This window comes from Streptomyces sp. NPDC050546, from assembly GCF_044457425.1.
Taxonomy (GTDB): domain Bacteria; phylum Actinomycetota; class Actinomycetes; order Streptomycetales; family Streptomycetaceae; genus Streptomyces.
The window spans coordinates 55068-166810 of sequence record NZ_JBITGX010000014.1; the positions used below are offsets into that span (position 1 = coordinate 55068).

Below are 111743 nucleotides of genomic sequence, written 5' to 3' on the forward strand. Positions count from 1 at the left end.
CTCGCCGTCACCGCGCCGCGCCCGCTGGTGCGTGCCGCTGTGGTGGCGGGGGTACGGACTCGCCGTCACCGACGCGGTGTTCGCGGCGCACTCCGGGCTGCTGGCGCGGAGTCTGGCGCTGGTGCCGCACGCCAAGGTGCAGAGCGTACGGATGACGCAGGGGCCCTGGGAGCGGGCCCGGGGCGTGGCCGACGTGTGTGTGGACACGGGCGCGAACAAGGTGGTGAGGGCGCGGCTGCGGGACGCGGACGAGGCACGCGAGTTGCTGGCCCGGCAGGCGGAGCGGTCCCGGACCGGGCGCAGGGACGCGCGGCCGGACCGCTGGATGGCGTGAGCGGCCGCCCGGTCCGGCCCCGTCAGGAAACCGCGCTGCGCAGCCCCTGTACGTCGATCTGCTCCGTCTCGTCGTGCGCGGTCAGGTCGATGACCTGGCCGATCCCGCGCGACTCCTCGTCCGCGGGCTTGTATCGGGCCTCCGCCTCGGCCTTGTGCAGGGCGAGGGCCTCCTGGCCGACGACATCCGCCAGGTCCTCGTTCTGCACGGCTTCCAGGGCGGCGCGGGACGTCTCCTGCTTCGTACCGAAGAAGTCGAACCCGCCCTCGGTCCGCGGGCGCCGTGCCGGCGTCTGCGGGGCGACGGCCACGGCGGTCGGCACCGTGTAGTGACCTGAGGCGGGCTGTGGGAGCCGCTCGGCCTCGTCCCTGGTGGAGGTGTCGTCCTGGGCGGACGTGCCGACGGCCGGGCGCTCGTGGGCGTCGACCGCCTCCGAGCGGCCCTGCGCCTCGTCCTCGTGCGACGGCTCCCGCCGGTCCGGCTGTTCGTCCTTCTGTTCCTGCGCGGGCTCGTCCTCGTCGTCCTCCGGGACGCCGTCGCCGTCGCCGTCCGGGCCGCCGTCGGGGTCCGGGGCCGTGTCGCCGTCGAACCGGGCGAGCGCGGCCGCCGCGCGCAGGAACAGCCGGGAGCCCTCCGGCGAGAAGACGGCGGGAACCGCCGGCTCCTCCTCGACGGTGAGGGCCGCGGCCTGAGCGGCAGGTGCCTCGTCCGCCTCCGCCGTGCCCTCCGCCGAGCCCTCCGCCGCAGCGTCCGCCGTCTTCGCCGACCCCGCGGTCAGCGCCCGCACCGGAACCGTCGCCTCGATCTCGAGCACCCGGCGGTCCTCCAGGACGCTCGCGCGCTCGGTCTCGGACGTGGCGTACCGGCGCAGCAGCGCGGCGTGTTCGTTGCGCAGCCCGGCCAGTTCCGTGCGCTTGGCGCGCAGCCGCTGTTCGAGCTTCACGCGCAGCTCACGGGACTCCTCGAGGTCGCCCTCCAGTTCGGCGACGCGCTCCTCGAAGCGCCACTCGTCGCTCGCGCGCCCGCGCGTGAGGTCGGCGACGCGCTTGCCCGCCTGGGCGTCCCAGCGGCGCAGCACGACCGCGCCGACGACCGCCGTGACCGCGGCGGCCGCGGCCAGACCGCGGAGCGCCATCGGCTCCGTGAACACCCAGGGCCCCAGGGCGCAGACGAGGGAGACGCCTGCGATCGCCGACGGGGGGAGCAGCCTGTGCAGGGGCGGGGAATGGCGGTGACGTCCACGTGGCATGGCCAGAAACTTACCGCGCGTAGGCGAATCATGGTGAGCCACCCCGCAAAACAAAGCCATACCGAAGTGTTCACACCGCATCAGAACTCGGCAGGAAGCGGAATCTGCTCTTCAATCAATTCTCAAGATCATTCCTGACGGCCCCCGAACGGCCTTCCAGCCGCCCGCTGATCCACTCCAGCGTCGCCGGAATCTCGCGCCGCCAGGTGTTGAAGTTGTGCCCGCCGCTTTCGAGGACGATCGACGAGATCCGCGTCCGCCCGGTGTTCTTCACCCGCTCGATGAACCGCAGCGTGTCCTTGTAGTTGGACTCGCCCGTCTTGCTGCTGGTGACCAGCAGCGACGTATCCGGAGCGGGCCGGTGCTTCAGGTACCACCACAGGTCCGCGCGATTCCGCAGCCCCTTGTCACCCTGGAAGAGATCACCCGTCGTGGCGTCGATCGGCGCCTTGTAGTACGCCGAGAGACCGGCCCCCGCGGCGTACACATCGGGATGGTGCATGGCGATCTTCAACGCGCAGTAGCCGCCCGTGGAGTTGCCGATGATGCCCAGCCGGCCCGGCTTTCCGGCCACCCGGAACTGCGAACGCAACGCGTCGGGCAGATCCCTGGCGAAGAACGACTCGGTCTGCGGCCCGCCCGGGATGTCCACGCACTCCGTGTCCCGGGGCGGCGCCACCGTCGGCCGCAGCATCACCAGGATCGTCGGCCGCATCCGGCCCGCCCGGGCCAGTTCCAGGGCCGTACGCGGATAGTGGAGCTTCTCCACCAGCGCCGACGCCGTACCCGGGTAGCCGGTCAGCACCACGGCCGCGGGAAACGAACGGGTGCGGTACCGCGGCTGGAAGTACTCCGGCGGCAGATAGACATACGCGGGGGTGGCGATACGGGTCGTCCGGCCCACGATCCCGACCTCCTGGATCCGGCCGCCGACCTGGGGCCGCGCACCGCCCGCCCCCGGCACCCGCCGCGTGGCGACCACCTCCAGCGGGCCCTCGCCCCGCGCGTGGTCGACCACCACGCCCTGGTCCTTCTCCTGCCCGAACAGGTCCGCCCAGCTCGCGTAGAACCCGAAGGCCTGGTTGGCGGCGAGCCCCACCGCGGCGAACAGCGCCAGCTGCGTGGCCAGCAGCAGGCCGACGCGCCCGCCCACCGCCCGCCAGCCGCGCCGGGCCAGCCGTGGCCACAGCCAGACCGTGCCGGCGAACAGCAGCACGGCCGACAGCACCGCCAGCAGCAGCACCTTGTTGCTCGTGAGACCCATGGGTTGGTTACCTGTCCGCGCTCTCCGTCCGGCCCGCCCGCGATCACACTTTCGCGAGGGCTTGTCCCGGACTTTCCTTGGCCTTTGAAACAGCTTTGACGTGGAGAGTGAACCTCTCCTTCCGAGACACCGTCCTAGAGGGCGCAATGTCGCCGGATGCCCGAATCGGTACCGGATCCAAGGTCTCTCGCAGAACTACGGGATGCGATGTCTGTCAGGACAGATGAGGAAATGTCGGTCGAGGTTCCGAGTCGCGGAAGCGACGCGGCGCCCACGGCACCGGTGAACCGGGTGCGCCAACTGCTGCGCGGACCGCGCCCCGAGGCCGTCCCCGTCCTGGTCGGCAGAGCATGCGCCCTCGTGGGCGTCCTGGACATCGCCGCGGGCGTCTTCCCCCGCTTCCGCCACAGCCGTATGCACGCCATCGCCGAGGTACTGCCCGGCGCCCTCGGCCCGTTCGCGGCCGCCCTGTCGCTCAGCACCGGCGTGCTGTTGCTGCTGCTCGCCCACGGCCTCAAGCGCGGCAAGCGCCGGGCCTGGCGGGCCGCCGTCGCCCTGCTGCCCGCCGGTGCCGTCGCGCAGTTCACGTACCGGCACTCATTGATCGGCGTACTGATCTCCCTGGCACTACTGGCACCGCTGCTGCTCCACCGCGACCAGTTCGACGCCCTGCCCGACCCGCGCAGCCGCTGGCGTGCCCTCGCCAACTTCGTGCTCATGAGCGCCGGTTCCCTGATGCTCGGCCTGCTCATCGTCAGCGTCCACTCCGAGCGCATCGTCGGCGACCCGAGCCTGGCCGACCGCATCACCCACGTCATCTACGGCCTGTTCGGCTTCGAGGGCCCCGTCGACTACCAGGGCACCACCTCCTGGACGGTGGCCTTCTCGCTCGGCGCCCTCGGCCTGCTCACCGCCGTCACCACCATCTACCTGGCCTTCCGCCCCGAACACCCCGCCGCACGGCTCACCGAGGATGACGAGACCCGGCTGCGCGCCCTGCTGGAGCGGCACGGCGACCGCGACTCCCTCGGCCACTTCGCGCTCCGCCGCGACAAGGCCGTCGTCTTCTCCCCCAGCGGCAAGGCGGCCGTGACCTACCGCGTGGTCTCCGGCGTGATGCTCGCCAGCGGCGACCCCATCGGCGACGTCGAGGCCTGGCCCGGCGCCATCGAACAGTTCATGGACGAGGCCAAGGCCCACTCCTGGACCCCCGCCGTCATGGGCTGCTCCGAGACCGGCGGCCAGGTGTGGACCCGCGAGACCGGGCTCGACGCCCTCGAACTGGGTGACGAGGCGGTGGTGGACGTCGCGGATTTCTCCCTCGCCGGCCGCGCGATGCGCAACGTGCGCCAGATGGTCAAGCGCATCGAGCGCGCCGGTTACGAAACCCGGGTACGACGTGTCCGTGACCTCGGCGAGGCCGAGCTGGACCGCGTCCGCCGCGCCGCCGACGACTGGCGCGGCACCGACACCGAACGCGGCTTCTCCATGGCCCTGGGCCGCATCGGCGACCCCGCCGACGGCGACTGCCTCATCGCCACCGCCCACAAACAGGACGACCACCCGGGCGAATACGGCGACCTGAAGGCGATCCTGCACTTCGTCCCGTGGGGCACCGACGGCGCCTCCCTGGACCTGATGCGCCGCGACCGCTCCGCCGACCCCGGCATGAACGAACTGCTCATCGTCGCCGCCCTCCAGGCCGCCCCCAAGCTCGGCATCACACGCGTCTCCCTCAACTTCGCCATGTTCCGCGCCGCACTGGCACGCGGCGAGAAGATCGGCGCCGGCCCGGTGCTGCGCGCCTGGCGCGGACTGCTCGTCTTCCTCTCCCGCTGGTTCCAGATCGAGTCCCTGTACAAGTTCAACGCCAAGTTCCGGCCGCGCTGGGAACCCCGCTTCGTCGTCTACCGCGCCTCCGCGGACCTGCCCCGCATCGGATTCGCCGCCATGCAGGCCGAGGGCTTCGTCAACCTCGCCCTCCCCCTGCCGCGCTTCCTGCGCCGCCGCGGCCCGGCCGGCCGCCGCCCCTGCCCCCACGGCACGACGGCGGAACGCAACGTCCGGGCCGCATGACCGAGCCCCGCACGGGGCCGTCACTTGGGCCGCAGCGCCTGACGGCCCCCGCCGGGGCCTACGCTGAACATATGAGCAACCAGAGCGGACGCGGGCGCGTGGCGGGCCTACCGGAATGGGACCGCTGCGCGGTCATGGGAGTCGTGAACGTCACCCCCGACTCCTTCTCCGACGGCGGCCGCTTCTTCGACACCACGACCGCCGTCAAACACGGCCTCGACCTGGTCACCGAGGGTGCGGACCTGGTCGACGTCGGCGGCGAGTCGACCCGCCCGGGCGCCGCCCGGGTGGACGAGGCCGAGGAACTGCGCCGCGTCATCCCCGTCGTCCGCGGCCTGGCCTCCGAGGGCGTCACCGTCTCCGTCGACACCATGCGCGCCTCCGTGGCCGAACGGGCCCTCGCGGCGGGCGCCGTCCTCGTCAACGACGTCAGCGGCGGCCTCGCCGACCCCCGCATGATCCCGGCCGTCGCCGACGCCGGCGCCCCCTTCGTCGTCATGCACTGGCGCGGCTTCCTCCAGGGCGGCAACGTCAAGGGCGAGTACGCCGACGTCGTCAGCGAGGTCGTGGACGAGCTGCGCACCCGCGTGGACGCCGTCCTGGCCGGCGGCATCGCCCCCGACCGCGTCGTCGTCGACCCCGGGCTCGGCTTCTCCAAGGACGCCGAGCACGACCTCGCACTCCTCGCGAGCCTCGACCGGGTCCTGCGCCTCGGCCACCCGCTGCTCGTCGCCGCCTCCCGCAAGCGCTTCCTCGGCCGGGTCCTGGCCGGCCCCGACGGCCCGCCCCCGCCCGCACGCGAGCGCGACGCCGCCACCGCCGCCGTCTCCGCCCTCGCCGCACACGCCGGCGCCTGGGCCGTACGCGTGCACGAGGTACGCGCCACGGCCGACGCGGTACGGGTCGCCCACGCCATCGAAGGGGCGCGTACGACGGGCCCCGGCGCAGAAGGAGCCCGGTGAGCGCCCCGCACACCGACGTCGAACAGGTCGAAGCCGCCAACACCGCCTTCTACGAGGCGCTGGAGCAGGGCGACTTCGAGGAACTGGCGTCGCTCTGGCTGACCCCCTCCGACCTGGGCGTCGACGAGTCCTACCACGACCCGGCCGACACCGGCGTGGTCTCCTGCGTCCACCCCGGCTGGCCCGTGCTCACCGGCCGCGGCGAGGTCCTCCGGTCGTACGCGCTGATCATGGCGAACACCGACTACATCCAGTTCTTCCTCACCGATGTGCACGTCTCGGTCACCGGCGACACCGCCCTGGTCAACTGCACGGAGAACATCCTCAGCGGCGGCCCAGCCCCCGAGGGCGACGAGGAACTCGGCCCGCTCGTCGGCCAGCTCGTGGTCGCCACCAACGTGTTCCGGCGCACGCCCCAGGGGTGGAAGCTCTGGTCGCACCACGCTTCCCCCGTTCTGGCCGAAACCGACGAGGACGAGGGCGAGGAGACCCCCTCCTGAGTGGGTAGGCGCCTCACAAGGGCCGGACGCGGGACGACGACGTGGTTGGAATCACGGACCCCCGGGTATGGGCGGCTACCAACCCATGAGCCACCGGGTTCGCCAGGGGAAACGCTGGATGAATCCTGCCCGGCCCGGCCCGGGCGCCCACCCCCGTGGCCCGGCCCCGTCCGGGCTCGCAGGTAGATTCGACTGAGGCCGGTGTGCCGCCCGCACACGGCACGGACCGGCCGTGACCGACGATTGCAGGAGTGATTCGCGTGGATCGTGTCGCGCTGCGCGGCCTGAAGGCCCGTGGGCACCACGGTGTGTTCCCCGAGGAACGCAGGGAGGGCCAGACGTTCGTCGTGGACCTCGTCCTCGGCCTGGACACCCGGCCGGCCGCGGCCGACGACGACCTGGCGAAGACCGTGCACTACGGCATCGTGGCCGAGGAGGTCGTGGCCGTCGTCGAGGGCGAGCCCGTCAACCTCATCGAGACGCTCGCCGAGCGGATAGCCCAGGTATGTCTGAAGCACGAGGGGGTCAAGGAGATCGAAGTGTGCGTCCACAAGCCGGACGCCCCGATCACCGTCCCCTTCGACGACGTGACCGTCACCATCACCCGGAGCCGAGTATGACTGCACCCTTCATCAAGGGTCCCAGCGACCCGACCGTACAGCCGGTACCCGCCTCCGTCGTCGACAAGGTCGACGCCGCCGACACCACGCTCAGCAACCCCAAATGGGCCGTGATCGCCCTCGGCTCCAACCTCGGCAACCGCCTGGAGACCCTCCAGGGAGCCGTCGACGCCCTCGAGGACACCCCCGGCCTCCGCATCAAGGGCGTCTCCCCGGTCTACGAGACCGAACCCTGGGGCGTTGAGCCCGGCAGCCAGCCCGCCTACTTCAACGCGGTCGTCGTTCTGAAGACCACCCTCCCGCCCTCCTCGCTCCTGGAGCGCGCGCACGCGGTCGAGGAGGCCTTCCACCGCGTCCGGGACGAGCACTGGGGCCCCCGCACCCTGGACGTCGACATCGTGTCGTACGCCGATGTGGTCTCCGACGACCCGCAGCTCACTCTCCCCCACCCCCGCGCCCACGAGCGCGCCTTCGTCCTGGCCCCCTGGCACGACCTCGACCCGGAGGCGCAGCTGCCGGGCCGCGGACCGGTCGCGGGCCTGCTGGACGCCGTCACCCGCACGGGCGTCGAACCCCGCAAGGACCTGGAACTCCGGCTGCCCGAGTAGCCGTTAAGGTCAAGACGGCCGCGGAACGGGGCCACCGCCGGGGAAGCGAAGGGACACCGTGAGAGAGCTGCGCATCAGGTTGCTGGCCGCCGTCTTCGTCGTGGCCGGGGTCCTGTCCTGGGCAGGCGCCCGCCTGTGGAACTCGATCGGCACGCTCCCCAGCGTCCCCCTGGCCGCCCCCATCGTCCTGGCCCTGATCGCCGTGGTCCTCCTGGCCACGGCGCTCTCGCTCCGCGCCCGCCTGAAGGCCCAGCGCGAGCGGCAGCCCGACGCCAAGGGCGTCGACCCCATGATGGCGGCCCGAGCAGTCGTTTTCGGCCATGCCAGCGCCCTGGTCGCCGCCCTCGTCTCCGGCATGTACGGCGGCACCGGCGTCTTCCTGCTGGAGTCCCTCGACATCCCCGCCCGCCGCGACCAGGCCATCTACGCCGGCCTCTCCGTCGTCGCGGGCATCGGCGTCATAGCGGCGGCCATCTTCCTGGAACGCGTCTGCAAACTCCCGGAAGACGACGAACACGACGGCACGGGCGCGGCCCCCACGACGTGACGTCGGGCGTCAGCGCGCCATGATGAGGCTCATCGCCTCGTTCCGCGTCGCCGCGTCCCTGAGCTGCCCCCGCACGGCCGACGTCAGCGTCTTCGCGCCGGGCTTGCGAATGCCGCGCATCGACATGCACATGTGCTCGCACTCCACGACCACGATGACGCCGCGCGGCTCCAGAATCTCCATCAGCGAGTCCGCGATCTGCGTGGTGAGTCGTTCCTGCACCTGCGGGCGCCGGGCATAGACGTCCACGAGCCGGGCCAGCTTGGACAGCCCGGTGATCTTTCCGCTGGTGGCCGGGATGTACCCGACGTGCGCGACGCCACGGAACGGCACCAAATGATGTTCACAGGTGCTGTACACCTCGATGTCCTTCACGAGCACCATTTCGTCGTGCCCGATGTCGAACGTCGTCGTCAGCACATCCTCGGGCTTCTGCCACAGCCCGCTGAATATCTCCTTGTACGCCCGTGCGACCCGCGCCGGGGTCTCCCGAAGTCCCTCACGGTCGGGGTCCTCGCCGACCGCGATCAGGAGTTCCCGAACGGCGTTCTCGGCCCTCTTCTCGTCGAATTCGCCGAGCCGGCCGTCGCCGGCCAGCGTCACGGGGTCGGTCATCTGGGTGCCTCGTTCCTGTGTCCTTCACGGGGCGGCCTGCGGAAATGGCGAAAAGCCGCGCCCCCCAGGCTAAAACCTGGGGGGCGCGGCATCCATTCCGGGCCCGGGGACCGCCGGGAGAGCGGTGATCAGCTCTCGGGGCGGTCCTCCGGGGTCCGCTCGGGCGCCGGGGCGGGCTCCGCCGGGGTGCTCTTCGCGGTGGTGATCGCCGGCGTCGCGCCGTTCGCCCCGTTCGTCAGGGCCAGCTCCTTGGGGGAGAGGACCGGCGGACGGGTGGACGGCGTACGACGGGAGGAACCGGTCCAGGCGGGCCGCGGCGGGCGCTTGACGATCTGTGAGAAGACCTCGGCGATCTCCTCCTTGCCCAGCGTCTCCTTCTCGAGGAGGGCCAGGACCAGGTTGTCCAGCACGTCGCGGTTCTCGACCAGGATCTCCCACGCCTCGTTGTGCGCGGTCTCGATGAGCTTCTTGACCTCTTCGTCGACCAGCGCCGCGACCTCTTCCGAGTAGTCGCGCTGGTGAGACATCTCACGGCCGAGGAACGGCTCGCTGTTGTCGCCACCGAACTTGATCGCGCCGAGACGCTCGGTCATGCCGTACTGCGTGACCATGGCGCGGGCCAGGCCGGTGGCCTTCTCGATGTCGTTGGCGGCACCCGTCGTCGGGTCGTGGAAGACGAGCTCCTCGGCCGCGCGGCCGCCCAGCATGTAGGCGAGCTGGTCGAGCATCTCGTTGCGCGTGGTCGAGTACTTGTCCTCGTCCGGCAGCACCATCGTGTAGCCGAGGGCCCGGCCTCTGGAGAGGATCGTGATCTTGTGGACGGGATCGGAGTTGGGTGAGGCCGCCGCGACCAAGGCGTGACCGCCCTCGTGGTACGCGGTGATCTTCTTCTCCTTGTCCGACATGATCCGGGTCCGCTTCTGCGGGCCCGCGACCACACGGTCGATCGCCTCGTCCAGCATGTGGTTGTCGATCAGCTTCTGGTCGCTGCGGGCCGTCAGCAGGGCGGCCTCGTTCAGCACGTTGGCGAGATCGGCACCCGTCATACCGGGCGTACGGCGGGAGACCGCCGACAGGTCGACGTCGGGCGCGACCGGCTTGCCCTTCTGGTGGACCTTGAGGATCTCCAGACGGCCCTGCATGTCCGGGCGGTCGACCGCGATCTGGCGGTCGAAGCGGCCGGGGCGCAGGAGGGCCGGGTCGAGGATGTCCGGGCGGTTCGTGGCGGCGATCAGGATGACGCCGCCCTTGACGTCGAAGCCGTCCATCTCGACGAGCAGCTGGTTCAGGGTCTGCTCGCGCTCGTCGTGACCGCCGCCGAGGCCGGCGCCGCGGTGGCGGCCGACCGCGTCGATCTCGTCGACGAAGACGATCGCCGGGGCGTTCGCCTTGGCCTGTTCGAACAGGTCACGGACTCGGGAGGCACCGACACCGACGAACATCTCGACGAAGTCGGATCCGGAGATCGAGTAGAACGGCACGCCCGCCTCGCCCGCGACGGCACGCGCGAGCAGGGTCTTGCCGGTTCCGGGCGGGCCGTACAGCAGCACGCCCTTGGGGATCTTGGCGCCGACGGCCTGGAACTTGGCCGGCTCCTGGAGGAACTCCTTGATCTCGTGGAGCTCCTCGACGGCCTCGTCCGAGCCGGCGACGTCCGAGAACGTCGTCTTCGGGGTGTCCTTGGTGATGAGCTTGGCCTTGGACTTCCCGAAGTTCATGACCCGGGAGCCGCCGCCCTGCATCTGGTTCATCAGGAACAGGAAGACGACGACGATGAGGACGAAGGGGAGCAGCGAGAGCAGGATCCCGACGAACGGGTTCTGCTTGGACGGCGAGACCGTGTAGCCGTCCGGGATCTGCTTGTCCTGGAACTTGGCCTGGAGCGTGTTGGCAATCGTCACGCCCTGGTCGCCGATGTAGCTCGCCTGGATCTTCGAGCTGCCCTCGATCTTTACGCCGTCTTTGAGCTCGGCCTTGATGGTCTGCTCGTCGCCGGTGGTCAGCTTGGCCGAATCGACCTTGTTGTCATTGATCGCCTGGACGACCTGGCCGGTGTCCACCGTCTTGTAGCCGCCGGACGAGCCGACGACCTGCATCAACACGACCACGGCGAGGACGGCCAGCACGATCCACATGACCGGCCCACGGAAGTATCGCTTCACGTCCATCCATACGGAGCGGTGCCGCCCCGTCCCTCCTGCCATAGTGAGTTTGATAAAGACTGTTCTTCGGACGGTACCCCAGCATTGTCACCTGAAGCTGCGCGGGACGACTGGCGATCCGTCTACGCATGCTCCAACGGCGGGAAGTCCGCTGGGGTTCCCGATCACCGTCACGGCACCCCGGCCGGGATTCAGCCGCCGTACACGTGGGGCGCGAGCGTACCGACGAACGGGAGGTTGCGGTACTTCTCGGCGTAGTCCAGTCCGTAGCCGACGACGAATTCGTTGGGGATGTCGAATCCGACCCATTCCACGTCGATGGCGACCTTCGCGGCCTCGGGCTTGCGCAGCAGGGTGCACACCTTGAGGGAGGCGGGCTCGCGCGAGCCGAGGTTGGAGAGCAGCCAGGACAGGGTCAGTCCGGAGTCGATGATGTCTTCGACGATGAGGACGTGCTTGCCCTTGATGTCGGTGTCGAGGTCCTTGAGGATCCGCACCACACCGGAGGACTGGGTGCCCGCCCCGTACGAGGATACGGCCATCCAGTCCATGGTGAGGGGGGTGGACAGCGCCCGGGCGAGATCGGCCATGACCATCACCGCGCCCTTGAGGACTCCGACGATCAGCAGGTCCTTGCCCGCGTACTCCGCGTCGATCTTCGCGGCCAGCTCGGCGAGCTTGGCGTCGATCTCTTCTTTGGTGATGAGTACCTGCTGGAGGTCGGCACCCATGTCTTTCGCGTCCACCCGCATCACTTTCGGTCGTCCCACCGGCTGAGCGGCCCCTCCACCGATTGCCCGGAGGGGTCGTTGGTTCAGCCTTGCCGAATCACCAGTCTGCCACCCTGCCGCTGGGCCACGACCTTGCCGGGGAGGTTGATGGCTCCCTGACCGCGCCAGCCGGTGATGAGCCGGTCGACTTCCTCGATGTGGCGGGCGAACAGCGAGCCGGCCGGCGCACCGGCCGCGATGGCTGCCCGGCGCAGGACGCGGCGGCGTACGGCGGGGGGCAGGGCGTAGAGCTTCGCGCACTCCAGCAGCCCGGTGGCGTCGCGGACGGTGGCCTCGGCCCGGCCGGCCCAGGCGTCGAGGGCGTCGGCGTCGTCGCGGGAGAGCTGTGCCGTACGGGCGAGGGCTTCGACGACGCCCTTGCCGAGGGCCTTCTCCAGGGCGGGCAGGCCTTCGTGGCGCAGCCGGGAGCGGGTGTAGGCCGGGTCGGCGTTGTGGGGGTCGTCCCAGACGGGCAGGGACTGGACCATGCAGGCCTTGCGGGCGGTCTGCCGGTCGAGTCCCAGGAAGGGGCGCCGGTAGCGGCCGCCGGCCCCCGAGACCGCGGCCATTCCGGACAGGGAGCGGATGCCGGAGCCGCGGGCGAGGCCCAGCAGGACGGTTTCGGCCTGGTCGTCGCGGGTGTGGCCGAGGAGGACCGCGGTGGCGCCGTGGCGTTCGGCCGCGGTGTCGAGTGCGGCGTAGCGGGCGTCCCGGGCGGCGGCTTCCGGGCCGCCGGTGCGGCCGACGGTCACGGCGACGGAGTCGACCGGGTCGAGGCCGAGTTCGCGCAGGCGCTGGACGACCTCCGCTGCGCGGGCGTCGGAGCCGGGCTGGAGGCCGTGGTCGACGGTCACCCCGCCGGCTCTGATGCCGAGTTTGGAGGACTCGAAGGCGAGTGCGGAGGCGAGGGCCATGGAGTCGGCGCCGCCGGAGCATGCCACGAGCACGAGCGGCGGGGGCGGCGGCTCGTGCGAGGGGGCGTGCGGGAGTGCGGCGGTGGTGCTGTGGTGTTCGGTGAGGAGGTCGTGGAGGACGCGGCGGACCGCCAGGCGTATCGCCGCGACCGCAGGATGGGGACCCATGTCCGGTTCCCTTCATGAAGTTGTCGGGGGGTGAGCCCGAGGTCGGTCACGCAGAGTGTGTAGATGGTGACAGAACCGGGCCGTTCCCCGAGCATTGCACGCCTACCCCTGGCTCACGGTCCCTCGGACGGGTGATTGGAGGGGCGTTCGCCTGCCGTCGGCCGGTTTACTTTCACGACCTTGCCGCGATGTTCACTACTCGGCCCTGCGATGCACCCGCGCGATCCAGTCCGCCGGTTTGGCGATCTCCGTCTTGGTGGGGAGCGTGTTGGGCGAGGTCCACACGCGGTTGAAGCCGTCCATGCCGACCTCGTCGACGACGGCCCGTACGAAGCGTTCGCCGTCGCGGTACTGGCGGAGCTTGGCGTCCAGGCCGAGGAGCTTGCGCAGGGCCATGTCCAGGCGGGAGGCGCCCTTGGCGCGGCGCTGCTGGAACTTCTCGCGGATCTCTCCGACGGTCGGTACGACGTCCGGTCCGACGCCGTCCATCACGAAGTCGGCGTGGCCCTCCAGCAGGGACATGACGGCGGTGAGGCGGCCGAGGATCTCCCGCTGGGCGGGGGTCTGGACGATCTCGACGAGGGAGCGGCCGCCGTCCTCCTCCTCGGCCTCGGGGCGGCCGCCGGCGAGGGTCTGGGCGGCTTCGCGTACGCGTTCGAGGACGGTCATGGGGTCGACGTCGGTCTCGCCCAGGAAGGACTGGATCTCGCCCTCGAGGTGGTCCCGCAGCCAGGGCACGGCGGTGAACTGGGTGCGGTGGGTCTCCTCGTGGAGGCAGACCCAGAGGCGGAAGTCGTGGGGGTCGACGTCGAGTTCGCGCTCCACGTGCACGATGTTCGGGGCGACGAGCAGGAGCCGGCCGCCGCCGTTCTCCGCGGCCGGGAGCCCGGCGGTGGCGGGGGCGAAGGTCTCGTACTGGCCGAGGACGCGGGAGGCCAGGAAGGACAGCAGCATGCCCAGCTCGACGCCGGTGACCTTGCCGCCGACCGCGCTCATCACCGCGCCGCCTGGGGTGTTGCCGCGCCGGTCCTGCATCTTGTCGAGCAGGGGCTTGAGGAGTTCCCGGAAGCCGGCGACGTTCGCGCGGATCCAGCCGGGGCGGTCGACGACGAGGACGGGGGTGTCGTGGCCCTCCTCGGTGCCCAGGCGGGTGAAGCCGCGGACGTGTTCCTCCGAGGCCTTGGCGTGCCGGCGCAGTTCCGCGACGACGGCGCGGGCCTCGTCCCGGCTGACGTCGGGGCCCGGCCGTACGAGCCGGGTCGCGGTCGCGACCGCGAGATTCCAGTCGACCATGCCGGTTGAAGCACCACCGATGCTCGTCATGCGTCAACCGTACGTGAGCGCTGGCCGCTGGGGCAGGGCGGCGCTGGGTGGGTGACGCCGGGGGTGGTTTGCGGGAGCTCGGCGTTCGGGGGGGGTCGGCAGGGGCCGGGGTCTCTTGGCCTGTACTCGGCGTTGTCGGCTGTGCCCACCCGTTCCGCCCCAGCGGAACGACTGCCCACAGCTGGGCCGGGGGGCGGTGCACAGCCAGGCGGGGTGGTTATCGGCAGCCGCATTCCGCCAGGGTCGTCGCTGCTCTGTCCAGGGCCTTCTGGGCCGCCCCGGGGTTGGTCGTGTCGTTGGCCATGAACGCGAACGCGAGGAGGCGGCCGTCCTGGTCGACCAGGGTGCCCGCGAGGGTGTTGACGCCGGTCAGGGTGCCGGTCTTGGCGCGTACGACGCCGGCTGCTCCGTCCGTGTAGCGGCTGGTCAGGGTGCCGGTGAAGCCGGCGACGGGGAGGCCGGTGAGGGCCGGGCGGAGTTCGGGGCGGTCGGGGTCGGCCGCCTTGGCCAGCAGGGCGGTGAGGAGGTCCGCCGTCAGCCGGTCGGCGCGGTTCAGGCCGCTGCCGTCCTTGAAGGCGGCGCCCTTCAGGGGGAGGCCGAGCTTGCGCAGCTGGGCGCTGACCGCCCGGTCGGCTCCGGCGAAGTCGGCACGGTCGCCGGTGGCGAGGGCCGTCTGGCGGGCGAGGGCCTCGGCGATGTCGTTGTCGCTGTTGGTCAGCATGCGTTCGACGAGGGCGGAGAGCGGGGGCGAGGAGACCGTGGCGAGGGTCTTGGCCCGGGTGGTGGCCTTGGACGGGCCGGGGGCGGTGGTCTTGATGCCGTGGGACTTCAGGAGGTCCCCGAACCGGCGGGCCGCGTCCTCGGCCGGTTCGGGGACACGGGCGACCGGGCCTCTCGTCGAGTCGTCGGTGCGGCCTTCGTCGACCATCAGGGGGCTGACGAGCGCGAGGTTGGGGTTGACCCCGATCGGGTGTTTCTCGTCGCCCGCGTAGAGGGTCGTGTCGTAGGAGAGCGTCACCTCGCGGACGCCCCGTTCGGCGAGTGCTCCGGCCGTGTCGGCGGCCAGGTCGCGCAGGCCGGCCGCCCCGTCGGCGTCCTCGTGGGCCGTGAGTGTGGGGTCGCCGCCGCCGACGAGGACGACTTCCTCCGTGTCGGGTTCCAGCGCGGCGCGGGTGGTGATGCGGTGGTCCGCGCCCATGGCGGACAGCGCGGCGACGGCCGTGGCGATCTTCGTCGTGGAGGCCGGGGTGAGCGCGGCGTCCGAGCCCGTGCCGTACAGGCGCCTGCCGCTCGTGACGTCCACGACGGCCGCGGCGGGCCGGGGGCCGAGTGCCGGGTCCTTCAGCAGGGGCGTGAGGGCGTTCGCGAGGGCCTTGCCGTCGGGGGCGGACTTCACCTTGCTGACGCCACCGAGGCCGGTCAGCACCGGGGCGGCGCTGGGGGCGGGCCGGGGCCGGCCGGGAGCGCCGGAGGTGCCGCCGTGATCTGTGCCACCCGGGCGGTTCAGGGCGGCGGCCCGGTCCCGCTCGGCCGTACGCTGACCCGAGGAGTCCCAGGGACCGGCGGCGGTCACCACACCGGCGGCCAGTGCGAGACCGGCGGTGGCGGCACCCGCGGTGTACTGCCAGGTCTTCGGCCGTGTGAGCCGCGCGACCTGCGGTTTCCCGGCCCGTGCAAGCCGCGCGACCCGTGGTTTCGCGGCCGCGGCGGCCCGGGTCAGGCGCGGTCGTACGGCACCCGCGATCCGCACCATGTGCGGTCTCGCGGACCGCCACGGCCTCAGCTCTGGCACGAACACCAGCCCCTTTCGCGATCACACACCTGCGTGAGGGACACTTAACCACCAGAACTATGTGTTGATCATGGAGGAGCCACCGGTGGAGTTCGACGTCACGATCGAGATTCCGAAGGGTTCGCGCAACAAGTACGAGGTGGACCACGAGACCGGTCGTATCCGCCTGGACCGGCGACTCTTCACCTCGACCGCCTACCCGACCGACTACGGCTTCGTCGAGAACACCCTCGGCGAGGACGGCGACCCGCTGGACGCGCTGGTCATCCTGGACGAGCCGACCTTCCCGGGCTGTCTCATCAAGTGCCGTGCGATCGGCATGTTCCGTATGACGGACGAGGCGGGTGGCGACGACAAGCTGCTGTGCGTTCCGGCGACGGACCCGCGTGTGGAGCACCTGCGGGACATCCACCACGTGTCGGAGTTCGACCGCCTGGAGATCCAGCACTTCTTCGAGGTCTACAAGGACCTGGAGCCCGGCAAGTCGGTCGAGGGCGCCGACTGGGTGGGCCGTACGGACGCCGAGGTCGAGATCGAGCGGTCCTACAAGCGTTTCAAGGAGTCGGGCGGGCACTGACCCCTCCCCGACACCCCCGGGCCGCACGCCTGCGCGTGCGGCCCGTTCGTCCGTTTGTGCGCATACTGAAGCTGTGGGGGGTACGAGGCTGACGTGTCGTACAGGGAGCGCCAGGCAGTGACGGACGCGGAGGACCGCAAGCCGAAGTCGGACGAGGCCAGGAACGCGTTTCTGCCTTCGTCCGGATACACCGTCGACGGGGAGATGTCGACGACGTCGGAGTTCGCGATCCCGGAGGGGCTCGCCCTCCAGCGGGCGACCGGCGCGGAGGCCGAGACGACGTCCGAGTTCGCCGTGCCGGAGGGGCTGGACGTCCCGCAGGGGCCGTCGGTGGACGAGGAGGGGTCGGCGTTCACGCCGCCCAGCACCTACAGCGCGAAGCACGCCCTGTCCGCGTTCACCCCGCCGAGCGGCATCCCCGTGGTCAGCCTGACCAAGGACGTGCCCTGGCAGGACCGGATGCGCACCATGCTGCGCATGCCGGTGGCGGAGCGGCCGGCGCCGGAGACGGTCCAGCGCCACGCCGACGAGACAGGGCCCGCGGTGCCGCGTGTGCTCGACCTGACGCTGCGTATCGGCGAGTTGCTGCTGGCGGGCGGTGAGGGCGCCGAGGACGTGGAGGCGGCCATGTTCGCCGTCTGCCGGTCGTACGGTCTCGACCGCTGCGAACCGAACGTCACCTTCACGCTGCTGGCGATCTCCTACCAGCCGTCGCTCGTCGACGACCCGGTCACGGCGTCGCGGACCGTGCGCCGCAGAGGCACCGACTACACGCGGCTGGCGGCCGTCTACCAGCTGGTGGACGACCTCAGCGACGACGAGACGGCGGTCTCCCTGGAGGAGGCCTACCGGCGGCTGGCGGAGATCCGCCGTAACCGGCACCCCTACCCCGGCTGGGCGCTGACCGGTGCGAGCGGGCTGCTGGCCGGTGCGGCCTCCGTGCTCGTCGGCGGCGACCTGCTCGTCTTCGTCGCGGCCGCGCTCGGCGCGATGCTCGGTGACCGGCTGGCGTGGCTGTGCGCGGGGCGCGGGCTGCCGGAGTTCTACCAGTTCACGGTGGCCGCGATGCCGCCGGCCGCGATCGGGGTCGCGCTCACCCTCGTCCATGCGAACGTCAACGCCTCCGCGGTCATCACCGGTGGGCTGTTCGCGCTGCTGCCCGGGCGGGCTCTGGTGGCGGGTGTGCAGGACGGGCTGACCGGCTTCTACATCACCGCGTCCGCGCGTCTGCTGGAGGTTCTGTACTTCTTCGTCGGCATCGTCGCGGGTGTGCTGCTGGTGCTGTACTTCGGCGTGCAGCTGGGGGCGCGGCTGAATCCCGACGCGGCGCTCGGGGTCTCCGACGAGCCGGTGCTGCTGATCGGGGCGTCGATGCTGTTGTCGCTGGCGTTCGCCGTGCTGCTTCAGCAGGAACGATCCACCGTGGTGTGGGTGACGCTGAACGGCGGTGTCGCGTGGACCGTGTACGGCGCGATGCACCTTGCCGGGGAGATCTCACCGGTGGCGTCGACGGCTGCCGCTGCCGGGCTGGTGGGGTTGTTCGGGCAGCTGCTGTCGCGGTATCAGTTCGCTTCGGCTCTGCCGTACACGACTGCGGCGATCGGGCCGTTGCTGCCGGGTTCCGCGACGTACTTCGGACTGCTGGCGATCGCGCAGAACGAGATCGACGAGGGGCTGGTGTCGCTGTCCAAGGCGGTGGCGCTGGCCATGGCGATCGCGATCGGGGTGAATCTGGGGTCCGAGATATCGCGGATGTTCCTGCGGATCGGGTCCGCGGAGAAGCGGCGGGCCGCCAAGCGGACGCGAGGGTTCTAGCGCCGAGTGCCTATGGGGTCGGGGCTTCGTGTCCGTTGGCGGCTGCAGGTGATTCGTGGCTTGTCGCGCAGTTCCCCGCGCCCCTGAAACCTCAGTAGCCGTTGTTGTAAGGCTGCTGGCCCCCGCCCTGCTGGGAGCCGTACTGCTGCTGGCCGTAGCCCGGGGCCTGGGGGTACTGGTTGTAGTACTGCTGGTCGTTGTAGCCGTTCTGGTTGCCGTAGGGCTGCTGCTGGTGCGGGGGCTGGTCGTCCGGGGTGATGCGGCGGAGCTGGGTCGTGGCGTCGTCCATGGCGGGGAGCTGGGACTGGGGGGCCGGGGCCGCGGCCGCCGCCTTCTTCTTCTTCGAGCGGTCGCGCAGGTACTCGATGATGATCGGGACGACGGAGAGCAGGACGATCAGGATGAGGATCGACTCGACGTTCTTCTTGATGAAGCCGATCTGGCCGAGCCAGTAGCCCGCGAGGGTGACGCCGGTGCCCCAGGCGATGCCGCCGATGATGTTGTACGTGAGGAACGTGCGGTACTTCATACGGCCGGCGCCGGCCACGATGGGGGCGAAGGTGCGCACGATCGGGACGAAGCGGGCCAGGACGATCGCCTTGGGGCCGTACTTCTCCATGAACTCGTGGGCCTTGTCCAGGTTCTCCTGCTTGAAGAGCTTGGAGTTGGGACGGCTGAAGAGCTTCGGGCCCAGGAACTTGCCGATCATGTAGCCCACTTGGTCACCGACGACGGCGGCGATCACGATCAGCGTGCAGACCAGCCACAGCGGCTGGGTGATGTAGGTGCCCTCGGCCACGAAGAGGCCGGCCGTGAACAGCAGGGAGTCGCCGGGCAGGAACGCGAAGAGCCCGGACTCCGCGAAGACGATGAGCAGGATGCCGGGCAGGCTGAACGTGGAGATCAGGTAGTCCGGGCTGAGCCACTCGGGGCCGAGCGCAAGCGTGGTCACGGGGATGTGGCTCCTGCTGCTGGGGGGATACGGGCTGGGGCTGACTGCCTCAAAGTATCAACGCGGCCGTCATGGCCCAGGTTCCATGGGCGTACTCAGGATGCACTGTGGGCCGTCCCGGTCAAAGCTGTGAACCATGGGCATCGACGAATACGGCGGCGGACAGGGCCCCCAGCCCGACGTCCTCGTCGTCACCACGAACGACGTACCCGGCTACCGCGTGCAGGAGGTGCTCGGCGAGGTCTTCGGCCTGACCGTGCGCTCCCGGCACCTGGGGAGCCAGATCGGCGCCGGGCTGAAGTCGATGGTCGGCGGCGAGCTCAAGGGGCTCACCAAGACCCTGGTGGAGACCCGCAACCAGGCGATGGCGAGGCTCATCGAGCAGGCACGCGCGCGTGGTGCCAACGCCGTGCTCGCGTTCCGCTTCGATGTGACGGAGGCGGCCGACGTGGGCACCGAGGTGTGCGCGTACGGGACCGCGGTGGTCCTGACCCGGGAGTGACCCGTACGGGGTCCCGTGCCAGGGATCAGGAGGTGTGGCGGGCGGCGTTCGCCAGGATCGCGTCGCGCAGGTACACCGCGAGGCCCGGGCGGACGGCGTCGTACGTCGCGGTGAACCGCGGGTCGGCGACGTACATCTCGCCCAGGCAGGTGTGCATCTCGTACGAGCAGTCGTAGTACGTCCCGGCGATGAAGCGGCGGTGCTCCTCCGCCGTGTCCATGGCCGCCCCGGAGTCGGCCGGCGTGCCGTCGGCCATCAGGCCGGCCATGCGCCGGTGGATCGTGTCGAACCGCTCGGTGGCGCGCTTCCAGTCCTCCTTGGTGTACGAGGCCGTGCGCCGCTGTGACTGCCGGTAGGCGTCGGTGCCGCCCCAGCGCTCGCGTACCTCGTCCTCGTGCTGGTCCGGGTCGAAGTCCCCGAAGACCTCGAACTTCTCCTCGGGGGTGAGGTTGATGCCCATCGTGCGTGCCTCCATGGCGTGCTCCACGGCCGCCGCCATCTTGCTCAGCTTCTCGATCCGGGCGGTCAGCAGTTCGTGCTGCCTGCGCAGGTGTGCGCGCGGGTCCGCTTCCGGGTCGTCGAGCAGGGCGGCGACCTCGTCGAGGGGGAAGCCGAGCTCGCGGTAGAACAGGATCTGCTGCAGCCGGTCGAGGTCGGCGTCGCCGTAACGCCGGTGGCCCGCGTGGCTGCGTTCGCTCGGGACGAGCAGGCCGATGTCGTCGTAGTGGTGCAGTGTGCGCACGGTGACGCCGGCGAAGCCCGCGACCTGTCCCACGGAGTAGCTCACTTCCGCTCCCTTCTTCTTCCGTGTCTTGTCCCGTGTCTTCGTTCGTTCCTTCGTGCTTCACGGTCGGGCCTCACGCCACGTGAGGTGCAAGCGTGTTTCCTGATTGTCCCGATTGATCCGTTTATCGTGTGCCCGTGATCCAGGACTCCGCGGGGCAGGCGCCCTCCGTCACCCCCGCGACCCCCGCCCGCGCCCTGCTGCCGTCGATCCTGCCCGCCCTGGCCGTGGGGGTGATCTCCAGCCTGCTGCTGGTGGGGGTGGAGATCGCCGCCGAGCAGCTCGAGGACGTGTTGTGGCAGACCCTGCCGGACGCGCTGGGGATCGGCCGGTACTCCGTGGCCTGGATGTTCGTGGTGCTCGTCGCGACCGGCATCGCCGTCGGTCTGGTGGTGTGGAAGGTGCCGGGACACGCGGGCCCCGATCCGGCCACCCTCGGCCTGGACGCCCCGGTCCTGCCGCCCGTCGTGCTGCCGGGGCTGCTGCTGGCGACCGCGCTGATGCTGGCCGGCGGGCCGAGCCTCGGCCCGGAGAACCCGATCATCGCCGTGAACGTCGGCGTGGCGGTCTGGCTGGGCGGCCGGTTCATCCCGCGGGCGCCTGGCCGCGTCTGGCCGGCGCTGGCGGAGGCGGCGACGCTCGGCGCGCTGTTCGGCACGCCCGTGGCGGCGGCCCTCGTCATCTCCGAGGTGCTGACCCGGCAGGAGACGCGCGGCCTGCTGTGGGACAACCTCTTCGCGCCGCTGATCGCCGCCGCGGCCGGTGCCCAGACCGCCGTGCTCATCGACCACCCGAGCTTCGACCTGGACCTGCCCTCCTTCGGCCAGCCGGACTGGTCGGACCTGCTGGCGGCGGTCGTGGTGGCCTGCGTCGGCGCGCTGCTCGGCATGTGCGCCGTGCGCGCGCTCCCCTACGTCCACGGGGCCTTCCGCCGGCTGCGGCACCCGATGCTGATGCTCCCGGCGGGCGGGGTGGTGCTGGGCGGTCTCGCGGCCCTGGGCGGCCATCTGACGCTGTTCAAGGGGCTCGACGAGATCGCCGAGCTGGCGCACGACCCGGACGGCTGGTCGGCCGGGGAGTTCGCCCTCATGACGGTGGTGAAACTGGCCGCGCTGCTCGTCGCCGCGTCCTGCGGGTTCCGCGGCGGACGGATCTTCCCGGCCGTGTTCGTCGGCACCGCCCTCGGTCTGTGCGCGCACGCCCTCGTGTCCGGCGTGCACCCGTCGGTCGGTGTGTCCGCCGGGGTGCTCGGGGTGCTGCTCGCCATCACCCGGCAGGGCTGGATCAGCCTCTTCGTCGCCGCGGTGCTGGTCCTCTCGCCGGGGATCCTCACCCTGCTCTGCGTCGCCTCGCTGCCGGCCTGGCTGCTGGTGACGGGACGTCCGCAGATGCAGCTGCGGGAGGACGGGTCACCGCTGCGATGACACCCCTTTCCCCTGCTCGTCCCCGTGCCCACCCCCTGGAGGCTCCCTTGCCGCTCAACGAAGGCCCCCGTCAGTCCGGCGAACGCCGCCTGTGCGTCAACCCCTTCTACGGTCCCGCCAACCCGCTCGGCGACATGGCCGAGGCCCCGCCCACGCACCGGCTCCCCGACCAGCCCGTCGCACCGGCCACCGCTCACCAGCTCGTGCGCGACGAGCTGATGCTCGACGGCAACGCCCGGCTGAACCTCGCCACCTTCGTCACCACCTGGATGGAGCCCGAGGCCGGGCTGCTGATGGCGGAGTGCCGGGACAAGAACATGATCGACAAGGACGAGTACCCGCGCACGGCCGAGCTGGAGCGGCGGTGCGTGGCGATGCTCGCCGACCTGTGGCACGCGCCCGACCCGGCGGCGGCCGTGGGCTGTTCGACGACCGGGTCGAGCGAGGCGTGCATGCTCGCCGGGATGGCGCTGAAGCGGCGCTGGACGCGGCGCAACGCCGACCGGTACCCGGGAGTCCGGCCCAATCTGGTGATGGGCGTGAACGTGCAGGTCTGCTGGGAGAAGTTCTGCAACTTCTGGGAGGTGGAGGCCCGGCTGGTGCCCATGGAGGGCGAGCGGTTCCACCTGGACCCGCAGGCCGCCGCCGAGCTGTGCGACGAGAACACCATCGGGGTCGTGGGGATCCTGGGCTCGACCTTCGACGGGTCCTACGAGCCGGTCGCCGAGCTGTGCGCGGCGCTGGACGCGGTGCAGGAGCGGACCGGGCTCGACATCCCCGTGCACGTCGACGGGGCGTCGGGTGCCATGGTCGCGCCGTTCCTCGACGAGGACCTGGTGTGGGACTTCCGGCTGCCGAGGGTGGCGTCGATCAACACCTCGGGGCACAAGTACGGGCTGGTCTACCCGGGGGTCGGCTGGGCGCTGTGGCGGGACGCCGACGCGCTGCCGGAGGAGCTGGTGTTCCGGGTGAACTACCTGGGCGGTGACATGCCGACCTTCGCGCTGAACTTCTCCCGGCCGGGCGCGCAGGTCGTGGCGCAGTACTACACGTTCCTGCGGCTGGGCCGGGACGGCTACCGGGCCGTGCAGCAGGCCGCGCGGGACGTGGCCACGGACATGGCCGGGCGGATCGAGGCGCTCGGCGACTTCCGGCTGCTGACCCGGGGCGACCAGCTGCCGGTGTTCGCGTTCACGACCGCGCCGGACGTGACGGCGTACGACGTGTTCGACGTCTCCCGGCGGCTGCGCGAGAGCGGCTGGCTGGTGCCCGCGTACACCTTCCCGCCGCACCGGGAGGATCTGTCCGTGCTGCGCGTGGTGTGCCGCAACGGCTTCTCCGCCGACCTCGCCGAGCTGCTCACCCAGGACCTGGAACGGCTCCTGCCGGAACTGCGCCGGCAGCCGGGCCCGCTGACCCGGGACAAGCAGGCGGCCACCGGGTTCCACCACTAGGGCCTGTCCGGCAGCACTCCTACGAACGGGGCGCCCTCACCCGCGAAGGTGTAGGCGCCGGCGCGGATGCGTTCGATGAGGTCGCGGGTCCACTGGGCGCCCGTGTCGGCCGAGTGCACCCAGAAGTTCATGATCTCGCCGATGTGGCCGAGCTGCCGCGGGCCGCCCTCGGGCAGGTAGTCCTCGACGACGGTCGCGCGCCACTCCTCGATGGACCGCACCCGCTGCTCGAGGAGGCCCAGGGCCTCCTCGCGGCCGAGGTCCACCATGAAGCCGAGCGCGGTGGTGAGCACGTCCGGCTTCTGGTCGTAGGCGGTGAGCGCCTGCCGGAGCAGCTTGAAGTACTCCGCGGTGCCCTGCTCGGTGATCTCGTACTCCGTGCGCGGCGGGCCCCCGGCCGTGGACGGGGCGATCTCGTGCGCCCGCAGCAGCCCCTGCTTCGCCAGCTGCTTCAGGGCGTGGTAGATCGAGCCGGGCTTGGCGTTGGACCACTCGTGGGCGCCCCAGTACTCCAGGTCGCCCCGTACCTGGTAGCCGTGGGCCCGCCCGTGCTGGCGGACCGCGCCGAGCACGAGCAGGCGGATCGTTGACATACCGACCAGGTTATGACCGGGCCTCCGCCTGCTGTTCCGCGGCCACCAGCCCGAAGGCCGTCGCGCCGTCCAGTGACTCGCGGATGATGTCGGCGTGGCCGGCGTGCCGGGCCGTCTCGCGGATCAGGTGGAGGCACAGCCAGCGCATCGACAGCCACTCGTCCTTCGGGTTCCAGGACGTCTTCGGCAGCTCGAAGGTGTCGTCGAGGCTGGGCACCGAGCGGATGAAGGCCTCCGTCTCGGCCGCCACCTTCTCGTAGTACGCGAGCTGCGACTCCACGTCCTCGTCGCCGACCAGCACGAAGCACTCGTGCCAGTTCGACTCGTCGCGGTGCACCGCCGGCGGCTCGCCCTTGGCCCGGGCGATCCAGCCCTGCTCGACCTCGGCGACATGCTTGAGCAGGCCGGCCAGGGACAGCTCGCTGGCGCTGGGGCGGGACGAGGCCTGCTCCTCCGTCAGGCCGAGCAGGGCCCGCCGGATGCCGCCGCGCTGCTCGGCGATGAAGGACAGGAGCGCTCCGCGCTCGTCGCCGGGTGCCTCGGGTCCCACGTGCTTCACCATGGACGGCCGCCTCTCGTCGGTTGGCCTGCTGTCTGACGCCTGTTGCCTGACGCCTTCTTCCTGACAAGGACGAAACTACGGACCCTTGCGGTCAGGTTCTGTCCGCAAGGGTCCGCGGCGACTGCCTGGTTCTGTCTAGTTCTCCAGGTACAGGCTCAGGTGCTGTCCGGTGTGCGAGTGCGTCGCCTTCGCCAGTTCGGCGGGAGTGCCCGTGAAGACGATCTCGCCGCCGGTGTTGCCGCCCTCGGGCCCGAGGTCGATGACCCAGTCGGCCTGGGAGATCACGGCCAGGTCGTGCTCGATGACGACGACGGTGTTGCCCCGGTCGACGATCCGGTTCAGCAGCCCGTTCAGGTTGTCGATGTCGGACAGGTGCAGGCCGGTGGTCGGCTCGTCGAGGATGTAGACCGTGCCCGAGCCGGAGAGCCGGTCGGCGAGCTTGAGCCGCTGGCGTTCGCCGCCGGACAGCGTGGCCAGCGACTGGCCGAGGCCGAGGTAGCCGATGCCGGTCTCGATCAGCGCCTTGGTCTTGGCGCGCAGCGGGCCTGAGAGGAAGAACTCCCCCGCCTCCTCGGCGGACATGGCCAGGACGTCCGCGATGTTCTTGCCGCGCACCAGGTGCTGGAGCACCGACTCCTTGAAGCGGCGCCCCTCGCAGACCTCGCAGTGCGTGGTGACCGGGTCCATGTAGGCGACCTCGGTGATGAGCAGGCCGCGGCCCTCGCACTCCTCGCACGCGCCCTTGGAGTTGAAGCTGAAGAGCGAGGCGTCCTCGCCGCTGGCCTTGGCGAAGAGCTTGCGGATCGGGTCCATCAGCTTGAGGTAGCTCGCCGGGGTGGACCGCGAGGAGCGCGGGATGGGCGACTGGTCGACGAAGACGGACCCCGGGTACTGGTCCCGGAAGGCGTGGGCGATCAGGGAGCTCTTGCCGGCGCCGGCCACCCCGGTGACGGCGGTCAGGACACCGCAGGGGATCTCGGTGGAGACGTTCTTCAGGTTGTTGGCCGTGGCGTTACGGATCGGCAGGGTCCGGCCCCACGGGCGGGGGTTCTCCTTGATCCCGCCGGTGCGCCGCAGCCCCTGCCCGGTCAGCGTGTCGCTGGTGCGCAGTTCGTCGTAGGCGCCTTCGAAGACGATCGTGCCGCCGTGCACGCCGGCCCGCGGCCCGATCTCGACGACGTGGTCGGCGACGGCCATGACGTCGGGGTCGTGCTCCACGACGAGGACCGTGTTGCCCTTGTCGCGCAGCGCGCGCAGCAGGTCGTTGAGCCGGCTGACGTCGCGCGGGTGCAGGCCGACGCTGGGCTCGTCGAAGATGTAGGTCAGGCCGGTAAGTTCGCTGCCGAGGTGGTTGACGAGCTTGAGCCGCTGGCCCTCGCCACCGGAGAGCGAGGTGGTGGACCGGTCGAGGGTGAGATAGCCGAGGCCGATGGCCTGGATCTGCTCCAGCGTCTCGATGATGGTGGTGACGAGCGGGGTGTCGAGCCGCTCCCTGAGCGTGGCGACGACGCCGATGAGGTCGCTGACCTGCATCTGGGCCCAGTCGGAGATGTTGTGGCCGTCGATGCGGGTGGCGAGCGCCTTCTGGTTGAGCCGGGCGCCCTCGCAGGTGGGGCAGACGCCGTCGGTGAAGAACTCGGCGGCCTTGTCGCGGGCGGCCTTGCTCATGCCGCCGGTGTCCCGCTTGAGGTGGCGGCGGACGAAGCTGTCCACCAGGCCCTCGTAACGCAGCGCCAGCACATTGCCGTTGGGGTAGGTCACCTCGACCGTGCCGGTGCTGCCGTGCAGCAGGGTGTGCGTCTCCTCGTCGGTGTAGTCCGCGAGTTTCTTCTCGGCGTCCAGGTGCTCGTAGTTGGCGTAGAACTGCCAGTTCGCGCTGCCGACGGTGTAGCCGGGCAGGAGGATGGCGCCCTCGGCGATGGACTTGCCGGGGTCGGTCATCAGCTCGGGGCTGGGGCGGCGGGCACGGCCGAGGCCCTCGCACTCGGGGCACATGCCCTTGGGGTCGTTGAAGGAGTACAGCCAGGTCTGGCCGAGTCCGTCGTTGCCGTGGTTGGCGAAGAGCACGCGCATCACGGTGTAGACGTCGGTGACGGTGCCGACGGTGGAGCGGGCGTTGCCGCCGAGGGGGCGCTGGTCGACGACGACCGGGGTGGTCAGCCGGGTGACGGCGTCCACGTGCGGGCGTTCGAACTTGGGCAGGTCGTGCCGGATGTTCCAGGGGAAGGTGGCGTTGAGCTGCCGCTGGGCCTCCACGGCGACGGTGTCGAAGACCAGGGAGGACTTTCCGGAGCCGGAGACGCCGACGAAGACCGAGATCCGGTTCTTGGGGATGACGAGGGAGACGTCCTTCAGGTTGTTCTCTCGGGCACCTACGACCTGGATGCCCTCGTCGGTTGCGGTAACCGGCGTCTGGTTCACAAATCGTCCTTTCCGCGTGGGGCTACTGCGTCTGCGTCTGCGCGCGGACGGCGCGCAGGAGTTCGGGGTCCTGTGGGTCGACCGTGGGGCCGAAGCGGCCCACGGGTTCGCCGGTGGGTGAGACGAGGAACTTCTCGAAGTTCCAGCGCACGTCGCCGGTGTGGCCCTCCGCGTCGGCGCAGAGGGTCAGGGCGGCGTAGAGGGGGTGGCGGTCCGTTCCGTTGACGGCTGTCTTCTCGGTGAGCGGGAACGAGATCTGCTGGAGGGAGCAGAAGCCGGCGATCTCCTCGGGGGTGCCCGGCTCCTGTTCGCCGAACTGGTTGCAGGGCACTCCGATGACGCTGAGCCCGTCCTCGTGGTGACGGCGGGCGAGCGTGTCGAGTCCGGCGTACTGGCCGGCCAGGGCGCACTGGGACGCCACGTTGACGATGAGCAGGGTCCGGCCGCGGTGGCGGGCCAGCAGGTCGGGCTTGCCGTTGAGTTCCGCGATGGCGATGTCGAAGACGGTCATGCCGTGCACGCTAGGTTCGCCCGCTCCAGTGATGGTCGACGTCCCGTCGAGGTGGCGGCGTACCAGCCGAGGGGGTGTGAGCCGGCCCGGGGGATTGGCCGGCTCACACCCCCGGCTCAGGTGTCCTTACCGGCTCAGGGACCGGTACTTGCGGACGGCCAGCGGGAAGAAGACCGCGAAGATCGCGAGCGGCCAGACGAAGGACATGAGCATCGCGTGTTCGGCGATCCACGAGGTGCCGCCGACCCCGGGGTTGCCGAACAGCTCACGGGTGGAATGGGCGGTCGAGGACAGTGGGTTCCACTCGGCGATGGTCGCCAGCCAGCCCGGCATCATCTCCGGGGAGGCGAAGGTGTTGGCGACGATGCCCAGCGGGAACAGCAGGGTGTAGACGGCGGAGGCCGCCTCCGGGGTCTTGATGATCAGGCCGAGGTAGATGCCGACCCAGAGCAGGGCGAAGCGCAGCAGGAGCAGGAGCGCGAAGGCGCCGAGCGCCTGCATGAACCCGTCGCTCCAGCTCCACCCGGCGATGACTCCGCAGCCCATGAGGATCATCAGGACGACGGTGCTGTAGAGCATGTTGACGATGCTCTGCCCGATGACGACCGAGGCGGCGGACATGGGCATGGAGCGGAACCGGTCGGTGACGCCCTTGGAGGCGTCGGCGGTGACGCCGGCCATGGTCTCGCCGATGCCGAAGGCCATCGACATGACGAACATGCCGGGCATCAGGAACTCCATGTAGTCCCCGCCGCCCTCGACCTGCATCCCGCTGCCGAAGATGCCGCCGAAGAGCAGCACCATGAGGATCGGGAAGGCGAGGCCGGCGAGGATCTGGGTGGGGTTGCGGGCCCAGTGGGACAGTCCGCGGAGCGTGAGCGTCCAGGAGTCCGCGAGGACCCAGCCCAGTTTGGCCAGCGGGTTCCTGGGCAGTTCGGGCGCGATGATCGCGGTCATGACTGGGCGACCTCCTTGAGGCTCTGCTCGGCGGACGTGGCCGACCTGTTGCCGGTCAGGTTCAGGAACACCTCGTCGAGTGTGGGCCTGCGCAGGGCGATGTCCTCGGCCTCGATGCCGGCGTCGTCGAGTTCGCGGGCGACCGAGGTGAGGGCGGCGACCCGGTTGGCGACGACGACGCTGACGCGCCGGTTGTCGGCGTCGGTCTCGGGCTCGGACCGCAGCAGCGCGCCGATCATGCGGCCGGCCCGTTCGAGGTCGCCGGCCCGGCGGAGCACGACGTCGATCCGGTCTCCGCCGATCTTGTTCTTGAGCTGGTCCGGGGTGCCGGACTCGACGACCCTGCCGTTGTCGATCAGGGCGATCTTGTCGGCCAGCTGGTCGGCCTCCTCGAGGTACTGGGTGGTCAGCATGACCGTGCGGCCCTCGTTGACCAGGCCGCGGACGGACTCCCAGACGTCGTTGCGGCCCCGCGGGTCGAGCCCGGTGGTGGGCTCGTCGAGGAACAGCACGGAGGGGGCCAGGATGAGACTGGCGGCGAGGTCGAGCCGCCGTCGCATACCGCCGGAGTACTGCTTGGCCGGCTTCCCGGCGGCCTCGGTCAGGCCGAAGCGCTCCAGCAGTTCGTCCGCTCGGCTCTGCGCTGTGCGCTTGCCGATGTGGTATAAGCGCCCGAACATCACGAGGTTCTGACGGCCGCTCAGGTCCTCGTCCACCGCGGCGTGCTGCCCGAGGAGTCCGATGCTGTAGCGGACCTGCGCCGACTGGGTGGCGACGTCGTAGCCGGCGACCCGCGCCATGCCCTCGTCGTACTTCAGCAGGGTGGAGAGGATGCGGACCGCGGTGGTCTTTCCGGCGCCGTTCGGGCCGAGAAGGCCGTATACGACGCCTCGGGGTACCTCCAGGTCGAGTCCCGCGAGGGCCTCCTTGTCGCCGTACTTCTTCTTCAGAGCTTCGGTCTGGATCGCCAAATCGGCGCCGCCCATGCCCGCCCCTTCTTTCGGGTGCTCAAATTTGGGTACCCAGCGAGCATAGGGGAGGGCGACCCGGATATTCAAGTTTTAGTACCCCTTGCCGTGCCTCTCGTCGGCGCCCTCCTCCCGGGCGTCCCAGTGGTCACGGTGGGCGGCGTACCACTCGACCGTCTCGCGCAGTCCGTCCTCCAGCGACCAGCGCGGCTCGTAGCCGAGTTCGCGGCGGATCTTGGAGTCGTCCACCGCGTACCGGAAGTCGTGCCCCTTGCGGTCCGCGACCCGCTGGACCAGGTCCCAGTCGCGCCCGCAGAGCGCGAGGAGACGGGCGGTCATCTCCTTGTTGGTCAGATGGGTGCCGCCGCCGATGTTGTAGATCTCCCCCGGCCGGCCCGCGTCCAGCACCAGCCGCACCGCCCGGCAGTGGTCGTCGACGTGCAGCCACTCCCGGAGGTTGGAGCCGTCCCCGTAGAGCGGGACCGGCTGCCCGTCGAGGAGCCGGGTGACGAACAGCGGGACCAGTTTCTCGGGGTGCTGGCCGGGGCCGTAGTTGTTGGCGCACCGGGTGATGCGCACGTCGAGGCCGTGGGTGCGCCAGTACGACCGGGCGATCAGATCGGCCGACGCCTTGGACGCCGCGTACGGGGAATTGGGCAGCAGCGGCTCCTCCTCCGTCCAGCGTCCCTCGGCGATGGAGCCGTACGTCTCGTCCGTGGAGACCTGGACGAAGACGCCCGTCCCGTGCCGCAGCGAGGCTTCGAGCAGGGCCTGGGTGCCGAGCACGTTCGTACGGACGAAGGCCTCGGCGCCCGCCACCGAACGGTCCACATGCGACTCCGCGGCGAAGTGCACCACCGCCTCGTGGCCCGGGAAGACCTTCTCCAGCAGCGCGGTGTCGCAGATGTCGCCCTGCACGAAGGTCAGCCGCGGATGGCGGGCGGGGAGGTTGTTCAGCGTCCCCGCGTAGGTGAGCTTGTCCACGACGGTCACCCGGTCGTCCTCGTGCCCCGGGTAGCCGCCGCTCAGCAGTGTTCTGACGAAGTGCGAGCCGATGAAGCCGGCCGCACCGGTCACCAGGATGTTCACGCTTCTCCCGCCCTCACCCGATGACGGGCTGTCAGCTTCTCCAGCGTCGGCACCACTTCGTTGGGGCTCGGCGCCGACAGCATGGCCAGCCGCAGCCGCCGCGCCCCTTCCGTGAACGCCGGGTCGTCGAGCACCCGGACGAGCTTGTCGCGCAGGATGTCGACGGTCAGGCCCTCGGAGTGCAGATGCAGCCCCGCGCCGAGCTCCTCCACCCGCTGGGCCCGGTAGATCGCGTCCCACATCCAGCCGAGCGCCACCTGCGGCACCCCGTAGGCGGCGGCGGTCGCCCAGGTGCCCGCGCCGCCGTGGTGCACGATCGCCGAGCAGCTCGGCAGCAGCGCCAGCAGCGCCACGTGGTCGACCACCCGCGTGTTGTCGGGCACCCGCGACACCTGGGCGAGTTCCTTCTCGCCGAGGGTCGCCACCACCTCGACGTCCAGGTCGGCCAGCGAGGCGAAGACGTCGTTGACGTCGACCGCGTTGGGGAACTCCGTGTCCCGGATGGTGAGCCCGAGGGTGAGACAGACCCGGCGGCGTTCCGGCGGGCGGCGCAGCCAGTCCGGTACGACGGCCGGGCCCGGCCCGTTGTACGGCACGTAGCGCGTGGGAACCGTCGGCAGTCCCAGCTCCATCCGCACCCCGGGGGGCATCTGGTCGACCGACCACTGCCCCGTGACCACGTCGGGGTCGAAGGCGGCCCCGTGCCGGTCCAGGGTGTACGCCAGCCACTCCTCCAGCGGGTCGTCGCGCAGTTCCGCGGGCAGTTCCGCCTGACGCCGGCGCAGCGTCAGATGGGTGTTGGCGAAGAGGTCGGGGAAGGCCAGCAGCCGGGCGTGGGCGGCCCCGGTCGCCTTGGCGGCGATGGCCCCGGCGAAGGTGAAGGGCTCCCAGAGCACCAGGTCCGGCTGCCAGAACCGGGCGTAGTCGACGAGCGCGTCGATCATCGAGTCGTTGTTGATCTGGGCGTAGAAGGTCGCCGTCAGCATCGCGTTCGACGCCCGCAGGAAGTCGAGGCTCAGCCGCTCGGGACGGTTCTCCAGGTAGTCGCGGTCCAGGTGGTGCATGAGCATCCCGGGACCGACGGTGGGGATGACGGCGTCCATCCGGTGGTTCTCGCCCACCGGTACGGCCGTCAGACCGGCCCGGGTGATGCTCTCGACCGCGGCGGGCTGGCCGGCCACCCGGACCTCGTGCCCGGCGGTCCGCAGCGCCCAGGCGAGCGGGACGACGCCGTTGAGATGGGCGTCCTGTGCGAAGGCTGTCAGCAGTACACGCATCGCGGTGCTCCTCCCCTGGTGTGGGCCGGTCCGGTCACGCGGCGTCCGGTCGTGCGACGTCCGGTCATGCGACGGGGAAGCGCAGGACGCCGTGCAGCGCCGCCGAGCGCATGCGGCGCAGCACCTCGGCGTTGGTGCGCAGGGCGGGCCGGAGCGCGGCCAGGGCACGGATCGCGGCCTCGGTCTGGACGCGGACCAGCGCGTCGGTGACCGGGGCGGCGGGACCGCCGAGGAGGGTGAGCGACCGGTCGCCGTCACCGCGGCCGGGCGTGAAGGCGTCCGGGTCGGCGAAGGCCTCCGGGTCCCGGTTGGCCGCGTCGACGAGGACCACCACGCGCCGGCCCTCCTCGATCGTCTTGCCGTCGAACTCGACCTGCTCGCGGGCGATACGGCTCTCGAACCGCAGCGGCGGAGCCAGCCGCAGGGCCTCCCGGACCGCGGCCGGGGCCGCCGCCGGGTCCTGCCCGATCCGCTGCCACTCCTCCGGGTGGGCCAGCAGCACCTCGACGGCGTTGCACACGGCGGTCGCGGTGACCTCGACGCCCACCACGACGGCCAGCGCGCCGATCGCGACCGCGTCCTCGGGCGACAGCCCGGCGAGGCCGGTGGCACGGCCGGCCTCCACCAGGCCGGTCAGTTCGGCGGACAGGCCCGACACGGCCGTGAGCAGCGCCCGGGCGGTCGCGAGCTGCTGCGGGCAGCTCCCTGCGTCCAGGGCGGTGGCGAGACCCGCGTGCAGTTCGGGCAGGCGCTCACGGGTCTCGTCGGGCAGGCCGAGTACGTCGGCCACCACCCGCAGGGCGGCGGGGACGGCGAAGTCCCGGTACAGGTCGAACCGTTCGCCCGCCGCGGCGAGCGTCTCGCGGTAGGCCGCCTCGATCTCCGGTGCCCGCGCCGCGAGCGCCTCGGCCGACAGCAGCGGCGCGGAGACCTCGGCGAGCGTGGCGTACGCGGCCGGGTCGAGGTTGAGGCGGGCGTCGTCGAGCGGGACGACATGGCACAGCAGGGGGTTGTCCCAGACGTCGACGCCCGGGTGGGACTGCGGCCCCTCCTCGGCGTGGCGCGGGGAGAACCGCGGGTCGCCGAGGACACGTGCGCCGAGTTCGCGGCTCGCGGTGACCCACGCGCCGACGCTGCTCTCGTGCAGGCCCTGTTCGCGGGCGCGTGCCCCGTGGTCGAGCGGGTCGTCGTCACCGGCGCGCAGGATCATGGCGAAGGGATCGCCCTGGGCGCCGAAGATGAACTGCACGCCTCGGATGGTCAGCAGATGCCGGCCCAGCTCGCTGTCGGTCTGATCGGTCGTCAGCATGACACCGTCCTCGAGAGAAGAAGGGTGAAGAGGAGAGAGGGAAGAAGCAGGGGCGAAGCGCCACCGGCGACGCTAGGCCGCGTGCCTACAAGGGCACTCGACGCGCGCTACACGGCCAGGGCCTCCGCGGCGGCGCGTACGGCGGTCACGTCCTGGTCGGATGTGCCCGGCCGGGCGGGCAGGAGGGGAACGACGGCGGAGCGGCCGGAGCGCACGGCGGGGTGGCGGCGGGCCAGCTGGGACAGTCCCTGGCCCGGACCGGCCTCGACGAGCACCAGGTCCCCTTCCGCGAGGAGCGCGTCGAGGGCGGGCCAGAAGAGCACCGGCGCGACGGGGTGACGGGACCAGAAGGCCGGGTCCTTCGTCTCGGCGGGTGTCAGGAAGCGGGCCGTGTACCCGGACATGACCGGGATGCGGGGCTCGCCGACGGGGAGTTCGGCGATCCGCCCGCCGGCTCCGCGCATGGCCGGGGCCAGGGACGGGCTGTGGAACGCCGTGGAGGCCGGCACGCGCTGGAGCACGAACCCGGCGTCGGTGAGTGCCGCCGTGACGCCGCGCAGCGGGGCGTCGAGGCCGGCGAGGACCGTCTGGCGCAGGGCGTTGACGGCGCCGACGACCACGCCGTCGGTGAGGAAGGGCGCCACCTCGTCCTGGCCGGCCGCGACGGCGACCATCCCGCCGGGCGGCGCCTGTGCCAGCCGTCCGACGCGGTCGTGGACGAGGGCGGCGGCGTCCCGCAGCGTGAAGACGCCGGAGAGGACCGCGGCGGCCACCTCGCCGATGCTGTGCCCGAGCAGGGCGACGGGCCGTACGCCCCAGTCGAGGACGAGCCGCCCGAGGGCGTAGTCCACCGCGAACAGCAGCGGCTGGGAGCGTGTGACGTGGTCCGTCACCGCGGTGTCGGCCGTCCCCAGCCAGTCCTCGCGCAGACCGGTGCTGTGGCCGCCGAGGTCCGTCAGGGCGGTCAGGGCCTCGTCCATCGCCTCGGCGAAGACGGGCTCGGCGTCCAGGAGTCCGGCGGCCATGCGCGGATGCTGCGAGCCCTGGCCGGGCAGCAGCAGGGCGACCGGGCGGGCGGTGCCGTTCATCGGTCCCTCCAGGGAGGCGTGTTCAGGATCTCGACGACGGCGCAGGACCAGCTGAAGCCGGCGCCGACACCGAAGAGCAGGCACGTGTCACCGGGCCCGAGCGCCCCACCGCTGACCAGGTGGTCGAGTCCGGCGAAGGGGTCCCCGGCGCCCAGGTGCCCGATCGTCCGGCTCCAGGACCAGGTGCTGCGCTCGGGATCGATGCCGAACTTGGCGAAGTAGGCGACATGCAGCCTGCGATGGCCGAGGTGCGGCAGCACGAACCGGTCGATGTCCGCGAGGCCGAGCCCGGCGTCGGCGAGCGCCTGCTTGACGACGGACTCCTGCGCGGCGGCGACCCGGGCGACGGTCGGGGCGACACCGTGGCGGGCCAGGAAGTCCCGCTTGTGCGCCTCCAGATCGACGACCTCGCGGTGGCTGAACGGGGCCGGTCCGAACGGGTCGTCGCCGCGGTGCATGCCCTCCAGGTCGGGCGCGGAGACGGTCGCGACGCTGCGGACCCGGGCGAAGCCGGAGTGCCGCGAGACCACGAGGGCGGTGCCGCCGTCGCCGTAGACGGTTCCGGGGTCGCTGCGCCACCGGTCGAACCCGGGTGGGCAGAAGCGGTCGCCGGTGGTCACCAGGGCCGCGACCCGGGCCGGGTCGGCGGTCAGATAGGCCCAGGCCAGGTCGAGGGCCGCCATGCCGCCGTTGGAGACCTGCCGGACCTCCAGCGCGGGGCACTGGTTGCCGACGGCTTCCCGCTGGACGTAGGAGGCGGGGGCCCACAGGTCGAAGCCCTGGTAGTAGAAGCTGGCGTGCAGCACCAGGTCGATGTCGCCCGGTTCGGCGGCGGCCCGCTCCAGCGCGGTCCGGGCGGCCCGGGCCGCCATCTCGGGAGCGGGCTCCCCCGCGGAGACCGTCACCGACTCCATCCGGGTGGAACGGGCCACGGCGGCGTCGCACCGCCCGTCCGCGACCGCGTCCACGACCCGCTCGACGGGCGGCAGCCAGGTCCCGGTCGCCCGGATGTACAGCTCGCCGCCGTTCACGCCGCCACCTTCCGCCCGGACCCCGTGAGCGCTTCGGCGGGTGCGGGGGACCGTACGACCATGGCGCTGTTGAAGCCGTGGTGGCCGCGGGCCAGGACCAGGGCCGCGGTGCCGGTGACCGGGCGGGGGTGGCCGACGACGAGGTCGAGGCCGTAGGCGTCGGGGACCTGGGTGACGTTGACCGTGGGCGGGGCGAGGCCGTCGCGCAGGGTCAGCAGGGCGGTCACCACGTCGAGCGGACCGGCGCCGGAGTAGAGGCGGCCCGTGGCCGTCTTGGGGACGGTGACCGGGACTCCGCCCGCGCCGAAGACCGCGGTCAGCGCCTCGGCCTCGGCCGCGTCGAGTTCGGGCACGCCCGCGCCGTCGGCGAAGACGACGGCGATCTCCTCCGGGTCGGCTCCGGCGTCGGCGAGCGCCTGCTCGATTGCCCGCCGCAGCGTCGGGGGCCGCCCCGACCCGGGGCGCGGGTCGAAGGTGGCACCAAATCCGGCGATCTCACCGTAGGGGTGACGCCCCCGGGCACGGGCCCCCTCGGCGCTCTCCAGGGTGAGCAGCGCGCCGCCCTCGCCGGGCAGATGACCGGAGGCCCGGTCGTCGAAGGGCAGGTAGGCGTCGGCGGTGAGCCGTCCGCCGGCCAGTTGCGCGGCCATGCCGTACGGGCACAGGGAGCAGTCCATGCCGCCGGAGATCATCAGCTGCGCACCGGCGCGGATCTGGCGTCCGGCGTGGGCGAGGGCGTCCAGGCCCCCGGCCTGCTCGCCGACGAAGACGCCGGTCGGCCCGTTCATGCCGTGCCGGATGGAGATCTGGCCGGTGTTGACGGCGTAGAACCAGGCGAAGGACATATAGGCGCTGACCTTCTTGGGGGACTCGCCCCACAGGTGCTGCAGTTCGCGCTGGCCGAAGCCGAAGCCGCCCGAGGCGCCGGCCGTGACGACGCCTCGCGCCAGCGACGGCACCGAGTCGAGGTCGATCCCGGCGTCGGCGACGGCCCAGTCGGCGGCAGCCAGGGCGAACTGGGTCATACGGTCGGTCTGCGGGATCAGCCGGCTGGGCAGATGCTCGCCCGCCTCGAACCCGGTCACCTCGCCCGCCCGCCGCGTCGGATAGCGACTGGGGTCGAACGCCTGGACGCGCCGGATGCCGTCCTCGCCGCGCAGCGTCGCCGCCCAGTAGGCGTCGAGTCCGACGCCGGTGGGGGCGACCACCCCGATGCCCGTGACCACGACGGGGGTCATGCGGCCCGCCCCTCGGGCCGGCGCAGCACCATGGCGCTCTGGAAGCCGCCGAAGCCGCTGCCCACGGTGAGCGCGGCCGACAGGTCGCGCTCCCTGGCGTGCAGGGGGACGTAGTCCAGGTCGAGTTCGGGGTCGGGGTCGGTCAGGTTCGCGGTGGGCGGGATGACGCCGTGTTCGAGGGCCAGCGCGGTGGCGGCGACCTCGATGGAGCCGATGGCACCCAGCGAGTGCCCGATCATCGACTTGATGGAGCTGACCGGGACCCGGTGGGCCGCGGCCCCGAGGCTGCGCTTGAGGGCGGCGGTCTCGTGCACGTCGTTCTGCTTGGTGGCGGTGCCGTGGGCGTTGACGTAGCCGAGCGCGTCGGGGGCGAGGCGGGCCTCGTCGAGGGCGGCGTCGACGGCGGCGGCCAGCTCGCGTCCGTCGGTGCGCAGCCCGGTCATGTGGTACCCGTTGCCGCGGGAGGCGTAGCCGGCGATCTCGGCGTAGACGTGGGCTCCCCGGGCGCGGGCCGCGGTGAGTTCCTCGAGGACCAGGACGGCGGCGCCCTCGCCGAGGACGAAGCCGTTGCGGGTGCGGTCGAAGGGGCGCAGCGCGGTCGCCGGGTCGTCGTTGCGGGGCGAGGTGGCCCGGATGGCGTCGAAGCAGGCCACGGTGATCGGGGAGATGGGGGCGTCGGTGGCCCCGGCGATCATCACGTCGGCCAGGCCCTCGCGGATGAGGGCCACCGCGTGCCCGACCGAGTCGAGTCCGGAGGTGCAGCCGGCCGAGACGACGGTGCAGGGGCCCTCGGCGCCGGCCTCCCAGGCGAGCTCGGCGGCCATGGAGCTGGGCACGAAGTGGTCGTACAGATGGGCGCTCGCGGCGGTGTGGTCGACCAGCCACTCCTGTCCGCCGCCGCTGAGGGCCAGATACTCCTCCTCGAGTTTCTGGGTGCAGCCGACCGCGCTGCCGAGGCTGACGCCGGTGCGGTGGGCGGTCTCCGGGTTGGGCTCCAGACCGCTGTCGGTGACGGCCTCGCGCAGGGCGACCAGGGCGAACTGGGCCGCCCTGTCGAGCCGTTCGGCGTCCTCGGCGCTCAGCCCCTGCTCCGCGGCGTCGAAGTCGCACTCGGCGGCGATCCGGGAGCGGAAGGGGGCGGGGTCGAAGAGGCTGATGGTCCGGGTGGCGGTGCGGCCGCCTGTGATGGTCTGCCAGAACTGCTTGGTGCCGATGCCGCCGGGGGCCACCACGCCGATGCCGGTGATCGCGACCCGCCGGGTCGGCACGCCTCCCCCTCCGCGCTGAGCGACCCGCCCGGTCATCGTGCCTCCCCGGTCGCGCTGTGCCGCTCCAGGTAGAGGTTGGAGCTGCTGGTGCTGATCGCCCGCAGTGCCTCGGCGTGCGGCCGGAAGTCGGCCTGGCCGACGGCGGCACGGAAGGCGGAGACATCGGACCAGCGGGCGATGTTGACGTAGCTGTGCGGCTTCTCCAGATGGCGTACGAGGGTGTAGCCGAGGAATCCGGGCTGGCGCTCCATGAAGCGTGCCGTGCGGGCGAAGACGTCCTCGAACTCCTCCGGGGAGGTGCGAAGCGTGAAGCTGTTCACGAAGGTGGCCGGGCCGCCGGTGGCGGGGCCGGGCTGATCGGCTGACATGGGATCGGTGCTCCTCATCGTCCGGGCGTCCGGCGACGCGTACGCCGAGGTCAGACTGAAACCCTCCGGCGCGTGCCTCGCGGCGCCCTAGAAGACGGCTGGATCCCGACCCCGGTCAGGGGCCCCCGCGCCCCAGCCGCACCGGGATGCCTACGTCCCGCCGCCAGGCGTGGCCGAGTCCGGCGACGGCGGCGATGACGCTCCAGCCGGCCAGCTCACCGCCCTGGTAGTGGACGATGTCGGAACCGCTGCGCCGGGGCAGGGCCCGGCCCGCGACGATCTCGGCGAGCGGGAGCGGCGCCTGCCGGGTGCCCGCGGAGCGGCCGACGGGGGCAGCGATGCTGACGTGCCGGACAGCGGGGTCCGGGGCGACGGACGCGGCATCGGGCGACGGGGCGGCCGGGCCGGAGCCGGGCGGCCCGGCGTCCGGGCCGGAGCCGGGCGGCTGCGCGCCCTGGCCGGAGCGGGAAGACCCGACGTCCGGACCGCCACCAGAGGACCAGACGCCGGGGCGGATGCCGGAAGGCCAAGCTCTCAGGGCGGTGTCGGCATCGGTGTCGAAGGCTCGGGCGCCGGTCACCGGGTTACGGGGGTCGCCCGGGACGGTGGGCGCGACCGTCGCGGTCTGGTCGATCAGGAGCGCTCCGGCCGCGAGCCACGCGGCCCGGACGGGCGGGTGGCCGCTGGTGGTGGCGACGACGTCGGCGCGGGCTGCGGTGGTGCGGACGTCCTCGGACACGCGCACCCGCAGGCCGGTGCGCAGGGCGGCGGCGGTGGCGAAGTCCCGGGCCCGGTCGGGCTCCCGGCCGACGACGTGCACCTCGGAGAGCGAGGGCAGTGCGTGGTGCAGGACGAGCAGGCAGGACCAGGCCGCCTCCCCGGTGCCGAAGAGGCCGAGCGTGGCGGGGGCCGGCGGGGCGAGATACCGCGCGGCGAGTCCGGCGGGTATGGCGCCGCGCCAGCCGTCGAGGGCGCCGGCGTCCACGAGGCCGAGAAGGGACCCGTCATCGGCGAGCAGCAGTTCCACGCACGCGGCGGAGAGGTCCGCGCGGGGTTCGAGACGGACGGCGAAGCAGCGGCCGAAGGGGCCGGAAGCGTGCGGTCCGACGGTCAGCCGGCAGCGCGCGGCGGGGAGCAGGACCAGGGTCTCGGGGCCCGGCGCCGGATCGTGGCCGAGGAGCAGTCGCTGCACGTCGGAGAACCGCTCCTCCATGAAGGCCTCGTCGTCGAAGGCGTCGTCCACGTCTTCCGAGGTCAGCATGATCGGCACGGCGATCGTCCTCTCGGGACCGGCAGCTTGGATATACAAACTTGAGTATCACGGGACGCGTGCCGTCCTCCACCGGATCCCGATCAACGGCCGGAAGGGCTCCCCGTCAGGCGCCCTTCTCCTCCCCCGCCATGACGTAGGCGCCCGCCTCCAGGCGCTCGATCAGCGCCTCGGTCCATGCGGCCTGACTGGCGGCGCCGTGCTCCCACAGGCCGAGGAGCTCACGGATGTGGGCACGCTGCGGCCGTTCGCCGGCCGTCTCGTCGACCTTGGCGATCAGCTCCGACTGTTCGGCCGAGAGCGACGCGATGCGCTCGCGCAGCAGACCGATCGCCTCCTTGCGGCTGAGCGCGGGCAGCAGCACGAGCGCCGCGCCCAGCATGTCCGCCCGGTTGTTCCCCTGCCGCAGCGCGTCACGCAGCAGCCTGAAGAACTCCTCGTCGCCCGGCGGCGCGATCTCGTAGTCGACCCGGCCCGGCCAGTCCGGGATGTCGGTCGACTTCAGCAGCCCGTCCTTGGCCAGCTGCCGCAGCGCGTGGTAGATCGAGCCGAACTTGATGTGCGCCCATTCGTCGGCACCCCAGGACAGCAGCTCGGAACGGACCAGATAGCCGTGCGCCCGGCCGTGCATGCGCACGACGCCCAGGACGAGCAATCTCGTGGCAGACATGGTCTCCCTGCTGAATCTCCCTCACGGCACGGACCGGCAACCGGTGCTCCGCCCTCAGGGGGTCCTTTCACTGAGGCCGGGCCCCGCCGGCTGATCCCACGGTAGTACATGACCTGCTGTTCTCCGCGAGCGCGGGAGGGACGGACCGCGCGATAGGCCCCGGATCGAGTGCCGCTGCAACGACTCTCGACTCCCGCACGAGGTCACGGTCCGAGGGTGGAGGCCCATCGCAAAGGGTCGTTCGCCGGAACAGGGGTTGGGATGCGGGTACTCTTCACCACCTTCGCCGCCAAGTCGCACATGCATGCCCAGGTGACACTCGCCTGGGCCCTGAAGGCAGCGGGCCACGACGTCAGGATCGCCAGTCATCCCGATCTCGCCGACGAGATCACCAAGACGGGGCTGACCGCCGTCGGTGTCGGGGAGGAACTGCATCTCGACGAGCAGATGCAGGAGACCCAGGAGAACATCGGCCAGGACGTCGACCAGCTGGAGAGCCAGGCGCAGGTCGGTCTCGACATGAGCGAGACCCGGCCGGAGCGGCTCACGCCGGACTACACACTCGGTGTGTTCACGGCCATGACCTCGGTCGTCTTCCAGAACTGCTGCTCGGACCAGATGGTCGACGAGCTGGTGGAGCACTGCCGCTCCTGGAAGCCGGACCTGGTCCTGTGGGACACCATGACCTTCGCCGGCGCGATCGCCGCCATGGCCACCGGGACGGCGCACGGCCGGCTGCTGTTCGGGCTCGACCTGGCGGGCCTGATGCGCGAGACCTTCCTCGGGCAGCTGGCCGCGCGCCCGCCGGAGCTGCGGGACGACCCGCTGCGCGAGTGGCTCACCTGGAGCCTGGAGCGGCACGGCGCCTCCTTCGAGGAGGCCGCGGTGACGGGCGACTTCACCGTCTGCCCGCTGCCGGCGTCCATGCGGCTCCCGGTGGACCTGCACTACGTGCCGATGCGGTACGTGCCGTACAACGGCCAGTCCACGGTGCCGCAGTGGCTCCAGGAGCCGCCGAAGAAGGGCCGCCGGGTGTGCATCACCCTCGGTGTGGCGCACCGCGAGGTGCTCGGCGCCGACCGGGCCTCCATCGGGGACCTGCTGGAGGCCGTCGCGGGGCTCGACGACGTCGAGGTCGTCGCCACGCTCAACGAGAAGCAGCTCACGGACTTCGACACCCTGCCGGACAACGTCCGGGCCGTGGACTTCGTCCCGCTCGACGCGCTGCTGCCCACCTGCGACGCGGTGATCCACCACGGCGGGTCCGGCAGCTTCGGCACCGCGATGATCCACGCCGTGCCCCAGCTCATCGTCGTCGACGGGGTCTGGGACACCATCAACAAGTCCCGCTACCTGGAAGAGCGCCAGGCCGGGCTCTACGTGCCGGGCAAGCTCAGCGCGAAGGGGCTGCGCGAGCTGCTCGTCCGCCTGCTCGAGGAGCCGGTCTTCAAGCGCAACGCCGAGGCCCTGCGGCGTGAGGCGCTCGCCGCGCCCGCCCCCGCGCAGGTCGTCCCCACGCTGGAGCGCCTGGCCGTCGAGCACCGCCGCCGGTGACCGGCACGCCGCACCCGCACACGCCCGGGCCGCCGGCCCTGCCGTACCCGACTATCTCCCGGACGGTGAACCAAGCGATGCAGATCCGTAAGCTCAAGGTCGAGGGGGCGTACGAGTTCACCCCCCGTCAGTTCCGCGACCACCGCGGGCTGTTCGTCTCGCCCTTCCAGCTCGACGCGTTCCAGCAGGCCCTGGGGCGGCCGCACTTCCCGGTGGCGCAGACCAACCACAGCCTCTCCCGGCGCGGCACGATCCGCGGCATCCACTTCACCGTCACGCCGCCCGGCACCGCGAAGTACGTGTACTGCGCGCGCGGCCGGGCCCTGGACGTCGTGGTCGACCTGCGGGTCGGCTCGCCCACGTTCCGGCAGTGGGACGCGGTCGAGATGGACCAGGTCCACTTCCGCGCCTCGTACTTCCCGGTCGGCGTCGGCCACGCCTTCGTCGCGCTCGAGGACGACACCGTCATGTCGTATCTGCTGACGGGCCCGTACGTGGCCGAGAACGAGCTGGCCGTCGACGTCTTCGACAAGGACCTGGGCGTGCGGCTCCCCTCCGGCCTGGACACGGTGCAGTCGGAGCGGGACGCCGCCGCGCTGTCCTTCGCCTCGGCCCGGGCCCAGGGCCTGCTGCCCGACTACGCCGAGTCCCAGGCGGTCGAGGAGGCCCTGTGGCAGCCCTCCGGCATCGGCGCGACGCGCTGAGCCCGGCGATGTCCACCACCACACAGGGCGGGCCGTCCGCCGGGACCGTGGCCGTGCTGGGTGCCACCGGCTGCGTCGGCCGCAGCCTCTGCGACGAACTGCTGCGGACCGGGCACCAGGTGCTCGCGGTGGCCCGGCACCCGGCCCCGCACACCCGTGCGGACGCCTTCGTCCCCCTCGATGTCGCCGCCGCCGCGCCGGAGGAGATCGCGGCGCTCCTCGACCGGCACGGCGTCACCGCCGTCGTCAACGCCACCGGCGGCTGGGGCACCACCGTCGAGGAGATGCGCAGCGCCCACATCGACCTGGTGGAACGCCTGGTCGAGGGGTGCGCCGCGACCTCCCGGCGGCTGCGGATCGTCCAGATGGGGTCGATCCACGAGTACGGCCCCGTGCCCGACGGGGTCCGCATCGACGAACAGCGCGAGCCCGGCCCGCTGACCCCGTACGGGCTGACCAAGCGCACCGGCTCCGAGCATCTGCTCGACCGGACCCGGGCGGGCCTGGTGGACGGGGTGGTGCTGCGCGCGGTCAACGTCTGCGGACCGCACACCCCGACGGCCAGCTTCCTCGGTGCCGTCGTGGCCCGGCTGCGCGCCCTCGGCCCCGGCGAGGTGATCGGCCTCGACGTCGCCGACGCCCGGCGGGACTTCGTCGACGTACGGGACCTGGCCCGGGCGGCCGTCGCCGCGGTGCACGCGCCCGTCACCGGCCTGGTCGTGAACATCGGGCGCGGCGAGGCGGTGCCGATGCGCGACCTGGTCGACGCCCTGTTCGACGCGGCCGGCGTGGACGCCGCGTCGGTGAAGCTCAACTCCGCCGAGGTCGCCAGCAAGGGCGGCGGCTGGACCTGCGCGGACATCCGGTTCGCCGCCCAGGTGCTCGGCTGGCGGCCCACGATCGAACTCGGCGACTCCGTCCGGGCGATGTGGGAAGCGGCAGCGGGCACCACCTCCCTGGAGGTCTCATGAGCGACACCCCTGCCCCCTCGTCCGCGGCGACGCGAGATCCCGTCGAGCGGCGGATCGACGATTCGGCCCGGCTGCGGACCGGCCCTCTCGGCGATCTCTCCGACTTCACGGACTGGTTCGCCGACTACGGCCGGCGGGCCTACACCCATGTCGACCGGGTCCCCCTGGAGGCCCTGGAGGGCTGGGAGACCGACCCGGGCACCGGCGATCTGCGCCACCACACGGGCCGGTTCTTCACCGTGCACGGGCTGGAGGTCAGCAACCCGGGCGCTCCGGTGGCGCGGTGGACCCAGCCGATCATCAACCAGCCCGAGATCGGCATCCTCGGCATTCTCACCGCCCCGATCGACGGGGTCCTGCACTGCCTGATGCAGGCGAAGGTCGAGCCGGGCAACGCCGAGGGGCTCCAGCTCTCCCCGACCGTCCAGGCGACCCGGAGCAACTACACCCGGGTCCACCAGGGGCGCGCGGTGCCGTATCTGGAGCACTTCATGGACATCCACAGCCGTCCCGGAGTGCTCGCCGACGTTCGGCAGTCCGAGCAGGGGTCCTGGTTCTACCGCAAGCGCAACCGCAACGTGGTCGTCGAGCTGCCCGAGCCGGTGGAGGCCATCGACGGCTACCGCTGGATGACGCTCGGCCAGATCCATGAGCTGCTGGGGCGCCGGGACACGGTCAACATGGATGCCCGGACCGTGCTGTCGTGCCTGCCGTTCACCGGGCCGGGCGTCGACGAGCCGGACGGGGACGACTTCCGCTCGGCACTGCTGCGCTCGGGCGATCCCGGGGCGGTGACTGTGCACAGCGCGTCGGAGGTCCTCGGCTGGATCACCGACCGGCGCACCAGCAGCGACATCGCGGTCCGCCGGGTCGCGCTCGGCGAACTGCGCGACTGGAGCCGCACCGGCGACCGCATCCGGCACGACGCGGGTGCCTTCTTCGACGTCATCGGGGTGCGGGTCGACGCCGGCGGCCGTGAGGTCCACCGGTGGAGCCAGCCGATGATCGAACCGGTGGGGCAGGGCGTCATCGCCTTCCTCGTCCGGCGGTTCGAGGGGGTGCTGCACGTCCTCGTGCACGCGCGCGTGGAGCCGGGCTTCGCGGACGTGGTGGAGCTGGGTCCCACCGTGCAGTGCGTCGCGGAGAGCCATGCGCAGCTGCTCGGCCAGGCCGCGCCGCCCTTCCTCGACGAGGTGCTGGGGGCTCCCGAGGAGCGCGTCCGGTTCGACACGGTGCTCTCCGAGGAGGGCGGCCGCTTCTTCCACGCGCTCAACCGCTACCTGATCGTGGAGACCGACCAGGACGTGTCCCGCGACCATCCCGACCACCGCTGGATGACGCTGCACCAGCTGTCGGACCTGCTGCGGCACAGCCACTACGTCAACGTCCAGGCCCGCAGCCTGATCGCCTGCCTGCACAGCCTGTACCACGCGGGCTGACGGCGAGGGCTTTGAAACGCCGTGTCCCGGTGAGGCGGACTGCCTCACCGGGACACGGCGTTTCGTACGGGGGCACGGCGTCACAGGCCGGCGATCACCTCGCGCAGCGCCTCGATCACCTTCTCCTGGACGTGCCGCGGCAGCGAGGGGTACATCGGCAGCGAGAAGATGTCCTTCGCCAGCCGCTCGGTCACCGGCAGATCGCCCTCGTGGTAGCCGAGGTGCGCGAAGCCGGACATCGTGTGCACCGGCCAGGGGTAGCTGATGTTCAGCTCGATGTCGTACGCCTTGAGCCGCTCGATGATCCGGTCCCGCTCCGGGTGGCGGACCACGTGGACGTAGTGGACGTGATCATTGCCCACCGCGTTCTCGGGAAGGACGAGGCCGGTGTCCCCCAGCCCCTCCGCATAGCGTCGCGCCACCCGCCGCCGCCCCTCGACGTAGGTGTCGAGGCGCCGTAGCTTGCGGCGGAGGATCTCGGCCTGGACCTCGTCGAGGCGGCTGTTGTGCCCGGGAGTCTGGACAACGTAGTACCGGTCCTCCATGCCGTAGTAGCGCAGCCGGCGCAGCTCCGCGTCCGTGCCGGCGTCGTGGGTGACGACAGCGCCGCCGTCGCCGTACGCCCCGAGGACCTTCGTCGGGTAGAAGGAGAAGGCCGCGGCGTCGCCCATGGTCCCGGCGAGCCGGCCGTGGTGGCGGGCGCCGTGGGCCTGGGCGCAGTCCTCCAGGACCTTCAGGCCGTGGCGCTGGGCGAAGGCGGTCACCGCGGCCATGTCGACGCACTGCCCGTACAGGTGCACCGGCACGATCGCCGTGGTCCGCTCGGTGCGCGCCTCCTCCAGCAGGTCGGTGCGCATGAGGTAGTCCTCCTCGCGCACGTCGACGAAGACCGGCCGGGCTCCCACGGCGTCGATGGCCAGGACCGTGGGGGCCGCCGTGTTGGACACCGTGATGACGTCGTCGCCCGGCTTCACGCCGAGCGCCTGGAGGCCGAGGACGATGGCGTTGGTGCCGTTGTCGACGCCGACGCAGTGCGGCTGCCCGTGGTAGGCGGCGAACTCCTGCTCGAAGCCGGAGACGCTTTGCCCGAGGACGAGCTGACCGGACTGGAACACCGTGTCGACGGCGTCGAGGAGTTCCTCGCGCTCCTCGGCGTACTCCCGCAGATAGTCCCAGACATAGGTGGTCATCGCCCGGACACCTCCCGCTCCTTGACTCCGGTGAAGAGGCCGCGGCCGGTCGGCGGGCCCGGCTGGTACGTGACGGAGCAGCCGGCGTCCTTGAACGCCTGCTCGTACTCCTCACGCGTGAAGAGGGTCAGTACGTCGATCTCGGTGAAGGTCCGGATGCCCGACGGCTCGCCGACGAGGAACCGGACCTCCATCCGGGTCGCGCGGCCCTGGAGGGTGGAGTGGGAGATCCGGGCGACGGTCCGCTCGCCCTCGCGGGCCAGGTCCCCGGCGACGAACCCCTCCTTGAACTGCTCGGGGAACCACCAGGGTTCGATGACCAGCGCGCCTCCGGGTTCGAGGTGACGGGCCATCGAGGCCACGGCCGAGCGCATCTCCTCGACGCTGCCCAGATAGCCGATGGCGCAGAACATGCAGGTGACGACGGAGTAGCGGCGGCCGAGGTCGAAGTCGCGCATGTCGCCCTCGTGGATGGTCAGGCCGGGCCACCGCTCCAGCGCCAGATCACGCATCGGCGCCGCGATCTCCAGGCCCTCCGCCGTGGCGAAGAGCTTGCTGAAGGGGCCGAGATGGGCGGCGGTGCCACAGGCCACGTCGAGCAGCGTGTCGGCGCCCGGGGCGTGCCGGCGTGCCACGGCCGCGATGTCCTCGGCCTCCGCCGCCCAGTCCTTGCCCCGGCTGCGGTACACCGTCTCGTAGACCTCGGCGAGGTCGGTGCTGTACATGGATACTCCTCGGGTCAGGGACTGGTCAGGGGGTCCTGGTCGTCGACGAGGGCGACCGCGCGCGCCCAGCCGGCCCCGGCGCCTGCGACCTTCACCGGGAAGCAGGCCACCTGGAAGCCGTACGGCGCGGGCAGCTCCTCCAGGCCCGCGAGCCGCTCGATCTGGCAGTACTCCCGGTGGCGTCCGGCGACATGGGCCGGCCAGAGCACGGCGGGGTCCCCGGTGCGCCGGTACTCGGCGATGATCGTGGTGAACGGCGCGTCCAGGCTGAACGCGTCGGTGCCGACCACCCGGATGCCCGCGTCGAGCAGGAAGGCGATGGCGCTCGCGTCGAGACCGACGAAGTCGGTGAAGTACCGGCTGGTGCCGGACCACGCGGAGGCCCCGGTGTTGAGGAGCACGATGTCGGACGGGGCGAGCGTGCAGCCGATCCGGTCGAGTTCCTTGCGCAGGTCCGCCGCGTCGACCACGCCGGCCTCGCGGCCCCGGACGTCCAGGACGACTCCGGGGGCGAGGAACCACTCCAGCGGCATCGCGTCGATGTGCCGGGGCACGCCGGTGCCGTACGTCGTCCGGGAGCCGTAGTGCGAGGGCGCGTCGACGTGCGTGCCGGTGTGGGTGGTCAGACTCAGCCGGTCCAGCGAGAGGAACTCGCCGTCGGGCAGGTCGTCGGGGTCGAACTCGATGTCGAAGTGGCGCCGCATCTCGTCGCGCATGTGCAGCGCGCCCTCGCGTGGGGACATCACCTCGTGGACCACGGGGTCCGGTTCGAACGAGCCGGCGTCCACCGGCGAGGACAGGTCAATGATGCGCACGGTCACCTCCTGGACGACCCGGCCAGCCTGGCCGCAGCCGCTCGGAAGGCATTGGAAGACCGCTCGACGACCGCGCGGCGCTCTCGAGCGGGATTCGACAGACGTGCGACAGGGGTGCGTCAGGGTCGGAGGACCGTCGTAGGGAGGCCGTTCATGAACAGCACGGACATCGAGCAGTTCTACGCCCGCCACATGCAGCTGCTCGACGGGGGCGAGGCGGAGGCGTGGGCCGGCACCTTCACAGCCGACGCCACCTTCCAGGCCCCTTCGATGACGGAGCCCGTCCGGGGCCGGGACGGCATCGCCGCCGGTGCGCGGGCGGCGGTCGAGGGGCGGGCCGCGGCCGGGGAGACGCACCGCCACTGGGTGACCATGACGACCGCCCGGAGCACCGGCGAAGGGACCGAGACCGTCTCGTACGTGCAGATCCTCGCGACCCCGCGGGGCGGCGCACCGCGCCTGGAGCTGTCCTGTGTGATGCGCGACCGGCTGGTCCGGCGGGACGGTGAACTGCTCGTGGCCGAGCGGCACATCACCCGGGACGACCGGCCGGCGCTCTGACCTCGACCCGGCTTCGAGCCCTCGCCCGTAGCGTCCCGGCATGACTCCTAGGACTGTGATCATCACTGGTGGAGGCACCGGAATCGGCCGTGCGACGGCCCGCCGCTTCGCCTCGCGGGGCGACCGTGTCCTGGTCGTGGGCCGCACCGCCGCCGCCCTCGACGAGACGGCCGAGGGCCATGAAGGCATCCGCACCCTGGTCGCGGACATCACCGAGCCGGGGGCCGGCGAAACGGTGGTGGAGGCCGCGCTGCGGGCGTTCGGGCGGGTGGACGTGCTGGTCAACAACGCCGGGACGGGCTCGTTCGCGCCACTCGCCAAACTCGACCGGGCCGCGACCGAGCAGCAGGTCGCCGTCAACCTGATCGCCCCGGCCTTCGTGGCACAGGCCGCCCTGGACGCCCTGGAGGCGACCGGCGGCACCATCGTCAACGTCAGCTCGGCCGGCTCGCTGGGCATCCAGGGGTTCCCCGACAACTCGGTCTACTGGGGTACGAAGGCGGCGCTGAACCACTTCACCCGCACCTGGGCCGTCGAGCTGGCGCCGCGCGGTATCCGCGTGGTGTCGGTCGCCCCGGGCGTGACCGACACCGGCATCGGCGAGCGCGTCGGCATGTCCGCCGAGCAGTACCAGGGGTTCCTGGGACAGCTCGCCGAACGGATCCCGCTCGGGCGCGTCGCCAGTCCCGAGGACGTGGCCTGGTGGATCACCACGCTGGCCGACCCCGAGGGCCGCTACATGACGGGCGCGGTCGTCCCGGTCGACGGCGGCCTCTCCCTCACCTGACCCCGACCGCCCGGGCCCCCGGGCCCCCGGGCCGCGCAACGCCTTCGGGCCGCACCGTTCGCCGGTGCGGCCCGAAGGTGTGTGACGGTCGGCGCGGGCGCTCAGACGCCGTCGTGCTCGACCTTGCGGTGACGCACCAGCCAGCCGTCGCCGTGCGGCACCAGTTCGTCCTCGCACACCGCGCTCAGGTGCAGCCGGGCCGGTCCCCCGGGCGGGGTGGCCAGGACCTGGGCGTAGCAGCGGGTGCTCAGGGAGCCGTCGGGCCCGGGCACGACGGTGAGCATGGAGAACACGTGCCGTCGCTGCTCCGGTGTGTCCGCCGTCCGCTCCAGGTTGCGGCGTACGGCGGCGGCTACGGCGTCCCGGCCGCGCAGGGGCTCGGGGACGATGTTCTGCGCGAAGACGCCGTCCTCGGTGAACGTCCGCGCCCACTCCTCGGCCCGCCGCTCGTCGAGGAGCCGCATCTGCCGGGCGTAGAACTGCTGCACGGCGACATAGGTATCGGCGGGGACCGGCCCGGTGCCGCGCAGCCGCTCGGCGTGGTCGGCCGCGCACCGCAGTGTGGTGAGGCTGTTGCGGCCGAGGGCGTCCCGGATCATGGTGCGGGCGGCGGCCACGTCCGCCGTCGGACCGAGGACGGTGGTCACGGCGTCCGGCGCGATCCGCACGGTGTGCCGGGAGGTGACGGTGCAGCCCTTGTCGTCCTCCTCGAAGATCCACTCACCGGTGTGGGCCGCCATCAGCGCGGGTGTCTGGATCTGCTTGTAGACGATCCGCTCGGCCGGGAAGCAGACGCGCACCGAACGGGTGGTGTGGGTCGCGCCGTCGGCGGTACGCGTGTCCATCTCCAGGAGCTGCTCGTTCGGGGTGTCCTCGGTGAGGACGACCCGGGCGACGTGCGGCAGCCGCTCCGTCCAGCGGTCGGCCGCGCGGATGAACTCGTACGCGTCCTTCGCCGAGCCGTCGACGCGCACACTGTCGTCGAACGTGAAGGTGAGCTCCGGGTCCGCGTCCTCCACACCCCGGCGCAGGGCCTCCAGTTCGGACGCGGTGTTGGTGTCGATGGCCCGGCGGATCCACTCGACGTGCTCGGGGTCGTCGTCGACGGCGGTGAACGCGTGGGTGAACCGCACCCGGGTGCCCTGATCGCCGAGGGGCTCAAGCAGCCACTCGCCGCTCATGCTCTTCACCGGCGTCCGCGACTCCTCCTGCCGGAACGTCACCCGTAACCCGGCCCGGTCCAGTTCACGGCGCGAGGTCCAGCTCTTGACCTCGTCGTTGGCCGTCGCCCAGATCCTCAGCCGCTCCTGCCGGTCGTCGCCCTCCAGGCGCTCGACGTGCACGCTCGGCGGGAAGTGCACGGGCCAGCGGTGGGCCTCGGCGATCAGGTCGAACACGGCCCCGGCCGGGGCCCGCACCTCGATCTCGTGGACGGTGGTGTGCGTGGTCTCGTCCGACATGGCTCTCCTCAGTAGTTTCCCAGCCCGCCGCAGACGTTGATCGCCTGCGCGGTGACGGACGAGGCCGCGTCGGTCAGCAGATAGCCGACCATGCCCGCCACCTCGTCGGGCGTGGTGTAGCGGCCGAGCGGGATCTTGGCCTGGAACCGGTCGAGCACCTCCTCCTCGGTGGTCTCCCAGGCGGCGGCGTAGCCCTGCCGGACCCGTACCGCCATGGGCGTCTCCACATAGCCGGGGCACACCGCGTTGACGGTGATCCCGGACTTGGCCAGTTCCAGCCCGAGGGCCTTGGTGAAGCCGACGACGCCGTGCTTGGAGGCGGAGTAGGGGGCGCCCAGCACCACGCCCTGCTTGCCGCCGGTGGAGGCGATGCTGACGACCCGGCCCCAGCTCCCCTCCCGCATCCGGCCGGTGGTCAGGGCGGCGCGGGTGACGCGGAAGACGCTGTCCAGGTTGGTGGCCATCACGTCGTCCCACAGCTCGTCGGCGATGGCGTGCGTCGGGCCGCCGCCGCTGCGGCCGGCGTTGTTGACGAGCACCTCGACGGGCCCGTAGCGCTCGACCGCGGCGGACATCAGCGCCTCGATCTGCGCCACCTCCCGTACGTCGCATGCGGCGCCGTCCACGTCGTGGCCCTCGGCGCGCAGCTCCTTGACCGTGAGCGCGACCCGGTCGGCGTCCCGGGCGCAGAGGAACACGCGGTGGCCGACGGCGGCCAGGGAGCGGGTGACGGCGAGGCCGATCCCGCTGGTGGCGCCGGTGACGACGGCGACCCGGCTGGTGGGTGTGGCCATGGTGGACATCGTCGGATCAGCCCTTTCGCGTGCAGAACTCGGTGATGGACTCGACGACGTAGTCGAGCATTTCCTTGGTGAGCCCCGGATAGACGCCGATCCAGAAGGTGTCCTCCGTGACGGTGTCGCAGTTGACCAGCTCGTCCACGATCCGGTAGCGCACGTCCTGGTAGGCGGGATGGCGGGTGATGTTCCCGCCGAACAGCCGGCGGGTGCCGATCCTGCGGCCCTCCAGGAAGTCGACGAGGTCCCTGCGGGTGAAGCCCGCGTCGGGCAGCACGGTCAGTGCGAAGCCGAACCAGCTGGGGTCGCTGCCCGGGGTGGCCCGCGGCAGCAGCAGTCCGGGCACGTCGGCCAGGCCGTCGCGCAGCCGCTGCCAGTTGTGCCGGCGGGCCGCGCCGAAGTCGTCGACCTTCTTCAACTGGCTCAGGGCCAGGGCGCCTTGGAGGTCGGTGGCCTTCAGGTTGTAGCCGACGTGGGAGAAGATGTACTTGTGGTCGTAGCCGGCCGGGAGGGTGCCCATCTGGTAGTCGAACCGCTTCAGGCAGGTGTTGTCGGTGCCCGGTTCGCACCAGCAGTCCCGGCCCCAGTCGCGCATCGACTCGACGATCCGGGCCAGTTCCAGACTCGCGGTGAGGACGCAGCCGCCCTCGCCGGCGGTGATGTGGTGGGCGGGGTAGAAGCTCACCGTCGACAGATCGCCGAAGGTGCCGGTGAGCCGGCCCCCGTAAGTGGAGCCGACGGCGTCGCAGTTGTCCTCGACGAAGAACAGGTCGTGCTTGCGGGCCAGTTCCGCGACCTCGGCGACGGGGAACGGGTTGCCCAGGGCGTGCGCGATCATGATGAGCCTGGTGCGCGGGGAGATCGCCGCCTCGATCTGGGCCAGGGAGGCGTTGTAGGTGCCCAGTTCCACGTCCACGAAGACCGGTGTCAGACCGTTCTGGACGAGCGGGTTGATGGTCGTGGGGAACCCGGCGCCGACCGTGATGGCCTCGTCGCCGGGGCGCAGCCGCAGCTCCTTCAGCTTCGGCGAGGTGAGCGCGCTGACCGCCAGCAGGTTGGCCGACGAGCCCGAGTTCACCATGTGGGCCTTGCGCAGCCGGAAGTAGCGCGCGAACTCGCTCTCGAACTTCCGGGTGCGCACCCCGGCGGCGATCCGCATCTCCAGGGCCGCCTCGACGAGCGCGCCCCGGTCCTCCTCGTCGAGGACCGCGCCCGAGGACAGGATCGGAGTGACCCCGGGTTCGAACCCGCGCGGTTCCTGTTCCTTGTGGTATTTGCGCGCCAGTTCCAGCACCAGCGCCTTGGTGTCCGTCACGTCTGGATCCCTCACCCTCGGTCGTGGACTGAGCCGTTCGTGCCGTGCTCGGCGACCAGCCGTTCCAGCACCGGAACGACCTCGTTGGGGCTGGGCACGGCGAGCAGTTCCTCCTGGAGCCGACGGGCGCCCCGCGCGAACGAGGGCTCGCCGACCAGCCGCTGGACCTGCTTGCGCAGGACGTCCGGAAGCAGGTCGGCGCTCGGCACACACAGACCGGCGCCGATGTCCTCAAGACCGCGCCCCATCACCTCGGTGTCCCAGCCGAAGGCCAGGATCAGCTGGGGCACGGCGTGCAGTTCGGCCGTCGCCTTGGTGCCGACACCGCCGTGGTGCACGATCGCGTCGCACGTGGGCAGCAGGTCGTTGAGCGGGACGAAGTCGACCAGGCGTACGTTGTCCGGCAGGTCCCCCGCGGCCTCCCGGGTCGCCTCGTCCACGGTCGCGACGATCTCCGCGTCCAGCTCCGCGAGATGGGCCAGCAGCTCGGCCATGTCGACGCCGACGTCGGAGGCCGAGGAGCCGAGCGTCACACAGACGCGGCTGCGCCCGGGATCGGCCCGCAGCCAGTCCGGCACCACCGCGGGCCCGTTGTACGGCACGTGGCGCACCTGCACGGTCGGCAGCTGGAGGTCGAGCTGCGTGCTGGGCGGCGTGGTGTTGACCGTCCACTGCCCGGTGACCATGTCCTCGTCGAACCCGGCGTCCGAACCCAGCCGCCGCAGCGTGCGCTCCAGCCACTCGGCGGTCGGGTCCTCACGGTGCTCCGGCTCCTGCTCGGCGGCCAGCCGCAGGAACTCCTTGCGGGCCCGCACGCTGATGTCCGGGCCCGAGACCAGCCGGCAGTGCGCCGCGCCCGTCACCCGGGCCGCGATGGCCCCGGCCAGGGTGAAGGTCTCCCAGACGACGAGGTCGGGCTGCCAGGAGCGGGCGAAGTCCACGAGGGCGTCGACCATGGTGTCGTTGTTGAGCGCGCCGTAGAGCGTGGGCACCATGATGTTCTCCAGCGCCAGCAACTGCTCGTAGTCCCAGGGGTGTTCGCCCCGGGCGGCGTAGTCGAAGCCCTGCACATGGGCCGAGGCCTCGTCGTGGAGCTTGCCGAGCAGCCCGAGGTCCTCCAGGGCGCCGAGCGACCACTCCACTGGGACGGCGGTCAGCCCCGTGCCCGTGATGACGTCCGTCAGCTCGGGCTGGCTGGCGATCCGCACCTCGTGGCCGGCGGTGCGCAGCGCCCACGCGAGCGGTACTAGCGGGTAGTAGTGGGTGTGGTGGGCCAGTGAGGTGAACAGAACCCTCATCGCGTCTCCTCCTCGCCGATTCGGGCCGGCAGCCTGACCAGGCGCCGGGTCAGGGGCGCCCGGCGCACGCGCACCGGCTCGCCGTCCGGCCGCGGCAGCGGGTCCCGCGCGGCCAGCGCCACCAGCGCGTGCCCGGCCAGCGCCCGCGCGGCCGGGAGCAGCGTGGCGCAGGCGGCCACGGGAAGGGGGGCCGGAGCGCCGGCGGCAGTAGTGCTCACGGCGGTGACGGTGTCGCCCGCTTCGATGCGGGTGCCGGCCACCTCCGCCGGGGAGAGGGCCACCAAGGGGCACGCCCGCCACGGCGGCCGGTGGTGCAGGACCTCCTCCACCAGCCGGGCCGCGTGCGCGGGGTCCGAGCGCAGCGGCTCCCACTCCCCCGGCCGGCCGAGGACCCTGCGCAGCGCGTCGCCGAGCAGGTCCGCCGCGGCGCGGGCACCGGCCACCGCGAGCACCAGGTCCGCTTCCGCTTGGGCGCGCCCGGCGAAGAGTTCCCGCAGTCCGCGTACGCCCGCCGCCAGGCGCCGCGTCGTGTCCAGCGTCTGCGGGCAGAGCAGCGCGTCCACGGCCGGGGCCGCCGCGGCGAGGTCGGCGGCGAACGCCGCGCGCCGCTCCTCGGGGACGTCCAGGAGCGCGGCGAACCCGGCCGCGGTCAGCGGCTCGGCGAAGTCCGCCACCAGGTCGACCGGGCCCGGGCCGAGCCGGGCCACGGCCTGTCCGGCCAGCTCCCGCAGCGCTCCGGCCCGCTTCCCCACAGCCCTCGTCCCGCCCCGCCGCGCCAGGTCCCGGGCGAGTTCCGTCGTGCGCTGTCGCTCCGGTTCGGGCAGCCAGGCCTCCGCCTGCGGCACCGCGGCGGACACCGCCGGTTCCGCGCCGGCGGACAGCTCCCGCAGCGCCGCGGGGCCGGTGACGACCCAGGTGTCGAGCCGGCTGCGCCACACCGGCCCCCGCTCCGCGATGGAGGTGAGAGTCCCACCCACGCCGTCCTCGCCACTCTCGAATCCCCGTACCAGCCGGGCGTACGGGTCACCCGCCCCCGGTACGAACGGCTCCGCGTTGATCGCGTAGAGCCACTGTGCCGCGTGGACGAGTTGCAGTTCGCGCCCCAGGGCATTCGTCGCCGCCGTCACCCCGCCACCTCCGTCATCCGATTACCTCGGCAAGGTACGGGGCCGAATTAGAAGAACACTCGAACTGCTCGAACTGCCGTTTTCCGTATCCACCGTTCCTCAAGCAGTGCTTGATCTCCCGGCCGTACGGTGGGGAACCCACTGGACTCCCGCAAGGTGATGAGGATCCCTATGCCAGAGCACCGTCAGCAACGGGCGCTCCGCATGGGCGTGATCGGCACGGCGAACATCGCGATACGCCGGATCATGCCCGTGCTCGCCGCGCACGACCACGTCGAGCTCGTCGCGGTGGCCAGCCGGGACAAGGACCGGGCCGAGCGAGTGGGGGCCGCTTTCGGCTGCGGTGGCGTGGGGGATTACGCGGCACTCGTCGAGCGGGACGACCTCGACGCCGTCTATATTCCGCTGCCGCCCGGCATGCATCACGAGTGGGCGCTGCGGGCTTTGCGTTCGGGAAAGCACGTACTGGTCGAGAAACCGATGTCGGACACATACGAGAAAACTCTCGAGCTGATGTCGACCGCTTCGGAACTCGGACTCGTGCTCGCCGAGAACTTCATGTTCCTGCACCATTCCCAGCACGCGGCGGTACGCGCGATGCTCGACGAGTCCGTGGGGGACTTGCGGCTGTTCTCGGGGTCGTTCGCGGTGCCGCCGCTGGCGCCGGACTCGTTCCGGTACCAGCCGGCCCTGGGCGGGGGCGCGTTGCTCGACGTCGGGGTCTATCCCCTGCGGGCCGCCCAGCTGTACCTCACCGGGGAACTCGACGTCCTCGGGGCGTGTCTGCGCGTCGACGAGGCGACCGGGGCCGATGTGGCGGGCAGTGTGCTGCTGAGCGACGACCGGGGCGTGACGGCCCAGCTGGACTTCGGCTTCGAGCACTCCTACCGCTCGACCTACGCGCTGTGGGGCAACCGGGGCCGGGTGAGCGTCCGGCGCGCCTTCACGCCCCCCGAGCAGCTCAAGCCCGTGGTCAGGATCGAGCAGCAGGACGTGACGACGGAGCGCTCGCTGCCCGAGGACAACCAGGTCTTCAACGCGATGGACGCCTTCGTCCGCGCGGCCCTCACGGGCACCGGCCCCTTGGCCGACACGTCGGCGATCCAACGCCAGGCCCTCCTCCTCGACCGAGTCCGCCGAGCGGCGAAGCTCATCGGCGACCCCAAGTCCCGCCCGCACGATGCCCTTGCCCAGGAAGCGGGCTTGAGCTGACGCCCCGCTTTTAGGGGCGCGGGGAACTGCGCGAACAACCCCCACCCGCCCGCAGCCGCCAACAACACCGCGCCCCGCCAGAACCTCCGGCGGGGCGCGAACCAGTTCCTTCTAGCGGGCAAGAACCCGACGCAGAACCCCCTCGAGCGTCTGCCCCGCATCCACCGCCGCCTCATCCGTACGCCAAGCCACGATCCCGTCCGGCCGAACCAGACTCGCCCCGGCCTTGCCGATGCCATACCGCTCGGACACCAGGTTCTCGGCATCGGTCAGCCCCGCCCCGACCCGGTACGCCCTCACCGGCACCCCCAGCTCCACCGAGGCCGCCTCCGCCGCCGCGACCCAGCCCGACCCCAGCTCACCGGCGAGCAGGGTCCAGCCGTCGCCGAACAGATCAACCGTCGAGAGCCGCTCCCCGTGCCGGGACACCACGACGTGCGGCCCACGGAAGCCGGGCCGGCCGCTCGGCGTCAGCGGGTTCTCCACCCGCGCCGGGTCGTCGTCCGTGGCCAGCACCGCCGAGGACCGGTAGCGGAACCCGAGCAGCGTCTCGGGGTACCCCACCGACTTGTCCCACACATCCGCCATGTGCGGTGCCATCCGCTGCGCGTAGATCGCCAGCGCCTCGGCCACGACCAGCTCCGCGGCGACCTTGCGCTCGTCCTCGTACGTACCGAGGAGTCCCGTCCCGGCCTGCCCCTGCAGCACCGCCGCCAGCTTCCAGGCCAGGTCGAACCCGTCCGCGACGGCCGCGTTGCCGCTCATGCCCCCGGTCGGCGGGGTGACCTTCGCAGCATCACCGACCAGGAACACCCGCCCCTCACGCCAGCGTTCGGCGATCCGGGCCGCCATCTCCCAGCCCTGGATGTCGACGAGCTCGGGCTTCACCTCGGGGGCGTCCAGGGCAAGGCCGATGAGCTCGACGCAGCGCTCCGGTGTGAAGTCCTCGGGGCGCTCGCCCTTGTCGGGGTCGTACTCGACGAACAGGGTGTGCCGGTCGGGCCGGTCCGTGGGACCGAACGTGCCCTTGAACTCCGGGTGGTGGAGGTAGTACCAGCCGGTCGTGCCCGGCTCCATGATCCCGGAGAGGTCCGCGTCGAAGATGACCCCGACCATGTGGGTCAGCGTGCCGTGCCCGTACCGCCCGATGCCCAGCGACTCCCGCACCACGCTGCGGTTGCCGTCGGCGCCCACGAGGTACCCGGCGCGCAGGTCGTACTCGCCGTCCGGCCCCACCAGCCGAGCCGTCACACCGGCGCCGTCGGCGGCCTGGCTGAACGACAGCAGCCGGGTGTCGAAGCGGATGGATCCGCCGTGCTTCCTCGCCTGCGCGAGCAGGATCGGCTCCAGCTTGTCCTGGGACAGCATCGCCCAGCCGGCCGGTGTGCACGGCTCGGTGGCGGCCACCATGTCGTCGAAGCTCTCCGAGACGGTCCGCAGGATCTCGCCGCGCACGCTCTGGGCGAGCCGGATGACGAAGTCGCCCTGGGTGCCGCGGATGTCGTCGGCCCGGACCACCTCGTCCGCGACGCCCCCGATGCGCAGCAGCTCCATGGTCCGCGGGTTCTGCCCGGCGGCCCGCGGATAGGGCGAGAGGCCCGCCCTGCGCTCCACGACGAGCACACGGACGCCCTGCCGGGCGAGGAACATCGCCGTCGACAGGCCACCGAGGCCCGCACCCACCACCAGAACATCGACCTCGTGGTCGTTCATGCCATACCTCTCTCGTCGTTTCTTGCGGTTCCCGTCGCTCGGTTCACGCCCGGACGCTCTGTTCACGCCCGGACGCCGACGAACAGGCCGCGGCCCGACGGCGCCTCGGGCAGGTACTCGACCGTGAAGCCGGCCTCCCGGAAGGCCTGTTCGTACTCGGCGCGGCTGAACAGGGAGATGATGTGGGTGTCGACGAAGTGCTGGGCGCCGGCGCCGGGTTCGGCGACCACGAAGTGCACGTCCATGTGCGAGGTGCGGCCCCGGCGGGCGGAGTGCGAGACCCGGGAGACGGTGACACCGTCGACGGTCACGATGTCGGCGGAGACATGGCCGTCGGCGAACGTCTCGTAGAACCACCACGGGTCGACCACGGCCACCCCGCCCGGCTCCAGATGCCGGGCGAACGCGCCCAGCGCCCGGCCGAGTTCGCCCACCGACGTCATGTAGCCGACGGATCCGAACATGCAGGTCACGACGTCAAAGGTGGTACCGAGGCGGAAGTCGCGCATATCGCCCGCGTGCACGCTCACCCCCGGCAGCGCGGCCCGGGCCTCCTCGGCCATCGGCGCGGACAGCTCCAGCCCTTCGACGTGGTCGAAGAGGTCGGCGAAGTGCCGCAGATGCCCTCCGGTGCCGCACGCGACGTCCAGCAGCCGTCCGGCGCCCGGCCTGCTCCGCCGGGCCGCGGCGGCGACCGCCTCGGTCTCGGCGCGGTAGTTTTTGCCCCGCTCCCGGTGCACCAGGTCGTAGACCCGGGCCAGGTCCGCCCCGTACATCGTCTCTCCCGCGCGCTGCTCGTCCGCCACGGTCAGACCGCCGAGCGGGTGTGGGCGAGGATGACCTCGGCGAGCGGCCCGTGCACCGAGGACGGCAGGGCGTGCCCCATGCCCGGGATCTCCGCGAGGCGGGCGGTGGGGATGAGCCCGGCGAGGTGCTTCCCGTGCGGCGCGGGGGCGATCGGGTCGTGCTCGGCCTGGATGACCAGGGTCGGCACGGTGACGTCCCGCAGCTCGGCGGCCCGGGCCGGCGGCGGCAGGGTCAGCGAGTAGTGCGCGTACGGCTCGGCGAGCGCGCCCCCCGCATGGTCGATCGACCGTTCCTCCCACCGCGCGTACTCGGCGTCGTCGAACGGCACGCCCGTGCCGGAGAGGATGCGCCACTTGCTCACGCGCTTGGCCACCTCGGCGGCCCGTCCCTCGGCCGGCTGGTTCATCAGGGCGAGCGCGTCCAGGAACGGCTGCTGGGGCCCGGGCAGGCCGTCCAGCGTGGGTTCGCCGCGCATCACGCGCTCGATGTTGGCGTCGAAGTCGATGTCGAGCCCGCCGCCGAGCATCATGGTCAGGCTGCGAAGCCGGTCGTGGTGGTCGAGCGCGATGACCTGGGTGATGGTCGCCCCCATCGACAGGCCGACGACATGGGCCCGGTCGACGCCCCAGCCGTCGAGGACGGCGACCGCGTCGGCGGCCAGCTCGCCGAAGCCGTAGGGGTGCTCGGCGAAGTCGCGGGTGGTGGAGCGGCCGGTGTCGCGGTGGTCGTAGCGGATGACGTGGAGGCCGCCGTCGGCGAGCCGCCGGGCGAACTCGTCGGGCCAGCCGAGGGCGGAGAGGTTGCCGCCCATGACGAGCAGCAGCGCCGGGTCCGCCGGGTCACCGAAGTCGTCGCTCCACAGCTCGACGTCCCCGCTCGGCACGATGCGTTCGGACATGTGTCTACTCCTGTGCTGAGGGGTTGGCGGCAGCGGTGAACTCGAGGATCGAGAAGTCGAACGGGAGGGTCGTGGAGCCGCTCGTGCGCTCCGAGGCCAGGGCGAGACCGGCCGACGCGGCCAGGGCCACGACCTCGTCCCGGGTGCGCACCCGTCCCCCCATGAACGTCAGCATCCGCAGGTCGAGCAGCGTGCTGAAGAACCGGTCGGCGCCGTCGCCCTCGACATCGGCACGGTCGAGGACCAGGAGCTTCCCGCCCGGTTCCAGCGCCCTGACACACCCGCGCAGGATCGTCAGGGCGTCCTCGTCGGACCAGTTGAGCAGGACGAACGACAGCAAGACGACGTCGGCGGTGACGGGCAGCGGCTTGAAGAAGTCGCCCTCCGCCACCGTGACCCGGTCGGCCAGGGAGGCGTCCGCGAACCTGCGCCGGGCGCGCTCGGCGGGACCCGCCAGTTCGACGAGGGTGCCCCGCAGCTGCGGGGCCCGCAGGGCGATCGCCGCGAGCATGCCGCCGTTGCCGCCGCCCACGTCGAGGACGTGCCGGACCGCCGACCAGTCGTACGCCTCGGCCGGGGCCTCGTAGGCGAGGTCCTCGTCGCAGGACATCAGGGCGTCGAAGGAGTCGGCCAGCGCCACGTCGGCCGAGAGGTCCTCCCAGAAGGGCCGCCCGTACCGCCCGGCGTAGGCGGGGCGGCCGGTGCGGACCACGTCGAGGAGCCCGGTGAAGGCCAGGTCGGCGTGGGAGACGGCCCCGTTCAGGTCCAGCCAGGCCCGCTGCTGGGCCGGGTGGCCGTCGGCGAGGAGCATCCCGAGCCGGGTCGGGCGCAGTGGCTGGTCCGGCTTCTCTCCGCCCTCCAGGACGCCGACGACGGTCAGGTGCCTGACCAGGCGGGAGAGCGCCTGGGCGTGGGTGCCCGTGCGGTCGGCGAGGCCGGCGAGGGTGTCGGCTCCGGCCAGGAGGTGATCGACCAGGCGGAGCGTCGCGGCGACCCTCAGGGCCATCGGGGTCACCAGGTTGCCGAGGTTCTTCAGGAGTACGTCGAGGTCCTGGTCGGTCGGTTCCAGGGGTTCCCCGGGTGCGGAAGAGCTCACCGTGTTCCTTCCCTTGGGCGTCGGTGTGCCGGAACGGAGGCGCTGCTCAGGGGCGCCAGCCCTCCTCGGTGGGCCAGGGCTCGCCGAGCTGGCGGTAGGTGCCGAGATAGTCGGGCCAGTCGCGGTGGTCGCGGATCTTCCCGTCGACGATCCGGATGAGGTGGATCTGTTCGCCGGAGAACTTGCGCCCGGTGGCGGGCATTCCTACGAGTTCGCCCACCTGACGTCCGTACAGGGCGAGTTTCGCCCGCACCCAGCTGCCCTTCTCCTCGTAGCCGATCTCCTCCAGATGCGCGTCCTCGGAGAAAGTGAGCTTCAGCCACTTCACCGCGAGTGCGAACGCCTCGGGGCCGCGCAGTTCCGGCATGTGTTCCAGGGCACCGGGATTGAGGTACTCCTCGTGGATGAACTCGGCGACGTCATCCGTCTTTCCGGTGTTGTAGCTGTTCACCATACGGCGAACAATGTCGATGCGATCGCTCACGGTCGGCACTCCTTGTCGGTCGTCGATGAGTTCATCCTGACTTCCGCGCCTCTTCGCAACAATCCTTTTCCGCACCGGCTCGACCCGTTGACAAGCCGGTTTCGAGCGGCCACCGAGCGCCTTCCGACCCACATTTCAGAGGGACGGGTCAGGGTGGTGAGGTCGCCTTTCGTCACCCGGAGGACCCATGGACAAGACGAAGTACAAATCGACGGTCACCGAGGCGTTCAACAATGCCGCGGCGACTTATGACCAGTTGGGCGTCGAGTTCTTCACCCCGATGGGCCGGCGACTGGTGGAAAGGGCCGATCCGAAGCCCGGGCAGCGTGTTCTCGATGTGGGATGCGGGCGGGGCGCTTCCCTGTTCGTGGCGGCGGAGAAGGTGGGCCCGTCCGGCCATGTGCTCGGTATCGACATCGCACCGGCCATGGTCGAGGAGGCCCGCCGGCAGGCCGGCACGCTCGGCGCCCGGCATGTGGAGGTCCGGGTCATGGACGGCGAGCACCCGGACTTTCCGCCCGCCTCCTTCGACGTGGTGACCGGCAGCTACAGCCTGATCTTCCTGCCCGACGCGCCGGCCGCGCTGCCCCGGTACGCGGCCCTGCTGCGGCCGGGTGGCCGGATCGCCTTCACCAGCCCGGTCTTCACGGAGGACACGTTCCCCTTCCTGCCGCCCGTGTTCACGGAACTGATCCCCGAGCGCCTGCTGCGCAATCTGCCGGCCGACTGGCGGCCGGACGCGCTGAAGCGGCGGTTCAACAGTTGGCTTCAGGACACCGGGGACCTGACCCGGACGATGACCGGCGCCGGTTTCGAGGACGTGGAGATCGCCGACGAGCACATCGATCTGCGCGCGCCGGACGGCGAAACGTGGGTCGACTGGTCCCACACCCAGGGAATGCGCTTGCTCTGGCAGCACCTCCCGGAGTACGAGAACCGGCAGCTGCGCCACCGTCTGACCACCGAACTGGACCGGCTGCGCGGCGAGGGCCCGCTCCATCTGCCCACCCCGGTCCGGTTCGTCAGCGCGTCGATCGCGAGCTGAAAGCGGACCGGACCGGACACGGCCTGAAGCGCCCGCCACGGAGCACGTGGAGCCCGGTCCGGCCCTCGGACAGGGCTCCACGTGGTGTCAGTAGACGCGCACCGCGCCGGAGGACGACATCCGCACGATGTCCCCGGTGGGCCTGCGGAGGTTGCCCTGCGCGTCGATCGACTCCGCGTTGAGGATGGAACGGTGCAGTTCCTGGGCCATCGGACCGGGTTCGAGGCCGAGATGGTTGACCAGGTTGACCCGCAGGCGCTGGAAGAGCTCCAGGGCCTGCGCCCGCCGGCCGTTGAGGTAGAGGGCCCGCATGTACTGGGCGTGCAGGCCCTCGTGGTACGGGTTGTCGGCCGTCAGGGCCGCGAGCTCGGTGAGCACCTCGCGGTACATGCCGAGCCGCAGCTGGGTGTCGACGAGATACTCCAGGACGACCAGCCGGGACTCCTCGAACTGCTGGCGCCGCCCTTCGAGGATCCGGCCGGCGACGACGTCCACGAGCGCGGGTCCGCGCCACAGCTGCAGCGCGCTGGAGAGGGTGGACAGCGCGATGCTGTCGTCCCCCGACGACAGCGCCCTGCGTCCGTCCGACACGAGCTGGTGGAACCGGTGGACGTCCAGATCCCCCTGGGTGGTGCGGAAGAGGTAGCCACCGGACCGGGTCACGAGGATCTCGGAGGCGACCTGACGGGCGGTCATTCCCGTCGCGGACGCCAGCAACTTGCGCAGGTTGAGGATGTAGGTCTGCAGCGTGGTCAGGCAGCTGACCGGAGGATCCTCGTCCCAGAGTTCGCGTATCAGTGACGACACGGGTACCACCTGGTCGGCGTGCACCAGCAATGTGGCCAGAACGCTTCTCATCTTTGGTGCGCTCGGAGTGTGCAGATCGCCTTCGACCTGCACGGAAAGTGGGCCTAAAACACCCAGCTTCACGACGTTCCCCCATAGATCGCAGAAAGCTACTGGTCTACCGAGCAGCAACGCCTCAGGCGCTTCACAAGTTCCCCACAGGGGGAACAGAGTGTCGCCAGAAAGGAAAGCGCTGTCAGCGCCGGAATTTTCGTTGCGCGGGCAACAAACCGGTTGTGCAATCAACGAACGACCCGGGCGCGACGGGCGCCGCCGAACGAATCAAGCCACCTTCAGCAGCGTATTCACGACGGCCAGAAACCCGGCGGGGGTCGTCACCTCGGAAAGATCCTCTTCGGGGATCTCCACGTCGTACTCGCGCGAGACCCGGGCCGCGGTCTCCAGGAGGGCCAGTGAGTCGTACCCGAGGTCTGTGAATTCCATGTCAACTGCGTTTTCCGCGCTGGTTACGGACTCCTCTTCCCCCGCGCACTCACGCAGGATGGCAAAGAGTTTCTCGCTCGTCAGTGCCGCCACGACAGTTCTTCCTCCCCTTGCGGTCGATACCTCTCGGTTCTTCGACGCCGGCCGCGATCAACAACGGCCATGAAGTTCACCCTATGCAAGTTTGGAAGGAACAGACTCGAGAACCGATCGAGCGAACTTGAACAGAAGGCGACCATGGCGCCCTCACCTCGTATCGCGGTCGATATCGGCTGGGCGATTGTTGTCGGTCGCGAGACTTCCGGCCTACTGTCGCAGAGAATGCCCAGACTAAGGAGGAGCCAGTGAAAGGAATTGTGCTGGCAGGCGGCTACGGCAGCCGTTTACACCCGATCACCCTGGCTGTTTCGAAGCAGTTGCTTCCCGTCAACGACAAACCGTTGATCTACTACCCTCTGTCGGCGCTGATGCTGGCCGACGTCCGGGACATCCTCATCATCGCCCTGCCCGGCGACATCCCTCAGCTGCGCCAACTGCTGGGCGACGGCAGCCACCTGGGGATCTCCCTCACCTACGCTGAACAGCCCGTTCCCAACGGACTCGCGCAGGCGTTCATCACCGGGGCCGACCACATCGGCGACGACTCGGTCGCCCTCGTCCTCGGTGACAACATCTTCCACGGAAACGGTTTCTACGATCTCCTGGAAGTGCACTCCCGGGACCTCGACGGCTGTGTCCTCTTCGGATATCCGGTCACCGATCCCGAGCGCTATGGCGTGGGCGAGGTCGACGAATCAGGCCGACTCGTCTCCCTGGAGGAGAAGCCCGAAAAGCCCCGATCGAATCTCGCCATCACCGGGCTCTATCTCTACGACAACGACGTCGTGGAGATCGCTCGCGGAATACGCCCGTCGGCACGCGGCGAACTGGAAATCACCGACGTCAACCGGATCTATCTGGAACAGGGCCGGGCGAAACTCGTCACGTTCGGCCGCGGATTCGCCTGGCTCGACGCCGGCACTCCCCAGTCCCTGCTCCAGGCAGGCCAGTACGTCCAGACCCTGGAGGACCGGCAGGGTGTACGGATCGCCTGCCTGGAGGAAGTCGCCCTGCGCATGGGCTTCATCGACGCCGACGCCTGCCACCGGCTCGGGGCGAAACTGTCCCGGTCGGGGTACGGCGAGTACGTGATGGCGGTGGCGAGCGAACTGAGCGTCTGACCGCGCCGGGGCGACAGCCCCTGGACGCGGCCGGGGCCGGGGGCGATGGCCCCCGGCCTGCTCGTTCCCCGGCTCCTCGTTCCCAGGACTCTCACTCCCCGGCCTGCTCGTTCCCAGGACTCTCACTCCCCGGCTTCCCCCTCCTGGCTTCCCACTCCCGGCTTCTCACTCCCGGCTTCTCACTCCCCGTCGAGCAGGGTCAGCTGCTCGTCGTCGAGGGCGATGTCCGCCGACGCCATGTTGGACCGCAGATGGGACAGGGAGGCCGTGCCCGGGATGGGCATCAGGGCGGGAGAGCGGTGCAGCAGCCAGGCGAGCGCCACCTGCGTCGTCGTCGCACCCGTCTGCGCGGCCACCCGGGCGAGCGCACTGTCCGGGGCCGGCCGGGCCGTACCGGCGAGCGGCTTCCAGGCGATGAAGGCGATGCCCTCCCGCTCGCAGTGGTCCAGCTCCTTCTCGTAGCGCCGGTCGTAGAGGTTGTACTTGTTCTGCACGCTCACGACGCGTGCCACGCCCCGGGCCTGCTCGATCTGCTCCACCGTCACCTCGGAGAGCCCGATGTGGCGGATCTTCCCCTCGTCCTGGAGCTGCTTCAGCGCCCCGACCTGGTCCTCCAGCGGCACCTGGGGATCGACCCGGTGCAGTTGGAAGAGCTCGATGCGCTCGAGCCGCAGCCGGCGCAGGCTCAACTCGGCCTGCTGGCGCAGGTAGTCGGGCCGGCCCAGCACCCGCCACTGGTGAGGGCTGGGCCGGACCTCGCCCGCCTTGGTGGAGACGACCAGGCCCGGTGCGTAGGGGTGGAGCGCCGACGCGAGCAGTTCCTCGTTGGCCCCGAGCCCGTAGACGTCGGCGGTGTCGATGAACGTCGCGCCGAGCTCCACCGCGCACCGTGCGACCTCGGCGGCCTTGTCCGGCCGGGTGGGCGGGCCCCAGTGGTGGGGGCCCGTGAGCCGTAGCGCCCCGAAGCCGAGCCGGCCCACGGTGAGGTCGCCTCCCAGGGTGATCTGTGTACCGAGGGCTCGGCCGGGTCGCACGGTGACGGTTTCCTTTCAGCCGGGAATCAGGGGAGGGATCAGGGAAGCCGGACGGAGAGCGGGTGCTGGAAGACGCCGCGGGGGTCGTACTTCGCCTTGACCTTCTGGAGGCGGCGGTATCCGTCCTTGTAGTAGAGGGTGTGCCAGGGCACGTCCGAGGTGTTCCAGCGCGGATCGGCCAGGTCGGTGTCGGGATAGTTGATGTAGCAGCCGTCGTGCTCGTCGTTCGGCACGGGGACGCCGCCGGTGTCGCGGAACACGTCCCGGTACAGCTCGCGGATCCAGTTCAGGTGCACGTCGTCGAGGCCCGGGTCCATCCAGGTGGCGGAGAACCACGCCTTGAGGATCGAGTCCCGCTGGGGCACCGCGGTGGCACCGGGCGCCACGGTGTTGACCTTCCCCCCGTACGAGTAGAGGTCGACGGCCCCCCACCCCTCGAACGCGGGGTCGGTCAGGTGCTTGTGGACGGTCTTGATGCGCTCGGGCGTCCAGGTGCGCCTGAGGTAGGCACTCTTCGACTTGTGCCGGTCGTAGCCACCGGTGTCGAAGCGTGCCCCGAGGGTGGCCTGGAGCCAGAGGTCCTCGGCGTGCTCGATGGCCGGCTCCAGCCCGGTCCCCGCGTTGACGGCGTCGACGTACCGCTCGATCAGTTCCGCGGCGTCGGCGCGGCCGCCGTCGAAGCGGATGTCCAGGGAGATCGAGCCGATCGCGTGTGTGTTGAGGTGCAGGGTGCTGTAGAGGCTGCCGTACCGGGCGTCGGCGTGGTTCTGCTCGTACCACTTGCCGAAGTTGGTGACGAGCTTGGTGAACTTGGCCAGGTCGAGATCGGCCCACGACCAGGTCACATAGGTGGAGCGGAGCCGGGTGGGCGGCTTGGGCAGCAGGCCCGAGGGGTCGTCGCCCGAGGCCCCGGGCGTACGGAACAGATAGCGGGTGACGATGCCGAAGTTGCCGCCGCCTCCGCCGGTGTGCGCCCACCAGAGATCGTGGTGGGGATCGTCCCGCTCACGGGTGGCGGTGAGGGTGCGGGCCTTGCCGTTGGCGTCCACCACCACGACCTCGACGCCGTACAGATGGTCGACGACGGTGCCGTCGCGACGGGTCAGCGGGCCGTACCCACCGCCGGCGACATGCCCGCCGGCGCCGACCTGGGGGCAGATCCCGGCGGGCAGGGTCACGCCGTAGTCGTAGAACAGCGTGCGGTAGACCTCGCCCAGGGTGGCGGCGGGCTGCACGGCGAACGCCCGGTGCTCCTTGTCGAAGTAGACCGCGCGCATGGGCGAGGTGTCGATGAGCACCCGGACGTCGCGGTGGTCGGCGAAGTTCTCGAAGCAGTGCCCGCCGCTGCGGACCGCGATCCGCTTCCCGGCCGCCACGGCGTCCGTGACGACCTGGTCGATCTGCTTGGGCGTGTGGACCACGTGCACGAGGTCCGGTGACCCGACGAAGCGGGCGTTGAATCCCCTGGCGACCAGTTCGCCGTACCGGGGGTCGGCGGCGGCGACCGTGGTGACCGGCGCCTCCGGCACACACACGTTGGCCCTGGCCCGCGCGGCCTCGGCCGGTGCCGCGGCGGCCCCCGTGGTGGCGACCGCCGCGGCACCCGCCCCTGTGGTTCTCAGAAATCCGCGGCGACTGAATCCGCCCATGACACACACCCAACCCTTCGATGAGAAACGAGTGGGTGGAACGGCGCGATGACGCGTCCCCCCCTCACGGCACGGCCCCCTGCCGTCCGCGCGCGGGACCCGGGATGAACCGGGTCCTCGACCGACGCGCACTCCCCCGAGCATCGCCGTAGCCGCCCCCTCACCGGAGGCGTCGGACTCCCCTCAGTCCTGTGCGGGCTCCTGTGGCTCCAGCACGATGACGGGGATCTTCCGGTCGGTCTTCTTCCGGTAGCTCTTGTACTGCGGAAAAATCACGGTCATCGCCTCCCACAGGCGATCCCGTTCCCCCTCTTCCGCCTCCCTGGCGACCGCCTCGAACGTGTCCGCGGCCACCTGCACTCGCACCCGCGGCTCCGCCAGCAGGTTGAGGTACCAGTGAGGATGACGGTCGGATCCTCCGTTGGACCCGACGACGACGTAGTTGCCCTGATCCTCCCCGTAGATCAGTCCGGTCCGCCGCAGCGCCCCGGAGCTGCGGCCCCGTGTGGTGAGCAGCAGCGTCGGCTTTCCGTACCAGATGTGCCCCTTCGAACCCTCGCTGGCCACGTATCGACGCACATGCGTGGCGACCCAGCCGGTCGGGCTGTCGAGGACCTCGTCCTGTTCGTGCATGCACTCACTCCGTCCGTCGGTGGGCACAACGTATCACCGGATACTCCAATTTGAGTATCACCCAGCACTCGCCCTCAAACCACGTGATTCAAGGGGGAGTTGCGCTGTACGACTGCTTGTGGCAGCCCCGACGGACGCGGTACGAGCATGGTGGGCCGGACCGGCCTCACGCAACGAAATCCGGACATCGGCCAGCCGCCTTCGACCGCTTCTCGAGTGAGTCTCGAGCAGCGGTCCCGTGACGTGCGGAGGTGCTCTAGAAGGGGAACCCGCTGCGCCCGTGCTGCACCGAGATCCACTTGGTCGTGGTGAAGGAGTCCAGCATCGTGTCGCCGTTGAGCCGGCCGATGCCGGAGTGCTTCTCGCCGCCGAAGGGGACGATCGGCTCGTCGTGGACGGTGCCGTCGTTCACATGGAACATGCCCGTGTCGATCTGCTTGGCGAACGCGACGCCCCGCTCGATGTTCCCGGTGTGGACGGCGCCGCTCAGACCGTACGGGGTGTCGTTGACGAGGCGTACGGCCTCCTCCTCGCCGTCGAACGGGACGAGGAACGCGACCGGCCCGAAGACCTCCTGCTTCAGCAGGGCCGAGCCGGCGGGGACGCCGGTCAGCACGGACGGCTCGACGAGGTTGTCCGTCCGCCCGCCGCGCACCAGGGCCGTGGCGCCCTCGGCGAGGGCCTGCTCGACCACGCCGGAGACGGCGTCCGCCTGCGAGGAGTTGATGACCGGGCCGATGACGGTCCCCGGGTCGCGCGGGTCGCCCGTCTTGAGGGTCTTCACCTTGGCGACGAACTTCTCGGTGAACTCGTCCGCGACCGAACGGTCGACCAGGACGCGGTTGGCGGCCATGCAGACCTGGCCCTGGTGGACGTACCGGCTGAAGACCGCCGCGTCGACCGCGTAGTCGATGTCGGCGTCGTCGAGGACCACCAGCGCGCTGTTGCCGCCCAGTTCGAGGACCGAGCGCTTGAACAGCCGGGCGCAGACGGTGGCCACGTGCCGGCCGACCGCGTCGGAGCCGGTGAAGGAGATGACCTTGGGGACCGGGTGCTCGATGAAGGCGTCGCCTATCTCCGCGATGTCGGTGATGACGACGTTCAGCAGACCGCCGGGCAGCCCCGCGTCCTCGAAGATCTTCGCGACCAGGGAGCCGCCGACGATCGGGGTGTTCTGGTGCGGCTTGAGCACCACGGCGTTGCCGAGCGCGAGCGCCGGGGCGACGGACTTCAGCGACAGCAGGAAGGGGAAGTTGAAGGGGCTGATCACGCCCACGACGCCGACCGGCACGCGGTAGACGCGGTTCTCCTTGCCGTCCACCGGCGAGGGGATGATCCGGCCTTCGGGCGCCAGCGCCAGATGGACCGCCTCGCGCAGGAACTCCTTGGCGAGGTGCAGCTCGAAGGCGGCCTTCAGCCGGGTGCCGCCGAGCTCGGCGATGATGGCCTCGGAGATCTCCGCCTCGCGCTCCTCGATCAGGCGCAGGGCCTTCTCGAAGACGGCGCGGCGGGCGTACGGATTGGTCGCCGCCCACTGCTTCTGGGCACGGGCCGCGGCCTGGTACGCCTGATCGACCTCGTCGGCCGTGGCTATGGTGATCGACGCGAGCTTCTCGTCGTCGTACGGGTTGAAGTCGATGATGTCCCAGGAGCCGGTACCCGGGCGCCACTCACCGTCGATGTACTGCTGTGCAAGGTCGGTGAAGTAGGACGACGACATGTGATCCCTCGATCCCTAAGCAGACCTCTGATCGCGTCTTCACGATCTGATCACACGTCATCGTACTTCTGTTTCAGATGAGTTGGAGGAGTCCTTCAGGAGAGTTGGAGGAGCCCTCGCAGAAGGTCCCGGCTCTCCGAGGGGCCCGGGCTGTCGCTCTGCAGTTCCTTGAGCGCCTTCTCGTACTGGGCGACGTCCTCGGCCTTGTCGAGGTACAGCGCGCTGGTGAGCTGCTCCAGGTAGACGACGTCCGAGAGATCGGACTCCGGGAAGCTGAGGATCGTGAACGCGCCACTTTCGCCGGAGTGGCCGCCGAGGCTGAACGGCATGACCTGGAGGCGTACGTTGGGCCGCTCGGAGATCTCGATGAGGTGCTGGAGCTGACCGCGCATCACCTCGCGGTCGCCGTAGGGACGGCGCAGGGCGGCCTCGTCCAGGATGATGTGGAAGTCGGGAGCCCGCTCGTCGACGAGGTACTTCTGCCGCTCCAGACGCAGCGCCACCCGCCGTTCGACGTCGGCCTCGCTCGCGCCCTGCATGCCCCGCCGGACCACCGCGTGCGCGTACGCCTCGGTCTGCAGCAGGCCGTGCACGAACTGCACCTCGTACGCCCGGATCAGCGAGGCGGCGCCCTCCAGGCCGACGTAGGTCGGGAACCAGCTGGGCAGCACGTCCGAGTAGCTGTGCCACCAGCCCGCGACATTGGCCTCCTTGGCCAGGGACAGCAGGGAGGCGCGCTCCTGCTCGTCCGTGATGCCGTACAGCGTGAGCAGGTCCTCGACGTCCCTGGTCTTGAAGCTCACCCGGCCCAGCTCCATCCGGCTGATCTTCGACTCGGAGGCGCGGATCGAGTAGCCCGCCGCCTCGCGCGTGATGCCCCGCGCCTCACGCAGACGCCTGAGTTGTGATCCGAGCAGCATGCGCCGCACCACCGATCCCGGCTCTCCCGCGCTCACGTTCGCCAGCCTCCCCAACGTCTTCAGGGCCCGAAGTCTGCCACTAAAACACTCCGAGCAGTACTCGTCCGGTTACGGAAACGGAATCGCATCGGAGAACGCACGCGCGCGAATGCAAGAAGGAGGCATGCGAACGGCCGGAGAGAGACGCGAAGATGACGGAAAAATTGACCAACAAGCGGTACGGGACGGCTCATTCCGGTCACCTGCACGTGCATCTGCCCTTGCATCTGCTGAACGCATCCGAAACCATGGTCCCGCACCACCGCCGCATCGCACCGACCGCGAATTCTCGGGAGTGCCTCGCATGGGGACGAATGGATCAACCATGCTCGAGCCGTTACGGCAGGGCCTTCCGCCGCTTGATCCAGCGGCCGTGTCCGACGCCGCCTCCTGCGCTCTGCCCGCCCGCTACGAAGCGGTGCGCGACGCGCGCCGGTTCACCCGCGGGACCCTCGACCAGTGGGACATGGGCGACCGCTTCGACGATGTCTGTCTGGTGGTCTCGGAGCTCGTCACCAACGCCCTGCGGCACGGCCTGCCGGGGAACACGGTGTGCGCCGGCGGTCAGGAACCTCCCGTGCGGCTGCATCTGATGCGCTGGACCGAGCGTCTGGTGTGCGCGGTGCGCGACCCCAGTCACGACAGTCCGGTCGCCCGGGAGACCGACGACTTCTCCGCCGAGTCGGGCCGCGGGCTGTTCCTCGTCGACTCCTTCAGCGACAGCTGGGGCTGGCATCCGCTCGCGGGCGCGCTCAGCGGCAAGGTGGTCTGGGCGCTGTTCCGGCTGCCGCGGTCCGGCTCCGAATGAGAAACCGCGGCGCTTCCTGGCGCCGCGTTTCTACGCGCGTCACAGCGCGTGGATTTCCGATTACCCCCGGTTTGTAAGGGGCCTGTCGACTCGTCAGCCGCCCACCAGGTGGTCGAACTCGCCGTCCTTCACACCCAGCAGCATCGCCTCGATCTCCGCGCGGGTGTAGACCAGCGCGGGCCCGTCCGGGAAGCGCGAGTTGCGTACGGCCACCTCCCCGCCCGGGAGCCGGGCGAACTCCACGCACGAGCCCTGCGAGTTGCTGTGCCGACTCTTCTGCCAGGCCACACCGTTCAGCCCGGCGGCCGCCATCCCGTTGTACACGTCGTGGTCCACAGGTCGCTCCCCGGTGGTGCACTGGCTTATGTGGCCATTGATGCAGTGGTCAACTGACCCGGATCATAGCTCTGTTCATGTGCTGATGCATGAGCAGATGCACGTGCACGCGGGGTGGTCCTGCGGTTACAGCTTTGACGACCGCTTTACCGATGCCCTCGTCTGTTGTGACGGCCCTGCCTGCTCGCGCGTTCCCGGGGGCAGACGGGGAAGTCGGCGGGTTCGGCGGAGGTCCGGTGGAGGCGGAGCATCCACTCGGCGGCGGGGACGAGGGGCCCGGCGGGGCCCGCGGCCGAGAAGAGGGAGCTGGCGGCGCGCGGGCCGGGGACCGGGCGGCAGCGGGCCAGGCTCGATGCGGAAGACGACCGACACCTGCGGGGCCAGGGAGAAATGGGCCTCTCGCAGTACCGGGACGTCGTCCTGCGGGCCGGTGTCCGGCTCGCACCATCGGCGGACAGGCGGTCGGCTTCCCGGCCCTGACGGTCCGCCCGGCGTGCACGTGAGGGAGGTCCGGAACGCAGGCATGAGGTCCCCCACGCGTCAAGCGTGGGGAACCTCACCCGGGCCGGGCGCTCAGCGTCCTGCGTACGGCAGCAGCGCCATCTCGCGCGCGTTCTTGATCGCCTTGGCCAGCTGCCGCTGCTGCTGCGACGACACCCGGGTGACCCGGCGGCTGCGGATCTTGCCGCGGTCGGAGATGAACTTCCGCAGCAGGTCGGTGTCCTTGTAGTCGATGTACGTGATCCCGGCCTGGTCCAGCGGATTGGGACGGTTCTTGGCGGGGAGCTTGCGGTCGGGCTTGCGGGGCATCGGGGATCAGACCTCCAGGAGGGTGTCGAAGGCGTGCGGCAGCCGCTGCCAGGCGTCGCGCCCGGCGGCGTACTCGGCGTCGGTCAGCAGGCAGGACTCCAGCAGCCGCTCCAGGCCGTCCCGGTCGAGGCCGGGCGAGGTGAAGACGAGGTGCTGGCCGCGGTCGCCGTGCTCGGGGTGCCAGTCCAGCGCGGCGGCGGCGCGGCGCACCGGCGGGACCATCTCCCAGGCCGCGTCCGGCAGGGAGGCCAGCCAGGGCCCGGCGCTCTCCACGCACAGGGCCCCGCCCGCGGCGTCCCAGTGGTACAGCGTGTCGGGCTTGTCGGCGAGCCAAAAGCGCCCCCGGCTGCGGGCCGCCGCGCAGGTCAGGTCCTCCAGGGCGGCGTACAGCCGCTCGGGGTGGAACGGGCGGCGCCTGCTCCAGACCAGGGTGGAGACGCCGTGCGCGTCGGCCTCGGCGGGCAGCAGGGCGCAGGCCGGGTGCTGGGCGGCCGCAGCGGCCTCCACGTCGAAGCCGGCCAGGGCCGCCTCGGCCAGCGGCGTCAGCGGGCGCCGGCGCGGGGCCGGCACCGTCAGACCGTCCTCGGCCGGCCCGTCCGCCAGGTCGCCCCGGCCGATCGGGACCTGGCGGGCCGTCGGGTGCAGCTGTGCGAGCAGCTCGCGGTCCTCGTCGTCGGCCTCGGGGGACTCTGCGACCGCCAGGACGGGGGCGTACTCCAGCTGGCGCGCGAAGGTGTCGGCCACCGTGCGCTGGTCGGTCGCGGCGGCGGCGAGACCGCCGTCGGCCAGGTCGTCGCCGTTGCCGAGGTACGGCAGGACCAGGGCCGGGTCGACGGCGGTGAGCACACCGGTGACGGTGAGCCCGCCGGCCGTGACGACCTCGGCCATCGCCTTGGGCTCGACGGAGTCCCACAGCTCGACGACGGCCAGCGGCGTCCGCCCGGCGTCGGCGAGCCGCTCCAGCTCGGGGACCAGGTCCTCGCGCAGGGCGCAGCAGGCACAGTCGTTGACGAGCGGCGCCTCGCCCGCGTCGAGGACGCCGGTGGCGTCCCTGACGGTCCGTACGACCGTGCCGGCCGCGGCCGTGGCGAGGTCGTGATGGAGGGCGACGCTGCCGGGCACGTCGGCGAGCAGCCGTGCCACGGCGGCCCTGCGGGCGTCGGCGTGCAGCCCGCCGACGATCACGACGGAGAGACCGGGAAGACCGGGGAGACCGGAGCGACCTGAAGGGGCAGTCACCGGATCAGCCCTTCTTTCCGTACCGGCGCTCGAAGCGCTCGACGCGCCCCGCCGTGTCCAGGACGCGGGCGGTGCCGGTGTAGAAGGGGTGGCTCGCGGCGGAGATCTCGACGTCGACGACCGGGTAGGTGTTGCCGTCCTCCCACTCGATCGTCTTCTCGACTGCCCCGGCCGAGAGGGTCGAGCGGGTGAGGAAGGCGTAGTTCGCGGCACGGTCGCGGAAGACGACCGGGCCGTACTCCGGGTGGAGTCCCTCGCGCATGGTCAGCGCTCCTCTCGGAAGTCGACGTGGCGGCCGGCGACCGGATCGAACTTGCGCAGGATCATGCGGTCCGGGTCGTTGCGGCGGTTCTTGCGGGTCACGTAGGTGTAGCCGGTTCCGGCGGTGGACCGGAGCTTGATGACCGGCCGGAGTTCGTTGCGTGCCATGCCGCTACACTACTGAAAATGAATTCCATTTACATCTCCTGAGTCAGAGAGGTACGTCACCACCATGTCCGCGCACTGCATGCTGACCGGCGCCCAGCCCGGCTTCGGCAACCGCATCTCGCACTCCCACCGGCGCACGTCCCGCCGGTTCGACCCGAACATCCAGTCCAAGCGCTACTGGCTGCCGGGCGAGGGCCGGTACGTCCGCCTCCGGCTGAGCGCCAGGGCGGTCAAGACCGTCGACACGATCGGAGTGGAGGCGGCCGTCGCCCGGATCCGCGCCCGGGGAGTGAAGGTCTGATGGCGAAGAAGAGCAAGATCGCGAAGAACGACAAGCGGCAGGAGGTCGTCGCGCGCTACGCCGCCCGGCGCGCCGAGCTGAAGGAGACCCTCCGGCGACCGTCGTCGACGGAGGCGGAGCGCCTCGCCGCACAGGCGGAGTTGCGCAGGCAGCCGCGTGACGCGAGCGCCACGCGGGTCCGCAACCGTGACCAGGTGGACGGGCGCCCGCGCGGCTACTTCCGGGCGTTCGGGCTGTCGCGGGTGAGTCTGCGGGGGCAGGCGCACGCGGGGTATCTGCCGGGGGTGCGGAAGTCGTCGTGGTGAGACGGGGCGGGGCGCCGGGGGCGCGCCCCGTGGCCCCGCCGTCCCGGTAGAGGGCCGACGGGGTCGTCCCCCGGGTCTCTTGACGGGCCCTGGTAGCTTGCTTCGGTCGTCCGGCACAGGGGCCGGTCGGTTCCGTCCGGGCCGGTCGGCCGGCTACAGCTTGGGGGCTTGCAGTGACTTCGGTGATCTTCTCGCGTCGCACGGGAGCACGTCGGGGGCTGCGGGTCGCGGCCGTGGCCGCGGGCCTGGCGGGCGCGCTCGCGCTGACCGCGTGCAGCAGTGACGGCGACTCCGGGGACGACTCCGCGTCCAGCCCGGCCCCGTCGCCCTCGGCGTCCGCCTCCACCGGCGGCGGCTCGGGCGGCTCCGGCTCCGGCACGGGCCTGGAGGGCAGCTGGCTCGCGACGACCGGCGGCAAGGCCGTGGCCTTGGTGGTCACCGGCAAGCAGGCCGCGCTCTTCGCCACCGGCGGGAGCGTGTGCAGCGGTACCGCCGGCGAGGAGTCCGGGATGCGGATGATCCGCCTGAAGTGCACGGACGGCAGCAAGGACCGGACGACCGGCATGGTCGACTCCGTGAACAAGGCAAGCCTGAAGGTCACCTGGGAGGGCGGCCTCGGCTCGGAGACCTACACCAGGTCCGAGGGCGGCAAGCTGCCGACCGGGCTGCCCACGGCGGGCCTCGGATAGCAGCGAGTTTCGACGACGCCCCCTAGGGCGGCCTGCCGGGTGCGTGATGGTCCGTCCGTCCGAGATGATCCCTCCATCGGAACCGCTCACCGCCATCACGCACCAGAGGTCCCCATGCGCACCCTTCCTCCCCTCGCCCTGGCCGCCGCCCTCGCCGGGACACTCCTGCTGACCGCCTGCGACGACGACGGGGCCGGCACCGATGACGTCAAGAACGCGGACCGGCCGGCCTCTTCGGCCTGTGCGGTCGGCGACATGGGCGTGGAGGTCGGTGCCGGCGCCGCCCCGGCCGCCGGGGACACCGGCACCGTCACCGTGACGCTCACGAACAAGGGCGCGCAGTGCACGCTGAAGGGCTTCCCCGGCGTGGACCTGATCGCCGACGACAGCACGACCTCCGTGTCCCCGGACCAGGCCGTGAAGGCCCAGCCGCTCACGCTCGGCAAGGGCGGCACCACGTCCTTCACCATCACCTACGTCCGGGGCGAGGCGGGCTCCCCGAAGAGCCTCCCCGTACGGAAGGCGTCCTTCACCCTGCCCGGCGCCAAAGCGGACGCGCGCGAGCTGACGTGGTCGTACGGCGAGGTCGCCCGGAGGGACGGCGAAAGCGGCGCGGCACAGGCCTCGGTGAGCGGCTTCGAGTCCTCGGGCGACTGACCGGAGATCAGCGCAGCGGCGGCCGGTGCCCGACCTGGGCGCGGTCCGCCGCCTGCGCGCCCTCCGTCCAGCCCGCCGCGTCGCGCACACCGCGCAGGCGGGTCGTGGTCGTCTCGGGGAACATGTGGTCCAGCCGTCCGGTGACCGCGACGTCGCGGGTGGCGAGGACGGGCAGCAGGTCGTCGGTCACCTGGGCTTCCGCCACTTCCGTCAGACGGGTGCCGATGCGGTGGGCGTAGGCCGCGAGGAAGGACTGCCGGAACGTCTTGGTGCGCTTGCGGCCCCCGGCGCGCTGGGCGGCCTCCGCCTTCGTCATCGCGGTCGTGGCCTGCACGAGGAGCGAGGTGTAGAGGAGTTCGACCACCTCCAGGTCCGTTTCGAAGCCGACGACGGTGGAGAACCGGAGGGGTTCGTTCCACACCGCGCGGCAGTGGTTGGCGGAGGCGACGGCGTCCAGCAGTACCGCCTTGGCCTGCTCGTACGGCGGTTCCACGCCGATCCGGCAGGCTCCGGGAGTGTCGGGCGAGGGGGCCCGCGCCGCGAGCAGCGCCTCGTCGACGCTGTGCCGGGCCATCAGCTCCTGCGCCTTGGCGCTGAGCGCCTCCGCCTCCTCCGGGAAGCCGGTGGCCTCCGCCTTGGCGAGCAGGGCCCGGATGCGGGTGAGCATGCGGGACTCGGTCCTGGCCCCACCGGTCGTCTCCCGGGGAGCCTCGTCGAGGGCCTCGAGGGCGGGCAGCCGCAGCAGCAGGCGGTACAGCTCCAGCACGGCCGTGGCGTGCGAGAAGCGGTCGGTGCGGGGCGGGGCGTCGGCGGGGAGTTCCGCGAGCTGCGCGCTCCAGCGGCTGCCGCGGGCGCGATCTCCGGGTGCCTGCGCCCTGATCAGCGCGGCCACCAGGAGCACGTGGACGTCCTCCAGCTCACTCCGGACGATCCGTACGACGTCGGTCGGCTGCCAGCCGCGCCGCCAGGAGGCCGCCACGAACTCCTCACCGCGCCGGGCGAGTTCGGCATCCGACGCCGGGTCGGAGGCGAGCAGGGACGCGCCGGTGTCGAGGGCCGTCTCGCCGGTCGCGTACAGGGCCGCTTCGAACGCGCGGTCGACGGTGGGGGACGTACTCACGGGCCCGATGGTGCCACGCACCGAGGTGTCAACTCACGGTTGACACCCATGGATGCGCAACCTACGGTTGACACCATGACGACGAACCCCGACATCACGTCATCCGTGCGCCTCGACGACCTGATCGCGGCGATCAAGAAGGTTCACCAGGAACCCCTCGAGCAGCTCCAGGACGCGGTGATCGCCGCCGATCACCTCGGGGAGGTGGCCGACCATCTGATCGGCCACTTCGTGGACCAGGCCCGGCGTTCGGGCGCCTCCTGGACGGACATCGGCAAGAGCATGGGGGTCACCCGGCAGGCCGCGCAGAAGCGCTTCGTGCCGAAGGAGTCGGCCGACCTCGACCCGAACCAGGGCTTCAACCGCTACACGCCCCGCGCCCGCAACACGGTGATGGCCTCGCACAACGCGGCCAAGGCCGCGCACAACGCCGAGGGCCTGCCCGAGCACCTCGTCCTCGGTCTGCTGGCCGAGCCCGAGGCTCTCGCCGCCAAGGCGATCACCGTCCAGGGCGTGACCCTCGACGCGGTGCGCGAGGCGGCCACGGCGGCGCTCCCGCCCGCCGTCGAGGACGCCCCGGAGCTCGTGCCGTACGGCCAGGCCGCCAAGAAGGTCCTGGAGCTCACCTTCCGCGAGGCCCTGCGCCTGGGCCACAACTACATCGGCACCGAGCACATCCTGCTGGCCCTGCTGGAGCACGAGAACGGCGAGGGCGTCCTCAGCGGCCTCGGCATCGGCAAGGAGCGGACCGAGCAGTACGTCGTGACCGTGCTGGAGAAGATCACGCGGGCGCAGCAGGAGACGCCGGACGAGTCCTGACACCGTCGTGGCGGCGGGCTGCGGCGGCGGCTGCCGGCTGCGGCTATCGGCTGCGGCTGCGGCTGCGGCTGCGGCTGCGGCTGCGGCGATCGGAAGGGCGATCGGGGGGCGTTGTCAGACCCCCCTGGCAGACTCGCCGCATGGCCGACCGGTGGGCGCTCGCTCCGGCCGAGGACGGTGGCGTGGACGTCGCCCCCCTCGGTCCGGACGGGCTGCCCGCCGGGCCGGTGCGGCGTGAGACGGATCCCGCCGAGGCCGTGCGGAGCCGCCCCGGTGTCACGCGGTGGGTGTGGCGGTCCACCGCCGAGGTCTACCCGCGCCTGCTCGCCACGGGGGTGCGAGCAGAGCGGTGCTACGACATCGAGGCCGCCGAGACACTCCTCCTCGGCCACGAGGGGCGGTACGGGGAACCACGCTCGGCCGCGGCCGCCCTGGCCCGGCTGCGCGGCGGCCCCGTACCGCCCGATCCGCCCCAGCGGTCCGCCGAACCGGGCTCGCAGTCCTCCCTGTTCGAGCCACAGGGCGTCCCGCTCCCCTTGCCGGACCTCCTCGCGGTCTACGCCGAGCAGCAGCGGCGGCACGAGAGCGCCGAGCACCCTGGCCGCATGCGGCTGCTCACGGCCGCCGAGTCGGCGGGCATGCTGGTGGCCGCGGAGATGAACCGCGCCGGGCTGCCCTGGCGCGCCGACACGCACCGCGCGGTACTGCACGACCTGCTGGGCGAGCGGTACGCGGGCGGCGGCGAGCCACGCCGCCTGGCCGAACTGGCCGACGAGGTGTCCACGGCCTTCGGCCGCCGGGTGCGGCCCGACCTCCCGGCCGACGTGGTCAAGGCCTTCGCCCAGGCCGGGATCAAGGTCTCCTCGACCCGCCGCTGGGAGATCGAGTCGATCGACCACCCGGCCGTGAAGCCCCTGATCGAGTACAAGAAGCTGTACCGCGTCTGGGTCGCCCACGGCTGGTCCTGGCTCCAGGACTGGGTCCGCGAGGGGCGGTTCAGACCCGAGTTCCTGGCGGGCGGGACGGTGACCGGGCGCTGGGTCACCAACGGCGGGGGCGGGCTCCAGATCCCCAAGGTGATCCGGCGGGCCGTGGTCGCCGACCCCGGCTGGCGGCTCGTCGTCGCCGACGCCGACCAGATGGAACCGCGCGTCCTCGCGGCGATCTCCCGCGACCCCGGGCTGATGGAGGTCGCGGGCCGGGAGACCGACCTGTACCAGTCCGTCTCCGACCGCGCCTTCTCCGGCGACCGCGCCCAGGCCAAACTCGCCGTGCTCGGCGCGGTCTACGGCCAGACCTCCGGCGACGGCCTGAAGAACCTCGCCGCGCTCAGACGTCGCTTCCCCAAGGCGGTGGCGTACGTCGACGACGCGGCCCGCGCCGGCGAGGAGGGCCGGCTCGTGCGGACCTGGCTCGGCCGGACCTGCCCGCCCGCGGCGCGGGGGACGGACGACGCGACGGAGGAGGCCGGCATCCCCGTCTCCGACGACGACCACCCCGGCACCGCCGCGCCCTGGGTGCCCGGCTACGCCTCCACCAACGCCCGCGCCCGCGGCCGCTTCGCCCGGAACTTCGTCGTCCAGGGCAGCGCCGCCGACTGGGCCCTGCTCCTGCTCGCCGCACTGCGCAGGACCTGTGCGGACCTCGCCGCCGAGCTGGTCTTCTTCCAGCACGACGAGGTGATCGTGCACTGCCCCGAGGAGGAGACGGAGGCGGTCGTGACGGCGATCCACGAGGCAGCGGCCCTGGCCGGCCGACTGACCTTCGGACAGACCCCGGTGCGGTTTCCGTTCACCACGGCGGTGGTGGAGTGCTACGCGGACGCCAAGTGAGGGGCCGGCACCGGCCGGTTGAGCAGTCGGTCGAGGTCAGTGGTGGTTCGCGGAGTTCCGCGGGACACGGACCAGCCCGAGCCTGGTCCGGAGGTGTCAGATGACGGGCGGCCTCCCCAGCCGCGTGAGCCGCCACACCGTACGCCAGCGCATGGGCCGCCGCTCGCCCGCCGGCTCCCGTACGCCTTCCAGGAATCCGCCGAACCACGCACGCAACCCGGCGACGGAACGGTTCCGGGCGAGCGTGAGCAGCACCCACACGCCCAGATGGACGGGGACGAGCGCGACCGGCAGCCGGCGCCGGACCAGCCAGACCCGGTTGCGGGCGTTGACGCGGTAGTAGATGGCGTGCCGGGCGGGCGAGGTCTTCGGGTGCTGGAGCAGCAGTTCGGGCGCGTAGAGGATGTGCCAGCCGGCGTCGGCCGCGCGCCAGGCCAGGTCGGTCTCCTCGTGGGCGAAGAAGAACTCGGCGGGCCAGTCGCCGACCTCGTCGAGCATCGCCATCCGCAGCGCGTGCCCGCCACCGAGGAACCCGGTGACATAGCCGCCCCGCATGGGGTCCGAGCCGCCGATCCGGGGCACGTGCCGCTGCTGCGTCTCGCCGAGTTCGTCGGCGATGCGGAACCCTACGATGCCGAGCCGTTCGTCGGCGGCGTACAACTCGCGCACGCGGCGCAGCACATCGGCGTCCACGAGCAGCCCGTCGTCGTCCAGATCGACGACGACGTCGACATCACCGAACTCCCGCAGCCGCGCGAGGGCGGCGTTCCGCCCACCGGGGCACCCGAGGTTCTCGTCGAGTTCGACGGCGGTGACCTCACCGGGCAGCGACAGCCGCCGGGCGAACTCGGGCAGCGGGCAGCCGTTGCCGACGATCACGATCCGCTCGGGCGCCACGTCCTGCTTGGCCACGGACCGGAGCAGCGCGTCGACCTCCTCGGGCCGATTGCCCATCGTCACCACGGCGACGGCGGTCCTGGGCGCCCCCATGTCCTCACCTCATCACGGTCGGCAACTGACGGGTTGTTGACGGGCGATGCTAGCCGTTCACGATAAGAGCCCTTTAAGTACGCCTGCCGGACGGCGGTTCGCCTACCTCGTCCGGCCCAGGCGGCACCCGACCGGATCGGGCACAGGATGTCGGGTGCGGCGCCGCAGGCGCTGCCTAGCGTGAAGGCACGAAAACGGAAGGAAGACCGGGCGTGCTGGAACAGCTCAACCAGGCCATGGCGCACATCGAGCGCCGCCTCGACAGCTCCGTCGACGTGGCGGACCTGGCGCGCGCGGCGCACACCTCGGAGTACCACCTGCGCCGTATGTTCTCCGCGCTGGCAGGCATGCCCCTGTCGGAGTACATCCGGCGCCGGCGGCTGACGGTCGCGGGCGCGGAGGTGCTCGCGGGCGGCGAGACACTGCTGGAGATCGCGGTGCGCTACGGCTACGGCTCCGGCGAGGCGTTCGCCCGGGCGTTCCGCGCGATGCACGGCGTGGGACCGGGCGAGGCCCGGCGCACCGGTGCCGCGCTCGTCTCCCAGCCCCGGCTGACCTTCCGCCTCACCGTCGAAGGGAGCAGCAGCATGCACTACCGCGTGGCAGACCGAGAGGCCTTCACCGTCACCGGTTTCAAGGCCCGTGTCCCCCTGATCCACTCTGGCCCGAACCAGGCGATCATCGACTTCGTCCGCGGCCTCGACAAGCAGGCCCTGGAGCACCTGAAGGAGCTGTCCGACCAGGAGCCGCACGGCGTCGTCGCGGTCTGCGACGACCTGGACCCCAGCCGTGCGGAGGGCACGGAACTCGACTACTACCACGGCGTGATCACCACGGCACCGGCGCCCGAGGGCACCACCGCCCTGACCGTCCCGTCCGGCACCTGGGCGGTCTTCACCACCTCGGGCCCGGCCCCCGAGGCCATCCAGAACCTCTGGCGGGACGTCTTCACCGAGTGGTTCCCGTCCAACCCGTACCGCAGCCGTCCCGGTCCGGAGATCCTCCGCACCGACCTGACGGCGGACGGGACGCGGGCGGACGCCGAACTGTGGCTCCCGGTGGAACGGGAGACCGGCCGCTGACCGGGGCGGGGGTCGCGGGCCGGGGCTGAGCCGGCCCGGGGGCTAAGCCGGCCCGGGGGCTAAGCCAGCCCGGGACTCAGCCGGCCCGGGGGCTAAGCCAGCCCGGGACTCAGCCGGCCCGGGGGCTGAGCCGGCCCCGGGCCGAGTCGACCCGGTATCAGGACCCCTGCGTGCCGAACACTTCGTCGGAACCGGCGATGGGCAGCCCGGCCAGCAGCGCGCGCCTGCTGGCCCTGACGTGCTCACGCATCACCTGCTCGGCGCTGTCGCCGTCCTTCTCCACGATCAGTTCCAGGACGACGTGGTGCTCACGGTCCGACTGGAGGACCCGGCCCGGCCGGCTCAGCGACGTGTGCACCAGCCGGGAGTAGGCGAGCTGATTCATCAGCATCCGGTAGTGCGCTTCCAGCTTGCTGTTGTCCGCACCGGCTATGAGCAGGTCGTGGAACTCCTGGACCAGCTCCGCGTACCGCTCCCGGTCGTCCCGCTCCGTCGCCTCGTCGGCCTCGCGCAGGTTCCGCTCCAGCAGGTCGATCTCCGTGACGCGGCCGCGCCGGGCGAGGAGACGGGCCGCCGCGCCCTCGAGGAGTTCCTTCATCTCGAAGAGTTCCGTGATCTCCCGGCGGGAGGGGGTGGTGACGAACGTCCCGACGCGGGGCCTGATCTCGACAAGACCCTCGGTCTGGAGCTGCTTGAGGGCTTCACGCACCGGCGTACGGCTGACGCCGAACTCCTCCGCGAGGGCGAACTCCGAGAGCGGGGAGCCGGGTTCGATCTCTCCCTTGATGATCCGCCGACGCATGTCGGCGATCACCCGGGACTGCATCGACCCGGTCTTCGGCGCACTCTTCCCGCGATTCACCGAGCTCTCCTCCGTCTCCCGGGCCGCCGGCCGGTCATCCCAGTGGCGCGAGCGCGCCGCCGTCGAAGAACTTACCCGCGCTGTAGACCATCGGAGGGTTCTCGGCGACCACGGCGTGCACCACACGGCAGATGAACACCGTGTGGGTGCTGGCCTGCAGCCGCTCGCGGATCTCGACCTCCATCTGCGCACTGCTGCGGGCGATCAGCGGGCTGCCGAACGGACCCGGCTCCCACTCCACCTCGCTGAACTTGTCGTCGGCCTTGCTCGCGAACGTGGCGACGACGTCGAGCTGGTCCGTGGACAGGATGTTGATCGCGAGGTGGCCGGCCCGGAACAGGCAGTCGTGGGTGGACGAGGTGCGCTGGACGCACACCATCACGGTGGCGGGGTCGAGCGAGATGCTGGAGAACGCGTTGACGGCCAGCCCCCGGGGGGTCTCACCGTCCATCGCGGTCACGACCGTGACTCCGGTGACGAACTGCCGGTTCACCTGCTTCATCACGTCGAGGCCGGGCTTCGAGGCGAGCGGTGTCATAAAACTGCTCCTGGTCATCGTGATCGTCAGTCCTGTCCCACCCGGATGACACCGAGCGCCGAGAGCAAGGCCCGGGGATCCCAGGTCACGTGCTCCTCGGCGATCCGGTCCCCGTCGAAGCGGGCGAAGGTGGCGCCGCTGACGTCGACGTGCCGCCCGGTGGGAGGGACACCGAGGAACGAGTTCACATGGGTTCCGCTGCTGTGCCAGCGGATCGCGGCCCTGTCGCCCTCGACCACGACCTCGTCGATGGTCGTGACCAGGTCAGGGAAGGCCGCCCGGGTCGAGACGATCGACGCCTTGAAGGCGCCCAGGTCCTGCGGGTGGGGATCGCTGCTGTGGCGCAGGTACCCCGGGCTCAGCAGCGTGTCGAGGGCGTCGACGTCGCCCTGGCCCCAGGCCGCGGCCCAGGCCTTCGCGATGAGTCCGCGACGGGCGTCAGAGTGTGACACCGGTCTTCTCCTTTCGGTCTGTGCTCAGTTCCTTCCAGAAGGACACCGCCAGTCCGGCGATGATCACGAGGAACGGCAGGGACGTCACGATGACGGTGTTCTGCAGGGCGTTCAGTCCGCCCGCGAGCATGAGGACGACGGCGGTGACGCCGGTGAGGACACCCCACAGGACGAGCACCGGACGCCGCGGGGTGAGCGATCCGTCCGAGGTCATCATCGACAGCACGTAGGTGTTGGCGTCCGCGCCGGAGACGAAGAACATCACGACCAGGATGATCGCGATCGCCGAGGTGACACCGGCCAGCGGGAAGTGGTCGAGGGTCGCGAAGAACGCGCTGTTGATGTCGGCCGCGGTCTGCTTGGCGATGTCACCGCCTTCGAACATGTCGACGTGGATCGCCGTGCCGCCGAAGACCGTGAACCAGGTGAAGAACACCAGGCTGGGGACGACCAGTACGCCCGTGATGAAGCCGCGGATGGTGCGGCCCCGCGAGATGCGGGCCAGGAAGACGCCGACGAAGGCGCCCCAGGAGACCCACCAGGCCATCATGAAGTAGGTCCACCACTGCATCCATTCGAGCCCGCCGAACGCGGTGCCCTGGAGGCTCATCCGGAAGAAGTCGGTGGCCCACTGGCCCACGGACTCGATGTACAGGTTCGCGATGAACACGGCCGGGCCGACGACCAGCATGAAGACGAACAGGGCGATCGCGAGCAGCGTGCTGCCCTGGCTCAGGAACTTGATGCCCTTGCTGACGCCGGTCACCGCCGAGAGCGTGAAGACCGCGGTGACGGCGGCGATGATGAGCACCTGGCTCACGTTGCTGACCGGCATCCCCCACAGCCTGCCGAGTCCGTTGTTGACCTGCAGGGCTCCGAGGCCCAGGGAGGTCGTGGTGCCGAACAGCGTCGCGAACACGGCGAGCACGTCGATGGTCTTGCCGATCGGCCCGTTCACCCGGTCGCCGAGCAGGGGAACGAAGAGCTGGCTCACCAGGGTGCGCCGGCCCTTGCGGTGGGTCGAGTACGCGATGGCCAGACCGAATACGGCGAAGATCGCCCAGGCCTGCAGGCCCCAGTCGAAGTAGGAGTACTGCAGGGCGCGCACCGCCGCCGCCGGCGTGTTCGGCTCGGCGAGACCGTGGGGCGGTGTCGCCAGGTGGGAGATCGGTTCGGCGACGCCGTACGAGACCAGTCCGATGCCCATGACGGCGCTGAGAATCATGGCGAACCAGGTGAGCGTCGAGAACTCGGGGCGGTCGCTGTCCTTGCCCAGCCGGACGTCGCCGACGGGGCTGAAGGCCAGGAACACCAGGAAGACGAGGATGGCGAGCGTGACCACCAGATAGGACCAGCCGAACGTGGCCGTCACCCAGTTCAGCGAGGTGTCGGTGACCTTGTTCAGGTTGTCCGTGAAGAGCACCGCCCAGGCCACGAAGATCGCGGAGATACCGATCGAGGTCCAGAAAACGGAACCGAGTCGGCCGCCTCCGTCGAGCCCTGTTCCGGTGCCGTCCGCGGCACTTTCCCCACTGCTCTCCGATGGCGTCCCGGGCGTCGTTTCCTCGCCCGTTCCAAGGTGACTGGACATGGAACTCCTTGGGTCCGGGGCCCGATGGCCGCCTGGTCTGGCATACAAGCAGCAGTAAGGCACGCCACAGATGGAGCGTCAAGGGTTCGGGACGCGGAATCCTGCCCCGACTTCTGCAATCACTAATAACCGCAGTTCAATGGCCTCGAAGATCCTCCTGACGGAACTCGGTGGGATGACATACGAGCCTCTCAGCTCAACCCCTTGACCGGCCCAAGAGGCGCCACCTATCGTCCTGTGCCATGCAAGAGCGCATGGATCACCTCGACGAGCGCATCGGTCTCCGCAAGCTCGTGGTCTACCGCGACGTAGTCCTGACCGAGGCGGGCGAGGCACCCGCGCAGCCGGCACGGCGGGCCAGCGTCGCCGCGGTCATACGGAATCCGTGGGTGGGCACCGGCCCCGCGGCCGATCTGTCCGGGGAGCAGGCCCGCGTCGGCCCGGTCCTCGCCAGGCTGCTGACCGACCGGCTCATCGCCGCCCTGGGCGGAATGGACGAGATCGAGGCGTTCGGCAAGGCCGCCGTCGTCGGCTCGGCGGGCGAGATCGAGCACGCCGGGGCCCTCATCCACACCCCGTACTTCGGCAACCTGGTGCGGGAGTTCCTCCAGGGCGAGTCGGTCATCTGCTTCGCCGACACGCGGGCCGACGCGGGCGAGGCGCTGGTCGTCCCGCTCTGGCACAAGACCCGGGCCTCGACGCGCAGCCACTATCAGACCGTCAGCGCCCGCGTCTCCGACGCCCCGCGCACGGACGAGATCGTCGTCATCGCGGCCGCGTCGACGGGACCGCGACCGCACCCCCGGATCGGGGACCGCCTGTCCGACCCCGTCGTCACCACCAAAACCCTGGAGGTTGTTCCCTCATGAGCGTCCGCAAGATCGTGACCGTCGTCGAGGAGATCCGCACCGAGGGCGGCCGCGCGCTCGACCGGCCCGCCCGGATCGCCGTCGTCGCGGCGGTCATCGAGAACCCGTGGGCCGGCCAGGGCTTCGTCGAGGACCTCAATCCAGGCATCGACGCGAACGCCTCCGACCTCGGCGCGCTGCTGGCCCCGGCCGTGCTCGACGCGCTGGAGGCCCCCGCCGAGGCGTACGGCAAGGCCGCCATCGTCGGTCTGGACGGCGAGATCGAGCACGGCTCGGCGCTGATCCACACGCTGAAGTTCGGCGACCACTTCCGCAAGGCCGCGAACGCCACCACGCTGCTGCCCGCGGTAGAGAAGCGCGGGCCCGCCGGTGTGGTCTTCGACATCCCGCTGAAGCACATCACCGACGCCACGATCCGCTCGCACCACCAGACCGTCGAGGTCAGGCTCAGCGACGCCCCGCACCCGAACGAGATCGTCATCGCGCTCGCCGCGGCGGCCCAGGGGCGCCCCCAGCAGCGCCTCGCGCCGCTCTCGACCGAGCAGTAGGCAAGGCCTTCATGAGCAAGCACACCGTGGTGCTGCTGCACGGCGTCGGGCTCGACCACACCATGTGGGAGCCCACCGCCGCGCTGCTGGCCGACCGCTTCACCGTGATCGCCCCCGATCTGCCGGGCCACGGCGCCCGTCCGCCGGTGGGCGACGGGGTGACCCTCGCTGAGCTGGCCGCCGGAGTGGCGGACGAGATCCCGGCGGGCTCGCACCTGGTCGGATTCTCGCTGGGCGCACTGGTCGCCCAGCACCTGGCGCTGCACCGTCCGGAGCTGGTGGCCACACTGACCTCGGTCAGTTCGGTGTGCGACCGTACGGCCGGGGAGCGGGCAGCCGTCCTGGACCGGCTGCGCACCGCGGAAGCCGACTTCACGGCCAGCGCCGCCGCGTCCCTGAAGCGGTGGTACGCCGGCGCCGACGTCAGCCCCGACCGGGTGGCCCGCACCGAGGCCACCCTGCTCTCCAACGACGTCGGGTCCTTCCTGAGCTGCTACCGCGTGTTCGCCACGGCGGACGCCGAGCTCGCACCGGACCTGCCCGCCATCGGCGTACGCGCACTGGCGGTGACCGGCGAGAACGACCCCGGGTCCACCCCCGAGATGACCCGCCGGCTCGCGGCGGCACTTCCCGACTGCCGCACGGTGGTCATCCCTCAGGCGCGTCACATGCTGCCCGTCGAGCGCCCCGAGGCGTTCGCCGACTGCCTCACGACCTTCATCGGAGAGTGCGCACATGTCTGACCTCACCACGTTGCGGCACTTCATCGGCGGGGCCCGGGTCGAGCCCGCGTCGGGCGAGTACTTCGAGAGCGCCAACCCGGCCACCCGCGAGGCCCTCTACCGGGCCGCGCGCGGCGACGCCGCCGACATCGACAAGGCCGTGGCCGCCGCGCGCAAAGCGTTCGAGGACCCGCGCTGGCGCGACCTCAGCCAGACCCGGCGCGGACATCTGCTGCGGCGCCTGGGCGACCTGATCGCCGAGAACGCCGAGGACCTGGCCCGCATGGAGACCCAGGACAACGGCAAACTGCTGCGCGAGATGCGCGGCCAGCTGGCGACGCTGCCCGAGTACTACCACTACTACGCCGGTCTGGCCGACAAGATCCACGGCGACTTCATCCCCACCTCCGACCGGCAGGTCCTCAACTACACGGCCCGCGAGCCCCTGGGCGTGGTCGGAGCGATCACGCCCTGGAACTCCCCGCTGACGCTGACCAGCAGCAAACTGGCGCCCGCGCTCTGCGCCGGCAACACGGTCGTGATCAAGCCGTCGGAGCACACCTCGGCGACGGTGCTCAGACTCGCCGAGCTGGCCCTCGAAGCGGGCTTCCCGCCGGGCGCGGTGAACGTCGTCACCGGGTTCGGCGCCGAGGCGGGGCAGGCCCTGGTCGACCACCGCGACCTCGCGAAGATCTCCTTCACCGGCAGCACCGCCACCGGGTCGCGCATCGCCGCCGCCACGGCCGGCCGCTTCATCGGCTCCACGCTCGAACTGGGCGGCAAGTCACCCAACATCGTCTTCGAGGACGCGAACGTCCCGAACGCGGCGATGGGCGTCGTCGCCGGCATCTTCGCCGCCGCCGGGCAGACCTGCATCGCCGGCAGCCGCGTGTTCGCCCACCGCTCCGTCTACGACGAGCTTCTCGAACGGGTCTCGGAGCGCGCCAGGACCATCGTCATCGGCGACCCGCTGGACGAGAAGACCGAACTCGGCCCGCTGGCCTTCGAGGACCAGCGCGACAAGGTCGCCGGGTACGTCGACCTCGGCCGTGACGAAGGAGCCCGGGTCCTGACCGGCGGCCGGGCCACGGACGGCGGCATGGGCGGGTACTTCTACGAGCCGACGGTCCTGGTCGACGTCGACAACGACATGCGCGTCGTACGGGAGGAGATCTTCGGCCCCGTCCTGGCGGTCATGCCGTTCGACACCGAGGAGGAGGTCGTCCGCCTGGCGAACGACACGGACTACGGTCTGGCCGCCGGCGTGTGGACGACCAACCTCGCCCGGGCGCACCGGATGGCCGGGCGCCTGGACGCCGGAACCGTGTGGGTCAACACCTACCGGGCCATGTCCCCGATGTCACCGCGCCAGGGCTTCAAGACGAGCGGCGTCGGAGTGGAGCACGGCACCGAGACGATCAAGGAATACACGCGGCTCAAGAGCGTCTGGATCAACACCAGCGAGGAGCCCGTGGCCGACCCGTTCACGATGCGGAGCTGACATGCCACAGGTCGCCGTCACCCTCGCCGAGGGCCGCACCCCCGCGCAGATCCGGGAGCTGATCCACGAGGTCCACGCCGCGGTCCTGCGCACCGTGAACACCCGGCCCGAGTACATCCGCGTCGTCGTCCACGAGGTCCCCCGGACGCACTGGGCCACCGGTGACGTCACCCTCACCGAGGCGGACGACGCCACAGCACAAGCGGAGGAGCAGTCATGAGGTTTTCGTTGTTCGTGCACATGGAGCGCCGGGACGAGGAGGTCAGCCACCGGCAGCTCTTCGAGGACCTCTCCGAGCTGGCCCTGATGGCCGAGGCCGGCGGGTTCGGCACCGTGTGGATCGGCGAGCACCACGCGATGGAGTACACGATCTCCCCCAGCCCGATGCCGCTGCTCGCCCACCTGGCCGCCAGGACCTCGACCATCCGGCTGGGCGCCGGGACCGTCATCGCCCCGTTCTGGCACCCGATCCGGGTCGCCGGTGAATGCGCGCTGCTCGACGTCATCAGCAACGGCCGGATGGAGGTCGGACTCGCCCGGGGCGCCTACCAGTTCGAGTTCGACCGGCTGGCGGACGGCCTCCCGGCCGCCGAAGGCGGCAAGCACCTGCGCGAACTCGTCCCGGCGGTCCGGGCGTTGTGGCAGGGCGACTACGCCCACGACGGCGAGATCTGGCAGTTCCCGACGTCGACCAGTGTGCCCAAGCCGGTGCAGCGGCCCACCCCGCCCATGTGGATCGCCGCGCGCGACCCCGCGTCCCACGACTTCGCGGTGGCGCAGGGCTGCAACGTGATGGTCACCCCGTTGATGAAGGGCGACGAGGAGGTCGAGGCCCTCAAGCAGAAGTTCGACACCGCGGTGGCCGCCCATCCGGAGGTGCCGCGCCCCGAGCTGATGGTGCTGCGGCACACGCACGTCCACTCCCCCGACGAGCCCGACGGCTGGCGCCCGGCCGCGGAGTCGATCAACCGCTTCTACCGGACCTTCGACGCCTGGTTCGGCAACAAGACCACCCCGGTGAACGGCTTCCTGCCGCCCAGCCCGGAGTCGAAGTTCGAAGACCGCCCGGAGTTCCAGCCGGAGTCCCTGCACCGGACGGCGATGATCGGCACCCCGTCCGAGATCATCGAACGCCTCCGCGCCTACGAGGAACTCGGCGTCGACGAGTACAGCTTCTGGATCGACACGGGCCTGCCCCACGAGGACAAGCGCAAGTCCCTGGAACTCTTCATCAAGGAGGTCATCCCGGCGTTCCAGTGAGCCGACGCCCGAAGCACAAAAAGAAACCGCAGGTCAGCAATCTGACCTGCGGTTCTCTTCGGAGCCGCCTTCGGGATTCGAACCCGAGACCTACGCATTACGAGTGCGTTGCTCTGGCCATCTGAGCTAAGGCGGCGCGCTGTCCGCACTATGGTGCGATCAGCAACGACGGTAAGTCTACACAGTTTCGAAGGGTGCTCCGTACCGGCCCCGGAGGCGGGCCCTCCAGGGCCTGGGCCAGGGATTATGAGCAGCGCTTTCCGTCCTGGGGCGGGGTGCCGCGGAGGAGGTAGGCGTTGATCGTGCGGTCGATGCAGGCGCTGCCGCGGCCGTAGGCCGTGTGGCCGTCGCCCTCGTAGGTGAGGAGGCGGGCCGAGGAGAGCTGACCGGCCAGGGCCTGCGCCCAACGGTACGGGGTCGCCGGGTCGCGGGTGGTGCCGACCACCACGATGGGGGCCGCGCCCTTCGCCTCGATGCGGCGTGGCTCGCCCGTGGCGTGCACCGGCCAGTACGCACAGTTCAGCGAGGCCCAGGCGAGGCCCTCGCCGAAGACGGGGGACGCCTTCCTGAAGTCCGGCAGCGCCCCGCGCACCTGGTCGGGGGTGTCGAAGGCGGGCGGCAGGTCCAGGCAGTTCACCGCCGCGTTGGCGAACATCAGGTTGCTGTAGGCGCCGTCGGCGTCCCGCTCGTAGTAGCCGTCGGACAGGACGAGGAGCCCGGCGCCGTCGTCCTCCTTCATCGCGGAGGTCAGTGCCTCGCGCAGCTGCGGCCAGGCACCCTCGTCGTACATGGCCGCGATCACACCGGTCGTGGCGAGCGACTCGGTGAGGCGGCGGCCGTCGGGGTCACCGGTGGGGACGGGCTGCTCGTCCAGTTCCGCGAAGAACGCCTTCAGGTTCCTGCCCACCCGCTCGGGCGAGGTGCCCGCGCCGCCCAGCGGGCAGTCGGGCTGCCGTACGCAGTCCCGCGCGAACGACCGGAACGCCGTCTCGAAGCCCGCCGTCTGTTCCAGGTTCAGCCGCCGCGCGGGCAGCGACGGGTCCATCGCGCCGTCCAGCACCAGCCGGCCCGCCCGGTCCGGGAAGAGCCCGGCGTACGTCGCGCCGAGAAACGTCCCGTAGGAGGCGCCGACGTAGTTCAGCTTCTTGTCGCCGAGCGCCGCCCGCACGAGGTCCATGTCCCGGGCCGCCTCCACGGTGGACACATGGCGCAGCAGCCTGGGCGCGTCCGCGCCGCAGCCCTCGGCGAACGTCCGGTACGCCGCGACCAGCCCGTCGCCCTCCTTCGCGTCGTCGGGTGTGATGTCCGTCTGCGTGTACGTGTCCATGTCCGGCCCGTCCAGACACTCGACGGGCTCGCTGCGGGCCACGCCGCGCGGATCGACCGCCACCATGTCGTAGCGGGCCCGGACCTCGGCCGGATAGCCGATGCCGGCGTACGACTCCATGTAGCCGATCGCCGAGCCGCCCGGCCCGCCGGGGTTCACGAGCAGCGAGCCCAGCCGCTCGCCCGTGGCCCTCTTGCGGGCGACGGCGAGCCGGACGTCACCGGCGGACGGCCTGGCGTAGTCGAGCGGCGCCTTGATGGTGGCGCACTGGAAGCCGGGGACACCGCAGCCGCGCCAGGCCGGCTTCTGCGCGTAGTACGACGCGAGCGCCGGAGGGACGGACTTCGGCAGCGCGGCCAGCGCCGCCGGCTCCGCCGCCGCCGAGGCCGCGGGCGTCGTCGGGCTCCCCGAGGAGCAGGCGGAGACCAGCAGCGCGGCCGTGGCGAGGAGGCCGACCGCGGTCCTGACTCCGCCACGGGCCCTGCGGTGGGCTCCGCCGGAGCCCGCGCGACGGGAGGCGGGGGCGGAGGCGGAGCGGGGGGTGCGCCTTGTGTACATCCAGCGAGCGTAACTCTGCGCGATGGAATGAGTGCCGTGCGTGCGTGTCGTGCCTCGTACGAGTTACAACGTCAACCCCAGGTCCCCCGCGTCTCCCGGCCCCACCGACGTCAGCCCTCTCTGAGCGCCATCGTCATCGCCTCCACCGCGAGCAGCGGCGCCACGTTGCGGTCGAGCGCGTCACGGCAGCCGGCGATCGCCTCGATGCGGCGGAGCGTGGACTCCGGGGAGCTGCCGCGGGCCAGGCGCTCCAAGGCGTCCTCGGCGTCCGCGTTGGCGATGGCCACCCGGGAGCCGAGCTGGAGGGCGAGGACGTCGCGGTAGAACGCCGTGAGGTCGGTCAGGGCGAGGTCGAGGCTGTCGCGCTGCGTGCGCGTTCTGCGGCGCTTCTGCTTGTCCTCCAGGTCCTTGATCACGCCGGCCGTGCCGCGCGGCATCCGGCCGCCCTGGGCCGCGCCGAGAGCGGCCTTCAGCTCCTCGGTCTCCTTGGCGTCCATCTCCTCGGCGAGCTGCTTGGCGTCCTCGGCGGCCGCGTCGACCAGCTCCTGGGCGGCCTTGAGGGCGCCGCCGACCTCCTCCACGCGCAGCGGCATCCTCAGCACGGCGGCACGGCGTTCGCGCGCGGCCGGGTCGGTGGCCAGCCGGCGGGCCCGGTCGACATGGCCCTGCGTCGCGCGGGCCGCCGCCGCGGCGGCGGCCGGCTCGATGCCCTCGCGCCGTACGAGCATGTCGGCGACGGCGTCGACCGACGGCGTGCTCAGATTCAGATGGCGGCAGCGGGAGCGGATGGTCGGCAGGACGTCCTCGATGGAGGGGGCGCACAGCAGCCAGACCGTGCGGGGGGCGGGCTCCTCCACGGCCTTGAGGACGGCGTTGGCCGACTTCTCGTTCAGCCGCTCGGCGTCCTCGACGAGGATGATCTGCCAGCGGCCGTTCGCCGGTGAGGTGAACGACTTGCGCACGGTGTCGCGCATGTCGTCGGCGAGGATCTGTGCGCCGACCGCGGCCACGGTGGTGACGTCGGCGTGCGTGCCCACCAGTGCCGTGTGGCATCCGTCGCAGAAGCCGCAGCCCGGGGAGCCGCCGAGGGCCCGGTCGGGGCTGACGCACTGCAGCGCCGCCGCGAAGGCCCGCGCCGTCTGGTTCCGCCCGGCTCCGGGCGGGCCCGTGAACAGCCACGCGTGGGTCATCTTCGACGCCTCGGGCGGAGGGGTGTCGGCCGCGGCGGCGGTGACCAGTGCGTCGGCGTCCCTGGCGGCAGCGTCCAGCTGCGAGCTCACCCTCTCCTGCCCCACGAGGTCGTCCCACACGGTCATGGGTCACGCCGCCCTTCCGTCACATCCGCGTCCGCGGACCGTACTGCCCTGCGAGATCCATTGTGGGGGCGACCACTGACAACCGGCCCCGGCCCTCTGAGGGCCGGGGCCGGTGATCTTCCGAAATCGCCTGCCGGGCAGGGGCTCAGCGGCCCCGGCCCCTCCCCCGGCGCCCCCGGCCCTCGTCCGGCTCGTCCTCGTGCGGTCCGAGCAACTCGTCCGCCAGTGAGGGCAGGTCGTCCAGCGGCGTCTCCTCGGCCCAGTCGGACCGGCGGCGGCGCGGCTCGCCCTCGGCGTCGACCTGGGGCAGCTCGCGCGTCCGGTCCTCGGTCCCGTCGGGGCGGGCGGCCGGGGAGTCCTTCCGGAAGTATCCGGGCGGGACCCGGTCCGCCGGTTCGTCCCCGCGCACGGGCGGCAGTACGGCCGTCTCCTCGGCGTCCCCCGGCCGGACCGGAGGCAGCACGGCCGTCTCGTCCGCCGCACCGGAGGGCACCTGGGGCAGCACCTCGGTCTCGTCCCAGTCCCGGGGCGAAACCGGCGGCAGCACCTCCGTCTCCGCACCCGCCGTCGGCGGCACCTGCGGCTTCGGCAGCTCGGCCGTCACCTCGGCGTCGGCTCCCCCGGAGGCCCGGCCGCGGCCGGAGGCCTTGCCGCCGGGCCGCTCACCGGACTTGTTGCCGGCGTCGTCGCCCGCCTTGTCGTCCCGCACCCGGCGCAGCACGGTCGTCTCGTCCACGGAACCTGAGCCGGAACCGGAGCGGGTTCCGGAGCCGGATCCGGAACCTGAGCCGCCCGGGGCGTTCTCCGGTGTCACCACGGGCGTCGGGACGGTCGCCGCGTCCTGACCCTCCGTCGTCCGGGAAGCACCCCGCGAAGCGGAACCCTGGCCAGAACCCTGGGTGCTGCTCTTCGGTCCCGCCTCCGCCGCCGCGGCCGCCGCCTCCGCCAGGCGTCGCGCCTCCTCGGCCCGCAGCAGCGCGGCCTCGGCCTTGCGCTGCTTCTCCAGGCGGAGCGCCTCGGCCTCGGCACGCAGCCGGGCCTCTTCCTCGGCCTGCTTGCGGCGCCGGTCCTCCTCGGCCTTGCGGCGGGCCTCCTCCTCGGCCCGGGCCTTCTCCTCCGCGAGGAGCCGCGCCCGCTCCTCCTCGGCCTTCTTCTGCGCTTCCTCGGCCCGTCGCCGGGCCTCCTCGGCCTGCCGTTCGGCCTCGCGCCGCTGCGCCTCCTCGAGCTCGCGCCGCTTGCGCTCCTCCTCCTCGGCGCGCAGCCGGGCCAGCTGCTCCTGGCGCTCGCGCTCCAGGCGCTCCTCCTCGGCCTTGCGGGCAGCCTCTTCCTCGGCCTTGCGGCGGGCCTCCTCCTCGGCCTTCTTCCGCGCCTCCTCCTGGGCCTTGATCTCGGCCTCGGACAGCGGCAGCACCTGGTCGAGCCGGTGCCGGATGACGGTCGTTACGGCCTCGGGCTCCTGGCCGGCGTCCACCACCAGGTACCGCCCGGCGTCGGCCGCGGCCAGGGTCAGGAAGCCGGACCGCACGCGCGCGTGGAACTCGGCGGGCTCCGACTCCAGCCGGTCGGGTGCCTCGGTGAACCGCTCGCGCGCGGTCTCCGGGGCGACGTCCAGCAGGACGGTCAGATGCGGCACGAGCCCGTTCGTGGCCCAGCGGTTGATCCGGGCGATCTCGGTCGGCGACAGATCGCGGCCCGCGCCCTGGTAGGCCACGGACGAGTCGATGTACCGGTCGGAGATGACGACCGCGCCGCGCTCCAGGGCGGGCCGTACGACGGTGTCGATGTGCTCGGCCCGGTCGGCCGCGTACAGCAGCGCCTCCGCGCGGTGCGAGAGTCCCTCGCTGGACACGTCCAGCAGGATCGACCGCAGCCGCTTGCCCACCGGCGTCGCCCCCGGCTCGCGCGTCAGTACGACCTCGTGGCCCTTGCCGCGGATCCACTCGGCGAGCGCCTCGGCCTGCGTGGACTTGCCGGCCCCGTCGCCACCCTCCAGGGCGATGAAGAAGCCGGTGCTCGCGGCCGCCTGATCCGGGTCGTCGCCGCGGAGCAGCGCGTCGCGCAGGTCCTGGCGCAGCGGCACTCCGGAGCGGTCGTCGACCTTGGCCAGCACCAGCGCGGCGACGGGCAGCAGCAGGGCGCCGGCGAGCATCAGCGTGAAGGCCGCGCCGCCGTGCGCGAAGACGAGCTTGCCGCTCTCCAGCCGGTGCGGCCCGATCGCCGCAGCCACCAGCGGGGCGATCACCGCGCCGAGCGCCACGCAGACCCGGACGACCGCGTGCAGGTGCTCGGTCGTGCGCGACCGCCGGTACTCCTCGGTCTCCTGGTCGAGCAGCGTGTGCCCGATGTTCGCGGCGATGCCCGCGCCGATACCGGCCAGGGCGAGGATCAGCAGCACGGTGGTGACGTCCGGGACCAGCCCGGCGACCAGCAGCGCGACACCGGTGAAGGCGATCACCAGCGCGAGCAGCCGGCGGCGCGACAGGGCGGGCAGCAGGGCGGGCGCCGTACGGATGCCGACGACGACACCGCCGGTGAGCACGCCGACGAACAGGCCGTAGAGCACCGGGCCGCCGCCCAGGTCCTTGGCGTGCAGCACGGCCACGGCGACGGCGGCGGACACCGCGGCGGCGACGGCCGCGCAGGCGAGCACCAGCAGGGGCATCGCGCCGGTGCGGCCCTTGTCGGCCCCGGTCGCGGTCTTCGGACGGCGCAGCCCCTCGAGCGGCGAACGCGCGCGCGGGGTGCGCGTGGCGGGAAGTTCGAGGAAGGTCAGGACGGAGAGGGAGGCGGCGAACAGCCCGGCCGCCACGTACGAGGCGAGGGCCGCCTGGTGCTGGCCGAACCAGTCGATGCCGACGCCCAGCAGGTTGTTGAAGAGGGCCGCGACGACGAGCACGACGGCCGCGAGCGGGATCGCGACGAATCCTGTGCGCAGCGAGAGCCGGCGCAGGGCGTCCAGGTGGTCGGGCAGCGGTCGGACCGTCGCGCCTTCCGGCGGCGGTGCGGGCAGCAGCGCGGGGGCCGCGCTCTCGCGGCACACGGTCCAGAAGCGCTCGGCGACTCCGGTCACGAAGGCCGTGACGAGGAGCATGGCCAGCGCGTCCTCGGGCATCCAGTCGATCCACAGCGGCGCCACGATGAGGAGCGCGGCGCGCAGCCCGTCCGCGCCGACCATGGTCCAGCGGCGGTCGAGCGGGCCGTCCTGGGAGGTGAGCGCCGTGAGCGGACCGAGAAGCACGGCGCCGAAGAGGAGCGTCGCGAGGACGCGCACCCCGAAAACGGTCGCCACTGCGAACGCCACGCCTCGGTAGCCGCCCCCGAACGCGCCCTCGGCGACAGCCGCCTGGAGCGTGAGCAGGACCAGCACGAGAAGGGCCAGGGTGTCGGCCACGCCGCCCACGAGCTGTGCGCTCCACAACCGCTTCAACTGCGGACGGCGCAGCAGGGCGCGGACGGCGCGCTCGCGGGAGTCCGCGACCAGGGCATCGTCGGGGGCCGGCGGAGAGGCCGTGGGGTGCTCGGCTCGCGTCATGCATTCAGCCTATCGGGAGCCACCGACACCCTGGAGGGCCCGTCCTGGCATGCGCACGCCCCGACACCGAAGTGTTGCCGGGGCGTTCGCTTTCCGAACCCTGGGCGAAGACCCGGACCTTGGCGTCCCGGGTCCCGAACGGGTTCTGAAGGGACCTCAGTCCTCCGCGGGCTTCGAGGCGGTCGCCGTCTTGGCAGCCGTCTTGGCTGTCGTCTTCTTCGCCGTGGTGGTCTTCTTGGCCGTCGTCTTCTTCGCGGTGGTGGTCTTCTTCGCCGCGGTCTTCTTGGCTGCCGTCTTCTTCGCCGGGGCCTTCTTGGCCGCCTTCTTGGCGGTCTTCTTCGCCGGCCCCTTCGCGCGCTTCTCGGCGAGCAGCTCGAAGCCGCGCTCCGGGGTGATGTCCTCGACGCTGTCGCCGGAGCGCAGGGTCGCGTTGGTCTCCCCGTCGGTGACGTACGGCCCGAAGCGGCCGTCCTTGACGACGACCGGCTTCTCGCTCACCGGGTCGGGGCCCAGCTCCTTCAGCGGCGGCTTGGCGGCCGCCCGGCCCCGCTGCTTCGGCTGGGCGTAGATCGCCAGCGCCTCTTCCAGCGTGATCGTGAAGAGCTGCTCCTCCGCCTGGAGCGAGCGCGAGTCCGTGCCCTTCTTCAGGTACGGGCCGTACCGGCCGTTCTGCGCGGTGATCTCCTGGCCCTCGGCGTCGGCGCCGACGACACGCGGCAGCGACATCAGCTTCAGGGCGTCGTCGAGCGTCACCGTGTCCAGGGACATCGTCTTGAAGAGGGAGGCCGTACGCGGCTTGACCGCGTTCTTGCCCGTCTTCGGGGTGCCCTCGGGGAGGATCTCCGTCACATACGGGCCGTAACGGCCGTCCTTGGCGACGATCGTGCGGCCGGTGGCCGGGTCGGGGCCCAGCTCGTAGTCGCCGCTCGGCTTGGCGAGCAGTTCCTCGGCGAGGTCGACGGAGAGCTCGTCCGGCGCCATGTCGTCCGGGATGTCGGCGCGCTGGTGCTGCTCGGTGTCCTTCTCGCCGCGCTCGATGTACGGCCCGTAGCGGCCGACCCGCAGCACGATGTCGTTGCCCACGGGGAACGACGAGACCTCGCGCGCGTCGATCGCGCCCAGGTCGGTCACCAGTTCCTTGAGGCCGCCGAGGTGGTCCCCGTCGCCGTTGCCGGCGTCGGCGGCACCGCCCTCGACGCCCGCGGCGGAGCCGCTGTCGGACGCCGTCTCACCGAAGTAGAACCGCTTCAGCCACGGCACGGCACGCGCCTCACCGCGGGCGATGCGGTCGAGGTCGTCCTCCATGCTTGCCGTGAAGCTGTAGTCGACGAGCCGCCCGAAGTGCTTCTCCAGGAGGTTGACCACGGCGAAGGACAGGAAGGACGGCACCAGGGCCGTGCCCTTCTTGAACACATAGCCGCGGTCGAGGATCGTGCCGATGATCGACGCGTACGTCGACGGACGGCCGATCTCGCGCTCTTCCAGCTCCTTGACCAGGGAGGCCTCGGTGTAGCGGGCCGGGGGCTTGGTGGCGTGCCCGTCGACCGTGATCTCCTCGGCGCTGAGCGCGTCACCCTCGTTGACCTGGGGCAGCCGGCGCTCGCGGTCGTCGAGCTCGGCGTTCGGGTCGTCGGCGCCTTCGACGTAGGCCTTCAGGAAGCCGTGGAAGGTGATCGTCTTGCCGGACGCGCTGAACTCGACGTCCCGGCCGTCGGCCGCCGTGCCACCGATCTTCACGGTGACGCTGTTGCCGGTCGCGTCCTTCATCTGGGAGGCGACGGTCCGCTTCCAGATCAGCTCGTAGAGCTTGAACTGGTCGCCGGTCAGTCCGGTCTCGGCGGGAGTGCGGAAACGATCACCCGAGGGGCGGATCGCCTCGTGGGCCTCCTGCGCGTTCTTGACCTTCCCGGCGTACGTCCTCGGCTGCGGCGGCAGGTAGTCGGCGCCGTACAGCTGCGTGACCTGGGCGCGGGCGGCGGCGACCGCCGTGTCGCTCAGGGTCGTGGAGTCCGTACGCATGTACGTGATGTAGCCGTTCTCGTACAGCTTCTGGGCGACCTGCATGGTCGCCTTCGCGCCGAAGCCGAGCTTGCGGCTGGCCTCCTGCTGCATCGTCGTCGTACGGAACGGGGCGTACGGCGAGCGGCGGTAGGGCTTGGACTCGACGGACCGGACGGCGAACCGCGTCTGTTCCAGGGCGGCGGCCAGGGCGCGGGCGTTCGCCTCGTCGAGGTGAAGGGTGTTCGCGCTCTTCAGCTGTCCCAGGGAGTCGAAGTCGCGGCCCTGCGCGACCCGCCTGCCGTCGACGGACTGCAGACGCGCGACCAGCGACGACGGGTCCGACGAGTCTCCGGCCCGGCCGGTCGCGAAGGTGCCCGTCAGGTCCCAGTACTCAGCGGAGCGGAAGGCGATGCGCTCGCGTTCCCGCTCGACGACGAGTCGCGTGGCGACCGACTGGACACGGCCCGCGGACAGCCGCGGCATGACCTTCTTCCACAGGACCGGCGAGACCTCGTAGCCGTAGAGGCGGTCGAGGATGCGGCGGGTCTCCTGGGCGTCGACGAGCTTCTGGTTGAGCTGGCGCGGGTTGGCCACGGCGGCCTGGATCGCGGCCTTGGTGATCTCGTGGAAGACCATCCGCTTGACCGGGACCTTGGGCTTCAGCACCTCCTGGAGGTGCCAGGCGATGGCCTCGCCCTCGCGGTCCTCATCGGTGGCGAGGAAGAGTTCGTCGGACTCCTTCAGCAGGTCCTTGAGCTTCTTGACCTGGGCCTTCTTGTCGGCGTTGACCACATAGATCGGCTGGAAGTCGTGTTCGACGTCCACACCGAGGCGGCGGACCTCGCCCGTGTACTTCTCGGGCACCTCGGCGGCGCCGTTGGGAAGGTCGCGGATGTGCCCGACGCTCGCCTCGACGATGTATCCGGGGCCGAGATAGCCCTTGATCGTCTTCGCCTTGGCAGGCGACTCGACGATGACGAGTCGGCGGCCGCCCTCTGCGGTCTCGCTGGTCGGGGACAACTTCGCTCTTCTCTCCGGTCGACGCTGGGCCTCCCCGGAGTCGCTTGCCCGGGGCTGGGTCGTGGTGACGCTGCGGAGTGTGACGGTACAGCCCGCCCCCGTGTCAAACGGGAAAAGCCCGCAACGGCCACTCGAACGGTAACCCGACTACCACCGTTCCTGCCGCCCGGAGTGCCCGGCGCAGGCCCGGCCCTATGCGGAGCGCGACCTCTCGATTACCGGCGGGTGCGACGCCGACCCCGGCTTCAGAGGCGGGTGAAGCACCATGTTCCGACCGCCAGGGCGAGCACCGCCACGACGCTCGCGAGGGTCGCCGATGCGACGGGCCTCACACCCTCGGCGACGGGCCGGTGCTGGCGCACGCGCGTCACGGTCCACGCCAGCAGTCCCCCTCCGAACAGGGAGAACACCGCTCCCGCGAAGATCGCCGGTTCGCTCTCCATGGCCCCCGTGCCCCTTTTCCCCAGTCCGCGACTCTCCAGCCCCGGGAGGCTGACACGCGTGGGCGGCGGGCAGGCGAACCGTAGGTGAACGCCGGGGCGACGCGGCGGTGGATCCGGGAGGACCGACCCCCTCGGGACCCCTTCGCGACGAGGTGTCCAAATCGACTCGAAATTTATTGGCGGATCTCTGCTCCGGGCCCCTCAGCTTCTCCGGACCCCTCAGCTTCTCCGGGCCCCGCCGCGCGCCGCCCCGCCGGGTTCCCTCAGCGGACCGGCTCCAGGAACCCCTGCTCCACGAGCAGCCGGATCTGCGCCGGTGTGCGGTCGCGCAGCAGCACCGGGTCCTCGCCGATCAGCTGGGCGATGGCGTCGAGGATGCGGCCGGCGCTCATCGTGCCGTCGCAGACGCCCGCGAAGCCCGCGCCGACCGTGTCCACCCGGGTCGCCCGGCGCATGCCGCGGTTCTGGCGCAGCACGACGTGCTCGGGGTCCTCGGCTCCGGGCAGCCCGACCTGTTCCTGCACGACCTCGGCGGCGAGCCGGAAGTGCCCTTCGAGCAGAGCGGCGTCGTCATGGCCGCGGAGGTGGTCGAGCCGGTCGAAGTGGGCCTTGATGGTCTCCCCGAGCGGCTGCTCGACCGGATGCGGCCATTCCTCCACCGTGAGGGAGGGCACGGCGGCGCCCGTCCTGCGCAGGGTGATCCAGCCGAAGCCGACGGCCTTCACCTTGCGCGCCTCGAACTCGTCGAGCCATGCGTCGTACCGCGCCTGGTACTGCGCCACGTCGCCCTCGTGGTCGCCCGCGTCCCGCAGCCACAGCTCGGCGTACTGGTTGACGTCCTGCACCTCGCGCTGCACGATCCACGCGTCGCAGCCCCGGGGCACCCATGACCGGAGCCGGTCCTGCCAGTCCTCCCCTTCCACGTGCTGCCAGTTGGCGAGGAACTGCGCGAAACCGCCCTCGTTCAGCCGCTCCCCCGCCTCCTGAACGAGCGTGCGGCACAGATCGTCCCCGCCCATGCCGCCGTCGCGGTAGGTGAGCCGGGCACCGGGAGAGATCACGAACGGCGGGTTCGAGACGATCAGGTCGTAGGTCTCGTCGTCCCGGACCGGGGTGAAGAGGGAACCCTCGCGCAGCTCGGCCGCCGGGGCGCCGGACAGGGCCAGCGTGAGACCGGTGATGTGCAGCGCGCGCGGGTTGAGGTCGGTGGCCGTCACGCGGGTGGCGTGCCGGGCCGCGTGCAGCGCCTGGATACCGGAACCGGTGCCGAGGTCGAGCGCGGCACCGACCGGCGTACGGACGGTGATGCCGGCGAGGGTCATGGAGGCGCCGCCGACACCCAGGACGACCCCGTCGTCGCGGCTGCCGATCCCGCCTGCGCCGCCGACCGCGCAGCCCAGGTCCGACACGATGTACCAGTCCTCGCCGCCGGGCCCGCCGTACGGCCGCACGTCCACCGTGGCGGTGAGCTCGTCGCCCGCGCGCTTGAGCCAGCCGCTCTCCAGGCAGGCGTCGACGGGCAGGGCGTCCGCCACGCGCGCGTGCGGCACGGGCTGCTGGAGCAGGAACAGCCGGACGAGCATCTCCAGCGGCGTGTCCCCGCGGGTCGCCCGGAGCGCGGGCACGGTCTCGCTCCGGGCCAGCGCCGCGTACGCGGGGGCGCCGAGCAGTTCGAGCAGTCCGTCGGCGGTGAAGGAGGCCCCGAGCAGGGCGTCCCGGAGCCGGGCGGCGACCTCGGGACGGTCGGGGGCGGGCAGCGGGGACAGGGGTGACTGGCTGGCGTTACTCACGCCCCCCATTGTGGCCGCAGACACCGGCGGCGCACGTGCCCGTGCCGGGTATCGCACAGGCCCGCGCGACTCGGCTCAGCCGTCACTTCCGGCTGAGCCGTCACTCCCAGCCCAGCCGTCACTTCCGCTGAGCCGTCACTCCCAGCCCAGCCGTCACTTCCGCTGAGCCGTCACTCCCAGCCCAGCCGTCACTTCCGGCTGAGCCGCCACTCCCGGCTCATCCGTCGGGGGCCCCTCACCAACGGCCGGGTCAGGTCGCCGACGCCGGCCCCGTCGCCGCCTTGCAGCTCGACTGCCGGGCCATCGCCTGGCCGACCTCGCCCTCCTCCAGGTTGCTGAGCGCGTCGTTCCCGCTCTTGCTCAGCTTGTCCAGCTCGGTGGCGATCTCCTTGAGACCGTCGGCGAACTTGCCCTGGTCCTTCGTGTCGAGCTCGTCGACCTGCTTCTTCAGCGAGGCGTACGACGCGGAGATCGTGTTGAGCTCCTTGACCGCGTCCTTCTGCTTCGTCTCGCCGTTCTCGACGTCCGGCGCGCCGGCCTTGTTCACCGCGGTCCCGATCGCCTTGTAGGCGTCGGACATGTCCTGGAAGGCCTTCGCGTCGGTCTTCTGGACGTCCTCCGGCGTGCTGTTGTCCGAGGTCTCCTTCTGGATCGAGGCATTGGCCGACTCGATCTTCTTGGCCTGCGGCTGTACGGCGTCGCAGACGTCCTTGGCCCAGGAGTCCAGCTTCTCGTTGTCGTCGCCGCCGCAGCCCGACAGCGCCAGTACCAGTACCGCACCGCCGGACAGTGCGGCCGCGAGCTTCTTGTTCACCGGTTTGGTCCCTTCCATGGCTCTCGGCCCCGGAACATACACGCCAGAGGCACGGCAACCGCACGTCGAGCACCCATTAAGACCCTTTTGTTATCTTTTGAACCGAGCGAGACAAGGCTCACGACGTGATCGTGCGGACACACAGAGCGGGCGGACGACGCGCCAACGCGCGCCGTCCGCCCGCACCTTGAGCTGGGGCTCTACGGACCTCCCTACGAAACCACCGCCGGATCCGGAGACTTGGGTTCCGGTTCGGCGTTGTCCTCGTCACCTACGGCGATGCCGCGCCGCTTTGACACATAGACCGCCCCGGCGATCACGACGAACGCGAGCGCCGCGATCAGGATCCGCATGCCGATGCTCTTGTCCGGGCCGTAGGAGAACTTGATCACCGCGGGCGCGATGAGCAGCGACACCAGGTTCATGACCTTGAGCAGCGGGTTGATCGCGGGACCTGCGGTGTCCTTGAACGGGTCGCCGACGGTGTCGCCGATCACAGTCGCCGCGTGGGCCTCGCTGCCCTTGCCTCCGTGATAACCGTCCTCGACGAGCTTCTTGGCGTTGTCCCAGGCGCCGCCGGAGTTGGCCAGGAACACCGCCATCAGCGTGCCCGCGCCGATCGCGCCCGCCAGGAACGCGCCGAGCGGACCGACGCCGAGCGTGAACCCGATGAAGATCGGCGCCAGCACGGCCAGCAGACCGGGGGTGGCGAGCTCGCGCAGCGCGTCCTTGGTGCAGATGTCGACGACCTTGCCGTACTCCGGCTGCTCGCTGTAGTCCATGATCCCGGGCTTCTCGCGGAACTGCCGCCGCACCTCGAAGACCACGGAACCCGCCGACCGCGACACGGCGTTGACCGCCAGCCCCGAGAAGAGGAAGACGACCGCCGCACCCGCGACGAGACCCACGAGGTTGTTGGGCTGCGAGATGTCCATCATCAGGCTCATCGGGGCACCTTCGCCGCCGAGCCTCTCGCCCACGTCGCGCGCTCCGGTGATGATCGCGTCGCGGTAGGACCCGAACAGTGCCGCCGCCGCGAGCACGGCCGTGGCGATCGCGATGCCCTTGGTGATCGCCTTGGTGGTGTTCCCGACCGCGTCCAGGTTGGTGAGCACCTGCGCGCCCGCGCCCTCGACGTCGCCGGACATCTCCGCGATGCCCTGCGCGTTGTCGGAGACCGGCCCGAAGGTGTCCATCGCGACGATCACGCCGACCGTGGTGAGCAGGCCGGTGCCGGCCAGCGCCACCGCGAACAGCGCCAGCATGATCGACGTACCGCCGAGCAGAAACGCCCCGTACACGCCGAGGCCGATCAACAGGGCGGTGTAGACGGCGGACTCGAGACCGACGGAGATACCGGCGAGGACGACGGTGGCCGGACCCGTGAGCGAGGTCTTGCCGATGTCCCTGACGGGCCTTCGGGTGGTCTCGGTGAAGTAGCCGGTCAGTTGCTGGATCAGGGCGGCGAGCACGATGCCGATGGCCACCGCGACGAGCGCGAGGACCCGCGGATCGCCGTCCTTGCCCAGGATGGCGGCATCGGTGACGCCGTCGAGCTCCGAGTACTTCCCCGGCAGGTAGACGAAGACGGCCACCGCCACCAGCACGAGCGAGATCACCGCGGAGATGAAGAACCCGCGGTTGATGGCGCTCATGCCGCTGCGGTCGGCGCGCCGGGGTGCCACCGCGAAGATGCCGATCATCGCGGTGATCACACCGATCGCCGGCACCAGCAGCGGGAAGCCCAGCCCGGCGTCGCCGAAGGCCGCCGAGCCCAGGATCAGCGCGGCGACCAGGGTGACGGCGTACGACTCGAAAAGGTCGGCCGCCATGCCCGCGCAGTCGCCGACGTTGTCGCCCACGTTGTCGGCGATGGTCGCGGCATTGCGCGGGTCGTCCTCCGGAATGCCCTGTTCGACCTTGCCGACCAAGTCGGCGCCGACGTCGGCGGCCTTGGTGAAGATGCCGCCGCCGACACGCATGAACATCGCGATCAGCGCGGCCCCGAGGCCGAAGCCCTCGAGCACCTTCGGCGCGTCGGCCGCGTACACCAGCACCACGCACGAGGCGCCCAGCAGGCCGAGGCCCACCGTGAACATGCCGACCACGCCGCCCGTGCGAAATGCGATCTTCATCGCTTTGTGCGAGACGGCGGTCAGATCCTTTTCCGGCTCGCCTGCCGCCGGGGTGGCTTCACGCGCCGCCGCGGCGACACGCACATTGCTGCGTACGGCGAGCCACATGCCGATATAGCCGGTGGCCGCCGAGAACGCCGCTCCGATCAGGAAGAACACCGAACGTCCGGCACGCTGATTCCAGTCGTCCGCGGGCAGCAGCATGAGCAGGAAGAACACGACCACGGCGAATACGCCGAGCGTGCGAAGCTGCCGTGCCAGATAGGCGTTCGCGCCCTCCTGGACCGCCGCCGCGATCTTCTTCATGCTGTCGGTGCCCTCGCCGGCCGCGAGTACCTGGCGCACCAGGACCCCCGCGACCGCTAGTGCCGCCAGCGCGACGACCGCGATGACCACGATGAGGACGCGGTTGCCATCGGTCAGTACGGCGGCTGCGAGGTCTGTGGGTTGGCCCGACTGTCGTGAGATGAAAAGCCCCGCCATTCGTCCTCCTTGACGCTTGGGCTGAGCTCAAGATGTGGACGGGATTGTAGGTACCGGAACCTGATCAAAACAGAGCGCGATAAACGGAATTAGCCTTCCGAGGTAATGCCCTGAAAGCATTCCGAGGTGCCCGTGGAGCACGCGAATGATCGTGAACGAATTCACGCGATGAACGGCACAGGAACTACTGTAAAGGCGAGCACTGACAGCCGCACATGACGAAGGGCCCCACGGGTGGGGCCCTTCGTCTGGAACGGTGTGCGCCGTGGCCGGTTCAGACCAGAATCGTCGGCGGCGGCGTGGTCGGCCACGTCATCTTGATCAATCCGCCGTGCTCTCCCGCGCTGACCTCGACATCGTCGACGAGTCCGCTGATGACCGCTAGGCCCATCTCGTCCTCGTCGGCTTCCCCGTCGGGGTCGCCGGGGCCGGGCGCGTGCTCACCCGGGACCGCGTGCGGGGCCTCGTCGCCGACCTCGATGGAGAACTGCTTCTCCTCCTCGATCAGCAGCACCTTCACCGGTGCCGAGATCCCGACGGTCTGGTGCAGCCCGACGGCACGGGTGCACGCCTCGCCGACGGCGAGCCTGACCTCGTCGAGGACGGCCTCGTCCACTCCGGCCCTGCGCGCCACCGCTGCCGCCACCAGCCGGGCGGTCCTGACGTGCTCGGGCAGCGCGCTGAAGCGGAGCTCAACGGTGGCCATGCATCCCCCTCGCAACTACGGGCGTGCTGTCGAGAGGCTCCGGGCCGCCGAAAGCCCGGGCCCCCTCGGTCTTCACTTCTGCCGAACTTCGGCCGGCCCGGGCGCGAGGCCCGGGTCCGGTGTCAGTCGGTGGCCGCAACCGCTTCCTCGACCGAGGTGTGAATCGGGAACACCTTGGTGAGGCCGGTGATACGGAAGATCTTCAGAATGCGCTCCTGGTTGCAGACCAGGCGCAGGGAGCCCTCATGGGCTCGCACGCGCTTCAGGCCGCCGACCAGTACGCCGAGCCCGGTGGAGTCGAGGAAGTCCACGCCCTCCATGTCGACGACAAGGTGGAAACTGCCGTCGTTCACCAGCTCGACCAACTGCTCGCGCAGCTTGGGCGCGGTATATACGTCGATTTCGCCACCGACCCTGACGATCGTGCGATCGCCCATGGTTTCGGTCGACAGGGACAGGTCCACGGATCCTCCAGCACCTTGCTATCGAGCGGTCGCCCTTGGGGCACTCGGCTTCAGCCCTTGGACGCTTCGCCAGCCGCGATGGCATTCAATCACTTACCGGCAGGCGTGCACGACGCCTTGGCTCCATTGTCCGTCACGCCAGTGACACACTCGGTGCCGATGGCCAAGAATCACCGATCCGATCGAACCCCGACGGACCCCGCCTCCCGGCCCGCGCCGGGCGTGGTCCTGGACCGGCTCGCATCCGGTCCGAGCAGGGCTTCGCGCGTTACTCATACGGAGCACTTGCCCCCGCGCGAGGGTCGGCATGCCGTCTGGCCGGACCGGATCCGCGCGGAGGTCCTCGCCGCCGTGCGAGCCGCGGGCATCGAACACCCCTGGGCCCATCAAGCGCGGGCGGCCGAGCACGCGCTGGACGGCGACTCGGTCGTCGTCGCCACGGGCACGGCCTCCGGCAAGTCCCTGGCGTACCTCGTGCCGGTCCTGTCCACCCTTCTGGAGGGCGCCGAGGCCCCGAACGGCCGCGGCGCGACCGCCCTCTACCTGGCTCCCACCAAGGCTCTTGCGGCGGACCAGTGCCGTTCGGTGAAGGAACTTTCACATCCACTGGGCCATTCGGTGCGCGCGGCGGTCTACGACGGCGACACTCCGTTCGAGGAACGCGAGTGGATCCGCCAGTACGGCAACTACGTCCTGACCAACCCGGACATGCTGCACCGCGGCATACTGCCGTCCCACCCCCGCTGGTCCTCCTTCCTGAAATCGCTGAAGTACGTCGTCATCGACGAGTGCCACACCTACCGCGGGGTGTTCGGCTCGCACGTCGCCCAGGTGCTGCGCCGACTGCGCCGGCTCTGCGCCCGCTACGGGGCCTCACCGGTGTTCCTGCTGGCCTCCGCCACCGCCGCCGAGCCCTCGGTCGCGGCCCGCCGCCTCACCGGCCTGCCGGTGCTGGAGGTCGCCGACGACGCCTCCCCACGCGGCGAACTGGTGTTCGCCCTGTGGGAACCGCCGCTGACCGAGCTGCACGGCGAGAAGGGCGCCCCCGTCCGCCGCACAGCCACCGCCGAGGCCGCCGACCTGCTGACCGACCTCACCGTGCAGGGCGTGCGCTCGGTCGCCTTCGTACGCTCCCGGCGCGGCGCCGAGCTGATCTCGGTCATCTCCCAGGAGCGTCTGGCCGAGGTCGACCGGTCACTGGCCCGGCGTGTCGCGGCGTACCGGGGCGGCTATCTCCCGGAAGAACGCCGCGCACTCGAACACGCCCTCCATTCGGGTGAACTCCTGGGCCTCGCCGCGACGAACGCCCTCGAACTCGGCATCGACATCTCCGGCCTGGACGCGGTCGTCATCGCCGGCTACCCGGGCACCCGCGCCTCCCTGTGGCAACAGGCGGGCCGGGCCGGACGGTCCGGACAGGGGGCGCTGGCTGTCCTGGTGGCCCGCGACGACCCGCTGGACACCTTCCTGGTCCACCACCCGGAGGCCCTGTTCGACCAGCCCGTCGAGTCCACGGTCCTCGACCCGGACAACCCCTATGTGCTGGCCCCGCACCTGTGCGCGGCCGCGGCGGAGCTGCCCCTGACGGACGAGGACCTCGACCTGTTCGGCCCGGCCAGCGAGGGCCTTCTGCCGCAGCTGGAGGCCGCGAAGCTGCTGCGCCGCCGCACCAAGGCCTGGCACTGGACCCGCCGCGAGCGCGCCGCCGACCTGACCGACATCCGCGGTGAGGGCGGACGCCCGGTCCAGGTCGTCGAGACCGGCACGGGCCGGCTGCTCGGCACGGTCGACGCCGGCGCCGCGCACTCGACGGTGCACGAAGGCGCGGTCCACCTCCACCAGGGCCGCACCTACCTGGTGCGCTCCCTGGACCTGGAGGACTCCGTCGCCCTCGTCGAGGAGGCCGCCCCGCCGTACTCCACGGTCGCCCGCGACACGACGTCGATCTCCGTCCTGGAGACGGACACCGAGATCCCCTGGGGCGACGGCCGCCTCTGCTTCGGCTCCGTCGAGGTCACCAACCAGGTCGTCTCCTTCCTCCGCAGACGGCTCATCACCGGTGAAGTGCTGGGCGAGACGAAACTCGACCTCCCTCCTCGTACGCTGCGCACCCGGGCCGTGTGGTGGACCGTCACCGAGGACCAGCTGGACCGGGCCCGGATCAACCCGGAGATCCTCGGGGGCTCCCTGCACGCCGCCGAGCACGCCTCGATCGGCCTGCTGCCCCTCTTCGCGACCTGCGACCGCTGGGACATCGGCGGCGTGTCGATCCCGCTCCATCCCGACACGCTGCTGCCCACGGTCTTCGTCTACGACGGCCACCCCGGCGGCGCGGGCTTCGCGGAGCGCGCCTTCCACACCGCCCGCACCTGGCTGACCGCCACCCGCCAGGCCATCGCCTCCTGCGAGTGCGACGCCGGCTGCCCGTCCTGCATCCAGTCCCCCAAGTGCGGCAACGGCAACGACCCGCTGCACAAGAGGGGGGCGGTGCGGCTGCTCACGGTGCTGCTGGAGGGTGCCCCCGAGGAGAAGGAGGAGCCGGAGGAGCCGGAGACGGAGGAGCCGGAGACGGGGGAGAGCGTGGCGGCCGAGCAGCCGGCCGGAGGTCCGGAGGAGCCAGTGGAGGACCGGCGCGCGTCCTCCCCGCCGCCGACGGATGCTCCAGGGGAGCCGTCGGGGGCCCCGCCCGCGCCCTGACCTCCGCCGTGAACGGCCCGCGTCCCGACGCCGCCGTCACATCCGAGATCTCGCCGACGACCTCGCACCGCACGAGCCGTACGCCCTGTGCCCGGGCCACCCGGTCGGCCCGGGCACAGGCCGCCGTACCGCCCTCGGCCCAGTGGTCCGCCGCCGCGAGCGCCGCGAGATCCGCACCGCCTGCCGCACGGTGCCGGATCGCTACGGCCTGCCCCAGCGCGAGGACGACGCCGAACACCACGCACAGGACGGCGATCGCCCCGACGCTCCAGACGGTGGCGGAGCCCTGGTCCGAGACGTCACGCGCCATGCCCGGGCGTCTCATGTGCCCACCGCCTCCTCCACCGACGCCACGGCCTCCTCGCGCACGGCGAAGGACAGCCCGCGCAGCACCGGCGGTTCGGCCACGACGATCACCCGGACGTGTTCCGCTTCCCGGCTGACGGTCACCTCGGCGCCGGGCGGTGCCGCCTCGCGGGTCAGCCGCACGACCGCGTCGGGCGGGTCCTGGCGGGCCGCGGCGCGAGCGCCCGTCCGTGCCGCGTCCACGCACTGGATCTGCGCGGCCACGGCCAGCAGACCGCACACCAGCGCCATCGCGAACATGACCAGTACGGGCAGCACCACGGCCGACTCCGCCGTGACGAACCCCCGGTCCGAGCCCCGTTCACATCCGCGCATCGAGGGCTTCCGTCACGATGCTCTGCAGCTCCGCGCTGACCGCGCCGCCGGTGACGACCTTGTAGAGCACTACCGCGAACGCCACCGCCGCGACGATTCCCATCGCGTACTCGGACGTGACCATCCCCGCGTCCCTCCGAGCCGTACGCATTCCGCACACCAAGGCACGCAGCCGTGCCCGTACCACCTGATCCATCTCAACCTCCGTGAAAAAGTCCGCACTTCTGTTGGTATCGCCGACTTCTGTCGATGCCGCCGGCCTCTGCCAGTGCCGCCGACTTCTGTCGGTGTCGCCGGCCTCTCTCGGGCCCGTATCCCGCGTCATCCACCACCCCCTCCCAGCACGCCGCCCGCGAGCCCGATCACCACGGGCAGTACGCCGACCGCGATGAACGCGGGCAGGAAGCACAGCCCCACCGGTGCGCTGACCATGACGCCCGCCCGGCGGGCCCTGGCCGTCGCGGCGCGGCCCCAGTCGGCTCGGGCCTCGGCGGCGAGCCGTGCGACGGGTGCGGCGGCGGGCAGTCCGGACACACCGGCCCGTTCAAGCAACCGGGCCAGGCCCTCAGCGCCGGGGACGGCGGCCAACCTCCGCCAGGCGGCGCCCGGTTCACCGCCCAGCCGGACCTCCGCCGCGCCTCGCGCCAGGGCGTCCCCCACGGGGCCACCCAGGGCCTCGCCCACCGCCTGCGCCGCGATCACCGGGCCGGCACCGGCCGCGATGCAGGCCGCCAGCAGGTCGGCCGCGAGGGGCAGTTGTCGCGTGGCCTCGGCGAGGTCAGGCGCCCGCGGGCCCGTACCCACCGCCTCCTGCCGGAGCCGCCACCGCCACATCCCGACCGCACCGGCCAGTCCCACGGCGGCACCGGCGAGGCCGCCGACCAGCACCCATCCGGCACACGCCACACCCACGGGAGGCAGCCAGATCCGCGCGGCCCGGCGCAATGCGAGGCGCGGGGCCGGAGCGGTCGCCTCCCGGGGCGACAGCCCGGCAAGCCGCCGCCGTATCCTCCGGCGGCGCCGGGACTCCGTCAGCCGGCGCACCGACCACCCGAGGGCCGTCAGAATCCCCAGCGCCACCCCCAGCCTGTGGACAACTTCCCCGCTCATGCCGCCTCCTCCGCGCCCCGCACGATCCGCAGCACCCACCACAGCCCCAGGCCCTCCAGCACACCGCCGATGACCAGACAGCCCAGGCCCGCCGCGGTGTGCAGCAGGACACGGAGGGGCTCGGCGCCGAGGGCGGTGCCGATGAGAAGCCCCAGGGCCGGCAGGCAGGCGAGCATCACCGCCGTGGCCCTGGCGCCTGCCAACTGGGCGCGAAGATCGGAGCGTTGGTCCCGTTCGACGCGCAGGGCTGCGGTGAGCCGGTCGAGTCCGGCGGCGAGCCCCGCGCCCTGGTCCACGGCCACCCGCCAGCACGCCGCGAGCCCTCGCAGCCCCTCGCCCCCCGGTTGCCGGGCCGCCGCCTCGAGCGCACC

107 protein-coding genes, 1 tRNA gene and 1 pseudogene (2 of these 109 cut by a window edge) are annotated in these 111743 nt (G+C 71.3%); 36 read left to right on the forward strand and 73 right to left on the reverse strand.

Annotated elements, in window-relative coordinates; translation table 11 throughout:
* A protein-coding gene (locus ACIBK5_RS30775; protein ID WP_399024899.1) for a PH domain-containing protein crosses the window boundary here: on the forward strand, nt 1-334 show its 3' portion. It extends 1097 nt beyond the left edge of the window; 334 of the gene's 1431 nt are visible here — the last part of the coding sequence; the start codon falls outside the window, past its left edge; it ends in the stop codon at nt 332-334.
* Between the two features lie 22 nt (nt 335-356).
* On the opposite strand, the gene ACIBK5_RS30780 is transcribed toward ACIBK5_RS30775, so the two are convergent.
* On the reverse strand, nt 357-1583 hold the full coding sequence (locus ACIBK5_RS30780) for a hypothetical protein (RefSeq protein ID WP_399024565.1): 1227 nt from the start codon (nt 1581-1583) through the stop codon (nt 357-359).
* A 115-nt stretch (nt 1584-1698) separates the two neighbouring features.
* The gene (locus ACIBK5_RS30785; protein ID WP_399024567.1) at nt 1699-2847 is read right to left on the reverse strand and encodes an alpha/beta hydrolase; all 1149 of its coding nucleotides are present in this window, start codon (nt 2845-2847) and stop codon (nt 1699-1701) included.
* 231 nt (nt 2848-3078) lie between these two features.
* Between ACIBK5_RS30785 and ACIBK5_RS30790 the strand changes: the two genes are divergently transcribed.
* The 6 genes from ACIBK5_RS30790 (at nt 3079) to ACIBK5_RS30815 (ending at nt 8160) form a co-directional block, all read left to right on the forward strand.
* Entirely contained in the window at nt 3079-4923 is a 1845-nt protein-coding gene (locus tag ACIBK5_RS30790) for a phosphatidylglycerol lysyltransferase domain-containing protein (RefSeq protein ID WP_399024569.1), read from the forward strand.
* A gap of 71 nt (nt 4924-4994) precedes the next feature.
* Nucleotides 4995-5885, forward strand: a complete 891-nt coding sequence (folP, locus tag ACIBK5_RS30795; protein WP_399024572.1) for a dihydropteroate synthase — start codon at nt 4995-4997, stop codon at nt 5883-5885.
* A complete protein-coding gene (locus tag ACIBK5_RS30800) occupies nt 5882-6385 on the forward strand; it encodes a nuclear transport factor 2 family protein (protein WP_382490895.1) in 504 nt (167 codons plus the stop codon). Before folP ends, ACIBK5_RS30800 begins: the two co-directional genes overlap by 4 nt.
* 260 nt (nt 6386-6645) lie before the next feature.
* Nucleotides 6646-7005: a dihydroneopterin aldolase gene (folB, locus tag ACIBK5_RS30805; RefSeq protein WP_399024573.1), complete on the forward strand. Its 360-nt coding sequence runs from the start codon at nt 6646-6648 to the stop codon at nt 7003-7005.
* Nucleotides 7002-7613, forward strand: a complete 612-nt coding sequence (gene folK / locus ACIBK5_RS30810; protein ID WP_399024575.1) for a 2-amino-4-hydroxy-6-hydroxymethyldihydropteridine diphosphokinase — start codon at nt 7002-7004, stop codon at nt 7611-7613. The genes folB and folK overlap by 4 nt, the downstream gene beginning before the upstream one ends.
* A gap of 58 nt (nt 7614-7671) precedes the next feature.
* A complete protein-coding gene (locus ACIBK5_RS30815; RefSeq protein ID WP_399024577.1) occupies nt 7672-8160 on the forward strand; it encodes a DUF3180 domain-containing protein in 489 nt (162 codons plus the stop codon).
* Nucleotides 8161-8169: 9 nt separating this feature from the next.
* On the opposite strand, the gene folE is transcribed toward ACIBK5_RS30815, so the two are convergent.
* The 6 genes from folE to dacB all read right to left on the reverse strand — a co-directional run bounded on the left by folE (nt 8170) and on the right by dacB (nt 15865).
* Nucleotides 8170-8775: a GTP cyclohydrolase I FolE gene (gene folE, locus ACIBK5_RS30820; RefSeq protein WP_399024579.1), complete on the reverse strand. Its 606-nt coding sequence runs from the start codon at nt 8773-8775 to the stop codon at nt 8170-8172.
* A gap of 128 nt (nt 8776-8903) precedes the next feature.
* Nucleotides 8904-10943: an ATP-dependent zinc metalloprotease FtsH gene (ftsH, locus tag ACIBK5_RS30825; protein WP_399024581.1), complete on the reverse strand. Its 2040-nt coding sequence runs from the start codon at nt 10941-10943 to the stop codon at nt 8904-8906.
* A gap of 185 nt (nt 10944-11128) precedes the next feature.
* Nucleotides 11129-11689 carry a hypoxanthine phosphoribosyltransferase gene (gene hpt, locus ACIBK5_RS30830; protein ID WP_184594965.1) on the reverse strand — a complete coding sequence of 187 codons (561 nt, stop codon included), beginning with the start codon at nt 11687-11689 and terminating at the stop codon, nt 11129-11131.
* Between the two features lie 62 nt (nt 11690-11751).
* Nucleotides 11752-12789 (reverse strand): tRNA lysidine(34) synthetase TilS, encoded by a 1038-nt coding sequence (gene tilS / locus ACIBK5_RS30835; protein WP_399024583.1) that lies wholly within the window; start codon nt 12787-12789, stop codon nt 11752-11754.
* Nucleotides 12790-12984: 195 nt separating this feature from the next.
* Entirely contained in the window at nt 12985-14112 is a 1128-nt protein-coding gene (locus ACIBK5_RS30840) for a zinc-dependent metalloprotease (RefSeq protein WP_399024585.1), read from the reverse strand.
* Between the two features lie 217 nt (nt 14113-14329).
* Nucleotides 14330-15865 carry a D-alanyl-D-alanine carboxypeptidase/D-alanyl-D-alanine-endopeptidase gene (dacB, locus tag ACIBK5_RS30845; protein ID WP_399024902.1) on the reverse strand — a complete coding sequence of 512 codons (1536 nt, stop codon included), beginning with the start codon at nt 15863-15865 and terminating at the stop codon, nt 14330-14332.
* Between the two features lie 124 nt (nt 15866-15989).
* Here dacB and ACIBK5_RS30850 point away from each other — a divergent pair, with 124 nt between their 5' ends.
* Together ACIBK5_RS30850 and ACIBK5_RS30855 are read left to right on the forward strand one after the other, a co-directional pair.
* Complete coding sequence (locus ACIBK5_RS30850) at nt 15990-16481, forward strand: inorganic diphosphatase (protein WP_215119828.1); 492 nt, start codon at nt 15990-15992, stop codon at nt 16479-16481.
* Nucleotides 16482-16598: 117 nt separating this feature from the next.
* Entirely contained in the window at nt 16599-18296 is a 1698-nt protein-coding gene (locus tag ACIBK5_RS30855; protein WP_399024587.1) for a threonine/serine exporter ThrE family protein, read from the forward strand.
* A gap of 91 nt (nt 18297-18387) precedes the next feature.
* Here ACIBK5_RS30855 and ACIBK5_RS30860 read toward each other — a convergent pair whose 3' ends face one another.
* On the reverse strand, nt 18388-19248 hold the full coding sequence (locus ACIBK5_RS30860) for a DedA family protein (protein WP_399024589.1): 861 nt from the start codon (nt 19246-19248) through the stop codon (nt 18388-18390).
* Between the two features lie 136 nt (nt 19249-19384).
* On the opposite strand from ACIBK5_RS30860, the gene ACIBK5_RS30865 reads away from it, so the two are divergent.
* A complete protein-coding gene (locus ACIBK5_RS30865; RefSeq protein WP_399024592.1) occupies nt 19385-19750 on the forward strand; it encodes a YbjQ family protein in 366 nt (121 codons plus the stop codon).
* Between the two features lie 25 nt (nt 19751-19775).
* Here the strand turns inward: ACIBK5_RS30865 and ACIBK5_RS30870 are convergent, their stop codons facing one another.
* Nucleotides 19776-20537 carry a MerR family transcriptional regulator gene (locus ACIBK5_RS30870; RefSeq protein ID WP_399024594.1) on the reverse strand — a complete coding sequence of 254 codons (762 nt, stop codon included), beginning with the start codon at nt 20535-20537 and terminating at the stop codon, nt 19776-19778.
* A 134-nt stretch (nt 20538-20671) separates the two neighbouring features.
* On the opposite strand from ACIBK5_RS30870, the gene ACIBK5_RS30875 reads away from it, so the two are divergent.
* Nucleotides 20672-21958 carry an ion channel protein gene (locus ACIBK5_RS30875; RefSeq protein ID WP_399024596.1) on the forward strand — a complete coding sequence of 429 codons (1287 nt, stop codon included), beginning with the start codon at nt 20672-20674 and terminating at the stop codon, nt 21956-21958.
* Between the two features lie 47 nt (nt 21959-22005).
* Complete coding sequence (locus tag ACIBK5_RS30880) at nt 22006-23412, forward strand: glutamate decarboxylase (RefSeq protein WP_399024598.1); 1407 nt, start codon at nt 22006-22008, stop codon at nt 23410-23412.
* Here the strand turns inward: ACIBK5_RS30880 and ACIBK5_RS30885 are convergent.
* From ACIBK5_RS30885 to ACIBK5_RS30960, 16 genes are all read right to left on the reverse strand, one after another.
* Nucleotides 23409-24005 carry a PadR family transcriptional regulator gene (locus tag ACIBK5_RS30885; protein ID WP_399024600.1) on the reverse strand — a complete coding sequence of 199 codons (597 nt, stop codon included), beginning with the start codon at nt 24003-24005 and terminating at the stop codon, nt 23409-23411. The two genes, ACIBK5_RS30880 and ACIBK5_RS30885, sit on opposite strands and share 4 nt — an antisense overlap.
* 10 nt (nt 24006-24015) lie before the next feature.
* Entirely contained in the window at nt 24016-24567 is a 552-nt protein-coding gene (locus ACIBK5_RS30890; RefSeq protein ID WP_399024602.1) for a DinB family protein, read from the reverse strand.
* Between the two features lie 135 nt (nt 24568-24702).
* Complete coding sequence (locus ACIBK5_RS30895; RefSeq protein WP_399024604.1) at nt 24703-26988, reverse strand: ATP-binding cassette domain-containing protein; 2286 nt, start codon at nt 26986-26988, stop codon at nt 24703-24705.
* Nucleotides 26989-27010: 22 nt separating this feature from the next.
* The gene (locus tag ACIBK5_RS30900; RefSeq protein WP_399024606.1) at nt 27011-27499 is read right to left on the reverse strand and encodes a glutathione peroxidase; all 489 of its coding nucleotides are present in this window, start codon (nt 27497-27499) and stop codon (nt 27011-27013) included.
* Nucleotides 27500-27625: 126 nt separating this feature from the next.
* A complete protein-coding gene (locus ACIBK5_RS30905) occupies nt 27626-28456 on the reverse strand; it encodes an ABC transporter permease (RefSeq protein ID WP_399024608.1) in 831 nt (276 codons plus the stop codon).
* The gene (locus ACIBK5_RS30910; protein ID WP_399024610.1) at nt 28453-29442 is read right to left on the reverse strand and encodes an ATP-binding cassette domain-containing protein; all 990 of its coding nucleotides are present in this window, start codon (nt 29440-29442) and stop codon (nt 28453-28455) included. Before ACIBK5_RS30910 ends, ACIBK5_RS30905 begins: the two co-directional genes overlap by 4 nt.
* 75 nt (nt 29443-29517) lie before the next feature.
* Nucleotides 29518-30513 (reverse strand): dTDP-glucose 4,6-dehydratase, encoded by a 996-nt coding sequence (gene rfbB, locus ACIBK5_RS30915; protein ID WP_399024612.1) that lies wholly within the window; start codon nt 30511-30513, stop codon nt 29518-29520.
* Nucleotides 30510-31790 (reverse strand): activator-dependent family glycosyltransferase, encoded by a 1281-nt coding sequence (locus tag ACIBK5_RS30920; RefSeq protein ID WP_399024613.1) that lies wholly within the window; start codon nt 31788-31790, stop codon nt 30510-30512. Before ACIBK5_RS30920 ends, rfbB begins: the two co-directional genes overlap by 4 nt.
* Nucleotides 31791-31854: 64 nt before the next feature.
* A complete protein-coding gene (locus ACIBK5_RS30925; protein ID WP_399024615.1) occupies nt 31855-33099 on the reverse strand; it encodes a P450-derived glycosyltransferase activator in 1245 nt (414 codons plus the stop codon).
* A 107-nt stretch (nt 33100-33206) separates the two neighbouring features.
* On the reverse strand, nt 33207-34187 hold the full coding sequence (locus tag ACIBK5_RS30930) for an acyltransferase domain-containing protein (protein ID WP_399024617.1): 981 nt from the start codon (nt 34185-34187) through the stop codon (nt 33207-33209).
* Nucleotides 34184-35218, reverse strand: coding sequence for a ketoacyl-ACP synthase III family protein (locus tag ACIBK5_RS30935; RefSeq protein ID WP_399024618.1), 1035 nt, complete (start codon nt 35216-35218; stop codon nt 34184-34186). The genes ACIBK5_RS30930 and ACIBK5_RS30935 overlap by 4 nt, the downstream gene beginning before the upstream one ends.
* Nucleotides 35215-36456, reverse strand: coding sequence for a ketosynthase chain-length factor (locus ACIBK5_RS30940; protein ID WP_399024620.1), 1242 nt, complete (start codon nt 36454-36456; stop codon nt 35215-35217). Before ACIBK5_RS30940 ends, ACIBK5_RS30935 begins: the two co-directional genes overlap by 4 nt.
* Complete coding sequence (locus ACIBK5_RS30945; RefSeq protein ID WP_399024622.1) at nt 36453-37760, reverse strand: beta-ketoacyl-[acyl-carrier-protein] synthase family protein; 1308 nt, start codon at nt 37758-37760, stop codon at nt 36453-36455. Before ACIBK5_RS30945 ends, ACIBK5_RS30940 begins: the two co-directional genes overlap by 4 nt.
* The gene (locus ACIBK5_RS30950; protein WP_215119855.1) at nt 37757-38092 is read right to left on the reverse strand and encodes an antibiotic biosynthesis monooxygenase; all 336 of its coding nucleotides are present in this window, start codon (nt 38090-38092) and stop codon (nt 37757-37759) included. The genes ACIBK5_RS30945 and ACIBK5_RS30950 overlap by 4 nt, the downstream gene beginning before the upstream one ends.
* 115 nt (nt 38093-38207) lie before the next feature.
* Nucleotides 38208-39353, reverse strand: a complete 1146-nt coding sequence (locus ACIBK5_RS30955; RefSeq protein ID WP_399024904.1) for a hypothetical protein — start codon at nt 39351-39353, stop codon at nt 38208-38210.
* Between the two features lie 115 nt (nt 39354-39468).
* Nucleotides 39469-40032 carry a PadR family transcriptional regulator gene (locus tag ACIBK5_RS30960; protein WP_382578932.1) on the reverse strand — a complete coding sequence of 188 codons (564 nt, stop codon included), beginning with the start codon at nt 40030-40032 and terminating at the stop codon, nt 39469-39471.
* A gap of 261 nt (nt 40033-40293) precedes the next feature.
* Between ACIBK5_RS30960 and ACIBK5_RS30965 the strand changes: the two genes are divergently transcribed.
* The 4 genes from ACIBK5_RS30965 to ACIBK5_RS30980 all read left to right on the forward strand — a co-directional run bounded on the left by ACIBK5_RS30965 (nt 40294) and on the right by ACIBK5_RS30980 (nt 44700).
* Nucleotides 40294-41586 carry an activator-dependent family glycosyltransferase gene (locus ACIBK5_RS30965; protein WP_399024623.1) on the forward strand — a complete coding sequence of 431 codons (1293 nt, stop codon included), beginning with the start codon at nt 40294-40296 and terminating at the stop codon, nt 41584-41586.
* A 77-nt stretch (nt 41587-41663) separates the two neighbouring features.
* A complete protein-coding gene (locus ACIBK5_RS30970; protein WP_399024625.1) occupies nt 41664-42290 on the forward strand; it encodes a dTDP-4-dehydrorhamnose 3,5-epimerase family protein in 627 nt (208 codons plus the stop codon).
* Complete coding sequence (locus ACIBK5_RS30975; protein ID WP_399024627.1) at nt 42257-43261, forward strand: NAD-dependent epimerase/dehydratase family protein; 1005 nt, start codon at nt 42257-42259, stop codon at nt 43259-43261. Before ACIBK5_RS30970 ends, ACIBK5_RS30975 begins: the two co-directional genes overlap by 34 nt.
* Entirely contained in the window at nt 43258-44700 is a 1443-nt protein-coding gene (locus ACIBK5_RS30980) for an NDP-hexose 2,3-dehydratase family protein (protein WP_399024629.1), read from the forward strand. Before ACIBK5_RS30975 ends, ACIBK5_RS30980 begins: the two co-directional genes overlap by 4 nt.
* Before the next feature lie 80 nt (nt 44701-44780).
* Here ACIBK5_RS30980 and ACIBK5_RS30985 read toward each other — a convergent pair whose 3' ends face one another.
* From ACIBK5_RS30985 to ACIBK5_RS30995, 3 genes are read right to left on the reverse strand one after another with little or no spacing between them, the layout of a single operon-like run.
* Entirely contained in the window at nt 44781-45890 is a 1110-nt protein-coding gene (locus tag ACIBK5_RS30985; protein WP_399024630.1) for a DegT/DnrJ/EryC1/StrS family aminotransferase, read from the reverse strand.
* Complete coding sequence (locus ACIBK5_RS30990; protein WP_399024632.1) at nt 45887-46615, reverse strand: class I SAM-dependent methyltransferase; 729 nt, start codon at nt 46613-46615, stop codon at nt 45887-45889. Before ACIBK5_RS30990 ends, ACIBK5_RS30985 begins: the two co-directional genes overlap by 4 nt.
* A 14-nt stretch (nt 46616-46629) precedes the next feature.
* Nucleotides 46630-47430 (reverse strand): cyclase family protein, encoded by an 801-nt coding sequence (locus ACIBK5_RS30995; RefSeq protein ID WP_399024634.1) that lies wholly within the window; start codon nt 47428-47430, stop codon nt 46630-46632.
* Between the two features lie 153 nt (nt 47431-47583).
* Here ACIBK5_RS30995 and ACIBK5_RS31000 point away from each other — a divergent pair, with 153 nt between their 5' ends.
* Complete coding sequence (locus ACIBK5_RS31000) at nt 47584-47991, forward strand: nuclear transport factor 2 family protein (protein ID WP_399024636.1); 408 nt, start codon at nt 47584-47586, stop codon at nt 47989-47991.
* A gap of 55 nt (nt 47992-48046) precedes the next feature.
* Entirely contained in the window at nt 48047-48778 is a 732-nt protein-coding gene (locus ACIBK5_RS31005; RefSeq protein WP_399024906.1) for an SDR family NAD(P)-dependent oxidoreductase, read from the forward strand.
* 101 nt (nt 48779-48879) lie between these two features.
* Here ACIBK5_RS31005 and ACIBK5_RS31010 read toward each other — a convergent pair whose 3' ends face one another.
* Genes ACIBK5_RS31010 through ACIBK5_RS31030 form a run of 5 tightly spaced genes read right to left on the reverse strand, consistent with a single transcriptional unit; the run spans nt 48880 to nt 54775 of the window.
* Nucleotides 48880-50238, reverse strand: coding sequence for a nuclear transport factor 2 family protein (locus tag ACIBK5_RS31010; RefSeq protein ID WP_399024638.1), 1359 nt, complete (start codon nt 50236-50238; stop codon nt 48880-48882).
* An 8-nt stretch (nt 50239-50246) separates the two neighbouring features.
* The gene (locus tag ACIBK5_RS31015) at nt 50247-51032 is read right to left on the reverse strand and encodes an SDR family NAD(P)-dependent oxidoreductase (RefSeq protein WP_399024641.1); all 786 of its coding nucleotides are present in this window, start codon (nt 51030-51032) and stop codon (nt 50247-50249) included.
* A gap of 16 nt (nt 51033-51048) precedes the next feature.
* The gene (gene rfbH, locus ACIBK5_RS31020) at nt 51049-52350 is read right to left on the reverse strand and encodes a lipopolysaccharide biosynthesis protein RfbH (RefSeq protein ID WP_399024643.1); all 1302 of its coding nucleotides are present in this window, start codon (nt 52348-52350) and stop codon (nt 51049-51051) included.
* 11 nt (nt 52351-52361) lie between these two features.
* Complete coding sequence (locus ACIBK5_RS31025) at nt 52362-53648, reverse strand: activator-dependent family glycosyltransferase (protein WP_399024645.1); 1287 nt, start codon at nt 53646-53648, stop codon at nt 52362-52364.
* Nucleotides 53645-54775 (reverse strand): hypothetical protein, encoded by a 1131-nt coding sequence (locus ACIBK5_RS31030; RefSeq protein ID WP_399024647.1) that lies wholly within the window; start codon nt 54773-54775, stop codon nt 53645-53647. The genes ACIBK5_RS31025 and ACIBK5_RS31030 overlap by 4 nt, the downstream gene beginning before the upstream one ends.
* A 171-nt stretch (nt 54776-54946) precedes the next feature.
* Between ACIBK5_RS31030 and ACIBK5_RS31035 the strand changes: the two genes are divergently transcribed.
* The gene (locus ACIBK5_RS31035) at nt 54947-55987 is read left to right on the forward strand and encodes a Gfo/Idh/MocA family protein (RefSeq protein ID WP_399024649.1); all 1041 of its coding nucleotides are present in this window, start codon (nt 54947-54949) and stop codon (nt 55985-55987) included.
* 111 nt (nt 55988-56098) lie between these two features.
* Here the strand turns inward: ACIBK5_RS31035 and rdmE are convergent, their stop codons facing one another.
* The 5 genes from rdmE to ACIBK5_RS31060 all read right to left on the reverse strand — a co-directional run bounded on the left by rdmE (nt 56099) and on the right by ACIBK5_RS31060 (nt 60985).
* The gene (gene rdmE, locus ACIBK5_RS31040) at nt 56099-57700 is read right to left on the reverse strand and encodes an aklavinone 12-hydroxylase RdmE (protein WP_399024652.1); all 1602 of its coding nucleotides are present in this window, start codon (nt 57698-57700) and stop codon (nt 56099-56101) included.
* Between the two features lie 62 nt (nt 57701-57762).
* Nucleotides 57763-58476, reverse strand: a complete 714-nt coding sequence (locus ACIBK5_RS31045) for a class I SAM-dependent methyltransferase (protein WP_399024908.1) — start codon at nt 58474-58476, stop codon at nt 57763-57765.
* Nucleotides 58477-58508: 32 nt separating this feature from the next.
* On the reverse strand, nt 58509-59405 hold the full coding sequence (locus tag ACIBK5_RS31050) for an alpha/beta fold hydrolase (RefSeq protein WP_399024653.1): 897 nt from the start codon (nt 59403-59405) through the stop codon (nt 58509-58511).
* Nucleotides 59406-59409: 4 nt separating this feature from the next.
* Nucleotides 59410-60501: a methyltransferase gene (locus tag ACIBK5_RS31055; protein WP_399024654.1), complete on the reverse strand. Its 1092-nt coding sequence runs from the start codon at nt 60499-60501 to the stop codon at nt 59410-59412.
* A gap of 46 nt (nt 60502-60547) precedes the next feature.
* Entirely contained in the window at nt 60548-60985 is a 438-nt protein-coding gene (locus ACIBK5_RS31060) for an ester cyclase (RefSeq protein ID WP_193483074.1), read from the reverse strand.
* Between the two features lie 187 nt (nt 60986-61172).
* On the opposite strand from ACIBK5_RS31060, the gene ACIBK5_RS31065 reads away from it, so the two are divergent.
* On the forward strand, nt 61173-62030 hold the full coding sequence (locus ACIBK5_RS31065) for a class I SAM-dependent methyltransferase (RefSeq protein ID WP_399024657.1): 858 nt from the start codon (nt 61173-61175) through the stop codon (nt 62028-62030).
* Nucleotides 62031-62117: 87 nt separating this feature from the next.
* Here the strand turns inward: ACIBK5_RS31065 and ACIBK5_RS31070 are convergent, their stop codons facing one another.
* Nucleotides 62118-62888 carry a BTAD domain-containing putative transcriptional regulator gene (locus ACIBK5_RS31070; protein ID WP_399024659.1) on the reverse strand — a complete coding sequence of 257 codons (771 nt, stop codon included), beginning with the start codon at nt 62886-62888 and terminating at the stop codon, nt 62118-62120.
* 270 nt (nt 62889-63158) lie between these two features.
* Nucleotides 63159-63413 carry an acyl carrier protein gene (locus ACIBK5_RS31075; RefSeq protein WP_031103832.1) on the reverse strand — a complete coding sequence of 85 codons (255 nt, stop codon included), beginning with the start codon at nt 63411-63413 and terminating at the stop codon, nt 63159-63161.
* A 251-nt stretch (nt 63414-63664) separates the two neighbouring features.
* On the opposite strand from ACIBK5_RS31075, the gene rfbA reads away from it, so the two are divergent.
* Nucleotides 63665-64540, forward strand: coding sequence for a glucose-1-phosphate thymidylyltransferase RfbA (rfbA, locus tag ACIBK5_RS31080; RefSeq protein WP_399024661.1), 876 nt, complete (start codon nt 63665-63667; stop codon nt 64538-64540).
* Nucleotides 64541-64719: 179 nt separating this feature from the next.
* Here the strand turns inward: rfbA and ACIBK5_RS31085 are convergent, their stop codons facing one another.
* The 5 genes from ACIBK5_RS31085 to ACIBK5_RS31105 form a co-directional block, all read right to left on the reverse strand.
* A complete protein-coding gene (locus tag ACIBK5_RS31085) occupies nt 64720-65574 on the reverse strand; it encodes an aldo/keto reductase (protein ID WP_399024663.1) in 855 nt (284 codons plus the stop codon).
* Between the two features lie 38 nt (nt 65575-65612).
* A complete protein-coding gene (locus ACIBK5_RS31090; protein ID WP_399024665.1) occupies nt 65613-67223 on the reverse strand; it encodes an FAD-binding oxidoreductase in 1611 nt (536 codons plus the stop codon).
* Between the two features lie 183 nt (nt 67224-67406).
* A complete protein-coding gene (locus ACIBK5_RS31095) occupies nt 67407-67856 on the reverse strand; it encodes a nitroreductase/quinone reductase family protein (RefSeq protein WP_391101509.1) in 450 nt (149 codons plus the stop codon).
* A 256-nt stretch (nt 67857-68112) separates the two neighbouring features.
* Complete coding sequence (locus tag ACIBK5_RS31100) at nt 68113-69576, reverse strand: aldehyde dehydrogenase family protein (RefSeq protein WP_399024667.1); 1464 nt, start codon at nt 69574-69576, stop codon at nt 68113-68115.
* A gap of 95 nt (nt 69577-69671) precedes the next feature.
* Nucleotides 69672-70496 carry a helix-turn-helix transcriptional regulator gene (locus ACIBK5_RS31105; protein ID WP_189725931.1) on the reverse strand — a complete coding sequence of 275 codons (825 nt, stop codon included), beginning with the start codon at nt 70494-70496 and terminating at the stop codon, nt 69672-69674.
* Nucleotides 70497-70839: 343 nt separating this feature from the next.
* On the opposite strand from ACIBK5_RS31105, the gene ACIBK5_RS31110 reads away from it, so the two are divergent.
* The gene (locus ACIBK5_RS31110) at nt 70840-71343 is read left to right on the forward strand and encodes an ATP-binding protein (protein ID WP_399024669.1); all 504 of its coding nucleotides are present in this window, start codon (nt 70840-70842) and stop codon (nt 71341-71343) included.
* A 93-nt stretch (nt 71344-71436) separates the two neighbouring features.
* Here the strand turns inward: ACIBK5_RS31110 and ACIBK5_RS31115 are convergent, their stop codons facing one another.
* The 5 genes from ACIBK5_RS31115 to rpmG form a co-directional block, all read right to left on the reverse strand.
* Nucleotides 71437-71655: a DUF397 domain-containing protein gene (locus ACIBK5_RS31115; RefSeq protein WP_221299255.1), complete on the reverse strand. Its 219-nt coding sequence runs from the start codon at nt 71653-71655 to the stop codon at nt 71437-71439.
* Nucleotides 71656-72252: 597 nt separating this feature from the next.
* On the reverse strand, nt 72253-72489 hold the full coding sequence (gene rpsR / locus ACIBK5_RS31120; RefSeq protein ID WP_399024671.1) for a 30S ribosomal protein S18: 237 nt from the start codon (nt 72487-72489) through the stop codon (nt 72253-72255).
* 6 nt (nt 72490-72495) lie between these two features.
* On the reverse strand, nt 72496-73728 hold the full coding sequence (locus ACIBK5_RS31125; RefSeq protein WP_399024673.1) for a CobW family GTP-binding protein: 1233 nt from the start codon (nt 73726-73728) through the stop codon (nt 72496-72498).
* Nucleotides 73729-73732: 4 nt separating this feature from the next.
* A complete protein-coding gene (locus tag ACIBK5_RS31130) occupies nt 73733-73990 on the reverse strand; it encodes a type B 50S ribosomal protein L31 (RefSeq protein ID WP_399024675.1) in 258 nt (85 codons plus the stop codon).
* A 2-nt stretch (nt 73991-73992) separates the two neighbouring features.
* On the reverse strand, nt 73993-74157 hold the full coding sequence (gene rpmG / locus ACIBK5_RS31135) for a 50S ribosomal protein L33 (RefSeq protein WP_193483085.1): 165 nt from the start codon (nt 74155-74157) through the stop codon (nt 73993-73995).
* Between the two features lie 64 nt (nt 74158-74221).
* On the opposite strand from rpmG, the gene rpmB reads away from it, so the two are divergent.
* The 4 genes from rpmB (at nt 74222) to ACIBK5_RS31155 (ending at nt 76109) form a co-directional block, all read left to right on the forward strand.
* Nucleotides 74222-74458 carry a 50S ribosomal protein L28 gene (gene rpmB, locus ACIBK5_RS31140; RefSeq protein WP_399024677.1) on the forward strand — a complete coding sequence of 79 codons (237 nt, stop codon included), beginning with the start codon at nt 74222-74224 and terminating at the stop codon, nt 74456-74458.
* Complete coding sequence (rpsN, locus tag ACIBK5_RS31145) at nt 74458-74763, forward strand: 30S ribosomal protein S14 (protein WP_399024679.1); 306 nt, start codon at nt 74458-74460, stop codon at nt 74761-74763. The genes rpmB and rpsN overlap by 1 nt, the downstream gene beginning before the upstream one ends.
* Before the next feature lie 182 nt (nt 74764-74945).
* Complete coding sequence (locus tag ACIBK5_RS31150) at nt 74946-75452, forward strand: hypothetical protein (protein ID WP_399024681.1); 507 nt, start codon at nt 74946-74948, stop codon at nt 75450-75452.
* A gap of 114 nt (nt 75453-75566) precedes the next feature.
* The gene (locus ACIBK5_RS31155) at nt 75567-76109 is read left to right on the forward strand and encodes a DUF4232 domain-containing protein (RefSeq protein ID WP_399024683.1); all 543 of its coding nucleotides are present in this window, start codon (nt 75567-75569) and stop codon (nt 76107-76109) included.
* Nucleotides 76110-76116: 7 nt separating this feature from the next.
* Here the strand turns inward: ACIBK5_RS31155 and ACIBK5_RS31160 are convergent, their stop codons facing one another.
* Complete coding sequence (locus tag ACIBK5_RS31160) at nt 76117-77229, reverse strand: DUF2786 domain-containing protein (protein ID WP_399024685.1); 1113 nt, start codon at nt 77227-77229, stop codon at nt 76117-76119.
* A gap of 75 nt (nt 77230-77304) precedes the next feature.
* Here ACIBK5_RS31160 and ACIBK5_RS31165 point away from each other — a divergent pair, with 75 nt between their 5' ends.
* Both ACIBK5_RS31165 and ACIBK5_RS31170 read left to right on the forward strand, forming a co-directional pair.
* Entirely contained in the window at nt 77305-78048 is a 744-nt protein-coding gene (locus ACIBK5_RS31165) for a Clp protease N-terminal domain-containing protein (protein ID WP_399024687.1), read from the forward strand.
* A gap of 140 nt (nt 78049-78188) precedes the next feature.
* Nucleotides 78189-79880 (forward strand): bifunctional 3'-5' exonuclease/DNA polymerase, encoded by a 1692-nt coding sequence (locus ACIBK5_RS31170; protein ID WP_399024689.1) that lies wholly within the window; start codon nt 78189-78191, stop codon nt 79878-79880.
* A 96-nt stretch (nt 79881-79976) separates the two neighbouring features.
* On the opposite strand, the gene ACIBK5_RS31175 is transcribed toward ACIBK5_RS31170, so the two are convergent.
* Nucleotides 79977-80870: a glycosyltransferase family 2 protein gene (locus ACIBK5_RS31175; RefSeq protein WP_399024691.1), complete on the reverse strand. Its 894-nt coding sequence runs from the start codon at nt 80868-80870 to the stop codon at nt 79977-79979.
* Nucleotides 80871-81082: 212 nt separating this feature from the next.
* Here ACIBK5_RS31175 and ACIBK5_RS31180 point away from each other — a divergent pair, with 212 nt between their 5' ends.
* A complete protein-coding gene (locus ACIBK5_RS31180; RefSeq protein WP_399024693.1) occupies nt 81083-81952 on the forward strand; it encodes a helix-turn-helix domain-containing protein in 870 nt (289 codons plus the stop codon).
* Between the two features lie 157 nt (nt 81953-82109).
* Here ACIBK5_RS31180 and ACIBK5_RS31185 read toward each other — a convergent pair whose 3' ends face one another.
* From ACIBK5_RS31185 to ACIBK5_RS31200, 4 genes are read right to left on the reverse strand one after another with little or no spacing between them, the layout of a single operon-like run.
* On the reverse strand, nt 82110-82814 hold the full coding sequence (locus ACIBK5_RS31185; protein WP_399024695.1) for a GntR family transcriptional regulator: 705 nt from the start codon (nt 82812-82814) through the stop codon (nt 82110-82112).
* Between the two features lie 34 nt (nt 82815-82848).
* Nucleotides 82849-83352 (reverse strand): flavin reductase family protein, encoded by a 504-nt coding sequence (locus tag ACIBK5_RS31190; RefSeq protein ID WP_399024697.1) that lies wholly within the window; start codon nt 83350-83352, stop codon nt 82849-82851.
* A 26-nt stretch (nt 83353-83378) separates the two neighbouring features.
* Nucleotides 83379-83804, reverse strand: coding sequence for an ester cyclase (locus ACIBK5_RS31195; RefSeq protein ID WP_399024699.1), 426 nt, complete (start codon nt 83802-83804; stop codon nt 83379-83381).
* Nucleotides 83791-85395 (reverse strand): BCCT family transporter, encoded by a 1605-nt coding sequence (locus tag ACIBK5_RS31200; RefSeq protein WP_399024701.1) that lies wholly within the window; start codon nt 85393-85395, stop codon nt 83791-83793. Before ACIBK5_RS31200 ends, ACIBK5_RS31195 begins: the two co-directional genes overlap by 14 nt.
* Nucleotides 85396-85637: 242 nt before the next feature.
* Between ACIBK5_RS31200 and ACIBK5_RS31205 the strand changes: the two genes are divergently transcribed.
* The 6 genes from ACIBK5_RS31205 to ACIBK5_RS31230 are packed head-to-tail and all read left to right on the forward strand — an operon-like array spanning nt 85638 to nt 90295.
* A complete protein-coding gene (locus ACIBK5_RS31205) occupies nt 85638-86264 on the forward strand; it encodes an amino acid synthesis family protein (RefSeq protein ID WP_399024703.1) in 627 nt (208 codons plus the stop codon).
* On the forward strand, nt 86261-86812 hold the full coding sequence (locus ACIBK5_RS31210; RefSeq protein ID WP_399024705.1) for an amino acid synthesis family protein: 552 nt from the start codon (nt 86261-86263) through the stop codon (nt 86810-86812). Before ACIBK5_RS31205 ends, ACIBK5_RS31210 begins: the two co-directional genes overlap by 4 nt.
* An 11-nt stretch (nt 86813-86823) precedes the next feature.
* The gene (locus tag ACIBK5_RS31215; RefSeq protein ID WP_399024707.1) at nt 86824-87555 is read left to right on the forward strand and encodes an alpha/beta fold hydrolase; all 732 of its coding nucleotides are present in this window, start codon (nt 86824-86826) and stop codon (nt 87553-87555) included.
* Nucleotides 87548-89035, forward strand: a complete 1488-nt coding sequence (locus ACIBK5_RS31220) for an aldehyde dehydrogenase (RefSeq protein WP_399024709.1) — start codon at nt 87548-87550, stop codon at nt 89033-89035. The genes ACIBK5_RS31215 and ACIBK5_RS31220 overlap by 8 nt, the downstream gene beginning before the upstream one ends.
* Nucleotide 89036: 1 nt before the next feature.
* Entirely contained in the window at nt 89037-89255 is a 219-nt protein-coding gene (locus tag ACIBK5_RS31225) for a 4-oxalocrotonate tautomerase family protein (protein WP_399024711.1), read from the forward strand.
* Nucleotides 89252-90295, forward strand: a complete 1044-nt coding sequence (locus ACIBK5_RS31230) for an LLM class flavin-dependent oxidoreductase (protein WP_399024713.1) — start codon at nt 89252-89254, stop codon at nt 90293-90295. Before ACIBK5_RS31225 ends, ACIBK5_RS31230 begins: the two co-directional genes overlap by 4 nt.
* 62 nt (nt 90296-90357) lie before the next feature.
* Here ACIBK5_RS31230 and ACIBK5_RS31235 read toward each other — a convergent pair.
* From ACIBK5_RS31235 to bldG, 11 genes are all read right to left on the reverse strand, one after another.
* A tRNA-Thr gene (locus tag ACIBK5_RS31235) sits at nt 90358-90431 on the reverse strand.
* 108 nt (nt 90432-90539) lie between these two features.
* Nucleotides 90540-92180 carry an alpha/beta hydrolase gene (locus ACIBK5_RS31240; RefSeq protein WP_399024715.1) on the reverse strand — a complete coding sequence of 547 codons (1641 nt, stop codon included), beginning with the start codon at nt 92178-92180 and terminating at the stop codon, nt 90540-90542.
* A 110-nt stretch (nt 92181-92290) separates the two neighbouring features.
* The gene (locus ACIBK5_RS31245) at nt 92291-93496 is read right to left on the reverse strand and encodes a DNA polymerase III subunit delta' (RefSeq protein WP_399024717.1); all 1206 of its coding nucleotides are present in this window, start codon (nt 93494-93496) and stop codon (nt 92291-92293) included.
* Nucleotides 93497-93641: 145 nt separating this feature from the next.
* Entirely contained in the window at nt 93642-97028 is a 3387-nt protein-coding gene (gene tmk, locus ACIBK5_RS31250) for a dTMP kinase (RefSeq protein ID WP_399024719.1), read from the reverse strand.
* Between the two features lie 156 nt (nt 97029-97184).
* On the reverse strand, nt 97185-100049 hold the full coding sequence (gene topA, locus ACIBK5_RS31255) for a type I DNA topoisomerase (RefSeq protein WP_399024720.1): 2865 nt from the start codon (nt 100047-100049) through the stop codon (nt 97185-97187).
* A gap of 245 nt (nt 100050-100294) precedes the next feature.
* Nucleotides 100295-100492, reverse strand: coding sequence for a hypothetical protein (locus ACIBK5_RS31260; protein WP_189725790.1), 198 nt, complete (start codon nt 100490-100492; stop codon nt 100295-100297).
* 263 nt (nt 100493-100755) lie between these two features.
* Nucleotides 100756-102291: a methyltransferase gene (locus tag ACIBK5_RS31265; RefSeq protein ID WP_399024722.1), complete on the reverse strand. Its 1536-nt coding sequence runs from the start codon at nt 102289-102291 to the stop codon at nt 100756-100758.
* A 241-nt stretch (nt 102292-102532) separates the two neighbouring features.
* Nucleotides 102533-103114 carry a small secreted protein gene (locus ACIBK5_RS31270; RefSeq protein ID WP_399024724.1) on the reverse strand — a complete coding sequence of 194 codons (582 nt, stop codon included), beginning with the start codon at nt 103112-103114 and terminating at the stop codon, nt 102533-102535.
* Between the two features lie 194 nt (nt 103115-103308).
* The gene (locus ACIBK5_RS31275; RefSeq protein ID WP_399024726.1) at nt 103309-105714 is read right to left on the reverse strand and encodes a sodium-translocating pyrophosphatase; all 2406 of its coding nucleotides are present in this window, start codon (nt 105712-105714) and stop codon (nt 103309-103311) included.
* A gap of 274 nt (nt 105715-105988) precedes the next feature.
* Nucleotides 105989-106420 (reverse strand): ATP-binding protein, encoded by a 432-nt coding sequence (locus tag ACIBK5_RS31280; protein ID WP_382491091.1) that lies wholly within the window; start codon nt 106418-106420, stop codon nt 105989-105991.
* A 122-nt stretch (nt 106421-106542) separates the two neighbouring features.
* Nucleotides 106543-106884 carry an anti-sigma factor antagonist BldG gene (bldG, locus tag ACIBK5_RS31285; protein WP_003991900.1) on the reverse strand — a complete coding sequence of 114 codons (342 nt, stop codon included), beginning with the start codon at nt 106882-106884 and terminating at the stop codon, nt 106543-106545.
* Nucleotides 106885-106962: 78 nt separating this feature from the next.
* On the opposite strand from bldG, the gene ACIBK5_RS31290 reads away from it, so the two are divergent.
* On the forward strand, nt 106963-109581 hold the full coding sequence (locus ACIBK5_RS31290; RefSeq protein ID WP_399024728.1) for a DEAD/DEAH box helicase: 2619 nt from the start codon (nt 106963-106965) through the stop codon (nt 109579-109581).
* Nucleotides 109582-109621: 40 nt separating this feature from the next.
* Here ACIBK5_RS31290 and ACIBK5_RS31295 read toward each other — a convergent pair.
* From ACIBK5_RS31295 to ACIBK5_RS31315, 5 genes and pseudogenes are all read right to left on the reverse strand, one after another.
* A pseudogene (locus tag ACIBK5_RS31295) lies at nt 109622-109906 on the reverse strand (Rv3654c family TadE-like protein); the annotation flags it as partial.
* The gene (locus tag ACIBK5_RS31300) at nt 109903-110262 is read right to left on the reverse strand and encodes a TadE family type IV pilus minor pilin (RefSeq protein ID WP_399024730.1); all 360 of its coding nucleotides are present in this window, start codon (nt 110260-110262) and stop codon (nt 109903-109905) included. The gene ACIBK5_RS31300 and the pseudogene ACIBK5_RS31295, both read right to left, overlap by 4 nt.
* Nucleotides 110249-110458 carry a DUF4244 domain-containing protein gene (locus ACIBK5_RS31305; RefSeq protein WP_399024732.1) on the reverse strand — a complete coding sequence of 70 codons (210 nt, stop codon included), beginning with the start codon at nt 110456-110458 and terminating at the stop codon, nt 110249-110251. The genes ACIBK5_RS31300 and ACIBK5_RS31305 overlap by 14 nt, the downstream gene beginning before the upstream one ends.
* A gap of 125 nt (nt 110459-110583) precedes the next feature.
* Nucleotides 110584-111372 (reverse strand): type II secretion system F family protein, encoded by a 789-nt coding sequence (locus ACIBK5_RS31310; protein ID WP_399024734.1) that lies wholly within the window; start codon nt 111370-111372, stop codon nt 110584-110586.
* On the reverse strand, nt 111369-111743 hold the final stretch of the coding sequence (locus ACIBK5_RS31315; RefSeq protein ID WP_399024736.1) for a type II secretion system F family protein. 498 nt of this gene lie beyond the right edge of the window; 375 of the gene's 873 nt are visible here — the last part of the coding sequence; its start codon lies off the right edge, out of view; its stop codon occupies nt 111369-111371. Before ACIBK5_RS31315 ends, ACIBK5_RS31310 begins: the two co-directional genes overlap by 4 nt.

Excerpts from the sequence above, each read along its gene's own strand:
- ACIBK5_RS30925 (WP_399024615.1), bottom strand. The coding sequence starts at position 33,099 with ATGCTGACGACCGATCAGACCGACAGCGAGCTGGGCCGGCATCTGCTG.
- folP (WP_399024572.1), top strand. The coding sequence starts at position 4,995 with ATGAGCAACCAGAGCGGACGCGGGCGCGTGGCGGGCCTACCGGAATGG.
- ACIBK5_RS30885 (WP_399024600.1), bottom strand. The coding sequence starts at position 24,005 with ATGTCAACGATCCGCCTGCTCGTGCTCGGCGCGGTCCGCCAGCACGGG.
- ACIBK5_RS31015 (WP_399024641.1), bottom strand. The coding sequence starts at position 51,032 with ATGGCCACACCCACCAGCCGGGTCGCCGTCGTCACCGGCGCCACCAGC.
- tmk (WP_399024719.1), bottom strand. The coding sequence starts at position 97,028 with ATGACGCGAGCCGAGCACCCCACGGCCTCTCCGCCGGCCCCCGACGAT.
- ACIBK5_RS31025 (WP_399024645.1), bottom strand. The coding sequence starts at position 53,648 with ATGAGGGTTCTGTTCACCTCACTGGCCCACCACACCCACTACTACCCG.
- ACIBK5_RS31115 (WP_221299255.1), bottom strand. The coding sequence starts at position 71,655 with ATGGCGGCCGCCGGGCTGAACGGTGTGGCCTGGCAGAAGAGTCGGCAC.
- rpsN (WP_399024679.1), top strand. The coding sequence starts at position 74,458 with ATGGCGAAGAAGAGCAAGATCGCGAAGAACGACAAGCGGCAGGAGGTC.
- ACIBK5_RS31305 (WP_399024732.1), bottom strand. The coding sequence starts at position 110,458 with ATGGATCAGGTGGTACGGGCACGGCTGCGTGCCTTGGTGTGCGGAATG.
- rdmE (WP_399024652.1), bottom strand. The coding sequence starts at position 57,700 with ATGAACGACCACGAGGTCGATGTTCTGGTGGTGGGTGCGGGCCTCGGT.
- ACIBK5_RS30865 (WP_399024592.1), top strand. The coding sequence starts at position 19,385 with ATGGGCATCGACGAATACGGCGGCGGACAGGGCCCCCAGCCCGACGTC.
- ACIBK5_RS30940 (WP_399024620.1), bottom strand. The coding sequence starts at position 36,456 with ATGACCCCCGTCGTGGTCACGGGCATCGGGGTGGTCGCCCCCACCGGC.
- ACIBK5_RS30930 (WP_399024617.1), bottom strand. The coding sequence starts at position 34,187 with ATGAACGGCACCGCCCGCCCGGTCGCCCTGCTGCTGCCCGGCCAGGGC.
- ACIBK5_RS31225 (WP_399024711.1), top strand. The coding sequence starts at position 89,037 with ATGCCACAGGTCGCCGTCACCCTCGCCGAGGGCCGCACCCCCGCGCAG.
- ACIBK5_RS31065 (WP_399024657.1), top strand. The coding sequence starts at position 61,173 with ATGGACAAGACGAAGTACAAATCGACGGTCACCGAGGCGTTCAACAAT.
- ACIBK5_RS30900 (WP_399024606.1), bottom strand. The coding sequence starts at position 27,499 with ATGACCGTCTTCGACATCGCCATCGCGGAACTCAACGGCAAGCCCGAC.
- ACIBK5_RS31300 (WP_399024730.1), bottom strand. The coding sequence starts at position 110,262 with ATGCGCGGATGTGAACGGGGCTCGGACCGGGGGTTCGTCACGGCGGAG.
- rpsR (WP_399024671.1), bottom strand. The coding sequence starts at position 72,489 with ATGCCCCGCAAGCCCGACCGCAAGCTCCCCGCCAAGAACCGTCCCAAT.
- ACIBK5_RS30920 (WP_399024613.1), bottom strand. The coding sequence starts at position 31,790 with ATGCGTGTACTGCTGACAGCCTTCGCACAGGACGCCCATCTCAACGGC.
- ACIBK5_RS31260 (WP_189725790.1), bottom strand. The coding sequence starts at position 100,492 with ATGGAGAGCGAACCGGCGATCTTCGCGGGAGCGGTGTTCTCCCTGTTC.
- ACIBK5_RS31170 (WP_399024689.1), top strand. The coding sequence starts at position 78,189 with ATGGCCGACCGGTGGGCGCTCGCTCCGGCCGAGGACGGTGGCGTGGAC.
- ACIBK5_RS30790 (WP_399024569.1), top strand. The coding sequence starts at position 3,079 with ATGTCGGTCGAGGTTCCGAGTCGCGGAAGCGACGCGGCGCCCACGGCA.
- ACIBK5_RS31070 (WP_399024659.1), bottom strand. The coding sequence starts at position 62,888 with ATGAGAAGCGTTCTGGCCACATTGCTGGTGCACGCCGACCAGGTGGTA.
- ACIBK5_RS30905 (WP_399024608.1), bottom strand. The coding sequence starts at position 28,456 with ATGACCGCGATCATCGCGCCCGAACTGCCCAGGAACCCGCTGGCCAAA.
- ACIBK5_RS30890 (WP_399024602.1), bottom strand. The coding sequence starts at position 24,567 with ATGGTGAAGCACGTGGGACCCGAGGCACCCGGCGACGAGCGCGGAGCG.
- folE (WP_399024579.1), bottom strand. The coding sequence starts at position 8,775 with ATGACCGACCCCGTGACGCTGGCCGGCGACGGCCGGCTCGGCGAATTC.
- ACIBK5_RS30960 (WP_382578932.1), bottom strand. The coding sequence starts at position 40,032 with ATGTCTGCCACGAGATTGCTCGTCCTGGGCGTCGTGCGCATGCACGGC.
- ACIBK5_RS31130 (WP_399024675.1), bottom strand. The coding sequence starts at position 73,990 with ATGCGCGAGGGACTCCACCCGGAGTACGGCCCGGTCGTCTTCCGCGAC.
- ACIBK5_RS31290 (WP_399024728.1), top strand. The coding sequence starts at position 106,963 with ATGGCATTCAATCACTTACCGGCAGGCGTGCACGACGCCTTGGCTCCA.
- folK (WP_399024575.1), top strand. The coding sequence starts at position 7,002 with ATGACTGCACCCTTCATCAAGGGTCCCAGCGACCCGACCGTACAGCCG.
- ACIBK5_RS31095 (WP_391101509.1), bottom strand. The coding sequence starts at position 67,856 with ATGCACGAACAGGACGAGGTCCTCGACAGCCCGACCGGCTGGGTCGCC.
- ACIBK5_RS31205 (WP_399024703.1), top strand. The coding sequence starts at position 85,638 with ATGCAAGAGCGCATGGATCACCTCGACGAGCGCATCGGTCTCCGCAAG.
- ACIBK5_RS30990 (WP_399024632.1), bottom strand. The coding sequence starts at position 46,615 with ATGTACAGCACCGACCTCGCCGAGGTCTACGAGACGGTGTACCGCAGC.
- ACIBK5_RS30980 (WP_399024629.1), top strand. The coding sequence starts at position 43,258 with ATGAGCGACACCCCTGCCCCCTCGTCCGCGGCGACGCGAGATCCCGTC.
- rpmG (WP_193483085.1), bottom strand. The coding sequence starts at position 74,157 with ATGGCACGCAACGAACTCCGGCCGGTCATCAAGCTCCGGTCCACCGCC.
- ACIBK5_RS31110 (WP_399024669.1), top strand. The coding sequence starts at position 70,840 with ATGGGGACGAATGGATCAACCATGCTCGAGCCGTTACGGCAGGGCCTT.
- ACIBK5_RS30965 (WP_399024623.1), top strand. The coding sequence starts at position 40,294 with ATGCGGGTACTCTTCACCACCTTCGCCGCCAAGTCGCACATGCATGCC.
- ACIBK5_RS30945 (WP_399024622.1), bottom strand. The coding sequence starts at position 37,760 with ATGACCGGGCGGGTCGCTCAGCGCGGAGGGGGAGGCGTGCCGACCCGG.
- ACIBK5_RS31100 (WP_399024667.1), bottom strand. The coding sequence starts at position 69,576 with ATGTCGTCGTCCTACTTCACCGACCTTGCACAGCAGTACATCGACGGT.
- ACIBK5_RS30780 (WP_399024565.1), bottom strand. The coding sequence starts at position 1,583 with ATGCCACGTGGACGTCACCGCCATTCCCCGCCCCTGCACAGGCTGCTC.
- ACIBK5_RS31310 (WP_399024734.1), bottom strand. The coding sequence starts at position 111,372 with ATGAGCGGGGAAGTTGTCCACAGGCTGGGGGTGGCGCTGGGGATTCTG.
- ACIBK5_RS31265 (WP_399024722.1), bottom strand. The coding sequence starts at position 102,291 with ATGGGGGGCGTGAGTAACGCCAGCCAGTCACCCCTGTCCCCGCTGCCC.
- ACIBK5_RS31105 (WP_189725931.1), bottom strand. The coding sequence starts at position 70,496 with ATGCTGCTCGGATCACAACTCAGGCGTCTGCGTGAGGCGCGGGGCATC.
- ACIBK5_RS30840 (WP_399024585.1), bottom strand. The coding sequence starts at position 14,112 with ATGACGAGCATCGGTGGTGCTTCAACCGGCATGGTCGACTGGAATCTC.
- ACIBK5_RS31155 (WP_399024683.1), top strand. The coding sequence starts at position 75,567 with ATGCGCACCCTTCCTCCCCTCGCCCTGGCCGCCGCCCTCGCCGGGACA.
- ACIBK5_RS31000 (WP_399024636.1), top strand. The coding sequence starts at position 47,584 with ATGAACAGCACGGACATCGAGCAGTTCTACGCCCGCCACATGCAGCTG.
- ACIBK5_RS31245 (WP_399024717.1), bottom strand. The coding sequence starts at position 93,496 with ATGACCGTGTGGGACGACCTCGTGGGGCAGGAGAGGGTGAGCTCGCAG.
- ACIBK5_RS30910 (WP_399024610.1), bottom strand. The coding sequence starts at position 29,442 with ATGGGCGGCGCCGATTTGGCGATCCAGACCGAAGCTCTGAAGAAGAAG.
- ACIBK5_RS31275 (WP_399024726.1), bottom strand. The coding sequence starts at position 105,714 with ATGGCGGGGCTTTTCATCTCACGACAGTCGGGCCAACCCACAGACCTC.
- ACIBK5_RS30950 (WP_215119855.1), bottom strand. The coding sequence starts at position 38,092 with ATGTCAGCCGATCAGCCCGGCCCCGCCACCGGCGGCCCGGCCACCTTC.
- ACIBK5_RS31190 (WP_399024697.1), bottom strand. The coding sequence starts at position 83,352 with ATGACACCGCTCGCCTCGAAGCCCGGCCTCGACGTGATGAAGCAGGTG.
- ACIBK5_RS31240 (WP_399024715.1), bottom strand. The coding sequence starts at position 92,180 with ATGTACACAAGGCGCACCCCCCGCTCCGCCTCCGCCCCCGCCTCCCGT.
- ACIBK5_RS31230 (WP_399024713.1), top strand. The coding sequence starts at position 89,252 with ATGAGGTTTTCGTTGTTCGTGCACATGGAGCGCCGGGACGAGGAGGTC.
- rpmB (WP_399024677.1), top strand. The coding sequence starts at position 74,222 with ATGTCCGCGCACTGCATGCTGACCGGCGCCCAGCCCGGCTTCGGCAAC.
- ACIBK5_RS31200 (WP_399024701.1), bottom strand. The coding sequence starts at position 85,395 with ATGTCCAGTCACCTTGGAACGGGCGAGGAAACGACGCCCGGGACGCCA.
- ACIBK5_RS31165 (WP_399024687.1), top strand. The coding sequence starts at position 77,305 with ATGACGACGAACCCCGACATCACGTCATCCGTGCGCCTCGACGACCTG.
- ACIBK5_RS31090 (WP_399024665.1), bottom strand. The coding sequence starts at position 67,223 with ATGGGCGGATTCAGTCGCCGCGGATTTCTGAGAACCACAGGGGCGGGT.
- ACIBK5_RS31270 (WP_399024724.1), bottom strand. The coding sequence starts at position 103,114 with ATGGAAGGGACCAAACCGGTGAACAAGAAGCTCGCGGCCGCACTGTCC.
- ACIBK5_RS31045 (WP_399024908.1), bottom strand. The coding sequence starts at position 58,476 with ATGTACGGGGCGGACCTGGCCCGGGTCTACGACCTGGTGCACCGGGAG.
- ftsH (WP_399024581.1), bottom strand. The coding sequence starts at position 10,943 with ATGGACGTGAAGCGATACTTCCGTGGGCCGGTCATGTGGATCGTGCTG.
- tilS (WP_399024583.1), bottom strand. The coding sequence starts at position 12,789 with ATGGGTCCCCATCCTGCGGTCGCGGCGATACGCCTGGCGGTCCGCCGC.
- ACIBK5_RS31220 (WP_399024709.1), top strand. The coding sequence starts at position 87,548 with ATGTCTGACCTCACCACGTTGCGGCACTTCATCGGCGGGGCCCGGGTC.
- dacB (WP_399024902.1), bottom strand. The coding sequence starts at position 15,865 with ATGGTGCGGATCGCGGGTGCCGTACGACCGCGCCTGACCCGGGCCGCC.
- ACIBK5_RS30785 (WP_399024567.1), bottom strand. The coding sequence starts at position 2,847 with ATGGGTCTCACGAGCAACAAGGTGCTGCTGCTGGCGGTGCTGTCGGCC.
- hpt (WP_184594965.1), bottom strand. The coding sequence starts at position 11,689 with ATGCGGGTGGACGCGAAAGACATGGGTGCCGACCTCCAGCAGGTACTC.
- ACIBK5_RS31035 (WP_399024649.1), top strand. The coding sequence starts at position 54,947 with ATGCCAGAGCACCGTCAGCAACGGGCGCTCCGCATGGGCGTGATCGGC.
- ACIBK5_RS31215 (WP_399024707.1), top strand. The coding sequence starts at position 86,824 with ATGAGCAAGCACACCGTGGTGCTGCTGCACGGCGTCGGGCTCGACCAC.
- ACIBK5_RS31010 (WP_399024638.1), bottom strand. The coding sequence starts at position 50,238 with ATGTCGGACGAGACCACGCACACCACCGTCCACGAGATCGAGGTGCGG.
- ACIBK5_RS31050 (WP_399024653.1), bottom strand. The coding sequence starts at position 59,405 with ATGTCCGAACGCATCGTGCCGAGCGGGGACGTCGAGCTGTGGAGCGAC.
- ACIBK5_RS30970 (WP_399024625.1), top strand. The coding sequence starts at position 41,664 with ATGCAGATCCGTAAGCTCAAGGTCGAGGGGGCGTACGAGTTCACCCCC.
- ACIBK5_RS30955 (WP_399024904.1), bottom strand. The coding sequence starts at position 39,353 with ATGCTGACCTCGGAAGACGTGGACGACGCCTTCGACGACGAGGCCTTC.
- ACIBK5_RS31210 (WP_399024705.1), top strand. The coding sequence starts at position 86,261 with ATGAGCGTCCGCAAGATCGTGACCGTCGTCGAGGAGATCCGCACCGAG.
- ACIBK5_RS31175 (WP_399024691.1), bottom strand. The coding sequence starts at position 80,870 with ATGGGGGCGCCCAGGACCGCCGTCGCCGTGGTGACGATGGGCAATCGG.
- ACIBK5_RS31280 (WP_382491091.1), bottom strand. The coding sequence starts at position 106,420 with ATGGCCACCGTTGAGCTCCGCTTCAGCGCGCTGCCCGAGCACGTCAGG.
- ACIBK5_RS30985 (WP_399024630.1), bottom strand. The coding sequence starts at position 45,890 with ATGACCACCTATGTCTGGGACTATCTGCGGGAGTACGCCGAGGAGCGC.